Source organism: Marinoscillum sp. HNIBRBA16962 (assembly GCF_057801515.1).
This window is the reverse complement of record NZ_CM173603.1, coordinates 1,926,545-2,041,887: the sequence shown is the minus strand read 5'-3', so window position 1 is coordinate 2,041,887 and position 115,343 is coordinate 1,926,545. Positions and strand designations below refer to the sequence as shown.

97 protein-coding genes and 1 other RNA gene (1 of these 98 cut by a window edge) are annotated in these 115,343 nt (G+C 43.1%); 43 read left to right on the top strand and 55 right to left on the bottom strand.

From position 1 onward, the window contains the following. From AC3E9V_RS08695 to AC3E9V_RS08685, 3 genes are all read left to right on the top strand, one after another. Positions 1-140: the 3' end of a DUF4168 domain-containing protein gene (locus AC3E9V_RS08695; protein ID WP_488752801.1), read on the top strand. It extends 355 nt beyond the left edge of the window; the window shows 140 of its 495 coding nt (coding positions 356-495); its start codon lies off the left edge, out of view; it ends in the stop codon at positions 138-140. 272 nt (positions 141-412) lie between these two features. Beyond that, the gene (locus AC3E9V_RS08690; RefSeq protein WP_488752800.1) at positions 413-643 is read left to right on the top strand and encodes a DUF433 domain-containing protein; all 231 of its coding nucleotides are present in this window, start codon (positions 413-415) and stop codon (positions 641-643) included. Further along, positions 627-968 (top strand): DUF5615 family PIN-like protein, encoded by a 342-nt coding sequence (locus AC3E9V_RS08685; protein ID WP_488752799.1) that lies wholly within the window; start codon positions 627-629, stop codon positions 966-968. Before AC3E9V_RS08690 ends, AC3E9V_RS08685 begins: the two co-directional genes overlap by 17 nt. Before the next feature lie 148 nt (positions 969-1,116). Here AC3E9V_RS08685 and AC3E9V_RS08680 read toward each other — a convergent pair whose 3' ends face one another. The 6 genes from AC3E9V_RS08680 to AC3E9V_RS08655 form a co-directional block, all read right to left on the bottom strand. Beyond that, positions 1,117-1,752, bottom strand: a complete 636-nt coding sequence (locus AC3E9V_RS08680; RefSeq protein WP_488752798.1) for a peroxiredoxin — start codon at positions 1,750-1,752, stop codon at positions 1,117-1,119. Between the two features lie 162 nt (positions 1,753-1,914). Beyond that, positions 1,915-2,844, bottom strand: coding sequence for an SDR family oxidoreductase (locus tag AC3E9V_RS08675; RefSeq protein WP_488752797.1), 930 nt, complete (start codon positions 2,842-2,844; stop codon positions 1,915-1,917). Between the two features lie 54 nt (positions 2,845-2,898). Further along, on the bottom strand, positions 2,899-3,315 hold the full coding sequence (locus tag AC3E9V_RS08670; RefSeq protein ID WP_488752796.1) for a DUF6691 family protein: 417 nt from the start codon (positions 3,313-3,315) through the stop codon (positions 2,899-2,901). Continuing rightward, positions 3,312-3,869, bottom strand: a complete 558-nt coding sequence (locus AC3E9V_RS08665; RefSeq protein WP_488752795.1) for a YeeE/YedE family protein — start codon at positions 3,867-3,869, stop codon at positions 3,312-3,314. Before AC3E9V_RS08665 ends, AC3E9V_RS08670 begins: the two co-directional genes overlap by 4 nt. Positions 3,870-3,975: 106 nt before the next feature. After that, on the bottom strand, positions 3,976-5,058 hold the full coding sequence (locus tag AC3E9V_RS08660) for an SO2930 family diheme c-type cytochrome (protein WP_488752794.1): 1,083 nt from the start codon (positions 5,056-5,058) through the stop codon (positions 3,976-3,978). Further along, positions 5,055-6,374 carry a parallel beta-helix domain-containing protein gene (locus AC3E9V_RS08655; protein WP_488752793.1) on the bottom strand — a complete coding sequence of 440 codons (1,320 nt, stop codon included), beginning with the start codon at positions 6,372-6,374 and terminating at the stop codon, positions 5,055-5,057. Before AC3E9V_RS08655 ends, AC3E9V_RS08660 begins: the two co-directional genes overlap by 4 nt. 509 nt (positions 6,375-6,883) lie before the next feature. Here AC3E9V_RS08655 and AC3E9V_RS08650 point away from each other — a divergent pair. Beyond that, positions 6,884-7,546 carry a DUF6503 family protein gene (locus tag AC3E9V_RS08650; protein WP_488752792.1) on the top strand — a complete coding sequence of 221 codons (663 nt, stop codon included), beginning with the start codon at positions 6,884-6,886 and terminating at the stop codon, positions 7,544-7,546. Between the two features lie 233 nt (positions 7,547-7,779). Here the strand turns inward: AC3E9V_RS08650 and AC3E9V_RS08645 are convergent, their stop codons facing one another. The 10 genes from AC3E9V_RS08645 to AC3E9V_RS08600 form a co-directional block, all read right to left on the bottom strand. Next, positions 7,780-14,172, bottom strand: coding sequence for a cadherin domain-containing protein (locus AC3E9V_RS08645; RefSeq protein ID WP_488752791.1), 6,393 nt, complete (start codon positions 14,170-14,172; stop codon positions 7,780-7,782). Positions 14,173-14,379: 207 nt separating this feature from the next. Beyond that, a complete protein-coding gene (locus AC3E9V_RS08640; protein ID WP_488752790.1) occupies positions 14,380-19,251 on the bottom strand; it encodes an FG-GAP-like repeat-containing protein in 4,872 nt (1,623 codons plus the stop codon). A gap of 193 nt (positions 19,252-19,444) precedes the next feature. Next, entirely contained in the window at positions 19,445-19,942 is a 498-nt protein-coding gene (locus tag AC3E9V_RS08635; RefSeq protein ID WP_488752789.1) for a hypothetical protein, read from the bottom strand. Then, positions 19,935-21,131 (bottom strand): cytochrome P450, encoded by a 1,197-nt coding sequence (locus tag AC3E9V_RS08630; protein ID WP_488752788.1) that lies wholly within the window; start codon positions 21,129-21,131, stop codon positions 19,935-19,937. The genes AC3E9V_RS08635 and AC3E9V_RS08630 overlap by 8 nt, the downstream gene beginning before the upstream one ends. Beyond that, complete coding sequence (locus tag AC3E9V_RS08625; RefSeq protein ID WP_488752787.1) at positions 21,118-21,369, bottom strand: acyl carrier protein; 252 nt, start codon at positions 21,367-21,369, stop codon at positions 21,118-21,120. The genes AC3E9V_RS08630 and AC3E9V_RS08625 overlap by 14 nt, the downstream gene beginning before the upstream one ends. A 47-nt stretch (positions 21,370-21,416) precedes the next feature. Further along, a complete protein-coding gene (locus AC3E9V_RS08620) occupies positions 21,417-22,502 on the bottom strand; it encodes a TIGR03032 family protein (protein WP_488752786.1) in 1,086 nt (361 codons plus the stop codon). Positions 22,503-22,811: 309 nt separating this feature from the next. Continuing rightward, positions 22,812-24,686, bottom strand: a complete 1,875-nt coding sequence (locus tag AC3E9V_RS08615; RefSeq protein ID WP_488752785.1) for a T9SS type A sorting domain-containing protein — start codon at positions 24,684-24,686, stop codon at positions 22,812-22,814. A 20-nt stretch (positions 24,687-24,706) separates the two neighbouring features. Further along, complete coding sequence (locus AC3E9V_RS08610) at positions 24,707-27,211, bottom strand: tail fiber domain-containing protein (RefSeq protein ID WP_488752784.1); 2,505 nt, start codon at positions 27,209-27,211, stop codon at positions 24,707-24,709. Between the two features lie 165 nt (positions 27,212-27,376). Beyond that, positions 27,377-28,399 (bottom strand): DUF6588 family protein, encoded by a 1,023-nt coding sequence (locus tag AC3E9V_RS08605; protein ID WP_488752783.1) that lies wholly within the window; start codon positions 28,397-28,399, stop codon positions 27,377-27,379. Position 28,400: 1 nt separating this feature from the next. Beyond that, positions 28,401-28,913 carry a hypothetical protein gene (locus tag AC3E9V_RS08600; protein WP_488752782.1) on the bottom strand — a complete coding sequence of 171 codons (513 nt, stop codon included), beginning with the start codon at positions 28,911-28,913 and terminating at the stop codon, positions 28,401-28,403. Between the two features lie 125 nt (positions 28,914-29,038). On the opposite strand from AC3E9V_RS08600, the gene AC3E9V_RS08595 reads away from it, so the two are divergent. Next, entirely contained in the window at positions 29,039-29,536 is a 498-nt protein-coding gene (locus AC3E9V_RS08595) for a hypothetical protein (protein WP_488752781.1), read from the top strand. Positions 29,537-29,642: 106 nt separating this feature from the next. Here the strand turns inward: AC3E9V_RS08595 and AC3E9V_RS08590 are convergent, their stop codons facing one another. From AC3E9V_RS08590 to AC3E9V_RS08580, 3 genes are read right to left on the bottom strand one after another with little or no spacing between them, the layout of a single operon-like run. After that, positions 29,643-31,046 carry an NAD(P)(+) transhydrogenase (Re/Si-specific) subunit beta gene (locus AC3E9V_RS08590; protein ID WP_488752780.1) on the bottom strand — a complete coding sequence of 468 codons (1,404 nt, stop codon included), beginning with the start codon at positions 31,044-31,046 and terminating at the stop codon, positions 29,643-29,645. Positions 31,047-31,068: 22 nt separating this feature from the next. Further along, positions 31,069-31,374, bottom strand: a complete 306-nt coding sequence (locus tag AC3E9V_RS08585; RefSeq protein WP_488752779.1) for an NAD(P) transhydrogenase subunit alpha part 2 — start codon at positions 31,372-31,374, stop codon at positions 31,069-31,071. A gap of 10 nt (positions 31,375-31,384) precedes the next feature. Beyond that, entirely contained in the window at positions 31,385-32,485 is a 1,101-nt protein-coding gene (locus AC3E9V_RS08580; protein ID WP_488752778.1) for an NAD(P) transhydrogenase subunit alpha, read from the bottom strand. A 188-nt stretch (positions 32,486-32,673) separates the two neighbouring features. Here AC3E9V_RS08580 and AC3E9V_RS08575 point away from each other — a divergent pair, with 188 nt between their 5' ends. Continuing rightward, positions 32,674-32,913 carry a hypothetical protein gene (locus tag AC3E9V_RS08575; protein WP_488752777.1) on the top strand — a complete coding sequence of 80 codons (240 nt, stop codon included), beginning with the start codon at positions 32,674-32,676 and terminating at the stop codon, positions 32,911-32,913. A gap of 55 nt (positions 32,914-32,968) precedes the next feature. On the opposite strand, the gene AC3E9V_RS08570 is transcribed toward AC3E9V_RS08575, so the two are convergent. The 4 genes from AC3E9V_RS08570 to guaA all read right to left on the bottom strand — a co-directional run bounded on the left by AC3E9V_RS08570 (position 32,969) and on the right by guaA (position 39,058). Beyond that, positions 32,969-34,126, bottom strand: coding sequence for a CNNM domain-containing protein (locus AC3E9V_RS08570; protein ID WP_488752776.1), 1,158 nt, complete (start codon positions 34,124-34,126; stop codon positions 32,969-32,971). A gap of 193 nt (positions 34,127-34,319) precedes the next feature. Continuing rightward, the gene (hemL, locus tag AC3E9V_RS08565) at positions 34,320-35,615 is read right to left on the bottom strand and encodes a glutamate-1-semialdehyde 2,1-aminomutase (RefSeq protein ID WP_488752775.1); all 1,296 of its coding nucleotides are present in this window, start codon (positions 35,613-35,615) and stop codon (positions 34,320-34,322) included. Next, positions 35,605-37,497, bottom strand: a complete 1,893-nt coding sequence (locus AC3E9V_RS08560; RefSeq protein ID WP_488752774.1) for a hypothetical protein — start codon at positions 37,495-37,497, stop codon at positions 35,605-35,607. Before AC3E9V_RS08560 ends, hemL begins: the two co-directional genes overlap by 11 nt. 34 nt (positions 37,498-37,531) lie before the next feature. Beyond that, positions 37,532-39,058, bottom strand: coding sequence for a glutamine-hydrolyzing GMP synthase (gene guaA, locus AC3E9V_RS08555; RefSeq protein WP_488752773.1), 1,527 nt, complete (start codon positions 39,056-39,058; stop codon positions 37,532-37,534). 176 nt (positions 39,059-39,234) lie between these two features. Here guaA and AC3E9V_RS08550 point away from each other — a divergent pair, with 176 nt between their 5' ends. From AC3E9V_RS08550 to AC3E9V_RS08535, 4 genes are all read left to right on the top strand, one after another. Next, a complete protein-coding gene (locus AC3E9V_RS08550; protein WP_488752772.1) occupies positions 39,235-41,859 on the top strand; it encodes an MGH1-like glycoside hydrolase domain-containing protein in 2,625 nt (874 codons plus the stop codon). Positions 41,860-41,939: 80 nt separating this feature from the next. After that, the gene (pafA, locus tag AC3E9V_RS08545; protein ID WP_488752771.1) at positions 41,940-43,571 is read left to right on the top strand and encodes an alkaline phosphatase PafA; all 1,632 of its coding nucleotides are present in this window, start codon (positions 41,940-41,942) and stop codon (positions 43,569-43,571) included. Beyond that, entirely contained in the window at positions 43,568-44,227 is a 660-nt protein-coding gene (locus AC3E9V_RS08540; RefSeq protein WP_488752770.1) for an HAD family hydrolase, read from the top strand. Before pafA ends, AC3E9V_RS08540 begins: the two co-directional genes overlap by 4 nt. Then, positions 44,228-44,884, top strand: a complete 657-nt coding sequence (locus tag AC3E9V_RS08535) for a DUF4159 domain-containing protein (RefSeq protein ID WP_488752769.1) — start codon at positions 44,228-44,230, stop codon at positions 44,882-44,884. Between the two features lie 70 nt (positions 44,885-44,954). On the opposite strand, the gene AC3E9V_RS08530 is transcribed toward AC3E9V_RS08535, so the two are convergent. Beyond that, positions 44,955-45,794 carry a hypothetical protein gene (locus AC3E9V_RS08530; protein ID WP_488752768.1) on the bottom strand — a complete coding sequence of 280 codons (840 nt, stop codon included), beginning with the start codon at positions 45,792-45,794 and terminating at the stop codon, positions 44,955-44,957. A 73-nt stretch (positions 45,795-45,867) separates the two neighbouring features. Here AC3E9V_RS08530 and AC3E9V_RS08525 point away from each other — a divergent pair, with 73 nt between their 5' ends. The 6 genes from AC3E9V_RS08525 to bcp all read left to right on the top strand — a co-directional run bounded on the left by AC3E9V_RS08525 (position 45,868) and on the right by bcp (position 53,970). Next, complete coding sequence (locus tag AC3E9V_RS08525) at positions 45,868-46,956, top strand: hypothetical protein (protein ID WP_488752767.1); 1,089 nt, start codon at positions 45,868-45,870, stop codon at positions 46,954-46,956. Positions 46,957-46,958: 2 nt separating this feature from the next. Beyond that, entirely contained in the window at positions 46,959-49,391 is a 2,433-nt protein-coding gene (locus AC3E9V_RS08520) for a CHAT domain-containing protein (protein ID WP_488752766.1), read from the top strand. A gap of 27 nt (positions 49,392-49,418) precedes the next feature. Further along, a complete protein-coding gene (gene mtaB / locus AC3E9V_RS08515) occupies positions 49,419-50,735 on the top strand; it encodes a tRNA (N(6)-L-threonylcarbamoyladenosine(37)-C(2))-methylthiotransferase MtaB (protein ID WP_488752765.1) in 1,317 nt (438 codons plus the stop codon). A 248-nt stretch (positions 50,736-50,983) separates the two neighbouring features. Continuing rightward, positions 50,984-51,592 (top strand): fumarylacetoacetate hydrolase family protein, encoded by a 609-nt coding sequence (locus tag AC3E9V_RS08510; protein ID WP_488752764.1) that lies wholly within the window; start codon positions 50,984-50,986, stop codon positions 51,590-51,592. A gap of 69 nt (positions 51,593-51,661) precedes the next feature. Next, positions 51,662-53,521, top strand: a complete 1,860-nt coding sequence (locus AC3E9V_RS08505) for a M23 family metallopeptidase (protein ID WP_488752763.1) — start codon at positions 51,662-51,664, stop codon at positions 53,519-53,521. A 2-nt stretch (positions 53,522-53,523) separates the two neighbouring features. After that, positions 53,524-53,970, top strand: coding sequence for a thioredoxin-dependent thiol peroxidase (gene bcp / locus AC3E9V_RS08500; RefSeq protein WP_488752762.1), 447 nt, complete (start codon positions 53,524-53,526; stop codon positions 53,968-53,970). Positions 53,971-54,026: 56 nt separating this feature from the next. On the opposite strand, the gene AC3E9V_RS08495 is transcribed toward bcp, so the two are convergent. The 3 genes from AC3E9V_RS08495 to AC3E9V_RS08485 form a co-directional block, all read right to left on the bottom strand. Next, a complete protein-coding gene (locus AC3E9V_RS08495; RefSeq protein ID WP_488752761.1) occupies positions 54,027-55,445 on the bottom strand; it encodes a DUF5723 family protein in 1,419 nt (472 codons plus the stop codon). A gap of 2 nt (positions 55,446-55,447) precedes the next feature. Beyond that, a complete protein-coding gene (locus AC3E9V_RS08490) occupies positions 55,448-57,112 on the bottom strand; it encodes a hypothetical protein (protein WP_488752760.1) in 1,665 nt (554 codons plus the stop codon). Between the two features lie 120 nt (positions 57,113-57,232). Further along, the gene (locus AC3E9V_RS08485) at positions 57,233-58,591 is read right to left on the bottom strand and encodes a M28 family metallopeptidase (protein WP_488752759.1); all 1,359 of its coding nucleotides are present in this window, start codon (positions 58,589-58,591) and stop codon (positions 57,233-57,235) included. Positions 58,592-58,722: 131 nt separating this feature from the next. On the opposite strand from AC3E9V_RS08485, the gene AC3E9V_RS08480 reads away from it, so the two are divergent. Beyond that, positions 58,723-59,907: an aspartate aminotransferase family protein gene (locus AC3E9V_RS08480; RefSeq protein ID WP_488752758.1), complete on the top strand. Its 1,185-nt coding sequence runs from the start codon at positions 58,723-58,725 to the stop codon at positions 59,905-59,907. Positions 59,908-59,928: 21 nt separating this feature from the next. On the opposite strand, the gene AC3E9V_RS08475 is transcribed toward AC3E9V_RS08480, so the two are convergent. After that, the gene (locus AC3E9V_RS08475; protein WP_488752757.1) at positions 59,929-61,104 is read right to left on the bottom strand and encodes a retropepsin-like aspartic protease; all 1,176 of its coding nucleotides are present in this window, start codon (positions 61,102-61,104) and stop codon (positions 59,929-59,931) included. Positions 61,105-61,218: 114 nt separating this feature from the next. Here AC3E9V_RS08475 and AC3E9V_RS08470 point away from each other — a divergent pair, with 114 nt between their 5' ends. The 3 genes from AC3E9V_RS08470 (at position 61,219) to AC3E9V_RS08460 (ending at position 63,566) form a co-directional block, all read left to right on the top strand. Continuing rightward, positions 61,219-62,031, top strand: coding sequence for a purine-nucleoside phosphorylase (locus tag AC3E9V_RS08470; protein ID WP_488752756.1), 813 nt, complete (start codon positions 61,219-61,221; stop codon positions 62,029-62,031). A gap of 16 nt (positions 62,032-62,047) precedes the next feature. Beyond that, a complete protein-coding gene (locus tag AC3E9V_RS08465; protein ID WP_488752755.1) occupies positions 62,048-62,731 on the top strand; it encodes a nitroreductase family protein in 684 nt (227 codons plus the stop codon). A gap of 217 nt (positions 62,732-62,948) precedes the next feature. Then, positions 62,949-63,566, top strand: a complete 618-nt coding sequence (locus tag AC3E9V_RS08460) for a hypothetical protein (protein WP_488752754.1) — start codon at positions 62,949-62,951, stop codon at positions 63,564-63,566. Here the strand turns inward: AC3E9V_RS08460 and AC3E9V_RS08455 are convergent. The 6 genes from AC3E9V_RS08455 to phhA form a co-directional block, all read right to left on the bottom strand. Next, a complete protein-coding gene (locus tag AC3E9V_RS08455; protein ID WP_488752753.1) occupies positions 63,563-65,047 on the bottom strand; it encodes a dihydrolipoyl dehydrogenase family protein in 1,485 nt (494 codons plus the stop codon). The genes AC3E9V_RS08460 and AC3E9V_RS08455 overlap by 4 nt on opposite strands. A 45-nt stretch (positions 65,048-65,092) precedes the next feature. Then, positions 65,093-65,692 (bottom strand): bifunctional phosphoribosyl-AMP cyclohydrolase/phosphoribosyl-ATP diphosphatase HisIE, encoded by a 600-nt coding sequence (gene hisIE / locus AC3E9V_RS08450; RefSeq protein WP_488752752.1) that lies wholly within the window; start codon positions 65,690-65,692, stop codon positions 65,093-65,095. Then, the gene (gene hisF, locus AC3E9V_RS08445) at positions 65,692-66,447 is read right to left on the bottom strand and encodes an imidazole glycerol phosphate synthase subunit HisF (RefSeq protein ID WP_488752751.1); all 756 of its coding nucleotides are present in this window, start codon (positions 66,445-66,447) and stop codon (positions 65,692-65,694) included. The genes hisIE and hisF overlap by 1 nt, the downstream gene beginning before the upstream one ends. Further along, positions 66,447-67,160 carry a 1-(5-phosphoribosyl)-5-[(5-phosphoribosylamino)methylideneamino]imidazole-4-carboxamide isomerase gene (gene hisA / locus AC3E9V_RS08440; RefSeq protein WP_488752750.1) on the bottom strand — a complete coding sequence of 238 codons (714 nt, stop codon included), beginning with the start codon at positions 67,158-67,160 and terminating at the stop codon, positions 66,447-66,449. The genes hisF and hisA overlap by 1 nt, the downstream gene beginning before the upstream one ends. Before the next feature lie 2 nt (positions 67,161-67,162). Next, positions 67,163-67,747: an imidazole glycerol phosphate synthase subunit HisH gene (hisH, locus tag AC3E9V_RS08435; protein WP_488752749.1), complete on the bottom strand. Its 585-nt coding sequence runs from the start codon at positions 67,745-67,747 to the stop codon at positions 67,163-67,165. A 79-nt stretch (positions 67,748-67,826) separates the two neighbouring features. Next, entirely contained in the window at positions 67,827-68,564 is a 738-nt protein-coding gene (gene phhA / locus AC3E9V_RS08430; protein ID WP_488752748.1) for a phenylalanine 4-monooxygenase, read from the bottom strand. A gap of 138 nt (positions 68,565-68,702) precedes the next feature. Between phhA and AC3E9V_RS08425 the strand changes: the two genes are divergently transcribed. From AC3E9V_RS08425 to AC3E9V_RS08410, 4 genes are all read left to right on the top strand, one after another. Next, positions 68,703-69,497 (top strand): 3-keto-disaccharide hydrolase, encoded by a 795-nt coding sequence (locus AC3E9V_RS08425; protein ID WP_488752747.1) that lies wholly within the window; start codon positions 68,703-68,705, stop codon positions 69,495-69,497. 401 nt (positions 69,498-69,898) lie between these two features. Continuing rightward, entirely contained in the window at positions 69,899-70,291 is a 393-nt protein-coding gene (locus AC3E9V_RS08420) for a type II toxin-antitoxin system VapC family toxin (protein WP_488752746.1), read from the top strand. A gap of 229 nt (positions 70,292-70,520) precedes the next feature. Continuing rightward, positions 70,521-71,282, top strand: a complete 762-nt coding sequence (locus AC3E9V_RS08415) for a hypothetical protein (RefSeq protein ID WP_488752745.1) — start codon at positions 70,521-70,523, stop codon at positions 71,280-71,282. A 227-nt stretch (positions 71,283-71,509) separates the two neighbouring features. Continuing rightward, positions 71,510-74,392: a PAS domain-containing sensor histidine kinase gene (locus AC3E9V_RS08410; RefSeq protein WP_488752744.1), complete on the top strand. Its 2,883-nt coding sequence runs from the start codon at positions 71,510-71,512 to the stop codon at positions 74,390-74,392. Here the strand turns inward: AC3E9V_RS08410 and aroF are convergent. From aroF to AC3E9V_RS08370, 8 genes are all read right to left on the bottom strand, one after another. After that, positions 74,387-75,385 (bottom strand): 3-deoxy-7-phosphoheptulonate synthase, encoded by a 999-nt coding sequence (gene aroF / locus AC3E9V_RS08405; protein ID WP_488752743.1) that lies wholly within the window; start codon positions 75,383-75,385, stop codon positions 74,387-74,389. The two genes, AC3E9V_RS08410 and aroF, sit on opposite strands and share 6 nt — an antisense overlap. Beyond that, positions 75,369-76,160 carry a tryptophan synthase subunit alpha gene (gene trpA, locus AC3E9V_RS08400; RefSeq protein WP_488752742.1) on the bottom strand — a complete coding sequence of 264 codons (792 nt, stop codon included), beginning with the start codon at positions 76,158-76,160 and terminating at the stop codon, positions 75,369-75,371. The genes aroF and trpA overlap by 17 nt, the downstream gene beginning before the upstream one ends. Positions 76,161-76,231: 71 nt before the next feature. Beyond that, positions 76,232-77,428: a tryptophan synthase subunit beta gene (trpB, locus tag AC3E9V_RS08395; RefSeq protein WP_488752741.1), complete on the bottom strand. Its 1,197-nt coding sequence runs from the start codon at positions 77,426-77,428 to the stop codon at positions 76,232-76,234. Next, entirely contained in the window at positions 77,425-78,033 is a 609-nt protein-coding gene (locus tag AC3E9V_RS08390) for a phosphoribosylanthranilate isomerase (protein WP_488752740.1), read from the bottom strand. The genes trpB and AC3E9V_RS08390 overlap by 4 nt, the downstream gene beginning before the upstream one ends. Before the next feature lie 132 nt (positions 78,034-78,165). Next, positions 78,166-78,963 (bottom strand): indole-3-glycerol phosphate synthase TrpC, encoded by a 798-nt coding sequence (gene trpC, locus AC3E9V_RS08385; RefSeq protein WP_488752739.1) that lies wholly within the window; start codon positions 78,961-78,963, stop codon positions 78,166-78,168. A 1-nt stretch (position 78,964) separates the two neighbouring features. Then, a complete protein-coding gene (gene trpD, locus AC3E9V_RS08380) occupies positions 78,965-79,957 on the bottom strand; it encodes an anthranilate phosphoribosyltransferase (RefSeq protein WP_488752738.1) in 993 nt (330 codons plus the stop codon). A gap of 22 nt (positions 79,958-79,979) precedes the next feature. After that, positions 79,980-80,555, bottom strand: coding sequence for an anthranilate synthase component II (locus AC3E9V_RS08375; protein WP_488752737.1), 576 nt, complete (start codon positions 80,553-80,555; stop codon positions 79,980-79,982). Next, on the bottom strand, positions 80,552-81,973 hold the full coding sequence (locus tag AC3E9V_RS08370) for an anthranilate synthase component I family protein (protein ID WP_488752736.1): 1,422 nt from the start codon (positions 81,971-81,973) through the stop codon (positions 80,552-80,554). The genes AC3E9V_RS08375 and AC3E9V_RS08370 overlap by 4 nt, the downstream gene beginning before the upstream one ends. 256 nt (positions 81,974-82,229) lie before the next feature. Between AC3E9V_RS08370 and AC3E9V_RS08365 the strand changes: the two genes are divergently transcribed. Next, positions 82,230-82,640, top strand: a complete 411-nt coding sequence (locus tag AC3E9V_RS08365) for a tellurite resistance TerB family protein (protein WP_488752735.1) — start codon at positions 82,230-82,232, stop codon at positions 82,638-82,640. A gap of 34 nt (positions 82,641-82,674) precedes the next feature. Here AC3E9V_RS08365 and AC3E9V_RS08360 read toward each other — a convergent pair whose 3' ends face one another. The 3 genes from AC3E9V_RS08360 to AC3E9V_RS08350 all read right to left on the bottom strand — a co-directional run bounded on the left by AC3E9V_RS08360 (position 82,675) and on the right by AC3E9V_RS08350 (position 84,817). Beyond that, positions 82,675-82,926 carry a hypothetical protein gene (locus AC3E9V_RS08360; RefSeq protein WP_488752734.1) on the bottom strand — a complete coding sequence of 84 codons (252 nt, stop codon included), beginning with the start codon at positions 82,924-82,926 and terminating at the stop codon, positions 82,675-82,677. A 102-nt stretch (positions 82,927-83,028) separates the two neighbouring features. Further along, positions 83,029-84,081 carry an alkane 1-monooxygenase gene (locus tag AC3E9V_RS08355; protein ID WP_488752733.1) on the bottom strand — a complete coding sequence of 351 codons (1,053 nt, stop codon included), beginning with the start codon at positions 84,079-84,081 and terminating at the stop codon, positions 83,029-83,031. Between the two features lie 46 nt (positions 84,082-84,127). Beyond that, the gene (locus AC3E9V_RS08350; RefSeq protein WP_488752732.1) at positions 84,128-84,817 is read right to left on the bottom strand and encodes an outer membrane beta-barrel protein; all 690 of its coding nucleotides are present in this window, start codon (positions 84,815-84,817) and stop codon (positions 84,128-84,130) included. 158 nt (positions 84,818-84,975) lie between these two features. Between AC3E9V_RS08350 and AC3E9V_RS08345 the strand changes: the two genes are divergently transcribed. The 5 genes from AC3E9V_RS08345 to AC3E9V_RS08325 all read left to right on the top strand — a co-directional run bounded on the left by AC3E9V_RS08345 (position 84,976) and on the right by AC3E9V_RS08325 (position 86,988). After that, positions 84,976-85,137, top strand: a complete 162-nt coding sequence (locus tag AC3E9V_RS08345; protein ID WP_488752731.1) for a hypothetical protein — start codon at positions 84,976-84,978, stop codon at positions 85,135-85,137. A gap of 84 nt (positions 85,138-85,221) precedes the next feature. Next, positions 85,222-85,317: signal recognition particle sRNA small type (ffs, locus tag AC3E9V_RS08340), an RNA gene on the top strand. Positions 85,318-85,369: 52 nt separating this feature from the next. Next, positions 85,370-86,026, top strand: a complete 657-nt coding sequence (gene fsa, locus AC3E9V_RS08335; protein WP_488752730.1) for a fructose-6-phosphate aldolase — start codon at positions 85,370-85,372, stop codon at positions 86,024-86,026. A 41-nt stretch (positions 86,027-86,067) separates the two neighbouring features. Further along, the gene (locus AC3E9V_RS08330; protein ID WP_488753657.1) at positions 86,068-86,271 is read left to right on the top strand and encodes a fructose-6-phosphate aldolase; all 204 of its coding nucleotides are present in this window, start codon (positions 86,068-86,070) and stop codon (positions 86,269-86,271) included. Beyond that, the gene (locus AC3E9V_RS08325) at positions 86,272-86,988 is read left to right on the top strand and encodes a cell division ATP-binding protein FtsE (RefSeq protein WP_488752729.1); all 717 of its coding nucleotides are present in this window, start codon (positions 86,272-86,274) and stop codon (positions 86,986-86,988) included. Here the strand turns inward: AC3E9V_RS08325 and AC3E9V_RS08320 are convergent. The 4 genes from AC3E9V_RS08320 to AC3E9V_RS08305 all read right to left on the bottom strand — a co-directional run bounded on the left by AC3E9V_RS08320 (position 86,985) and on the right by AC3E9V_RS08305 (position 90,281). Next, the gene (locus AC3E9V_RS08320) at positions 86,985-87,929 is read right to left on the bottom strand and encodes a LysR substrate-binding domain-containing protein (RefSeq protein ID WP_488752728.1); all 945 of its coding nucleotides are present in this window, start codon (positions 87,927-87,929) and stop codon (positions 86,985-86,987) included. The two genes, AC3E9V_RS08325 and AC3E9V_RS08320, sit on opposite strands and share 4 nt — an antisense overlap. Positions 87,930-88,200: 271 nt before the next feature. Beyond that, positions 88,201-89,247: a hypothetical protein gene (locus AC3E9V_RS08315; RefSeq protein WP_488752727.1), complete on the bottom strand. Its 1,047-nt coding sequence runs from the start codon at positions 89,245-89,247 to the stop codon at positions 88,201-88,203. Then, on the bottom strand, positions 89,228-89,740 hold the full coding sequence (locus tag AC3E9V_RS08310; protein ID WP_488752726.1) for a hypothetical protein: 513 nt from the start codon (positions 89,738-89,740) through the stop codon (positions 89,228-89,230). The genes AC3E9V_RS08315 and AC3E9V_RS08310 overlap by 20 nt, the downstream gene beginning before the upstream one ends. Further along, positions 89,733-90,281 (bottom strand): RNA polymerase sigma factor, encoded by a 549-nt coding sequence (locus AC3E9V_RS08305; RefSeq protein WP_488752725.1) that lies wholly within the window; start codon positions 90,279-90,281, stop codon positions 89,733-89,735. The genes AC3E9V_RS08310 and AC3E9V_RS08305 overlap by 8 nt, the downstream gene beginning before the upstream one ends. A 133-nt stretch (positions 90,282-90,414) precedes the next feature. On the opposite strand from AC3E9V_RS08305, the gene AC3E9V_RS08300 reads away from it, so the two are divergent. The 6 genes from AC3E9V_RS08300 to AC3E9V_RS08275 all read left to right on the top strand — a co-directional run bounded on the left by AC3E9V_RS08300 (position 90,415) and on the right by AC3E9V_RS08275 (position 97,182). Continuing rightward, on the top strand, positions 90,415-91,032 hold the full coding sequence (locus AC3E9V_RS08300) for a hypothetical protein (RefSeq protein ID WP_488752724.1): 618 nt from the start codon (positions 90,415-90,417) through the stop codon (positions 91,030-91,032). Then, positions 91,029-92,129, top strand: a complete 1,101-nt coding sequence (locus AC3E9V_RS08295) for a serine hydrolase domain-containing protein (protein ID WP_488752723.1) — start codon at positions 91,029-91,031, stop codon at positions 92,127-92,129. Before AC3E9V_RS08300 ends, AC3E9V_RS08295 begins: the two co-directional genes overlap by 4 nt. Positions 92,130-92,131: 2 nt before the next feature. Further along, positions 92,132-92,692, top strand: coding sequence for an RNA polymerase sigma-70 factor (locus AC3E9V_RS08290; protein WP_488752722.1), 561 nt, complete (start codon positions 92,132-92,134; stop codon positions 92,690-92,692). Between the two features lie 61 nt (positions 92,693-92,753). Next, positions 92,754-93,656 carry a FecR family protein gene (locus AC3E9V_RS08285; protein WP_488752721.1) on the top strand — a complete coding sequence of 301 codons (903 nt, stop codon included), beginning with the start codon at positions 92,754-92,756 and terminating at the stop codon, positions 93,654-93,656. Between the two features lie 56 nt (positions 93,657-93,712). Further along, the gene (locus AC3E9V_RS08280; RefSeq protein WP_488752720.1) at positions 93,713-96,334 is read left to right on the top strand and encodes a TonB-dependent receptor; all 2,622 of its coding nucleotides are present in this window, start codon (positions 93,713-93,715) and stop codon (positions 96,332-96,334) included. Further along, positions 96,331-97,182, top strand: coding sequence for a DUF4249 domain-containing protein (locus AC3E9V_RS08275; protein ID WP_488752719.1), 852 nt, complete (start codon positions 96,331-96,333; stop codon positions 97,180-97,182). The genes AC3E9V_RS08280 and AC3E9V_RS08275 overlap by 4 nt, the downstream gene beginning before the upstream one ends. Positions 97,183-97,219: 37 nt before the next feature. Here AC3E9V_RS08275 and AC3E9V_RS08270 read toward each other — a convergent pair whose 3' ends face one another. Together AC3E9V_RS08270 and AC3E9V_RS08265 are read right to left on the bottom strand one after the other, a co-directional pair. Further along, positions 97,220-100,045, bottom strand: a complete 2,826-nt coding sequence (locus AC3E9V_RS08270; protein ID WP_488752718.1) for a tetratricopeptide repeat protein — start codon at positions 100,043-100,045, stop codon at positions 97,220-97,222. 80 nt (positions 100,046-100,125) lie between these two features. Next, positions 100,126-102,081, bottom strand: coding sequence for an acetoacetate--CoA ligase (locus AC3E9V_RS08265; RefSeq protein ID WP_488752717.1), 1,956 nt, complete (start codon positions 102,079-102,081; stop codon positions 100,126-100,128). A 219-nt stretch (positions 102,082-102,300) separates the two neighbouring features. On the opposite strand from AC3E9V_RS08265, the gene AC3E9V_RS08260 reads away from it, so the two are divergent. After that, on the top strand, positions 102,301-102,786 hold the full coding sequence (locus AC3E9V_RS08260; RefSeq protein WP_488752716.1) for a DUF4494 domain-containing protein: 486 nt from the start codon (positions 102,301-102,303) through the stop codon (positions 102,784-102,786). On the opposite strand, the gene AC3E9V_RS08255 is transcribed toward AC3E9V_RS08260, so the two are convergent. Continuing rightward, entirely contained in the window at positions 102,783-103,031 is a 249-nt protein-coding gene (locus tag AC3E9V_RS08255) for a hypothetical protein (protein ID WP_488752715.1), read from the bottom strand. The two genes, AC3E9V_RS08260 and AC3E9V_RS08255, sit on opposite strands and share 4 nt — an antisense overlap. Before the next feature lie 3 nt (positions 103,032-103,034). Continuing rightward, positions 103,035-103,856 carry a hypothetical protein gene (locus AC3E9V_RS08250; protein ID WP_488752714.1) on the bottom strand — a complete coding sequence of 274 codons (822 nt, stop codon included), beginning with the start codon at positions 103,854-103,856 and terminating at the stop codon, positions 103,035-103,037. Positions 103,857-104,706: 850 nt separating this feature from the next. On the opposite strand from AC3E9V_RS08250, the gene AC3E9V_RS08245 reads away from it, so the two are divergent. Both AC3E9V_RS08245 and AC3E9V_RS08240 read left to right on the top strand, forming a co-directional pair. Then, entirely contained in the window at positions 104,707-105,141 is a 435-nt protein-coding gene (locus AC3E9V_RS08245) for a hypothetical protein (protein WP_488752713.1), read from the top strand. A 28-nt stretch (positions 105,142-105,169) separates the two neighbouring features. After that, the gene (locus AC3E9V_RS08240) at positions 105,170-108,304 is read left to right on the top strand and encodes a cadherin domain-containing protein (protein WP_488752712.1); all 3,135 of its coding nucleotides are present in this window, start codon (positions 105,170-105,172) and stop codon (positions 108,302-108,304) included. A gap of 162 nt (positions 108,305-108,466) precedes the next feature. Here the strand turns inward: AC3E9V_RS08240 and AC3E9V_RS08235 are convergent, their stop codons facing one another. Then, positions 108,467-110,209: a family 43 glycosylhydrolase gene (locus AC3E9V_RS08235; RefSeq protein ID WP_488752711.1), complete on the bottom strand. Its 1,743-nt coding sequence runs from the start codon at positions 110,207-110,209 to the stop codon at positions 108,467-108,469. Between the two features lie 381 nt (positions 110,210-110,590). On the opposite strand from AC3E9V_RS08235, the gene AC3E9V_RS08230 reads away from it, so the two are divergent. The 4 genes from AC3E9V_RS08230 (at position 110,591) to AC3E9V_RS08215 (ending at position 113,615) form a co-directional block, all read left to right on the top strand. Continuing rightward, a complete protein-coding gene (locus AC3E9V_RS08230) occupies positions 110,591-111,298 on the top strand; it encodes a TetR/AcrR family transcriptional regulator (RefSeq protein WP_488752710.1) in 708 nt (235 codons plus the stop codon). Positions 111,299-111,427: 129 nt separating this feature from the next. Then, a complete protein-coding gene (locus AC3E9V_RS08225) occupies positions 111,428-112,279 on the top strand; it encodes an ABC transporter ATP-binding protein (protein ID WP_488752709.1) in 852 nt (283 codons plus the stop codon). Continuing rightward, positions 112,276-112,974 carry a hypothetical protein gene (locus tag AC3E9V_RS08220; RefSeq protein WP_488752708.1) on the top strand — a complete coding sequence of 233 codons (699 nt, stop codon included), beginning with the start codon at positions 112,276-112,278 and terminating at the stop codon, positions 112,972-112,974. Before AC3E9V_RS08225 ends, AC3E9V_RS08220 begins: the two co-directional genes overlap by 4 nt. Before the next feature lie 11 nt (positions 112,975-112,985). Beyond that, positions 112,986-113,615 carry an ABC transporter permease gene (locus AC3E9V_RS08215; RefSeq protein WP_488752707.1) on the top strand — a complete coding sequence of 210 codons (630 nt, stop codon included), beginning with the start codon at positions 112,986-112,988 and terminating at the stop codon, positions 113,613-113,615. Positions 113,616-113,808: 193 nt separating this feature from the next. Here the strand turns inward: AC3E9V_RS08215 and AC3E9V_RS08210 are convergent, their stop codons facing one another. Continuing rightward, a complete protein-coding gene (locus AC3E9V_RS08210; protein WP_488752706.1) occupies positions 113,809-115,269 on the bottom strand; it encodes a S41 family peptidase in 1,461 nt (486 codons plus the stop codon). Between the last annotated feature and the right edge of the window lie 74 nt (positions 115,270-115,343).

Sequence of the window (115,343 nt, the reverse complement as noted above, 5' to 3'; positions counted from 1 at the left end):
AGAAGAATGCAATGAAAACCATTGAAGATAATGAGATGGAAGTACAGCGCTTTCAGAGTATAGCAGCGGCGCTTCAGGCTGACCAGGATCTGCAACAACGCTATATGACCCTATTGCAGGCGAGTCAGGGCGGACAATAAGGCCAATAAACTCTTCGAAGATTATAAAAACTTATAAAAGCCACCCCAACATTCATCGCGGGGTGGCTTTTTTTACTTTTCAGACAGGTTTGTGTGCCGATTCGTCTAAGGAGTCCTTCAAACAATCTGTCTGACTGCTGAGCGAGTATTATTAGGCCAACACAGCAGCTATTTATACACCTATGGGAAGAAATTCTACCTGAATCCTTTTGGAATAAAGTATCCGAAATTGAACCCATAACTAGATGAAAAACGTTAACTTGTAAAGGACTATGAGCAGCCAATTAGTTACCATATCACCAGAGATATTAAGCGGAACCCCTGTTTTTTACAATACCAGAGTTCCTGTTAAAAATCTGTTTGACTACCTTAAAGGTGGTGACAGTCTGGAAGAATTTTTGATAGACTTCCCTTCGGTAACTAAAGACCAGGCATTAAAAGTTTTATCCCTGGCAGAAACAATAATCACTGTAAATCCCGATCCTGGTGAAGCTGCTGCTTGATGAAAATCTCCCAGTTCGATTAAAGCAAAAGTTCAGTTCTTCAATCTCGTTAAGTACAGTCAATGATGAAGGGTGGAATTCTATTAAAAATGGCGAATTACTGCATTTGATGAAAAGTAATGGGTTCACTATTTTAGTGACAGCCGACAGAAGTCTTCGTTACCAGCAGAATCTTGAAAAGCATGGAATTCTGGTTATCCTGCTAATCAGCCCCACTAATCGTTACAAGGATCTATTGAGTTATGTTCCAGCTATTGAAGCCATCTTGCCTCCTAAGATTACTCATGGAGTGATTGAAGTAGGTCCCGACCAAAAAGCTCAATAGATTTTCTCACTTCCGGAGGTGTAATTCTCACCATATCCCAAAAATTTATACCCGTTTTATGGCAAAAAAGCCACCCCGACATTCATCGCGGGGTGGCTTTTTTTATTTAACCTCTTGGTTTGTTTAGAACCGTCAGACGGTTAATGGTCTACAAATCCGGCTGAGGTGTCATTCGCAGATACGGCTTAATGACTTTGTGCCCCTTTGGAAATTTAGAAGGTATTTCTTCATCTTTCACCGCTGGTGTGATCACCACATCCTGGCCTTGCTGCCAGTCAGCAGGTGTTGCCACACTAAAATTGGCAGTAAGCTGCAATGAATCAATCACGCGTAAGATCTCCGCGAAATTCCTACCTGTAGAAGCCGGATAAGTGATAGATGCTTTGACCTTCTTATCCGGGCCAATAAAGAACACCGACCGTACCGTGGCGGTAGCAGAAGCATTTGGGTGGATCATGTCATATTTCGTAGCAACTTCCCGCTCCGGGTCTGCTATGATCGGAAAGTTCACTTCACAGTTTTGCGTCTCATTGATATCCTTGATCCATCCCTGATGTGATTCCAGATCATCCACACTGACCGCCAAAACTTTGGTTTTCCTTTTATCAAACTCATCTTTCAAAAGTGCTGTTTTACCTAATTCGGTAGTACACACTGGTGTATAGTCCGCCGGGTGCGAGTACAGCACTCCCCAGCTATCACCTAACCATTCGTGAAAGTTGATCGTACCCTGGGTTGTTTCCACCTGAAAATCAGGCGCATCATCTCCTATTCTTAATGCCATAATTACAATAGTTTATTTAAGTTCAATCGATTTGTGATCAACTCAACGAAATAAAATGATCAGGTGTTTAAATAAATCCAAAGAAAATACCAACCAATAAATGGATGGAACAGGTATGTTCAGCGGCTGACAAAGAAGCAACAAAAGGCCTGAAGGACGAAACTATTTCCTGAATTTCAGTTTGCGCATCCCCGTAAAGTAGGCCCACATCATTTTCAGCTTTGAGCCTCCTTTGCGAGACATTTCCATAGCGTCCCAAAGCTCCTCAGGCACCTGGTCCAATTGGTTAAACTCTCCGGCTCCTTTTAACCACTCCCCACCATCGATGGTGATCACTTCACCGTTTATATATGCTGAAAAGTCGGAAACAAGATAAGCGGCAAGATTAGCCAGCTCCTGATGCTCCCCTACCCGGCCTACCGGGACCTTGATCGCCGGATCAAATTTCTTTTTCAGGTCTCCGGGTAGTAACCGGTCCCATGCACCTTTTGTAGGGAAAGGCCCCGGTGCAATGGCATTGCAACGAATACCGTGCCTGGCCCACTCCACTGCCAGTGAACGTGTCATGGAAAGTACACCCGCTTTGGCGCATGCTGAGGGCACCACATACCCTGACCCGGTCCATGCATAAGTAGTAACAATGCTCAGGATGTTTCCGGGTTTCTTATCAGCTATCCAGTCCTTCCCCACAGCAAGCGAAAAATTGTAAGAGCCTTTCAAAACGATATCCACCACCGTATCAAAAGCGCGATGAGAAAGTCTTTCTGTTGGACTAATGAAATTTCCGGCAGCATTATTCAGCAACACATCGATCTGGCCGAATCGCTCTTTTGTTTTACGGATCACTTCTTCTACCTGCTCATACTCCCGCACATCACATGCCAGTGCAAGCACAGGTGAGCCGCTTTCCCCCTCTATTTCTCTGGCTGTTTCCTCCAGCACCTCCAGCTTTCTACTGGTAATAACGAGGTTGGCCCCTAGTTTTGAAAAATAAGTACCCATGGAGCGACCCAGACCGGTTCCTCCTCCTGTCACGATGATGGTTTTCCCTTTCAGGGCTCCATCTTTCAGCATACCATCAGTATAGTTCATGAGATCAATGATGTTTGATCTCAGAAAGATAATGAAAAAGCAGCCAGCCTCTGCCTACTTCTGCGGTAACTTATGGAAGACCGTACCGTAGACGAAAGTCCCAAGCACTGCCGCTAACCAGACAACAATGAATGTCAGAAAACCATTGCCGATAAGAATATAGACAGGCCCCGGACATGCGCCTGTAAAAGCCCATCCAAGGCCAAAGATACTGCCTCCAATCAAAGGCGGCCAGAAAGCTTTCCTTTTGGGCCTGATATTGATAGGATTGCCGGTAAAATCCCGGATCTCAAACTTTTTGATCATCCACACTGCAAGCATACCCAGCAAAACAGCTGAACCAATCACACCATACATATGGAAGGATTCAAACCGAAACATTTCATAGATACGAAACCAGGAAATGACTTCCGATTTAGTGAGTATTATTCCGAAAACAATTCCAGCCAGTAAAAATTTCAGATTTTTCATAACAAGAATGGGAGAATTAAATGTGTAACAATAAGTCCACCAATGAAAAAGCCAATCACGGCGATAAATGAGGGGAATTGGAGGTTACTAAGACCGCTAATGGCATGTCCTGAAGTACACCCCCCGGCATATCGAGTGCCAAAACCAATCATAAATCCTCCCAAAATCATGAAAACAAAGCCCTGGAAAGAAAGCAGGTTTTCCCAGCTGAAAATTGAAGTTGGTACATATTCAGCTCCCGGGTTTTCAATGCCAACGGCTTTTAAAGAGGCGATGGTTTTCGGATTTAAGTCAATGGCTATACCGGGTGAAAGAAATTCATTGGCAATGTATCCACCAATCAAAGCACCAAGCACAAAAAACAGGTTCCACGTTTTATTCTTCCAGCTGATCTTGAAAAAGGGACTTATTTTCCCTGCTCCGCCTATAGAGCATACGGTCTTTAAGGTAGAAGAGACGCCAAAGCTTTTACCAAAATATAGCATCATAATCATAACGAACGCGATCAATGGCCCCCCGACATACCAGGGCCATGGAGCCTTTATCCATTCCATATTTAACAGGTTTTAAAACTTCAAATTAACCCAAATTCCGCAATAGAGCAGAATTTACCCTATGGGATTAATGTATAAACATGAATTGCCGGGTAAAGTGTTCAATTCATTCTCTACCATCCATTTCACTGATCCACTCTTTCACCAGCTCAATGCCCTCTTCATGCTGCATTTTTCGACCTACCTCAGGCATCATTACGCCGGGATCCAGGGAGGTAATCCTGTGAACCAGTATTGACCGGTCGGGATTTCCTGGAACAATGCTGAATCTTAGTCCACCTGATCCTCTGCCGGCTGCAACCGGTGGTTTATTGATACCGAGACGGTACGGATCATCTTCATAATATGTGAGGTATAACCCGGTATTTTTAGCTGGTCCTTCTTTACGATGGCAGTGGGCACAATTGATTTCCAGCCAGGCCCTCGCCCGCTCATCCAGGGAACCTGTCTCAGGATCATCCCAAACCGGAATAACAGGCCATTCCTCTACCGGAGGCAACGCCTCAAGCATTCCTGTAGCTTCCCACTTTTTAAGTTGATTTGTGGTGCCATCAGCATATCGGTGAGGCCTGTTAAGCTGCCTTGCAGTGGGGCCTATAGGGACCAGCTTTCCGGACATCTCATGACAGCTCTTGCACTGGACCAAATTAGGTACTGAATAATTAACCGACCGTAACACACCGCTCTTGTCTTTCCAGCTTACCGGAACTGAGGCTCCGGCTATTTCCAAAAAAGCCTCTGTCTGCTCCTCATTCCAGATATAAGTCCAGGCATTCCATGAAGCCCCTTCGTTGACTAAAAGCCTCGTTTCTATAATTCTGCGCTGTCCTTCAGGCGCTCTAAAATCGTCCGGATAGTAAAAGTTTTTGATCAAAACCGTACCTTCAGGAAAATCCATAACTTCTTTATCAAGGTACCTGGCGCTTTTTCCTTCCGGGAGTTTTACAAACCGTGCCTTGTGCGCATAATCAGAAAATAAAGGTGTATTCAGATCATAAGGCAGAATGCCGGAAACGGGAATCATATCTTTCATCGGTTCCTCAAAAAGGTTCCATTCTGAAAGCTGCTCAGGTACATCCAGCTCAGCAGAACCTTTCAGCGATACCTCCTCCACCACGGGCTTTTTTTTAGCCTTTTGCTGGCAGGCAATTATCAGAATACCTAAAAGGATTAAACCATAATACCTCATGGATAAATCGGTTCTATGCTTTGACCTTCACAGTTGAAAACAGACCAATCCGCATTGAGGTTCGCAAAATCATTGGCTGCATCCAGATCTCCAAAGGCCAGTGACTCATCCTGGCGGATACAAAAAGAAAACTGCGACCGGTCAGGAGTTATGCCATCCCAGACAATATCCGGAGTAGCAAAGGGAAATTTCGTCAAAAACAACAAGCCAAAATCGCTTTCCATGGTAGGAAAGGTGTAACTGTTCTCGAAGATATTATTATGGATATAAACCTGATTGGGATATGGATCATATTCCTGGTCCTGCTGAGCGATCTCAATGTTTTCGTTTAGTTGCGTCTCTTCTTCTGTACCCAGCGCTTCCACCAGGTCATAACTTGCAATGGCCACACCTGCTGTCCTGTTGTCTATGATCTCATTTTCAAATAGCTCAATGTTTCTTGTGGCCAGTAACATGATCCCCGTACCGGGAGGTACTGTGGCTACAATGTTTCCCTTGGGGGCAAAATTTGTGTAATTATTCTCAAAAATCTGGTTATTAAACACACGTGTCGTGTGACCGTATTGCGTAAGTCCGGGCATGTCAAAAATCAAGATCCCTCCAGTATTGTTATGAGCATGGTTTTCATAAATCTCCACCCACTTCGAATTCTCACTTTCAATCCCGGCCACATTATAGTAGGCTTCATTATTTCTGATAATTACACTATCAGACTGGCCCACATAGATACCAGCGTCAGAGGAACCGATGGCTATGCAGTACTCCACCAAAACATGTTTTGATAAAACAGGATAAAAAGCATAAGCGCCATTTTCCGCTCTTGGCTCTCCGGTCCATTGAGACTTTATCTGCCTAAGCGTAATGCCCCTGGTATCTGTAATTTTGATATTGTCACCTTTGGCATTTTCTATCGTAAACCCTTCCAGAGTAATATTTACACCATTAGATACCTTGATTCCTTCTGCTCCTTCCTCCTGCATCTCAAAGGAAAGAATGGTTTGATCCATTCCTGCACCCCGAATGGTCAGGTGTTTTTTACCATCCACCAGGAGAGACCGGGTAAACATATAGCTACCCTCGGGGATACTAATAACCGAGCTGTCTCTGGCTGTGATCAGCTGTGACTGAAGGTCTTTTTCTATGGATTTCCAGTCCGTGCCCAGCTCCTCAATGTAAGGAGTACTGCAGGACATTAAAAGTAGGGTCAGTAAAAATGGGCTTGTTGTTTTCATCCCAAAAAGATAGTAAAATCTCAGATATTGCAAGGTGTGTCTGCTACGTCTTGCCAGGGCAAACGCATATAAAAAATAGATCATTGAAAGATTGACTATTTTAAACCTGCAAAAAAACAACTTTCTGTATTCAACATACCCCCGGTGGCCGGATGAGGCTGCCGGGCGTCAGAATGAACTCGCCGGTCGGCTGGATGAACTCAGGGGTTGACCGGATAGGCTCGCCGATCAGCCGGGTGAACTTCCTGGTTAGCCTGATAAGGTTGCCGGTTGCCAGAATGAATTCGCCAGTCGGCTGGATGAACTAGCCGGTCGTCCGAATGAGGTTGCCAGTCGTCAGGATGAACTCGCCGGTCGTCCGGATGAGGTTCAGGCGTGTCCGGATGAACTCGCCGATCGTCCAGGTGCGCCCGGATGAACTCCAGGTGAGGCGTCCTAAAATAACTTGACAGGTCTGGGACCCTCATTTAAAAATTTATTTCAGCCAATCAGGTTTTGTGGTACTCATATTAGCACTCAGCATATTCAAGAGCTGATAGAGTAGCGATGAGTGTAAAAATTCTTAGCTTTAATAAGCACAAACTACCCTGGCTATGAATAATCGTTCAGTTTCATTATCAATTGCAATCCTCCTGACCTCTTTCATTGCATTCTGCCAGACTACACCGAGTGCTTCCGCTATTTTGACTAAGGCTATTCAATATCACGATCCTGAAAATCAATGGTCAACATTTGCTGCTAAACTAACCTTTGAAGAAAAACGTCCTGGCAACACGCCACGAAATACAGTGATCCGGATCAATAATAGCAAAGGATTTTTCAAAGTGAACCGAGATGATGTTGAGATCCACGGGATGGTCATGGACTCATGCTTCATTGAAAAAGGAGATGTGGACTGCAAAAGAGCCGAAACACTCAGAAACTACTATTTATATCTATGGGGACTCCCAATGAAACTGAAAGACAAGGGAACCAACTTACTTGATGAAGTCAACGAGGTGACCTGGATTGATTATCCTGCCTGGGAAATTAAAGTGAAATACCCTACCGACCAGTGGTCATTCTACTTTGATAAAAAGCGTTTTAACCTGATAGGATACCAGTTTTACAAAAATGACGGAACAGGAGAAAAAATAGTCCTGGTAGGTGAAAAAGAGGTGAACGGCATCAAAATTCCTAAAGAGCGAAGCTGGTATACCCTGCCGGACGAAAAATACCTGGGGATGGATGTGCTGAAATCCGTATCCGATTTTTAGCTATATGAAAAAAGCCCCCCTAATTCAAGGGAGGCTATAACCAGCGGTGAACAGATACAGAAGTAATCTGTGAATTGTTTTACTAAGGTAAGGGGTCATTTTGCCAACCTCAATACCCTAAATAGGGTATTTTTCACTGTCCAAGTACCCTATTTCAGGTATAAAACGAGCAAAAAAAGAGCTCTGATCCTTTTTTATGACCAGAGCCCGGCAGATTTTATTGCTATGAAGGGTTACTTCTTACTTATTTTGACCACATACCTAAACGTCTCAGCTTCGTCAGTCAGCACCAGGAAGTAAACTCCTGATCCCAGATTGCCCAGATCTACTTCCGTCCTGTGGGTGCCCATTTGATGGTTAAGTGGTACCTCCTGAAGCATGAGCCCCTGCAAATCCAGAATTTGCATCTTCAGATCTGAAACGCGTCTGTAGACCGTATAGTCGGTGATCATCTTCCCTTTTGTGGGATTCGGATACAATACAAGATCCTTCACATAAGGCTTCTCAACACCCAGTATTTCATCAATATTCACCTTGATACCTTCCTCAGTAATGGTAGCATTGAGCTGGAAGGTCTGATTCTCAAAATCTTCACTGATCGTAAACTTGATCTGCGAGGTAGTATCCATCGGAACACCCGGATATTGAATATTGATCAGGTACTCTCCCGGAGGAATTTGGTTAAATGAAAACTCACCTTCGTCATTAGATTCCACATAAGCAAAAAGCTCATATTCGTCATTCTGACCGGTTCTTCCCCCACCGGAGCGGGTACGTCTCCTCAGTGAACATCCGGCTTTCTTCACTTTTCTTCGCGCCTCGATCCTTCCATCGCTTTCACCATCCTCAGCAAAATTCGTTTCCACCAAACCAACAAGTTCTCCCCCTGTTGGATCTTTTTCGGGAACAGGTTTTTCCTGCATGAAAATATCTATTCCCTGAGCTTGCTCCAGGAGGTATAATGTATCAGCCTCCACCCAATCATTGGTACTTACGTAGTAGGTTTGAAGTACATCAGGAAAGGCATCCACATCATTTTGAACCAGCAAAATGAAATCACCCAGAACTACCTCATCAATAATATATTCTCCAGTTGTAGCATCCACAGACGCACTATCTGTTAACTCAAATGGTCCGTCGAAGATCCTGTAAATATTCACCTGCCCTGCTGTGAGCGGGGTACCTTGATCATCGGCAAATACCTGCCCAAATACATCCGTTTCTGCATAAACTGAAAAAGGCTCTGTGGTTATGGTAAGACCGTCCAGTCCGGCTATCTGAGATACCGAAAGCGTGTAAGCCCCCATCTGAGAAAAATCCGCATTTGTGATCCCAAAGGTTTCGCCGGTACCGACATTCGCACCTTCCAACGCCCAGGTATAAGTAGCGCTATAACCATTCAGTTCGGGAAAACTAAGGGAATAACCTGAACCGGCAGGAATAGTGTCCTGATCTACCACCCCAAATGCTTTCTGTGGCGCATAGTCGTAGGTAAATGTGGTCCCCTGGGTGTTAGCCAAAAGATCCCCAATCCCCAATCGGTTATTTTCAAGGTTGAGGCTGGTCAGGTTAGGAAAGGAAGAAACATCGGGAAAACCGGTTATTTCATTGCTAGACAGATCAATAGTGGTCAATCCTGTCAGATCCGCAAAGGATTCGGGCACTGCACCATCCAGTCCATTACCAGGCAACTCCACTGCTGTGACACGGCCTCCGGTAACAGTCACTCCAGCCCACTGGGTGTCCGCCAGCGAATTGTTGGCTGACCAGTTGGTACTGGTAGACCAATTTTCGCCTCCTGTAGCATCGTATAAAGCCAGCAGCGTTTCCTGGTCACGAGCCAGGGTAGTTACCCGGATCTGTACGGAGGCATCGTCCGTAAATTCCACATCACTTACGCTAACATTCAGCGTATAGTCGGCTTGTGTTTCATAGTCAAGCTGTATGTTATCCAAAACGGTGATCTCGCCAGTGTTTTGCTGAATAGCAAAAGCGCCACTGGGATTCCCACTCTCGATAACAAATGTTAATAAATCGCCTTCCGGGTCAGTGGCCGGAACGATGCCCACCACTGTTCCGTTAGCTGCATCCTGGTCGACCCTGAAGGTTTTATCTGTAGCAACCGGAGCTTCGTTTACATCGGTAAGATTGACTGTGACTGTACCAGACCCGACATCCGAACCATTATCAGCCTCTATAGTAAGGGTAACCGTTTGAATGCTCTCAAAATCCAGCGCTGATGAGTCAGCTACAACCAATTCGTCAGACCCATTGATAGTAAAGGTACCGGGAGCACTGCTTGAAGCTATGCTCAGTGTAAGTGGTACATCAAAAGGATCTGTCGCTACGATGGGCCCTATTACCGTTCCATTCGGGGGATTCTCCGGAACGGAAAAGACCAGATTCTCGACAACCGGGACGGTAGACTCTACCACATCCTGGACATCTACCGTGACGGTAGCTATATCAGGCAGGGTACCATCCGTAGCCTCTATGCTCAGTACAAATTGCGGATTTATTTCAAAATCCACCTGAGCGCTATCTGCTATGGTTATCTCACCTGAGGTTCCATCCAGAGCAAATGCTCCCAGTTCGTTACCAGATAAAATGCTATAAGTAACAACCAGGCCATCCGGATCTACACCACTTACGGTACCTACTACAGATCCTGCTGCTGAGTTTTCAACAATGGAAAAGGTAAAGTCAGGAAATTCAACGGCTTCATCTATGTCGGTGATGTTTACCGTGATCGTTGCGGGATCAGGGTTGGTTCCGTCTGTGGCTTCCACTCCCAGTACAAACTGAGTATTCACTTCATAGTTAAATTGCGCACTATCAGCAATTAATATTTCTCCCGTACTGGTGTTGATACTAAAAGCATTTGTAGAATTTCCTGAAGTGATGCTATAGGTCACCCCAAGTCCTTCAGGATCTGTAGCAGCCAGGACTCCCACAACAGTAACTGCAGCGCTATTTTCATTGACACTAAATGTCCCATCTGCTAATAATGGCGCTTCGTCTATGTTATTGACATCAATAGTGATCTGAGCAGTGTCCGCTACAGTCCCTGCCAAGGCAGTTACTTCTAGAATAAATTGTGTGGTTGTCTCAAAATCAAACTGTGTACTGTCAGCCACTGTCAGTGCTCCTGTATTGGTATCCAGTGCAAATGCTCCAGACCCATTTCCTGATTCAATGCCATATGTTACAGTCAACCCTTCAGGATCTGTGGCAGCCAGGGTTGTGATCAATACACCTGAAAATGGATTTTCCGATATACTAAAAGTCCCATCTGATAAAGGAGGCGCTTCGTCTATGTCGGTGACGTTTACGGTGATCGTTGCGGGATGAGGATTAGTGCCATCAGTAGCTTCCACTCCCAACACAAATTGTGTAGTTGTTTCAAAATCAAACTGTGTGCTGTCAGCAACGGTTAGTTCTCCTGAAGTTGAATTCAGTGCAAAAGCTCCTGAACCATTTCCCGAAGTGATGCTGTAAGTCACACCAAGTCCTTCAGGATCTGTAGCAGACAGGGTTGTGATCAATACACCTGAAAATGGGTTTTCCGATATGCTAAAAGTCCCATCCGGTAAAGGAGGCGCTTCGTCTATGTTATTGACATCAATAGTGAGCTGAGCAGTGTCCGCTACAGTCCCGGCCAAGGCAGTTACTTCTAGAATAAATTGTGTGGTAGTCTCAAAATCAAACTGTGTACTGTCAGCCACTGTCAGTGCTCCTGTATTAGTATCCAGTGCAAAGGCACCTGATCCGTTTCCTGATTCAATGCCATATGTTACAGTCAATCCTTCAGGATCTGTAGCAGACAGGGTTGTGATCAATACACCTGAAAATGGATTTTCCGATATACTAAAAGTCCCATCCGGTAAGGGAGGCGCTTCATCTATGTTGGTGATATTCACTGTAACATTGGCCGAATCGGTTAACGACCCATCAGATGCCTGAACGACCAAAGCAAAACTGGTAGTAGATTCAAAATCAAACTGTGCACTATCATTGACAACCAGAATAGAATCATTACTTATGGCAAAAGCTCCTCCCGGATCACCACTTGAAATAGAGTAGGTCAAAAGGTCTCCATTCACGTCTACAGCTCGAAGGGTGTCTATCGCAGCTCCGTTTAGAGGATTTTCAGTAACCGAAAAAGTGATGTCTTCAAAGATCGGGGCTGCGTAAAAATCGTTAAACAGCACATATAAGCCCCGGTTTGGAGCGGTAGAAAACACATCCATATCCCCATCCCCGTCAAAGTCAGCCGCATTAAAGCTATAAGATGAAATGGCTGGTCCCCCTGTGTCCTCATTGAATACAAACCCGGTCGTTCCATCGTTTAGGAACAGTGAATTGCCATAAGTTTCATCAGCAAACAATACATCGATCTCTCCGTCCTTATCAAAGTCTTCGGCAATTACACCCTGAGTACGGTAGGTTCTGTTTATGTTTGTTTCGAGTGAAAAAAAGTAAGTGGAAGAATCATTCTTCATAATAGGGTTGTACCCTAAATAGGTCCCGTAATCAATATCATTAGCAACTGCTATATCCAGATCCCCATCGCCATCAAAATCTGCTAAATCAAAATCTACAAGGTCCATGCTACTACTAAGGCCTGCATTTTGATAGGAAAATGATCCGGACCCATTATTTAATAGCGTTATATTATTGTATTTACCAACGGCGAACAGGTCAATATCACCATCACCATCTATGTCTCCATAGGTTTCCATTCGTGCTACTCCGGATGCAGGATATACCGAATAATTTTGTACTCGATTAAAGCTGCCATACCCATCATTGTCCATGAAACTGATGGTCGGAGGACCATTGGAATTATCAATGAATGCCACCTCAAGGTCCGAATCCGCATCGAAATCGCCTATAGCGGCTGCATAGATTTTATCTCCCGTAGACAAAGTATCCGGAACCGGTACTGTGAAATTGCCAGCTCCGTCATTAAAAGCTACCTGGAATAATAAATACTGATTGGCATTATAATCATAATTCAGATCTCCACCTGTAAAGAGGACATCCAGGTCACCGTCCCCATCCAGATCACCAATATCCACATTTTCCGCAAGAAAGCCCATCTGGTCAGCAATGGTTTGGATCACACTAAAATTCCCATTCCCGTCATTGATAAATACCTGGTTAAGCTTATTCCCTATCATATCCGGGTCCCCATCTCCATCCAGGTCCGCAATATCTGTTTTTGTGGCAAATATCGGGTTGATCATGGCATCATTGGCTACCGAAAAGTTGCCAGTTCCATTGTTGTCAAATAAGGTGAGTTCGTAATAGGCTGCCCCGATCACTTCGAAATCTGCATCCGCATCAAAATCGCCAGGAAACAATGCATCAAAATCGCCAAATTTAGCTGGGAACTGCTCAGAAGAATTGGATAAGCTTCCAGCCGTATTAGTGAAAAGTACAAATTTATCAGATCCACCATAAGTTTCCATTAAGAAATCCAGGTCAGTATCTCCTTCAGCATCAATCAGTGAAATTTCATCCACAGACCCGGTATAACTCTGATAGGATCCCATACTAAAATATCCTGCCCCATCATTTTCGATGATACCAAGATATTGCCCTGAATAAAGACTAAAGCGCACCCCAAATTCAAGATCCCCATCACCATCAATATCCCCTTGCGCAATTGCATAAATACCATTGGCACCAGGCCGCGTCGATGGAGGCGAAAAAGTAGATATAGTTGTTGTAGAAAAATTCAGTGTGGAATCATTCCTGAAAAAGGTGAATTGCTCATATTGATAGGGTGAGCCAAAATAGGGTTCGGTAATTACCAGGTCATCGTCACCATCTGCATCAAAATCCCCAATAACCACATGGTTTGCAGTATTGATATCCACCAGCAGGGAATCAAAGGTAAAATTACCTGAACCGTCATTAGTAAGCAGATTCCAGTCATTAGTGCCGGACGCAAGACCCTCAAACTGAACCAGGAAATCAGGACTATTACCTACAGGGAAAAAATCAGCGACTTTGACATTGTTGATCTTAAGGGTATCGTTGTAAAATACCTGGCTGGAAGTGAAGGTACCTGCCCCATCATTTATCAACATCCGAATTTGATCTGTCGCACCGTATTCTTCAAAAACCATCACATCCAGATCCCCATCTCCATCAAAGTTACCAACAGCATACCCTCCAAGCTTATGAATAGCAGTTTCAATTAAAGTGCGGTTTTGGAGGTTTCCGCTTCCATCATTGAAAAATATGGTGTGATCGCCAGTCTGCACAAACGAAATTGCATCCTGATCTCCGTCTCCATCGAAATCCCCAAACGCAAAATCTTCGCTCACTATCCCTTCACTTATAATTTTTTCCGGCCTGAATGGAACAGTCTGTGCCTGGGCTCCTGCCACGGTGATAATCCCAAAAGCCAGTGCCATCGCCCAGTGCTTCAACCTCACCGTGGATCGGATACCCAACTGACGCTCGATCTGCTTCAGCTTGTTGACTAAATGGTATTTATCCCGATTGGTCTTTTCTGCAATCTTGCCAGTTTCAAGATTTTTAACAAAACGGGTTTTTAACTTCTGATAGGCTGCTTTTTTTCTGGATTTTAATATTTCTGCTAATGACTTCACGACGGTGTTTTTATACTAGAAAGTCCAATTTTTTTTGAAATTAATTCATAAAGATCGTGATTTTGACGCACAATCAAAAACATCCTACAGTAGTCAAGAAATGAGTTTGACGAGTATATTGAATGCCTTAACCTTACAAAACAAGCGTTATATCTCAGAACAAGCTTTAAGAATAAGCTGACCTTGATCTCCTATCTATTGACGGCTTTACTTTTTTCCCATCTTTATGACTAACCGGAAACTTTCTGCCTCATCTGTCAGGATAAGAAAGTACATTCCGGATTCCAATTGAGATAGATCAACTTCGGTTCGATGGAAACCCACTTGATGATCCAAAACCTGCTCCAGCATTTTTTGGCCTTGCAAGTCAATTACATCCATTTTTAGGTCATTGACTTTTCGGTAGACGGTATAATCAACAATCATCTTCCCTTTTGTGGGATTCGGATACAGTATCAGATCTTTCACATAAGGCTTCTCTACCCCCAGTACTTCATCAATATCCACCTTGATACCTTCTTCTGTAATGGTAGCATTCAGTTGGAATGTTTGGTTTTCAAAATCCTCGCTGATCGTAAACTTGATCTGCGAGGTAGTATCCATCGGAACACCGGGATACTGAATATTGATCAGGTACTCTCCCGGAGGAATTTCGGTAAATGAAAACTCACCTTCGTCATTCGATTCCACATAAGCAAAAAGCTCATATTCGTCATTCTGACCGGTTCTTCCCCCACCGGAGCGGGTACGCCTCCTCAGCGAACATCCGGCTTTCTTTACCTTTCTCCGAGCTTCGATCCTTCCATCACCTTCACCCTCTTCAGCAAAATTCGTTTCCACCAAACCAACAAGTTCTCCCCCTGTTGGATCTTTTTCGGGAACTGGTTTTTCCTGCATAAAGATGTCGATTCCCTGTGCTTCTTCAAGTAGAAATAAAGTATCAGCCTCTACCCAGTCATTGGTACTTACGTAATAGGTTTGAAGTACATCCGGAAAGGCATCCACATCATTTTGTACCAGCAAAATGAAATTGCCCAAGACTACTTCATCGATGATGTATTCTCCGGTAGTAGCATTAACGGTCGCACTATCCGTGAGCTCAAACGGACCATCGAAGATTCGGTAAATATTTACCTGGCCAGCGGTTAGCGGATCTCCGGTTTCCGAATCTGCTGTTACCTTACCATACACATCTGTAGCAGCATAGATGGTCCATGGTTCGGTGGTTATGCTCAACCCATCCAGTCCGGAAATTTGAGATATAGAGAGTGTATAAGCCCCCATCTGAAAGAAATCCGCATTGGTGATCTCAAAGGTTTCACCGGAACCTACATTCGCACCTTCCAACGCCCAGGTATAAGTAGCACTATAACCATTCAGTTCGGGAAAACTAAGGGAATAATCTGACCCGGCAGGAATAGTGTCCTGATCTACCATTCCAAAGGCCTTCTGCGGCTCATAATCATAAATATATGTCCCCTGGCTATTAGCTAATAAGTCTTCTATCCCCAACTTGTTGTTTTCCAGATTTAGGCTGTCCAAATTGGGAAAAAAAGAAACATCCGGAAAGCTGCTTATTTCGTTATCGGATAGGTCGATGTTCGTTAGTCCCGTCAGGTCCGAAAACAATTCAGGCACAGCGCCTGTCAAGCCATTGCCAGGCAAAGCCAGCTCCGTAACACGGCCTCCGGAAACAGTCACTCCATCCCATTGAGTATCTGCCAAAGAATTGGTTGCTGACCAGTTGGTACTGGAGGACCAATTTTCGCCTCCGGTCGCATCATACAGAGCCAGCAGTGTTTCCTGATCACGTGCCAGGGTAGTTACACGAACCTGTACGGAGGCATTATTGGTAAATTCCACATCGCTTACACTTACATTTAGCGTATAGTCTGCCTGGGTTTCATAGTCAAGCTGCGTATTATCTAAAACAGTGACCTCACCGGTATTTTCCTGAATGGTAAATGCGCCACTCGGATCTCCACTCTCAATGATGAATGTCAACAAGTCACCCTCAGGATCCGTTGCAGGGATTGTGCCCACTACCGTTCCATTAGCCGCATCCTGATCAACTCTAAAGGTCTTATCCTGAAGGACCGGAGCCTCATTTACATCGGTGACGTTTATCGTGATCGTTGCGGGATCAGGATTCGTACCATCAGTAGCTTCCACTTCTAAAATGTATTGCGTAGTAGCTTCGTGATCAAAAAGTGTACTATCAGCAACTGTCAGATCTCCCGAAGTTGAATTCAGTGCAAAAGCTCTTGATCCATTTCCCGAAGTGATGCTGTAAGTCACACCAAGTCCTTCAGGATCAGTAGCAGCAAAAGTGGTGATCAAAGCTCCATTACCAGGGTTTTCGGGAAAGTCAAATGTACCGTCTGCTAATAGTGGCGCTTCGTCTACATCGGTGATATTCACTGTAACATTGGCCGAATCGGTTAACGACCCATCAGAAGCCTGAACAACCAAAGCAAAACTGGTAGTTGATTCAAAATCAAACTGTGCGCTATCATTGACAACCAGAATAGAATCATTGCTTATGGCAAAAGCTCCTCCCGGATCACCACTTGAAATAGAGTAGGTTAAAAGGTCACCGTTAATATCCGTGGCTCGGAGTGTATCTATTGGGGAACCGTTTGCCGGGTTCTCAGCTACTGAAAAAGTAACATCATCAAAAATAGGTGCTGCGAGAAAATCATTGAAAAGAATGTAACTGGACCGATCTCCTTTTACACTGAAAATATCCATGTCCCCATCTCCATCAAAATCTCCTTTATTAACAGAGTAGGAAGTGCTTGTGGTACTATTTAAATCTTTTGCAAACGTGAACCCATTGGAGCCATCATTTAGAAAAAGCTCATCTTCATTGGGATAACTGGCAAAGAAAACATCACCCAACCCATCCGAATCAAAATCAGCAACAGCCACGTCTTTTGTGGGATTTGTAGATAAAAATGAGGTCTCCTGTGTTAAAATACTGGTCGTAGAGTCATTCCTCAAAACAAAATTATTGAGATAATACCCACTGGAATTATCAATATCATTACTTAAAACGGCATCAAGATCTCCGTCTCCATCTATATCTCCATAATCCAACCCTTTAGTATCTACACTTCCACTTATGCTCAACAGGTATCCATAATAACTGATTGATCCGGCTTGAGTTTTAAAAACGGTCGCATTGTCACCTCCTGTAAGGATATCCATATCTCCATCATCATCGAAATCTGCCACCACACCACCTCCAAAATTATTGATAGCATAAAAGCCAGATCCGCTACCAGCAATAACAACACTTCCTGATGGATCAATATCAAAATAACGAATGGACCTTGGACCTGAACTATAATCCAATACGAAAAGCTCTAATGTTAAGTCTCCATCAACATCTGCAAGTGCAGAGTAAAAAATCCCACCGGCACCCGCATCTGAAACGGTATCCAAAGGCTGAACCACCATGTTACCAGCCTGATCATTAAGCCCAACCTGGATCAGAGCCCCATCCGGCTGATTTAGCTCCTCTCCGGTAAAAACCACATCGAGGTAGCCATCCCCATTGATATCTCCTAAAGAAACGTCGCCTGAAAGCAGTCCGTTGCTGTGGGATATCGTCTGGGCCAGGCTGAAATTACCTAAGCCATCATTGTGAAGCACCTGACTTAAGCGGTTGGTAACGATATCTAAGTCACCATCATTATCTACATCTCCAATAGCTGATTTCTCACCAAATATGGGGTTGATGAAGTCATCACGATATAAGGAAAAAGTACCCGTCGAGTTTTTAAACAAGGCAAGTTCGTAATAACCAGCCCCCAGGATATCATCATCTCCATCACCATCCAAATCTCCGGGGATCAGTGCATCAAAAACACCTAACTTTCCTGAGAATGTCTGAGGATTTAGAGAGAATGTAGAGTCGGAATTATGAGTAAGTATTCGATCTTCACCATTGTAATTGGCTACCAGGTCGATATTGGTATCCCCATCTGCATCTATTGTTCTCAAATCCCCTACATAGGAACTAAAAAAACTACTTTTTTCGTCTATAAAATAACCGCTTCCATCATTCCTGAAAGTACTCAAATATCTTGAAGAATAATCAAACGAAGTGATGATATCTATATCTCCATCATCGTCTATATCTCCTACTGCAGTTGTAATATTACTTGGGGAAGGGTTGGAACTTGGTGTAGAATAGGTTGTTTGCGAAAACATCAAGGTGGAATCATTCCTATAAAAGGTGACTCCCAATGATCCATTGATACTCACAATATCGTCATCTCCATCCGAATCAAAGTCTCCTGTATAAATCTCGGATGTAAGAGCTAAACTAAATGCAGGTGTATTTAAGGAAAAGTTTCCAGCTCCATCATTCAAAAGATTTTGAAATTCGGGTGCGCCACCTGTATTTTCAAATTTGACCAGAAGATCCAAATCATTATCAGCATCCAGGTCTGCCGGATAAACATTCAAAATGGAGTAGTTATTCCTATAGTATGCCTGACTTGAAGTAAAGGAAGTGCCATCACCATCGTTGCTGAGTAGCCTAAGGTGATCATAATTCCCGTACTCTTCTAAGAACATAATGTCCTGATCCCCATCCCCATCAAAGTCACCAATGAATGCATCATCGAGCTTTTGATTAGCCGGCTCTACCACCGTGCGATTCCCTAAGTTGCCATTGCCATCGTTGAAAAAAATGGTATGATCACCATTGTAGACCAAAGACAGAACATCGGTATCTCCGTCATTATCAAAATCAGCATAGAGCATCTTTTCATCAACAATGCTCTCGGAAGGGAGCTTGGACGCTCGAAAAGGAACTGTAGGATCCTGAGCTGATGCAGTCATTGTAATCAAACCAAAAGCCAAAGCCATCGCCCAGTGCCTCAACCTCACTGTGGAACGGATACCGAGCTGACGTTCGATTTGCTTTAGTTTGTTGACTAAACGGTATTTATCCCGGTTGGTCTTTTCTGCAATCTTGCCAGTTTCAAGATTTTTAACAAAACGGGTTTTTAACTTCTGATAGGCTGCTTTTTTTCTGGATTTTAAAACTTCTGCTAATGACTTCACGACGGTGGGTTTATATTAGAAAAATCCAATTTAATGATGTTTAATTTATAAATATCGCATATTTATTTTACAATAAAAATACCAGGCAAGGGAAATATAGTTATTCCATGTGCAGTCAGGTAATAATAAAATTCAGTTAATAAATCATTTATAACCCTTTTATACACTTCCTGAGTTTGGTTGGTAAGATCCCTCAGTATCTAGCCCCCTTAAAGTAATAAACTTTCAAAGGATTTCCTCTGGGAGAGAACCCAATAAGGGTAAAACCAGTTACAGTAACCACATCCCTGATCTTTTGTAGCTGGGGACTTTCAACCTCTGCAAAGACCCCAATGGGGCTGGGGTTCATTTCTCGATGAATTGACTCAAGAAATTTAAGTGTAGCAGTGGTGAGCCTGATAAACAGGCCGGGAACCCGGTAGGATGGATCAACCAAGCCCCTGTAAACAAAAAAATAATTTTTTAACGGTTCATATCTGGTTACAACTGCTGTAGTGATTCCAACTATTTTCTCCTCATTATTCCTCGCTACAAATACCACCTGGCTAGCACGTTTACGAGGATTTACTCCAGGCGGTAATGCTTTTAAAGCCTTCCACCTGCTTATGATCTCCGATATCAGATCTTCGGATTTTTCACCCCATACCTTCTGGAGCCGAATGCCATATAACTGATCACCCTGACTATCCATCGATGCCCATTTTCATTGAAACAATGCTTCGAACAGTTAATTTCTGGCTAAAAACCGGCTCACCTGCAAGTACCATTTTTTCGAGCTTCGGGAGCATAGCTTTGATAATTTCGGTTGCCTCCACAAAAGCCATCTGACTTCCCAGACAGCGATGAATTCCATACCCAAAAGACAGATGGTCATATTTCGGCCGGTTAAGGTCCAAATCATCTGGCAACTCAAAATGAGACGGGTCACGATTCGCCGATCCCAAACAAATGGTAATTGTGCTGCCCGCAGGAATCACAAGACCGGACATTACAAGGCTTTGAGTTGTAGTGCGCCCTGTTAACTGAACAGGAGAATAAAGCCTTAAAACCTCTTGAACAAAATTTTCGATAACTCCCTCCTGCCTTAATGATAGGATTAATTTTTTTCTATTAATAAGCTGTAGCAAACACATACTGATCAGGGCGGAGGTTGTTTCAAAACCAGCAATAAATAAAAATACCAACAATGCTACCCCATCAATATCCTTATTTTCCTTTTCCTGACAAAATCGCTTAATAGCTCCAGAAATTGTTTCACCTTCGGGATCCAGTGATTGATAAACATCCAGCAAAAATGAATAAAGCCTTTCCCCGGCTCCTTCTGCCTCTTCCAAATCCCGAATATTCAAATAAGGATCAAGCAACCGGACCAGCCGAAAGCTATCAAGCATAAAAGACTGGCCTTCCTCTCTGTTTACGCCCAAAACATCACAGATCATCCACACAGGTAATTTTTTGGACACTTCTTCCACCACATCAAATGTTGGAGGTAATTGATCTGCAATCTCCCTGCTGATTTGAACGGCTTTCTCCCTGATTACATCTGCTGACGGCCAATAGCTGGAAAGCAACGAGTGGATCCTGGTGTGTTCAGGTGGATTTAGCTGGATCAACATCCCGGATATGGCTCTTTCTGAAGCTGGAAAAGCTATATTTCTGCTTTCTGCATAACTTGACATTTTTCTAACCCATGCTGCCCTCACTCCTGTTTTGCAACTTTTGTCCAGAAGTACTTGACGCGCACCCTCATAATCCATCACTACAAAATCACCAGTGTTTGCTTTGAAAACCGGAGCCTGTTCCCTGATCCGGTGATAATACGGAAATGGATTGGAAATGAATTCAGGATTCGAAGGCTTCCAAAGGTTAGCGGGGTCCATTTAACAAAGAATCAAGGTAAGTTGCAAATGATAATATAGTCGGGTTATCGTACAAACTCAGAGGATCAATATCGACATTAAAATGCTCTTCCAGATCCCTTAGCAGGAATATGGAGTTAACAGAATCAAGACCCATATCATAAAAAGTTGCTTCATCACTTATAGCACCGATATCTCTGTTTAATTCTTTCGAGATCAGTTGCCTGATCACAAGGGAAATTTCTGATCGGTCTGACATATGAATAATAAGACAAATTGTTTATTCTTTCATTTAAAAAGTAACAATTATTGGGATTGCTCGGGGATTTCGGGTTCATACCAAAAAACCTGATCAGCCGTGGATATGGTCCTTTGATGCAGTCCCTTACCCAAATTCATAATATTTGGTCGTTGTACCCCGTGTAAAACCTTCACTTCAAATAATTCCTCCACGGAATTGTTATATATGATAAATCCAACTTGCTTGCCGGTAGGTATGTACACAATACTGATCCCGCAAAAGACTGAGTCCTTAGCAACCGGAGCTTCCTTGAAAAGAGAGCTGCTCTGCCTCAGCTTGGACATAGCGATAAACAGGTAATCTCCGATCCGATCCATGCCTCTGAGAAAACCATTGAGTTTGGTCATCACTTCGTATTTTCCCTGCTCAGGAAATACATGAACGAGCTCCCCCGTACCGGAAAGCAGCATAAACATGCCATCATCATACAGTCGCGGGCTGTGTGGAACGGACAGGTCCCGTAAAATCACTTCATTGCTATCCACATCCATCAAAATCCCGGAAGTAAGCATCTTTTCCTTCCACCCGCGAGGGGTGTCTGTCTCTCCCAGAGCAGTGACATATTTCGGCTTACCTTCCTGCAGGGCCATACCATTTAGGTGGCACCGGTCTTCAGCCATCAGCTGAGTGACAAAATGTGGCCTCCAAATAGGTTTAAAGCTAAACTCCTCGCTGCTTTCCATCAGGCAGGAAAAAAGAGTATTGACTGCTATCAGCCTATTGCCAGACCAGGAAAGATCGTGGATATCAAGCGGACCTGTGTAGTAGGATGTACGGGGAACAAACATCGCATCATAAGTTTCCGGGTTTGGTTGGTAATTTTTGGCGAGTCCCGGAGCATTGGAGGTAACGATGATTTCACTTTGTAATGCTATAGCCCATTTGTTACCGCTTACAGCCATTCCCATGGGTCTGAGAAAATTCCTGGGAAGCTGGATAAGCTTGTCCTGGTCCTGTGGAGAGAAAATGACCACTTTACCCGTTTGATACGTGCTGATCGCCAGTGAAATATTCAGGCCCTGGAGCAATTCAGGCACATTCGGGCTAAATCGAAAACTAAACGGAGGGGGTACTTTAGGCGCTTCTTCCATATCTTGATGTTGGCTTAGCCTCTAAGATAAAAAAAGCGCAGGAATTACTGCGATGAGACTTCTAAATCTAGTAGACTCTCTCCGGATGACATCAAACACAGGGAGATTTAAGAGCTGATCACTATTACACTAACAGTCATGCCCGAAGGGCATCTATCCTTAATCAAAAAGTCTTCTATTCTGTATAGACTCCCTCCGGGAGTGACATTATGGGATCAGGAGCAATTTCTTTGTAGGGTAAAAAGCAAGCCCCGGCTAAACAGCCAGGGCTTCATTTTAATCATATAGATCGGCGTTGATAGCTTTGATTTACTTTCTGATCACTTTTATGTGATGTTTAAACGTTTCGGCATCATCCGTAAATACCAAAAAGTAAACACCTGATTGATATCCTGACATATCTATTTCTGCACGATAAGCTCCCATCTTGCTTTCTAAAGCTCTTTGAGCTATGGTAGCTCCCTGCAGAGTAGTTAGCTGAAGGTTCAGACTTTCGATCTTTCGGTTTATGGTATAATCAGCGGTCAGTTGACCGGCTGTTGGGTTCGGATAAAGGCTGACATCCTTGATGTACGGCTTTAGAACGGAAAGCACCTCATCTGATTCCACTACAATGCCTTCATCGGTAATAGTAGCCTTAACCTGGAAAACCTGCTCCTGCTTATCGCCTCCTATTGTGAACTCTACATCCGAAGTTTCATCCATTGGCACCCCCGGATATTGTATGTTCAAACGATAAACCCCTTCAGGGATTTCCGGAAAGACAAATTCTCCTTCATCGTTAGATTCCACATAGGCAAAGAGCGAAAACTCATCTTCATCCTGGTTTCCACGACCACCACCAGACCGTGTCCTTCGCCTAAGAGAACAACCTGCCTTCTTAACCTTTCTTCGGGCTTCAATCCTTCCGGCAGATTCTTCATCTACGGGATCAGCCAGGTTTGTCTCTACTGTTCCGTTTATAGTGGCCCCGAGCGGGTCCGTTTCAGGCTCCGGACGGAAAACCATCTGCAGATCAATGTTATCTACGACTGACCTCACCACTAACGTATCGGCATTTAACCAGTCCTCCGTGCTGACATAGTAGGTTTGGATAACATCAGGCCAGACAGTAAGGTCCGGATCACTTTTTACAATGAAATCACCAAGTACCAGGTCCTCTACCAAATAGGTACCATCGTTAGCAATCTCCGCACTGTCAGTAAGTATGAAAGGCCCGTCATTTACCCGGTAGATGGTTACTTGTCCAGCATCCAAAGGAGTACCTTCCCCATCCGCAAAAACAGTTCCTGTCAATGAGGTGGTAGCCCACAAATTTCTGTTACGGGTCTGGATTTTCAGGTCAGGAAGTTTTTCGTTAGAGGCAACCAAACGATAAGCTCCCATTTTATCATAAACTACCGAGTCCACCATCAGGCTGGTAGAGGTTGCTCCGGCCACAGCCACAGAATCCTGAGCACTGCCAAAATCATCAAAGATCCACTGGTAGGTATTTCCCGTTCCGGAAATACTACTTGTCAGCACCTTATCTTCTCCGGCCTGCACCGTATCATTCTTTGTTATCCCATATCGCTTTTGAGGAGCATAATTGTATGTTGCCAGCCCTGAATCCAGATTAGCGATCAGCTCTTTAAATCCGAGCCTGTTTTTTGACAGGTCAAGTGAATTCAAACTGGCCAATCCGGATAATGCCGGCACCATTCGCAACTCATTGTTGGCCAGATTAAGCGTCTCCAGTTTACTCAGGTTATTGATAACATCCGGTATGGAACCCTGAAGGAAATTACTGGAAAGGTCCAGGCCTACAACCCGTTGGTTTTCTACAGTCACGCCATACCAGGCTCCAACGTCTTCATTTGTTAACCATTCGGAATTATTTTCCCACTCCTCTCCCGTAGTAGCTGTATAGATGATTGCCAAAACGGTAGAGTCTTTGGAAAGCCCGAAAGAAAGAATGATGAAATTCCCTGGAATGAATCCGGGATAAATGGTTTCTGTAACTCCATTTGATATGGATGTGGTAGCTGATGGATCTCCAGCTACGGCAATGCTGCTGTAATCGCCACCTGTAGCTACACCTCCGCCCATGGAGGTGGTATATCCGCCATGCGCAAACTGTCCAAGGCCTGCCAATGGCATCAAACCCAGCATGGAGTACATTACAATGTATCTTAACTTTTTCATAATTGATACGATTAAGATCATTACTTACCTGCTCCTTGTGCTGATGTACCGATCAGAGCTTTTATGGCATCTATTTGTTTCTGAAGAGCTGCTACTTCATCGTTATGTTTTGCCTCCAGTGAAGCCTTTAAGTCTGCGTTTTCTGCCCTCAGGTCCGTGACTTTCTGATTCAATTCCTTGATCGCCTCAATCAGAACACCAACCATCTGAGCGTAGTTGACAGCTTTCATCCCTTTATCATCAGTGAGTACAAATTCAGGAAATACTTCTTCTACTTCTTGTGCGATCACACCTATTTGCCGTTTTTGAGATTTGTTTTTATCGATCCAGTTGTAAGAAACACCTCTCAGCTTGTTGGTATTGTCCAAGGCATTGTCAAGGGTTTGGATGTTTTCTTTTAAGCGACGGTCAGACGTCTGTACGGTGCCATCAGAAGATTGAAGAATGTTTCCCGCTACTGTACCTGTAGCAGTAATATTTCCTGAATTTCCTTGAATATTGATTGTATTAGCACCACCTGAGTACATTTCCATCAGTGGGCCATTGGTCGTGTCCATATTGATGACATAGCCATCCGTGTAGGCATCAAAGCCAGCAGAGATACTGTAGGCATTTAATCCCAGGTGTCCGGCGGTACCAATCAGGTCGAGCTTTCCTGTCCCAAAATCATCAAACAAAACAACCCGATCATTTGCAACCGAATCTCTTAAAATAAGTTGTCCGCCTTTGTTCATACCATTGCTTTGCAGGACAACTGTTTCATAACCAGCACCCTCAGTGGTCTTGTGTAGGGCTAAAACTCCGGCATCATAAGTACCATCAGAATAGACGTCCAGATTAACATTAGCCCGATACCAACCACCTCCATCGGTTTTAGAACCAAACATCTGGAAGGTAGGGTGGTCATTTTCTTCCCAGGGTTTACCTCCAATCTGGAAGTTGAGGGTTTCGGTTCCCCATAAAAACATTTCGGCACTCGTACCAGTGGGATCAATTCCCCCCGGATCATTAGCTGCCTGCACAGAAAAGAGACTATTTACATCTCCACTTACGTTACCCAAAGGTCCAAGAAGTTCCAGTCGTCCTGCAGTACCAATGGTGCCTACTGAGTCCACTCTAAACTGGCCTCTTACATCCCAATTGAGATCATTACCTCCTTTCAGCTCAATAAAAGGCTGCTCCTGAGGACTGATACTCATAGTGATACCGTTCGAGACTCCCTGTCTGACACGTTCGCTGGAGTTGATATTTATTTCTCCTTTGTGACTTCCTAATCCATCATCATAGGTGTTCAGGTGAACCAAAGGTGAAAATGGTCCGTCACCATTGTTATTACTTTCCAAAATCAATGAAGGCAACCCGCCGGGATGATACCCCAACATAGCACCAGTATTGACTCCTGCGGTATCATAACCTACGATTTGCATGATGCCACCACCTCCGTTATGGCCCAGCCATGCACCATTGAGGTTGTTTGAATCAAACAGAAGCAAATTGCCGTTTCCATTGCCATTTACCCGCAGGTTGGCTTTCATATTTCCACTCTGGTCCTCCAGAACGATATCTTTGGTTTTAATACTATCTGTTGAGAAATTGGAGCCACCGAAAGGCTCTCCGTTGACCATCAATGTACCATTGACATTCACATCACCATCAAACCAACCCGCATAATTTTCATTGATTCCATTATATGCTATACCATAAACTCCTACGTTCCTGCTGGCATTTTCTCCATAAGCAATTCCCTTTACTCCATAATGCTCACCGGTTCCTGATCCGTAAGCTTCAACAAATGCTCCTACATGGGCAGAGTCTGATGGGGTGCCACCGGAATTTGCCCGGCCCCATACTGCCCAGTTGGTACCACCTCCTCCGGCATAGCCCGAAAGTCCGACACCATGCCCGGGGCCAGTAGCTGTATATTGAGCCTGTAGAGCTCTGCCACCAACTTCTGAGTTACCATAAAGAGATGAAAGCTGACCTGTAGTATACGCCTGCGGATCAGTAAGCTCCGTCTGGTTATTAATACTCCGTCCATTTTCAGCGTACGCGAAAAGACCTGTGTTCAGTCCTTCTCCTTTAGCCTCTACATAAGCTCCTGTTCTGGATCCTGTTCCAAAAGAAGTACCGGTAGAATTATTTATAACTTGCAGAGCTGTAGTAGTAGTATCGGTAGACTCTTTAATTACAAACCTGCCTGCTTTGGCTCCATAAGGAGCATACAAGGTGACCGGAGAAAGATCCGTACCATCTACATTGATCCCCATAGATACCTCATCGGAATTATCAAATAAAGAATCCGGCAATGGAGTGATACTACCCAGTACTACACTGTAGAAGCCATCCAGGACACCAACATCGGGATGGGTTTCGGTCCACCCGGCACTGGCTATGGAAAACTCCAGTGTGACAGACCCGGAAAAGGGCTCGTCATTTTGGGTTAGTTTTCCCTGAAAAGGGATTTTCTGCGCTTGCGCAAATAATACAACGCATAATAAAAAGGGGGTAATTAAGATTTTTTGCATATTGAAAGTATTCGGTTTTGACATGACTAACTGGGTATTCGTTCCCGCAATGATCTCAAAAGATAGGATGTTTGTAGCTTCTTTTCGATGAATGAATGCTGCTAGCCGATTATTCTTTGTGGGTGCCGGAAATTCATTTGCGAATGAATTTCCGAAAAAGAAAACTTACCGAATACTCACCCCTAAACCCACAGAGGTTACATGATATTTCTGAATGGTATGTGAAACGCTAGCCGTTATAGCCAATAACTTAATGGTAATACCCATGGAAAGATTCATACTGCTATTCCCGTATTTGAAATCTATGGGGTCATCCGGCAGGTCTGTGTATTCATCACCTATTGGATAAGTGCCCAAAATCTGAGTTCTGGAACCGGCTCTACTATAGCCTACACCTCCAAAAATGGTGATCAGGTCAATGTACTCTTTAGAGGCAATAGCCTGTAGGTTCAAGCCATTTATTCTAAAAACTCCTTCATTGTTTTCAGTTTCAGGCTCATCATAATTCAACCCGGTTGTAACCTTCAACCGGTTAAAAGCACCCAGGAAGGATATGCTTATGTCCCTCACAGCCAATCGATCAAACCACTGAGCCAAATCATGCTGCACGCCTAATCCAAACATCGAAACTGTGGTCTCACCAAAAGTTAGTTTGGGAATCAACCTTAATTTCAAATCTGTCTTTTTAATGATGCCTACACCCACTTGAAACATGGGGACAGGAACAGCATTAACGCCAATCCTGTTTTTAAAGTCTATGGCTCCCGGTGGAGATGATACACGAACAAGTTCCTCCCCGTTTTCATTCCGGACCATCAGCTCCGGACGGTCGACCTTACTTTGCGGACCAAATAAGGTAGGGAGATTACCCTGTGTTCCATCCGCCAGCTGAATCTTATCAAACTGATCATTGCGAAACAGAAAAGTCTGAGCTTCCCTGGGTATAAATGCTACATTTCCCGATATGGAAATATCAAAACCAAACCTCTCGTGTGTTTCGGCTGTATTGTACCATCCACTGGTAAACCCATAGCCAATACCGTTAAAAAGAGGCTCCAAATAGCGTTGAAGGTATTTTCTGGCATCCTCATCTCCTATCTGAAGGTAGATATCTTCTTCATCTTCCTGTGCCCGACAAAAATTCACGAAACAAACAGCCGAAAAAAGTAACAGCAGAGCCTTCTTCATATCAAAAATCCAGTTGAGCGGCAACAGTAGTATCAAAATACAGAGAAAAAATCAGCGACCCGGGTTGCTGATCGCCTGTGAAGGTTAGCCTGAGTGTGATTTGTCCACTTTCATTAACGTCATTGGTTAACTGCTGTATCAGACTACTGCTTACATTTAATGTTACCAGATTAGTGGCATTAATTTCATAATCCTCCAGAACAAAAAATTCTGTCTCAGCACCATCACTCAAAACAGTTCCCCTGAATGTACCCCTAAGAGCTGTATTATCTGTCAGAGGTTCAATACTGAATGATACACCATTGACCCGGTAGCTTTCAGCATACTTTTTGTAATCATTAATAGCTGAATGGTCTTTAAAATCAAGGATTGCAGTAGTATCATACGCAGTGATATCGCTTTGATTTACCGGAAAAACAAAATCAATGTTTTTCGAAAAATCAAAAGCCCGGGCTTCTTCTTCACAGCTGCTCACCACGAACCAAAAGAGGAATAAGACGGTAATCTTCTTCACAAAGTAAGTTTTAGGGGTACTGATAAAGGTAAGAAATATGATTTAAAACCCGATATACTTGCATGAAATTCATTACTTTTCTATTTTGTCTATTTGTGTATCATTAAAAATATGTGACCGCTACCATGAAAAAACAACTACTATCACTTGCAATTGTAACCGTTCTATTTCAGGGAATTTGTTTTGCCCAGGGAATAACCTGGGAAGAGTATAAGTACATAACCAAAGGTTACCCTCAGAAGGATAAGCTTGGACTGGACATGAAGGACGGCTATTATGTGGAGAAAGATGTAAAAGGACACCTTACATCAGATTATATCTTTGAATTCGAAAATTTCTACAGAACGGCTGACAAGTCTTTTGTTGGGACTTATATGAAAATCTCCAGTACCTATAAAGAGGAGGTGCACCACATGTGCCTCCCTGCAATCAACCTGACCATAAAAGACCAGTCACATGATATTCTAAGGGATTTTCTAGTGCAGGTAGAGGACATGAAAGGCAAACTGGAAGATGAGATCTATCGTTACATCTTGCGTTACTTTGTTATTTATCAGACCGCCATTCAAAACAAAGCCGGTTTGGAAGGACTGGAAGCAATGGAGAAACTGGTGGAGAAATAACGGATCAGGGGTGATTTTTTGTTCGGAAGAAATAATGAAGAAGGTGTTTGAGACACCTTCTTTTTTTAATCATATTCCTGCATTAATCCCCCGAATCCGCACTGACCTAAATCAGAGATTTCACCTCGTCGATCAGCGACTGAATGGAACTTTTAGCATCCCCAAAGAGCATCCTGGTCTTTTCTTTGAAAAAGAGTGGGTTTTGTATACCTGAGTAACCTGTATTCATACTTCTTTTGAGGACGATCACATTCTTACTCTTCAAGATTTCCAGGATCGGCATTCCATAAATTGGTGATGAAGGATCATCAAGGGCAGCCGGATTTACCACATCATTGGCCCCTACTACCAGCGTTACGTCTGTTTCAGTCAGGGATTCATTCGCATCATCCAGATCGAGCAGCTTTGGATAGGGTACATCCGCTTCAGCCAGCAGTACATTCATGTGACCGGGCATCCTGCCAGCTACAGGATGAATGGCATAGTGAACGTTTACACCATTTTCTGAAAGTAAATTATCCAATTCCTTTATGGTCTTTTGAGCCTGTGCCACAGCCATACCATAGCCCGGAACTACCATCACATTATCTGAGTAGCGGAGCATGATTGCCACGTCATTGGCTGTAGCCTCCTTCACTACCTGCTCGCCTTCGCCTGCTCCGGCTGCTGCTGAGCTACCAAATCCGCCAATGATCACATTAAGCAATGACCGGTTCATAGCCTGACACATGACCACAGTAAGAATCGTTCCGGAGGAACCAACCAAAATGCCCCCAATAAGCATCATTTGATTATTATACACGATCCCTGCCAGAGCTGCCGCTACTCCCGTAAAGGCATTCAACAACGAGATAACGACGGGCATATCTGCCCCGCCAATTGGCTGAACAAAGGTTACCCCATACAAAAGGGAAAGGAGAAGAACAAGTGATGGAATGATAAGTAATGGATTTTGCGTCCATATTAAAAAACCAACAATGCCGAGAATTATAATCAATAAAGCAATATTTAGAATGCCGGCAGATGGGATTTTCCAATCCTTAATTTTACCTGAAAGCTTGCCGTAAGCAATGAGACTTCCCGTAAAAGCAACAGCGCCGATAAACATGGCCAAAAGGGTCGTAAGATGTTTGACAGGGTGTACTTCACCTCCCAGCTCCCCATTAAATATAAAGTGATAATTGTATAATTCTACTACGGAAATAGCTACAGCACAGGCTCCTCCAAGTCCATTAAACAAAGAAACGAGCTCCGGCATGGCAGTCATCTCCACCTTCTTTGCCATAACCAAGCCAATAACTGCACCAATAACGAGCGCTATAATGATCAGTAAATAATTATCGCCCCCTTTATCAAGGGGAGCAATCATAGAAGCCACTATAGCCAATCCCATACCAATTGCAGCCACGATATTTCCATTCCGTGCTGTAGATGGGTGACTCAGCCTCCTGAGGCCGGCTATTAAAAAAATGACAGAAATTAAATAGGATAGGTTGATGATTGCCTGCATAGTTACTCCAAGAAAGGCTTGCTTATTTCTTTTTAAACATTTCTAACATTCGGTTGGTCACAGCATGACCACCAACTACATTGATCATTCCCAGGATTATCCCTAAAAAGCCAAAACCAAGGGATATATAGTCATCCGATGCAGATTGCCTCACAAGGAGGATTGCTCCGATAATGACTACACCACTGATAGCATTTGCACCCGACATAAGTGGTGTATGAAGTACGGTAGGAACTTTAGATATTAGCTCAAAGCCGAGGTAAAAGGCCATGACCAACATGTAAAGGGTCATCGGATTTTCTTCGATGAATTGAATGATTTCAGACATAGTAAAAGCTTTAGATGGTTATTTCCGGCACTCCTGCTCCGGCAATGAGCGTTTTTGATACGATCTCATGATCATAAGGGATGCTTTCCACCCCATCTTTCAGGATAAATTTGAGGAAGTTGAACAGGTTATTTGCATATAAGCGGCTGGCCTCTTTAGGAAGCGAGTGAAACAATCGGGAGTTACCAAGAATTGTAACTCCGTTTACTTCAATCTGCTTCTGATCCTGGGAAAGTTCACAATTGCCCCCTGAACCGCTGGCCATGTCTATGATTACACTGCCCGGACGCATTTCTTTCACGGTAGCTTTCTCTATCAACAGAGGAGCTTTTCTGCCTGGAATATTAGCTGTGGTAATAATAATATCTGACTTGCTCGCTTTTTCATGAACAAGTTCCTTCTGCTTGCGGATGTAGTCTTCAGATTGCTCCACCGCATATCCACCTGCTCCCCGGTCCTCCGTTGCTCCTTCAACCTCAATGAATTTTGCTCCAAGGCTTTCCACTTCTTCTTTTACTGCACTTCTGACATCAAAAGCCTCAACCGACGCCCCCAACCGCTTAGCCGTGGCAATAGCCTGAAGACCAGCTACTCCGGCTCCCAAAACCAACACTCGTGCAGGTGGCACCGTACCCGCTGCTGTGGTCATCATTGGAAAGTAGCCGGGGAAAAGATCTGCCGCCAGAACCGTAGCTTTATACCCTGCTAATGAAGCAAGTGAGGAGAGTACATCCATTGATTGCGCAATAGAAGACCTGGGAACCATATCCAGGCTAAAAATCAAACGGTCGGCTTGCTTCAGATCAGCGATCAGTTCAGGATTGGAAAGCACATTGAACTTTCCGATCAGAATAGTATCTTCTCCGGTTTTTTGAAGCTCGGCTGATGAAATAAACTCGTCTAGTAAGATAACATCACTACCAGAAAGTACCTCATCACGCTCTACAATCGAAACTCCTTCCTCCTGATACAACTCATCCGAATAAAATGATGACTCACCAGCACCTCTTTCTACCTTTACTTCATATCCTTCTTTTATATACTTGGATGCCAACCCCGGCACCAATGGAACCAATGGGCTCGATTGGGATTTAAGAACACCTATTTGCATCAGCGAAATATTCTTTTAATTTTCCAGCAAAAATATAGATATTATTCGTCTTTAATAATTTATAGGACAAATCATTTATCCCTTTCTTAAAGAACAATTTTAAGGAGAATAACCTTGCCATATTATCATAAAAAAGACGGATCATCACTTTAATTTTCTTTCTTGGATGGTTTTTGCAACTTTACCGCATGGCACAAGAAACGTATATAAAAGCACTGGAAGAAGACAAAAACGGAAACTGGGAGCAGGCTCACAACCTTATTCAGGATTTAAACACACCGGAGGCTGCCTGGATACATGCTTACCTGCACCGAAAAGAAGGTGACAAGTTTAATGCAGGGTATTGGTACAACAGAGCCAATAAACCGGTGTTTGAGGGTTCTTTAGCGGATGAATGGGAGCAGCTATGGGAGCACTTCAGCTCCTGAGATCTTCTCGAAACTAAAGTCCGGATCATGAAGATTTCGGGTCAATATGGTTGGTTTATTCTTTTGCACTGTCCCCAGGATTTTCTCCTCCGGGTTGCTGGCCTCCGGTAATCCCATATTGAATGGCATCTTTTGTTGCTTTACTTTGTGATCCTGTGGTTTCATCAGGATCCAAGATACCCAGCGCAACTGCCCGTTTTTTCCATCGGTTCCTGGCCAGCAACTGCATGTCTTCCACGCTATCAAACTCGTCCATAATCTCGATTCCCAGTACTGTTTCCATCACATCCTCCATAGTCACCAAGCCGGAGACAGTACCATACCGGTCTGTAGCCAGGGCAATGTTTTCTTTGCTCTTGATAAACCTGTCAAGAACCTCCAATACACGCATCTCTTTGTCTACAAGGAGGATAGACCGTCTTATTTCACTGAGTCTCAGGTCATGTTTGTCTTTAGCAAGCATAGTCAGTACCTCGTGTTTATGGACATAGCCGGTAATATCATCCCGGTTTTTCCCATACACAGGAATCCGGGTCACCTTATCAAAGTCTGGCAACTTAAACAGGTCGGTGATTTTCAGGTTTTCCTGTACCATGACCATCACTGTACGAGGAGTCATGATGCCCTCCACACTCACCTGCCGAAACCTCACCATACTTTTTAGCATCCTGGATTCGGTGGAATGAAAAATACCCTCACGCTCACCGATATCTGCCATCGCGGATACTTCTTCGCGGCTAAACGAGCTTTGTTTCCCGTTTTTAGACAGGATACGTGTAATACCCTGGGATAATACAACCAAAGGGTACATTAGCCACATCAGTATTTTCAGGGTTTTTACGGTAAACCCACACAAAGACCTCCAATAGCTGGCACCTATGGTTTTAGGTATGATCTCTGAAAACACTAGAATGAGTAAGGTAAGTACAGCGGATGTCAGGCCCAGGTAAGCATCCCCGAAAATTTTGGCGGCCTGGGCCCCCACTCCTGCAGCACCCACGGTATGAGCTATAGTATTGAAAGACAAAATAGCCGCCAGAGGCTTATCTATGTCCTGTTTTAGGGTATTCAGACTTCTTTGCAATGCCGTCTTTCCTTCTTCTTTTAGCGCTTCTATATAGGACGGGGTGACAGAAAGTAACACCGCTTCCAGGATAGAACACAGAAAGGAAACAAAAATCGCAAGAACTAAATAAGTAATGAGCAACCCCATATTTGCAATTTACGGTTAAACCTTCAAAGGCGGCATTATCTTTAACTTGGAGTCTGGAGAATTGTCTTTTAAAAACCTAAAATAAGCACGGATTGCAGCAATTTGAACCAACACAAAACTGCGACTGATGCAGAATATATATACAAGTCCCTGGTAAACGCTTTCTACCGAAAGCCCGTTGACCTTATCTCCGCTACAGGTCTAATACGGACCTTAAGCTCTCATCGTTGGAGCGGACTATCTTATCTATATCCTTATCAGAAATCGCCGCACATACAAACAGTGTTTCAAACTGGGATGGTGCAAGATAAACTCCCCGCTCCAGCATTTCTTTGAAGTACCTTCCAAACAGCTCTGTATTACAGGATCTTGCTGTCTCAAAGTCTGTCACCTTCTGGTCAGTAAAGAACATGCTGTACATACTTCCAACCTGATTGATCGTATAGTTCAGCCCAAGGATCTCCAGTGTTTCTTTATAGCCTGCAACAATTCGCCTGGTTATGGACTCCAGCTTTCCATATACCTCTGGATGATCATTCAGATACTTCAGAATGGTATATCCGGCAGCCATGGCAACAGGGTTTCCTGAAAGGGTACCAGCCTGGTATACCGGACCTACAGGAGAGACATAATCCATGATTTCAGTTTTTCCTCCGTAGGCCCCTACCGGCAAGCCGCCACCAATAATTTTACCCAATGTCGTCATATCAGGTGTTACGCCATATCGTTCCTGAGCACCACCTTTAGCCAACCGAAAACCAGTCATCACCTCATCAAAGATCAACACAATACCCTCTCTGTCACAAATCGCTCGCAACTCCTCCAGATATCCATTTCGTGGTGCCACACAACCCATGTTTCCAGGCACAGGCTCCAGCATGATAGCAGCTATTTCACCCTTATGCTCTTTTACGAGTTTTTCAATTGCCTCCACATCATTGTATGGAGCTAATAAGGTATCCTTTGCGGTACCTTTCGTCACGCCCGGACTGTTTGGAGTACCCATGGTCATGGCTCCACTCCCCGCAGCTATGAGAAATGCATCACCATGCCCGTGATAGCAGCCTTCTAACTTGATAAACTTGTCTTTGCCGGTATAGCCCCTGGCCACTCGAATTGCAGACATGGTAGCTTCCGTTCCGGAATTTACCATCCGTACCTTTTCAATAGATGGCACCATCTGACAGATCAGCTCCGCTATTAAAACTTCTTTCTCAGCCGGTGCTCCAAACGAAGGTGAGCCCTGAACCGCCTCAATAATGGCCTCCTCTACATCAGGGTTAGCATGCCCCAGGATCATCGGTCCCCATGAGTTGATGAGGTCAATGTAACTATTACCATCCTCATCATGCATATAAGCACCTTCGGCGGACTTAAAAAATATCGGGTCCCCCCCTACTGCCTTGAATGCCCTAACCGGCGAATTGACACCGCCTGGAATAAAATTGTTTGCTCTGCTAAAAAGTGATTTACTTTTCTCAATCTTCATAATTTGATTTATTCACTACCTCAAGTACTGCATCCCTGAACCGGACAATGGGAACTACCTGGTTGTCATTCCCGGATTCGTACCTGAACCCTTCAAAAATCCTGCCTTCTTTAAATCCTCCCCCCTTTGTTCCTTTTTGGAAATACTTTCCGTGCTCATGCATGGCATTACCAACATACCATAGGAGTTCATATCCTCTAAAATGGTTTATGGAAGGATTTGTTTTAAACCTTCGGTGAAAACGAACTTTAAGCTCGTCAACTGTGTACTTATCATAATCAATAAAGTCCGGATGAGCAAGCGCTACCCCCAACCTGCCAAGCTGGTCATATGACAGCATGGTAAAGTCCAGCCAGTCTCCATATCCGTAAAGCCGGATACTGTCTGCTCGGGTTTCTACGGCACTGATCATGTTATTTGCATAAAGGTTACTTCTGGTGGCTCCCATGATATGCCCTATGCTATCCGGACGGATCGTATATTTCTTCTCATAATAAACGATTTCATTCTTTCCTTCATCATAGCTGACAGGCAATGTAAACTTTTGATCAGGTGGGATCAGATCATTATTCTGTTCTCTTTCCATCCTCCTGAACTCATCAGCCCTAATCCTTCTGTTTCGTACAAACCTGCCGGGCAATAATTGGATGGAATCAGCTTCTTCTTCAGTCAGGTATACATCGTACTGGGAACCAAGGGCATCCAGGACCTCCTTGGAATTTTCCCTATTCAATGATTGATACCAAACAACCTCAAAGCCCTCTTCTTCTATCCTTTGCTTATAGGTAGCAGCGAATGCAGAATCTCTCGAATTATCTTCATAGAAGATCATCGCACACCTATTGCTGCTATCTCCCTCCTGTATGGCAAGCTCTGCTACCTTCAGTGCCATGGTCTCATAGCTGGGTCTTGCTAAGTATGACAAAGGATTGCCTCCCACCACCTCGCCATTAGAGGAAATGGGGTTAATTGTATTTATCAGATGTTTCAATGAGAAGGAGTTGACCGCATCATTAGGGCCCGGATACAGTGGCCCTACGATCAGATCCAGGCTCTTTACTTCTTCTCTTTGCAAAATGCGCTCTGTAACTTCCTTACTTTTTTTCGTATCATAAGGCCATAGGTTTATGGGCCTTCCTCTGCCCTTAAGGTCCTCTGCTGCTAAAAGCATCCCCTGGTACATATCCATGACCAAAGCATTTTGCTCCACTACACTGGTATTATCCAGAGACTCAAACAGAAATGGAAGAAGCACACCTACGTCATATTCTTTTTTCCTGATGGTGGGTAACTCTACGGATTCTATCTCCACGACCTCAAAGTCCCACTTATCTATCAACCGGTCAATGGTTTGCGCATCTCGCTCCTCAAAAGGCATTGCATTCATCTTTCTTACCAGGATGCTGGCCAGTTCCCGGTTTTCCTGATTGCGCTCATAGATCTTTTGAACTCTCTCCACTGGCAGTGGCCAGATAAACTTAGAGATCATGGCATTTTCAGCCTCCGCATTGACGGTTTCCTCAGTAAGCTGTGAGGCAAAGGAAAGTCCCTGATGGTAATTGCCTTGTTGAAAATTGACATAGGACAACCAAAACAGTAGCTCCGGCCTTTGATCCCATTGTGGAAAATTGAGGAGAAGCTGCCTCCACATATCCAGCGCTACAGTAGTATCTCCTGAGTGATAAGCGCTCAGGCCAAAATAGTAACCAGCGTATTTTCCAAAAACATCGCTATCTGCCAAAGATCTAAAAGCTGCTTTGGCACTGGTATACTGTTGGGAATTAAAAAGTCGCTTAGCTTCCAGGTATTCCGCCTGGTCATTTTGCGCCAAAGCGGTCATCGAAATGACTAAAAGAGGAATGATTAGGGCTGTTCGTATCAAAATCAGTAGTTTGGTTGAAGGTTTTTTTAACGATTTACTCCCATTCGATCGTAGCGGGTGGTTTACTGCTAATATCATAAACTACCCGGTTAACTCCTTTTACTTTATTGATAATTTTATTTGAAACATTAGCCAGGAACTCATATGGAAGGTGAACCCAATCAGCGGTCATACCATCATGACTGGCTACTGCGCGCAGCGCAACAACCTGCTCGTAAGTTCGCTCATCCCCCATTACCCCCACGGACTGGACAGGCAGTAAAACAGCTCCGGCCTGCCATACTTCGTCATAAAGGCCTTCCTGCTTAAGTCCACCGATAAATATGTCATCTACTTCCTGAAGTATCCTCACTTTTTCCGGTGTAATATCTCCAAGGATCCGGATACCAAGACCCGGACCGGGAAACGGATGCCGCCCCAGAATAAACTGTGGGATCTCCAATGTCTTACCCACATTTCTCACTTCATCCTTAAACAATGTGTTTAATGGTTCCACCACTTTTAAATTCATTTTTTCCGGCAGTCCACCTACATTATGGTGAGACTTAATAGTCACAGAGGGGCCATTTACCGAAACCGATTCAATAACGTCGGGATAGATCGTTCCTTGCCCAAGCCACTTAACATCTTTTATTTTATGAGCCTCCCGGTCAAATACTTCAATAAATACTTTCCCGATCGCTTTTCTTTTGTCCTCCGGATCTGTAAGGCCTTTTAATGCTTTATAAAACTCATTTCGCGAATCCACACCTTTTACATTCAGCCCAAGCCCCTCGTAAGACTTCAACACATCCTGAAATTCGTTCTTCCTTAAAAGACCATTATCCACAAAAATACAATAAAGATTCTTTCCAATAGCCTGATGGATCAAAGTAGCTGCCACAGAAGAGTCAACACCCCCTGAAAGCCCCATGACTACTTTATCGTCACCGAGCTTTTCCTGTAGTTCTCTGACAGTATTTTCTACAAAAATATCGGGTGTCCAGTCTTGTGCAGCTCCGCATATATGTACAACGAAATTACGCAGGAGGGTCTTCCCATCCAGGGTATGAGTTACCTCCGGATGAAACTGAATCCCATAAATGGGCTTATTTTCGATCTTATATGCAGCGACAGGGATACTCTCCGTATTGGCTATAACCTGGAAGTCTTCAGGGAGCTCTGTGATCGTATCACCATGTGACATCCACACCTGGCTACCGATCTCTATCTCTTTCAACAGGTCAAAATGCGCATTGATATGAGCCAGCCTGGCACGACCGTACTCTCTGTGATCAGATGGCGTAACTTTTCCTTCATGCTTATAAGCAAGCAGTTGAGCTCCATAGCATACTCCAAGGATCGGATAATCCTCCAGACTCTTGATGTCAAGATCAGGAGCCCCTTCATCCAGCACCGAGCACGGAGATCCGGACAGGATAATTCCCTTTGTATATTTATCAGGTTTAGGAAAATGATTGAAAGGATGGATTTCACAATAGACATCCAGTTCCCTCACACGGCGCGCGATAAGCTGTGTGTACTGTGAACCAAAATCCAGAATAAGTATTTTATCTGTCATCCCGCAAAATTAGCAGAATCGATCAAACGCTAAATTGATTTTTTAGATCGATTTGAATTATCCTTAATTTTCTCTTGATTAGCCGATTAAAACAAACTAAAAGTCTCCCCATTGGTGGCAAATCGAGGCTTTTTTACATTTTTTTAAGCAAAGCAAGTTTTAATGAAATTTTTATAATGACCCGGGAAGAAAAACGGTTAGCGGAATCAAGAGAAGGCATGACCTGGAAGGAATGGGGACCGTACCTTTCGGAAAGGCAATGGGCAACAGTACGTGAGGACTACACTGAATCCGGCAATGTCTGGGAAAGCATTGTACACGATCAGGCACGCAGTAAATCCTACCGGTGGGGTGAGGACGGTATAGGAGGATTCTCCAACGCTGATCAGCGTATCTGCTTTGCATGGGCTTTTTGGAACGGAAACGATAGTATCCTGAAAGAACGCCTTTTCGGCCTTACAAGCCATGAGGGTAATCACGGGGAAGATGTAAAAGAACTGTATTACTACCTCGACAGCACTCCTACTCACTCCTACATGAAGATGCTATATAAGTATCCCATTCATGAGTTTCCCTATTCCGAGCTGGTGGAGAAAAATAAAAAGCGCTCTAAAAAAGAAAAAGAATTTGAACTTCTTGATACAGGCCTCTTTGACAAGGATGAATACTTTGACATTTTCCTTGAGTATGCTAAAGCAAGCCCTGATGATTTTCTTTTTAAAGCAGAGGTATGCAACCGTAGCGATAAAGACGCGGAAATAACCATTTTACCTACGATATGGTTTAGAAATACCTGGTCTTCCGGGAGGGACAAGGTTAAGCCCCAGCTTTCAGAAAAAGACAATCAAAAGATGTTGGTCGAGCATCACCTGCTTGGCAACTATCACATTTATTTTGATAACCAGATCATTGAGCAGGCATATTGTGACAATACTACCAACAGGGTAAGATTATATGGCTTAGCAAACAAAGAATCCAGTTACCCGAAGGATGCCATCAATGACTACATCACAAGAGGGGAAAAAACTACCAACCCTCAGAAAAAAGGAACAAAGGGAGCTGGTATATTTAAGCTTACCATCCCAGCGGGGGGATGTAAAACAGTAAAAGTCCGCTTTTCTTCCCATGAACAGGAAGAACCATTCAGCAACTTTGATGAAACCTTCGCTGAAAGAAAAGCAGAAGCCGACTCATTTTACAGAGCCAAGCAGGCAAAGATTGCCGATGGGGATTTAAGAAACATTCAGCGTCAGGCATGGGCAGGCATGATGTGGAGTAAACAGTTTTATTACTACAACATCAAAAACTGGCTTCACGGAGATCCCGGAAGGCTCAAGCCGTCAGAAAATAGAAAAGAAGGGAGAAATTCGGACTGGCAACATTTATTTAACCATGATGTTCTTTCCATGCCTGATAAATGGGAATACCCCTGGTACGCAGCATGGGACCTTGCCTTCCACTGTATCCCGATCGCCCGAATTGACCCTGATTTTGCCAAGGAGCAGCTTCTGACTCTCCTTAAAGAACGGTACATTCACCCTAATGGACAGATACCCGCTTATGAGTGGAATTTTAGTGATGTGAACCCACCTGTACATGCCTGGGCAGTATTAAGAGTGTATCAGATAGACCGGCAAATGCAAGGCAAACCTGATTACGATTTCCTGCAGAAAGCTTTTCATAAGCTCACTATCAATTTTACCTGGTGGGTTAACCGAAAAGACCAGGAGGGCAAAAACATTTTTCAGGGTGGATTCCTGGGATTGGACAACATTGGAGTTTTTGACCGAAACCACCCCATCGTGGAAGATGCTCACCTGGAACAGGCGGATAGCACGAGCTGGATGGCCATGTTTTCGCTCAATATGCTTCGAATATCACTGGATTTATCTGAGGAGTACCCCGTGTACCAGGATATGGCCATCAAGTTTTTTGAGCACTTCCTCTACATCTCAGGAGCTATGAACAACATAGGAGACACCAACGTGGATCTATGGGATGATGAGGATAACTTTTACTACGATGTGATGCACACCCCGGACCAGCCAAACCAACGAATGAAGGTTCGGTCTATGGTGGGGTTAATCCCTCTATTTGCCATTGAAATACTAAAAGCAGAAACCTATAATAAGCTTCCGGAATTCAGGGAAAAACTGGAGTTTTTTCTCAAAGAGCGTCCAAGACTGGCCTCCCTCGTGTCCAGGTGGGAAGAACCAGGCCAGGGAGAGCGAAGACTATTGAGTATTTTGAGAGGCTTTAGATTAAAAAAGATCCTGGAAAGAATGCTTGATAAAAATGAGTTTCTTTCTGAATTTGGCATCCGCGCACTATCCAAATACCACTTGAAAAACCCATATAAAATGGAGGTGGAAGATCACAAACTGGAAGTGTCTTACCTGCCGGGTGAATCAGATTCATCCTTCTTCGGAGGTAACTCAAACTGGCGCGGACCTATTTGGTTTCCGGTGAACTATTTGATCCTGGAATCGCTTTTAAAATACTCCTATTATTATGGCGATGATTATAAGGTAGAATTTCCGGTTGGAAGCGGACAGCAACATACGTTGAGGGAAATAACCCGTGAGATCTGTATGCGATTGATCAAAATCTTTAAAAAGGATAAAGATGGCAACAGACCCGTATACGGTGATCTCAAAAAGTTTCAAACCGACCCCCATTTTAAGGACTATATTCTATTTTATGAGTACTTTCACGGCGATAACGGATCCGGGCTTGGAGCTTCTCATCAGACAGGCTGGACCGGGCTTATTGCTGAAATGATCCACCGTTATTTCAACTGAAACAGTGAAAAATAACCTGATAATAATGCCTGAATAAAACCACTCGTTTACATTAGGCCTCTGGAAACAAAGCAGCATTCATGAAAAGCTCATTAGTACTTACACTTTTTTTAACTGGCGTATTTCATTTACCCGCTCAGCCTTCCAAACCCAAACTGGTAGTCGGTATCGTTGTGGATCAAATGCGTAACGATTATTTACAGCGGTTTGAAAGCAGATTCTCCACAGGCGGTTTTAAGCGCATGATGTCTGAAGGGTTTGAGGCTAAAAATACTCACTACAATTACATTCCAACTTACACCGCTCCGGGCCATGCTTCCATTTACACAGGAACCACCCCAAAATACCACGGCATCATCAGCAACAACTGGTATAACAGGGAGCTGGACCGATCGGTCTACTGTGTGGGAGACACTTTAGCAAGTAATGTGGGGGGAAGCGAAATGGCAGGAAAAATATCTCCAAAGAATCTGCAGGTCAACACCATAACGGATGAACTGAAGTTGACCACAAACTTCCGGTCTAAAGTAATAGGAGTATCAATAAAAGACAGAGGCGCTGTTTTACCTGCAGGCCATACTCCGGATGGAGCCTACTGGTATGATTCGCGTACGGGTGAGTTTATAACTTCCAGTTTTTATGCTGATGAGTTGCCAGGTTGGGTAGACAAGTTCAACAAGAAAAAGCTGGTTGATAAGTACAGCAATCAGGTTTGGGAAACGCTTTATCCTATTGATACCTACACACAAAGCACTGCAGATAACTCTCCATATGAAAGAGGCTTTGATGGCAAGGAAACCCCTACCTTTCCCTATGACCTGGAAAAATTAAGACTAAAAAACGATCCTTACGGGCTTATAAGGACTACTCCTTTTGGCAACAGCCTGGTGCTGGACCTGGCCAGAGCTGCGATCGAAGGAGAAGCGCTGGGCCAAAGTGAAAGTATGGACTTCTTAGCTGTCAGCCTTTCTTCCCCTGACTACATAGGCCACAATTTCGCTCCAAACTCCATCGAGCTGGAAGATACCTACCTGCGACTGGATCGGGATATAGAATCATTTCTGAACTACCTGGATGAAAAGATCGGAGAAGGAAATTACCTGGTTTTCCTGACTGCCGATCACGGGGCGGTGGCAAACCCGCAGTTTCTCGCGGATCATAACCTCCCCGGAGGATTCATTGATTACTCGGATGTTGGTCAGAAAATTCAGGAAGGAGTAAATAAACTCTATGGTAAAGGCAACTGGATACTGGATGTTTCCAATGATCAGGTATTTTTAAACAGACCATTGATCAAAGAAACAGGAAAAGACATCAGTGAAGTACAACGAGAAGTGGCTAACCTTATTCTGGAGTTTGATCCTGTCTCCGACGTACTGCTTAGCAGCGACTTAAACAGGTTTGATTATTCGGACCCGCTAAAAAAATTATTGCTAAATGGATATAACCGAAAACTATCCGGGGACATACTTATGCTAATGAAACCAGGATATCTTGGGGGTGATTATGGAAGTAAAGGCACCTCACACGGGTCCGGCTATACTTACGATACGCATGTTCCACTTTTGTTTTATGGTGTGGGTGTAAAAAAAGGACAAACCGTGCGTAAGACCACCATTTGTGATATTGCTCCCACACTCTCAATGCTCCTGAACATATCAGTACCTAATGCTGCCGTAACCGGCGAACCAATAAAAGAACTATTTGAATGAAAGATATCGGATTGATTTTTGACATGGATGGTGTTATTGTGGACAACCACGAATACCATTACATGGCCTGGCAAAAAATTGCTGCGAAACATGGTGTAACCATCGATGAGGAATTTTACAGGGAGAAGATGAACGGAAGGACCTTAAATAAACTCATGAAGGTGGTTTTCAACAGAGATGTACCCCCGAAAGAAGCTCACCAGATCGGATCAGAAAAAGAATCGGTGTATCGCGAACTATACGCCAAACATCGCACTCCCACTCCCGGCCTGATCCAGCTCCTCGAAACAGCTAAAGCAAAGAATGTTCCTATGGTAGTAGGCACCTCTGCTCCAAAAGTCAATGTAGAATTTACCCTGGATGATCTGAATCTGAGAAAATACTTCAAGGGTGTAGTGGATGACAGCATGGTGGTACATGGCAAGCCTGATCCTGAAGTGTACCTCAAGTGTGCTGAAATGATAAACAGAAAACCGGAAAACTGCATTGTCTTTGAAGATGCCGTTTCGGGGATCAAAGCAGGAACAAGTGCAGGTGCCAAAGTAGTGGCACTCGCTACCTCACATACACGGGAAGAGCTCCCGGCAAAATGGATTATTGATAACTTTACCCAGCTGGATTGGGAACAAATAGAGACCATTATCAGTACTAACTAAATGATGCGGCTACTTTTATCATTTCTACTACTTGCACTAAGTCTCACCTCCTCCGGTCAGCAGCTCCGCCTGGCCAAGCTCCAATATGAAGGAGGCGGGGACTGGTATGCTAATAAAACAGCTCTCCCAAATCTGATTGAGTTCTGCAACAAAAACCTGGGCACCAACCTGGCATCCGAAGAGGACATTGTAGCGGTAGGGAGCCCTGACCTGTTTTTGTATCCGTATGTGTACCTCACAGGTCATGGCAATGTGGTTTTCAGTGATCGTCAGGCGGAAAACTTAAGAAATTACCTGACCTCCGGAGGGTTTCTGCATATCGATGATAACTATGGGCTGAATCAGTTCATAAGGCTGGAGATGAAAAAAGTATTCCCGAACCTGGAGTTTGTGGAGCTACCCTTCGACCATCCCATCTACCATCAGAAATATGATTTTTCGGGTGGACTTCCAAAAATCCATGAGCACGACGGAAAACCCGCCCAGGGCTTTGGTCTCTTTTACGAAGGTCGTTTGGTGTGTTTCTACAGTTATGAATCAGACCTTGGCAACGGCTGGGAGGACCAGATCATCTACAATGACCCTGAAGCAGTGAGACAAAAGGCTTTAAAGATGGGCGCAAATATTATCAGCTACGTATTTACGGCCGAAAACTAAAGCTGAAAAAAGGAAAAAGGCCGCACCTTTCGGCGCGACCAACCTACCTGAAAGCCTTCAGGCATTCCATTTATAACCTTCTGCGTCCGTGCGGATAGATCTCTATTCGCTTACTTTCACCATCGATCGTTACTACTGCGATGTTATCACATTCGCCATCGCCAAAATCAATAGTTGCGATTTTATCTCCTACGGTTTTCTGGATCACACCTGCTACAGGAACAATAATCCTGTCAACCCGACATCTTCTGGTGAAAACCAGCTCCTCCAGAATCTGGATTCGATAGGTTTCCCCATCCCTGTTTTCACCATCAGCCTCACCCGTAAGTGTAGCATAGTCATCTAAACGGTCGCTGGTTCGGAACCAGTTTCTGGTATGCTCAGCCTCTCTGGTATAAGCGGTCCCGTCCGGAAATGTAAGTTTTCCGCCCGTAAGCGTCACATCAAATTTCAGAGTGCTTGTGGAGTCAGTGGTATTTTCCAGCTTACGAACTCCTTCTATTTGGACACTATCCACAGAGAAATTCTCAAAAGTGACAATGCGATAAGCTCCGGGCTCATACCTTCTCTGGTTGTATTCGATAATGATCTTACCACTTCGAACTACCCCATTCGGTCCTTCACACCCATCCCCAAAATCAATTGTAACGACTTTGTTGACGGTGTCTTTTTCCACAACTGCACAATTCAGGATCTCATCCCTCCGGTGCCTTCCTTCCGAGGACTCGCTGAGGGTTTCCATACCTGCTTCTGCTATGAGGTCTACATCTTCAAGGCTGGACTCAGCAGCCACCTCTGTATTTACATCGAGTTCTTCCAGTGCAGCATCGCTAAAGGTGTCTTCATCTTGCTGACAAGCGGTGAAAGAAAGTACTACCAGGGCAATTGATAAAAAAGCAAATCTCTTCATGATCTTATTCGTTTTAATTTCTTATTGATTTGCTCCTTGGACAGGATCATCACAAAAAGGTTTAATTCAATTGGTGAAAAAATTAAAAATTCTTACTTTCATTGGTACTTTTTTAAGAAAGATCAGGCAATTTGCCTCCGGCTATGGATTTCAAGATCACTTTTTAACCAAATATTTGACCATGCGGCTATTTTTAGTGCTCACAATTATTCTTAGCGCCCACACCTTGTTAAATGGGCAGGGCTGCAGTGATGCAGGTTTCTGTACCATGGGGGCTATGAAACCCGACCAGGATTACAGCAAAAAAATTGACTTCAAACTACGCTCCGTCGAGCTCAACTACTATCACGGGCAAAGCAACCTAAGCCCTGTTATCACTGTTTATACACTCGATGTGGCTGTGGGAATCAACGACTACAACTCCGTACAGGTGAAAGTACCCTACCAGACGGTAACAGGAAACCTGGGAGAAACACAGGGGTTAGGTGATATCTCCATCAGTGCCTCCCGTACGATCCCCTTAGAAAACAATGCCTCGCTGGGAATTACACTCGGAGCTAAAATTCCTTCCGGCAGGTCAGATCTTGAAAATACAAATACTGAACATGGGCCAGGTGGAGACTTACCTATGTACTATCAGGTGAGCCTCGGAACCTACGATGCTGTGGCAGGAGCTTCATACATTACAGAAAAGTGGCTGTTCGCTACCGGCATTCAAATTCCTCTGATCCATCAAAATGAAAATGACTTCCGGTGGGGTCAGTGGCTGGATTATCCTGATGAAAATTACCTGGAGAATAACAACCTGGCCAATCACCTGAAAAGAGGTACGGATGTGATGCTCAGGGTAGAACGAAATTTCCGTTTTCTAAACTACAATTTCAGCATCGGTCTGCTCCCGATCTACCGTATTACCAAAGACAGAAGATGGAATTTCAATACGGACAATGATGGGATATATGATGAAGCAACGGACGAATTGTTTAAAATAGATAATACAACTGGTTTGGCGCTTTCCGCACTGACAAGTGCAGGCTACCACTTCAACGTCAACAACAGTGTAAAAGCAATTTTTGGATTGAAGTTGGCCGATAGGGAAGTGAATCCCGATGGCCTTACCCGTAAACATGTATTAAGTTTTAGTTACGTTTACCGGTTTTAGTGATGAAGAGAATTATTCTACTGGGATTTTTATTAAAAGCATTCACAGTTTTCGGACAGGAGTCACTTCTGGAAAAAGGTCAGCAGTACCTGGAAATAGGGCGAAACGATCTGGCCCTGGAAGCCCTGACTGAGGCTGAGCAAAACCTCGCAGACCCCAATAGTCTTACAGCCGCTCAATGCTACAATAGCCTTGGTGTCATTTATTTTAACAACGGCAATCTCGAAACAGCTCTTGATTACCTGGAAAAAGGATTGGCTATTCGTGAAAATTTACTGGAATCCGATGCGCCGTCCCTGGCAGATTCGTACATCAACCTGGGCTTATTCTATACCGAAACTGACTTCCTTCAGGCTATTATTTATTTTGATAAAACACTGGATATCTACAAGAAAGTCTATGGTGAGAATCACGAAAAAATAGCTTTTTGCTACACCAACATGGCTTTTGCACATCGGTTTCAGAAAAATTATCAGGATGCGCTAGCCTACATGGACCTGACACTGGATGTCTGGAAAGAACTCTCAGAGGGAGATCATCCTAATAAAGCCCTGACCCTGTCTAACAAAGGAAAGATCTATGAAGAACAGGGCAATTACGATGAAGCTCTCGAGTTACAAAAGCAGGCGCTGGATCAATATAAAAGACTGTATGGAGAGAAGCACCCGGAAATTGCCAATACCTACACCCTGATAGGCTCAGTATATTTCAAAAAAGAAAACTATGAGCTGGCTGTAAAAAATTTCCAGAAATCTATTTACACAAACCTGTATGATCAGGATTATTCAACCATTTATGATCTTCCTGAAATCAAAGGCTTCTATAACGCTTCGTATCTCCTGGCATCCTTAATGGCCAAGGCGCAGGCGCAGGAAGCATACCACTTTGAGCACTCACTGAAACCAAGGGATATAGAAGGCGCTCTGGCTACTTACAAAAAGTGTGATGAGCTCATCACCCAAATGCGCCAATCGCGTCTCAGTGATAAGGACAAGATCCGGATCGGTAATTTAGCTGCGAAGGTATATGATAACGGGATCAGGATCGCACTATACCTGAGTGATAAAACTTTCAGAAAAAACACCTATAAAAAAGCAGCATTTACTTTTTGTGAGCGAAGCAAGGCAGCTACCCTCCTGGAGGCTATTAATGAAACCAAGGCTAAATCTTTTGCCGGTATACCGGACAACCTGATCCAACTTGAGGATAGCCTAAAGGGCGAGATCAGCTGGCTGGAGCAGGAAATTGCCCAGAAAGGAGAAGAAGCACCCAAACTAAAGGAAAAGTTATTTCAATATCAGCAGACATACCGTAGTTTCATTGACCAGTTAGAGGAAGAATTTCCGGATTACTTCAATCTCAAATACCAGCAGAAAGACATTACCATAGAGGAGATCCAAAGTGTGACCCCGGAAAAGACCGCTCTACTCTCCTACTTTACCGGTGATCAAACGATCTATGTGTTTTACATTACCAAAGAAGATTTTAGGGTTTTTGACTTCCCGAAAAATGATCAACTGATCCAGCTGGCAAGCGGACTGAGAAACAGTATCAAATACCAGATTTCAAGTGCTTTTGAGGAGTCAGCAAAAAAATTATACAAGCAATTGATTCCCAGGATTGATGATGAAATCAATCACCTGGTGATCCTGCCGGATGGAGTTTTGGGAACGATCCCTTTTGAAACACTGCTTACAGGGGAGTCTGAAACAGGCTATCATTACCTGATCGAGGATTATAGCATCTCGTATGACTTTGCAGCGTCCCTTTTTGTAGACAAGCAAAAGACTCAAAACGATAGTAGAAATGTCTCAGGTATTTTTCTCTCCGCGCCGGTCACTTTTGAAAACAATGAACTAAAAATGCCGGAACTTCCCGGTTCGGAAGAAGAAGTGCAGCAGATACGGTACTTGTTTCTCTCTGAAAAAGACAAGCCTACTGTCTGCCTGAAAAGTGAAGCATCTGAAGCCTCTCTTAAAACCGAAAAACTCTCAGACTACAAATACCTGCACTTTGCTACACATGGTATTGTCAACGAATCACGCCCTGAGCTTTCGAGGATCTTTCTTTCACCTGATGAGCAGGAAGACGGCAGCCTGTATTCGGGTGAAATTTATAACCTGAATATTAATGCGGACCTGGTAACGCTGTCTGCCTGTGAAACTGGCCTGGGAAAGATCGAAAAAGGAGAAGGTATCATTGGGTTAAGCAGATCGCTGACTTATGCCGGAGCTAAAAACCTGATCGTTTCTTTGTGGCAGGTAGCTGATGCATCTACCGCGCAGCTGATGATCGATTTTTACACTCAGCACCTGCACCACTCAGATAACCTGGCTTTCGCAGATGACTTACGTAAAGCTAAGCTCAAATTCATCAACGGGGAGAAGTTTAATGAGCCCTATTATTGGGCACCTTTTATTTTGATTGGGAGATAGGTCCACTTTCCCTAACTTTGCGGTCCTATGAAGCGTGTGGCCTTTTATACACTTGGATGTAAGCTAAACTTCTCAGAGACATCTACCATATCCAGGATGTTTGAAGACCGTGGCTATGTGAAGGTGGATTTCACAGACAGCCCGGACATTTTTATCATTAACACCTGCTCAGTAACTGAGAATGCAGATAAGAAATGTAAGAAGATAGTAAAGGAAGCTAAAAAGATCTCCCCCGGTAGTTTTGTGACCATCATTGGCTGCTACGCACAGCTAAAGCCCAAAGAGATCAGCGAGATCAGAGGTGTAGATGCTGTGTTAGGCGCTGCTGAGAAATTTCAGTTATTTGACTACCTGGATGACTTTACCTCCAAAAACAAACCACAGGTGTATGCTTCTGAAATCCAGGAAGCTAAATCGTACAACGCCTCCTACTCATATGGAGACCGGACGCGCACATTCCTGAAAGTGCAGGATGGATGCAATTATGGTTGTGCTTTTTGTACCATTCCCCTGGCACGGGGAAAAAGCCGTAGCGCTACCATCGAATCTATCCTGGAGCAGGCCAGGGAGATCGCCGCTTCAGAAGTAAAAGAAGTGGTACTCACAGGCGTAAACATAGGAGATTTCGGGATCCGGGACGGACGAAGAAAGGAAAAATTCATAGACCTGATCAAAGCGCTGGATGAAGTGGAGGGAATCGACCGGTTCAGAATTTCTTCTATAGAACCTAACCTGCTCTCAAATGAGATCATTGAGTTTGTCGCTCAGTCCAAACGCTTCGTTCCGCACTTTCACATCCCACTCCAGTCAGGAAGTGATAAGGTGCTAAAGGCCATGAACCGCCGCTACCTGAGTGACCTTTATGCGGACCGTATAGCTACCATCAAATCCCTCATGCCGGACTGCTGTATAGGAGTGGATGTAATCACCGGCTTTCCCGGAGAAAGTCACGAGGACTTCCTGGAAACCTACAACTTCCTGAATGAGCTGGATGTCTCCTATCTCCACGTGTTCACTTACTCCGAGCGTGCAAACACGCAGGCACTGGAGATGGACGAAGTGGTACCCATGAAGGAACGTCAGAAACGCTCCAAAATGCTCCGCTCCCTTTCAGAGAAAAAGAAACGCTATTTCTACAATCAGCAGGTGGGCAAATCACAGCAAGTGCTTTTCGAAGAAGATATCGAAAATGGCTACATGCATGGCTTTACCGAAAACTACGTTCGCGTAAAAGCCAAATATGATCCGATGCTCATCAATGAGCTGAAGGACGTCATGATGGTACAGGTAGATGAAACCTGCCATATGGAGGTGGAAGAAAAAGAGGAAATACTGGTCCACTAGCGCTTAATGACCCAATATTCATCAAACACAACAAGCAGTCATATAACTGTTTATAAAACATTTTTAGTATACTGCATTTTTGCAATTTATCACTAGCATGAAATGAGCATGATGCCGGGACGCGTAGTCCGGGACACGTAGTCTCAACCTACGCGGTCCGACCCAATTATTGAGCAACACAGGGACGCGCAGTCCAACTGATATAATTAAGGCATGTACCAAATGTCAAATTTTGAGACTTTAAACATATGAAAATCATCTGTATCGGGCGAAACTACGCCGAACATATATCTGAGCTGGGCAATGAACGCCCTGAAAATCCGGTCATCTTCATGAAGCCGGACACTGCAATCCTCAAAAACAACGATCCGTTTTATTACCCTGATTTTTCAAAAGACATCCACCATGAGGTAGAAGTCCTGGTAAAGATCAGGAAAGAAGGAAAATCGATCGAGGCTCAGTTTGCGCATAAGTATTATGATGAGATTGGCCTGGGGATTGACTTTACCGCCAGGGACATTCAGGCCAGGGCAAAGGAAAAAGGACTCCCCTGGGAGACCGCCAAGGCCTTTAACGGATCTGCTCCCCTATCGGATTTCATATCCAAAGATCCATTTGACCTTAAAAACCTGAACTTCAAGCTTGAAAAGAACGGGAAAGTTATCCAAAGTGGAAACACCGCATTGATGCTTTGGCCGATAGACGAGCTCATAGCTTATATCTCAAAATTCTTTACCCTTAAAACAGGAGATATCATTTTCACAGGCACACCGAAAGGCGTTGGGCCGGTAAAAATCGGAGATCAGCTTACCGGATATATTGAAGATCAAAAACTCTTTGATTTTCAGGTCAAATAACCCGAATAAAAGATAACAGGAACATAACTTTGGCGTTTCTGGTTAGCACTTTGATCCTTCTTTGATTTTATGCGATCCATTACATTGATTCTATTTTCATTTGTCGCAATTACCGCAGCAGGTCAGCCATTTACCTATGAGAACTATTATCTCTTTCCTATAAATCCGGGAGAGCAAAACTACCTGGCAGGCTCCATGGGAGAGATGCGTTCTTCTCATTTTCATGCCGGTCTGGACATTAAAACCGGTGGTCAGACGGGGCTACCCGTATATGCTACTGCTGACGGATATATCAGTAGAATTAAAATATCAACCGGTGGATATGGTTACGCATTGTATCTAAAACACCCTAACGGCACCACTTCTGTTTATGCGCATCTGGATAAATTCAGGGAGGAAATAGAAGAATATGTCCTCAAGAATCAGTACAAGGAAGAATCTTTTGAGATTCAGCTTTTCCCGGATGAGGGTCAGTTCACCTTCAGACAGGGAGAAGTGATTGCCTATTCGGGAAATACGGGTTCGTCCAGCGGGCCACATTTACACTTTGAGATACGCGACCTCAACCAGCGTATCCTGGATCCTTTGAAGTTCAACTTCAAAGAGATCAAAGACGATATCAGCCCCATCATGAAAAACATTGCTTTCGTCACCCTGGATGGGGGCGCCAGAGTAAACAGCACCTTTGGCCGGTTTGAATTTGATGTACTCAAAAACAAAAACGTCTACAACACAAGAGTGCCTCTAAAGCTAAGTGGGAATATTGGGATAGAGATCTATGCTTACGATTTACTCAATGGAGTCTGGAACAGAAATGGTATCCCAAAAATCACCCTGCTGATAGATGAGGATACGGTATTCCGGCAGGTAACATCAAACCTGTCCTTTGCCAACCAAAGAAATATTCTGGTTCACATGAACTATGAAGCATATGCAAATACGGGGAGGAAATACAACAAACTATTTGTAGATGATGGGAACACCAACGACTTTTATGAAGTGCCCTCAAAAGGTATTTATTTCTCAGATTCTGTGCATACGATCAAGATTTACCTGGAAGATAGCTACGGAAATATTTCTATCTTTGAAACAACTGTAAACGACCGGAAAGTTCTGAATCCGCCAGACCCAAAAATTGACAAGTTTGAAGTTTACCGAAATCACCTTCATTTTCGTGCTGAATACAAAGTAGTTCCCACTCACCTGAAACTTTACCTTGGAGGTGGTGTAGCAGATCTGTCTCCATACCGTGCAGATAGTAAGGCAGCCTATTACCTTTGGGACCTTAGGAGGGGATTACCCGATTCAGTAGATTTTTGTGGTGAGATCATAAAAACCGGAATTTACTCCATGATACCCTCACAAACGGAATTGAGTTTTTACAACCATGAGGTGGATATTTTCTTTAAAAAATACAGTCTTTTTGACACGCTCTACCTCCGCTTTGAGAAGGGATATGATTCACTTAAAAACCTGGAGTTATTTAAATTTCCTCATGGTGATTTTCCGCTTCAAGGTAGTGTTGAGATCAGGTTAAAACCTGCAAAAACCTATAATGAAAAACACCAGGTCTATTCCTACTATGCGGGTGACCTTAATTACATAGGTGGAGAGTGGAACGATAGCACCATTTCATTTTACACCAGGGATCTGGTGACTTACACGATTGCTCAGGATACTGTACCTCCTACCATTGAACCTCAGATCATTAATGACCGGGAAGCTTACTTTAAGATCGCAGACGACATGTCAGGCATACAATCATATCGCGCTACTCTGAACGGCGAGTTCCTGCTGATGAAATATGAGTACAAGCGCGACCTGATCTGGTCGGTCAAAAAAGATCCAAACATCCCGATCAAAGGAGAGTTTATACTAGAAGTAAAAGATAACGCTGGAAACATAAATTTTTATAACCGAACCTTATAACTATGCTAAAAGCAGGAGAAAAAGCACCTGATTTCGAAAGCGTCGATCAGGATGGAAACCCCATAAAACTTTCAGATTTCAAGGGAAAAAAAGTAGTTCTGTATTTTTATCCAAAAGACAATACTCCCGGATGTACAGCCGAATCCTGTAATCTCAGGGATAATTATGATGCCTTGCAAAATCAGGGTTATGTTGTCCTGGGAGTGAGTGGAGACTCTCCTAAATCACATAAAAAATTTATTGAAAAGTATGACCTTCCTTTTCCATTAATAGCCGATGAAGACAAATCTGTGCACAATGCATTCGGGACGTGGGGTGAAAAAAAGATGTATGGTAAGTCCTACATGGGAACTCTCCGGACCACTTTTGTGATTAATGAAGAAGGAGTCATTGAAGAGGTGATCGAAAAAGTAAAGACAAAGGATCACACTTCTCAGATACTAGCGTAATTTCCACCGAATAGTATAAAGAAGAAAGGCGCTCATTTGAGCGCCTTCTTCTTTTATCATTGGTCCTGATCTTCTTCCTCAGGACTATATTCCTCTTCATTCTCCGGAAGATCGTAATAATCTTCCAGGTCTATAGTTTCCTTTTCTTTTCGCTTTTTCGCATCGGGTCGTTTGCCAAACAAAAAGTTTATGCCAAATTTCACATTGACACCCGAAGCTTTGGGAATGTTGATGGTGTTAAAGATATTATCCACTGACACGTAAGTCTGGAAAAAACCACCACGCAGCATCAAACCCGCACCTACATCCACTCCACGCTGTGAAGCAGCTGAAGCCGATACGGAGGCCGCAAACCATCTGCCCAGGTTTTGAAGATACCCCACCCCGAAAGCAGATTTCACCCGCCCCTGGGTTACATAGTTAGAAACAGACGCTTGCGCATAACCATTTTTTGTCACCTGGTAGCTCCCCGTAAGGAAAGTTCTGGAGTTTAGTGAGGTTGTGAATTTAGTAGCTGTAGTATCTACCTCCAGTGATTCAATGGAATCCTGCAAAGCATCTGCAAACTGATCGAGGTTATCCAGGTCCATCCCCTCATAAGAAAAACTCACCCCATTGAATTTCGTCACTTCAGTCTGCTCTTTCCAGGTGATAAAACCCAGATCATTTACTGCCAGACCTACGGTCAGTTTACTGGTAATATCCATTTGAGCACCCAGATCCAAACCAAATCCTCCGTTTTGATTGAAAATGAAGTATCCGATGTCTGAAGCATCCGAGATCATATCCATTCCTGCTGACCTTACCAGCCCGTCATCCAGTGTTACTTCCAGAGAATAATCCTCCTCCCGGGTAAGAATAGACATGGACAGGTTGTTTTTTATACTACTGTGAAATACGCCGGTCAGGTACTTTAACCTCACACCAGCATTGGTATTGAAGCCAAGTATATTGAAAGACCGACCATAGCCAATTCCCCATTCTCTGTAATGGGTGAAATCATAAGAGATATCATCAATAGCATAGTTTTGACCTATATACGCACCGTTTCCTTCCCATAAAAAGTTCATAAGCTTAACCGGATAAAAAACCGTACCATCAATTCGCTCATTCACAAAGAGGGTAAAAAAGCTCTTATCATCCAGCCGGTATCCAAACATAAAATCCGTGAGACCTACCGATGCATTCAGATAAGCCTGTTCTTTCTGATTGGTTAGAAACCGATCAATATCAATCAGCGTAGAATCCCCGGTAGTTGTAAACACATCTGTCAATCCAAAGCTGTTATTTACAGAAAGATCGATACCGGAAATTGCCGGCAGACTTACAAAAACACGAGATTCAGGAAAGGCCGCAGCATTGTAATTGTTGTTCTGCGGAGTAGCATTTTTCAGATGGAAAAACCCAATATTAGCCTGACTAAAAACCTGGTAATTAACCAAAATGAATATAGAAATGATCAGTAGTTTTCTCATGATTAATTACCATTTAAGTTTACGGACAATTTACCTGCCAGAGACAGTGAAGTGATCAATTCATAATCAGAAAAGACCTGGACAAAAGTGCCCTGATCATGTCCGTAAGAATTGAGCCGGGTTACAAGCGTCAGGCTTGCAGCGCTTGTTAAGGATTCAATTTTTTCAGCATCAAGTATTATTTCTGTGGAATTTTCCGATGGTGCAGTAGCTTTTCCATTTGCATCGTAGCTTTCCGGAGCTCGGAATAGCACATTGTTCTTTAGCGAATCAAACCGATTACCGTTTTCATCCACAAAATACAGGTCGATTGACCCGTCAAACGGAAGCTCATTAGTAGTTCGGAAAAGCAAACTCAGCTCCTCCGTACCTTTCAGATCATCCAAACCATCCATCTCCACTTCTGACTCATACTCGAAAGCATCCAGCCTTACACTCAAAGGCAATGAGATAACTGCTCGTATATCAATCCGGGAATCTTCACTAACAAAGTTTTGATCTGTATTGTCCAGATTGGAGTATCCAACCAACGGAAGTACTAACCGATCCGGAGAGGTAGACAAAAGCTCTCTGAGATTAGAATTAGAGGAGTTGATACTTAATATTGACTCAACACTGGTTCCGTAATTTTCAACTGATGGTGCTGAAATCTCCTGAAAATTTTCAGCTATATCTCCTGAAATAAGCATATCATCCTGATCGGCATATTGGGCAAAAGCCTGGGAAAAGTCCATACTCAGAGGTATTCCAAATGAATTGTTAACCGAAAATGCAATTTCCGGAGATTTAAATTCAATACCTGTTCCGGAAAAATCATTAAACAGTCCAAGTGATATTCGCTTGGTAGGAATATCAATAGTATCCTGTCCCATAAAACCAAATACGGTTTCCGTTTCGGGATCTTGTACCTCAAGAGTAAAGTTCAGGTATTCATTACCAGAGAGGCTGGTCCCCGCAGGAATAAATACTTCTGCGTCAATTTTCACATCAAAATCATTGGTCCCACTATTTGCTTCGAGCAAAGTCTTGTAACCACTTAGTAGAACAGAACTATTATCATAAAATGGAGGTCCCTCTCCCTGCGATTCCAAAACGGACGTTACAGAGATCGACTGGTCTGTGACTCTGTCTTTGAATGCCTCCGTTGAAAAGGTGTAATTAACAGTCACTCCGGCAGGAAAACCGGAATTTAATTCAAGAGCAAATGTTCCGGACTGATAATACAAAGAATCAACATCTTCACCCTTAGCAGCAGGCAGGTTGAAGGTAGCTGCCTCATCAAAAGTAATTGTATTATCACTCGATGTAACAAAGGAGGATGATCCCAGCGGTGGATCCAATGGACTATCTAAATATTTTGAGTTGGAAAAATTATTGATTTGAACAAAATCATCACCCAATGTGAAGTCCGTCTCCGTTTCATATTGAAAAATGATCTCTTGATTTTCACCTTCCTGAATAGCGCTGCTATCGGTAATTGCCTCTTCCAGGAATTTACTGATAACAAGCGTATCTTTCACCAACAAAATGGCTACATTCCCTTTATATTCGGGTAAGTAAGTATTATCAAGATCCGGGATGTCCCCAAGGTTACACCCGGTTAAATAAAACGATAGACCCAGGATAAAAATCCGGGTTTTCTTAGTAAGATTAGTAAATAATTTCACGGTAGAGAGTTATAGTTAAAAACTTAACGGTTCCGGTAGCCAATACCCTACCCCAAAAGGAATCTATTTACTTTAAAAATGTACCAGTTATTGGACGAATCGACAATATTTCCCGACCAATTAATTGCGTAAGATACCCTGAGGATAAGAAACAATACTTTCATGACCGTTAATCCCGACAGTGGCCACTCCAAACAGGTAATTATCTATAACAATACCCTCCAGCGTAAACTCATTAATATCGCCTACAAATCGAGAATACTGCCATACAGGAGAAGTGGTATCACGCCAGTAGATTTTATAGCCGGCTACCTCATCACCACCTGCTTTTTCCCACGACAGTCGGGTACTTGGCTCTACTATTCCACCGATCTTCACATTTCCGGGCCTCGGAGGTGCACTGGCAAGACACGCTAATGCCACAGCATTGACAGCTGTCATCTTAGCACAATAGTCAAAATTCACACCGGCTACAACATCTCCATACTTGATTCCGTTTTCGGTACGCAAATCCTGATGTTGGCGGTTATAATTCTCATGAGCTTCCATAACCCTTACTCCGGGAAAACCAGCTTCATTAAAAGGTCTGTGGTGTCCACCCCTGCCAAACCGATCCAGTCTGTAAATCAAAATCGGGTTCATCTCCGGCAAGTAAGTCCGGGTGGTTTCATAAACATACCGGGCCAGCTGCCTGGATTCTCCGTCATTTTCACCTCCGTAAAATCGCTTCAGCTGAAACTCGCGCTCCGTTGTATTTTGATAATAGGGTTCCGAGAAAATCCTGAAACTCCGGTTGTCAATCACACCATCTACCCCCTCGATATTTCCGATCATATCATTATTCAGGATCCCCACAATTTCCCAGCCTTCATTTTTAGCTTTTTCCGCAAGGAATTTCCCGCCATACAGCCCCTGTTCCTCACCTGACAGACCTGCCAGCAGTACGCTGGATTCAAAATCATAATCAGAAAGCACCCTGGCCAGCTCGATAGCTGCGGCCATTCCTGTAGCATTATCATTTGCTCCTGGAGAATCATCCGTGTAATTCAGCGCGTCTGAGACCCGGGAATCTATGTCTCCACTCATCAGCACATATCGATTCGGATATTTTGTTCCTCTTTTGATAGCATAAACATTCACCACATAGGTATCTTTAGTGATACGAGTCTCCAGATCACCTTTCACCAGGGTCTTTTGTTCGTACACTTCGAGGCATCCGCCACACGCTTTTGATATTTTCTCAAACTCACGCTTAATCCATCTCCTTGCCGCACCGATCCCGCGAGTGTCAGATATCGTATCAGACATGGTATGCCTGGTACCAAAACCGGCAAGCTTCCGCACATCACTTTCCAGTCTTTCAGCACTTACTTTTCCGATGATCTCATACATGGCCGGATCAATCTTCAGGTCTTGTGCTTCCACTGAAAAGCTCAGAGATAATAAAAGAACGGGGATAAGTAGCGTATTGATTTTCATGGGTCTGATCGTTTCAATTCTTCAGTGTTAATAATACCATCTAGGATCGGATTGTTTTATTCCAGCAGTAAATTTTACATGAGTGGTAACAAGATGTTGTCCATTAAGCATTTTATACCTTTGCACTCGCTATGGTATCAAACAGACAATTATTCCTCAGCCACCTGGCCCAAACCACCGATTTCCCCCTCATGATCGAAATTGAGCGGGCGGAAGGGGTTTATATGTACGATCCTGAAGGCAAAGAATACATCGATCTGATTTCAGGCATAGGTGTCAGCAATATCGGCCACCGGCATCCTAAAGTAGTGGAGGCTGTAAAAAAACAGGTAGACCAGTACATGCACCTGATGGTCTACGGAGAGTTTGTCCAAAATCCTCAAACACAGCTGGCAAGAGCGCTGGCGGATACATTACCGGACCCGCTTTCGTCAGTCTACCTGGTGAATTCAGGAAGTGAAGCTATAGAAGGAGCCATGAAACTGGCCAAACGATTTACAGGAAAACCCAATACCATCTCCTGCATCGATGCATATCATGGCTCCTCACATGGGGCTCTTTCAGCAGGAGGCAATGAGATTTTCAAGCAAAACTACCGTCCGCTTCTCCCGGGGCACTACCATATACCTTTTGGAAAAAAGGACGCACTGAGTCAGATAGACCACAATACTGCAGCGGTCCTGATCGAAACAGTTCAGGGTGAAGCAGGAGTCCGCATTGCGGATGAGACTTATTTCAAAGAGGTCAAGAAAAGATGCGACGAAGTAGGCTCCCTATTGATACTGGATGAAATTCAGACCGGTTTTGGCCGAACCGGTACATTTTGGGCTTTCCAGCAGTACGAGGTTACACCAGATATCCTTGTCACGGCTAAGGGCATGGGAGGCGGAATGCCAATTGGCGCGTTTATCAGCTCAAAAGAAATCATGGATGCACTCAAGGAAAATCCCATCCTGGGACATATCACAACATTTGGTGGTCATCCGGTCAGTGCAGCAGCCTCTTTAGCTACGCTTAAAGTTCTTTTAAAGGACAGCATTATTGACAGTGTGGCAGAAAAGGCTGATCGTTTTCATGCGCTTCTAAAACACCCCAAAATAAAAGAGGTTAGGAATAAGGGCCTCATGATGGCTATGGAGTTTGAATCGTTTGAAGTATTAAAACCCATCATCGATCGGGCCATCGAGCTTGGTGTGGTCACAGACTGGTTTTTATTCTGTGACAATTCGATGCGAATAGCGCCGCCTCTTACTATCACTATGGGTGAAATAGAAAAAGCCTGCAACATCATATTGCAGGCTATTGAAGAAGTTTAGTATCTGGTAAGTTGAGAGGTCTTAGATTAACTCCGAAAGGTCGAGTGTTACTTCCTTCTCAGCCCCATTCTGAAGTACCTTCAGCGTTACTTTTTGGTTTACCTCCCTTAAGATCTTTCTTAATTCGGGTAGCTCGTATCCTGATGCTGGCTTTCCGTTTACCGACAAAATTTCTGCATCTGCCTCTAAACCTGCATTACCGGCAGGTGTATCTTCAAACACCCGGTGAATGAGTACTTTCTCCTTGCTTTTGTCAAGCTGAAGATTGAGGCCACTGGCATTAACCAGGAAGGGTTCTTCAAAGTTTTTGTTTGCTTCAAAGTATATCATATGATTTTTGTAATCATACGTGATGTTAAAACGCTTCAAAACTTTGTTGCCAATGATACCGGCCACTTTTTTATTATGCTGTATCCCATGCTCTGCCTGGCTGATACCTATCGGCATATTTTCAAAATCCACCGTTCCAAAACCAAAACCCGATACTCTGCCTTCATAATGTAACGTCTCCTTATCACCCAGTCCTGCAACCGGATATGAGTAATGTTCCCCGGTCTTTTTGATCACATCATGTTTCTTAGCAAATACGGTGTTAAAATCCATGGATGTACCCGCGCCGGTATTGATAAAAAACTCATCTGTATAAGTCTCTCCATTATTCAATTTCACAGAACAGGTGATGTGAGGTATATAAGAGTCGAGTTTAAACTTTAGTCCCTGGCCAATACCTGTGTAGGTAAAGGAGGAAGGGTCATAAAGCTTAAACATCATATCCTGGTAATCCACCTTTAAAACATAGTTTTTCAATAGATCATAGCCGATGATCCCGTCTATATTTCGTCCGATAGACCTTTCAAGATGATCCAGATCTGTGGAATAAAGCTCAATATCCTCCAGTTTCACATCATTAAGCTCAATCTTGTTGTGCTCGATCAAAACTCCCGTAACACTCCCCTGAGCACTGGTCTTGCTTGTCTTATGGTCCATGTTCAAACCCAGCTCTTTTGCCAGATCGGTATCAATGACCGCTAATCCGTCTCCTGTATCAAAAATAAAATCAACCGGATCGGAATCGTCCACACTTAGGGAAATAAAAATGTGATCACCATAAAGCTCAAATGGTGTAGAAGTGATCGGTTGTTGAGCGGAAGCTCCGAGTGAGAAAAATACTACTAAAAGTCCAAAAATGTTTTTCATGGTTAAGGGTATTTGTCGGCCAATTTAAAAACAGATTTTCTTCTTTGCTACTAAAACTCTTTAATTTTCCGGGGGCATTCGATATGGCTCACCATAGAAAATAAAAATCACACAATGCTGGAAAAAGTAAAGGAAACGGTCTCTTTTCTTCAAAAAGAAGGATTTGAGGAACCGGAAATAGGTATCATACTGGGAACAGGTCTCGGGGCGCTGACGGACAAGATAGAGATCATAATTGAGATCTCATACGATCAAATACCCCACTTCCCAATAGCCACAGTAGAGTTTCATAAGGGGAAACTCATCTATGGACGGCTGGAGGGTAGTACGGTAATAGCCATGTCGGGGCGTTTTCATTACTATGAGGGATATTCACTGCAGGAAGTCGTCTTTCCGGTCAGAGTGATGAAATACCTTGGCATAAAAAAACTTCTAATCTCCAATGCAGGGGGAAATATGAACTTGAACTGGAAAAAAGGTCAGCTGATGCTCATAGAAGACCACATCAACCTGCTGCCGGGAAGCCCTCTGAGGGGCAAAGAGTCCCCTGCATTTGGGCCGATATTTACTGACCTGAGTAGCCCTTATGATCGGGAGATGAATGATACCATGCGAGAAGTAGCCCGGAAAGAGTCCATTCCTCTAAATGAAGGTGTCTATGTAGCCGTTTCCGGACCTAACCTGGAAACCCGGGCGGAATACCGGTTTTTACGCAATGCCGGAGCAGATGTAGTGGGTATGTCTACCGTACCGGAAGTCATTGCGGCTAATCAAATGGGGTTACCAGTGAGTGCGGTCTCTGTACTTACTGATGACTGTGATCCGGATAATCTCCAGCCAGTGGATATTAATGACATACTCAATACTGCTGCTGAGGCTGAAAAATACCTTGTCAAGTTGTTTAAAGAAGTAATCAGAAAACTTTGATGCCCAAACCCCGGAAATGATGGATAAAAAAGAGATCAATGGTTATCCCCATATAAGATATCACGGTTCCCAGGTACCGGAAAGTGATGCCCCGAAAAGGGCCCGGGATTTTTATTCATTTATGGATAAACGCAGAACTGTTCGGGATATCAGCGACACTCCTGTACCTGAAGAAGTCATTCAAAACCTGATACTCACAGCCTCTTCAGCTCCATCGGGAGCCCACAAGCAGCCATGGACTTTCTGCGTCATCTCCAATCCCGATCTCAAATCAAAGATCAGGGAGGCTGCAGAAAAGGAAGAATATGATAGCTACCATGGCAGAATGAGTGACCGCTGGCTCAGGGACCTGCAACCCATTGGGACAGACTGGAACAAACCATTTCTCGAAAAAGCGCCTTGGCTCATCGTGGTATTTAAAAAAGTATATGAAATAGCTGGCAATGAAAAAGCTAATAATTACTATGTCAATGAGTCTGTAGGTATTGCCTGTGGCTTCCTGATCACAGCTATTCACAATGCAGGACTGGTCACACTAACTCACACCCCATCACCAATGAATTTTCTGAGTGAGATTTTGGATCGGCCATCCTATGAACGACCATTTCTGGTGTTGCCGGTTGGGTATCCGGAAAAAGAGGCTTACGTGCCTGAATTGAAGAGAAAACCTCTCGAAGAAGTGTCGGTATTTTACAAGTAATAGGGTTAAAATGAACATTTGATCTGATTTGGCAGTCAGGTTAAGTGATTTGGCAGGATTTGTAAAGTAAAACCAGCCAACTTAGCAATATCATAAGTTTTAAAAACAACTCCTGATTTATCAGGATTCTTGTCTATAGCTGGTTGGAACCCTGGGAAGTAAATTTCCAGGGTTTTCTTTTTTTTCTTAACTTCAGGGTTAAACCCACATTAACCCTATGAAAACATTTTTATCCCTTTTCTGCCTGATCCTCTTTGCTTTAGTAGAAGCGCAGGATTCCGGAAACTCAGCATCTCTAAGCAAAGAAAAGCCTGCAAAGTATCCATTTACCTCCGGAGTAATCAGCTATAAAATAACCGGAGACGCTACTGGCAGTTCTTCCTTTCATTTCGACAGAAACGGATGGAGGTCCGCCTTTTATAAAGAAATCAGCTTTACCCGGTACGGGGTAGAAAGTACGGAAACCACAAAAGACCTCATAGACGGGGATTACAAGTTCAGAATCAATATGGACTCAGAAAAGGGGACAAAAGAGCTGGATAAAAACTGGAGCTCGCTGATTTCCTACAAGAAGGCCCCGGAGATCGTTGCAGCAATTATGGAAACACAAGGTGCGAAACTGCAGGGAACAGATACGCTGATTAATTTACCCTGCAGGATCTGGAAATTTGATAATGGCACCACTTCTGCTATTTGGGAACACTCGGGGATACCGCTCAGGATAGAAAAAAGCCTTCCCGGGTTTTCTTATACCCTTGAAGCAACACAACTTGAAGAAAACGAGTCTTTCGAGCCTGATATCTTTTCTCTACCTGAAAATATTCAGTGGGACTAGGACACTACTAGATCTGAATACTGTCCGTTTTTGTAGGTTTTGCAAACCATCGCATTTTTTAGCACGGAAGGCTTCAGCATGGATTTCCCAAGTAACATTCGTCCACATTCCTGGATTCCCTCGATGATTGATGGATGTGGATGGATTAACTCTGCCAGCTCTTTGATCCCTTTGCCCATGGAGATTAGTAAAGCAACCGCCTGAATAGCGCTGGATGCATGTTCTCCTACTACCCGCATTCCCAAAATAAGCTGCTTATCATCATTGGTGACGAGTATCTTAATGAACCCCTGAGTATTACGCATAGCAATAGCCCGGGGAATACAAGAATAATCTATACTGACAACTTTGTACTCCAGACCTTTATCCCGGGCCTGAATTTCATTCATCCCTACTCCTGCTACCTCCGGAGAAAGAAACATGATCGTGGAGATGTTTTCATAGATCAAATCCCTTTCCGGCTTGCCGTAGATCCGTTCTATTGCAAACCGTCCCTCAAGCTCTCCTACGTTGACCAGCGAAATGTCTGCCGTGATATCACCAACTGCATAGATGTTTGGAACGGACGTCTGAGTATGATTATCGATAATACCCCGGTTATCAATTTTCACATTCACCCCATTGTCAAAAAGATTTTCATAGTTGGGCTCCCTACCTACGGAGACCAGGGCCTTTTCCACTCTGAATACCTCCTTGGTACCATCAGTATACTCAAGTGTATACTTCACCATCTCATTCTCTATTTCCATCTCAATGAGCCTGGAGTTGCGATGGATCAATACATCCTTGGCTTCAAGATTTCTCTCAATAACCTTCACCACATCTTCATCCTCAAATGGCAGGATACGATCCCCTTTATCAATCAAATGCACTTTGGTATGCCCAAAATTGGAAAAGATAGTAGCAAACTCACAGCCAATAACCCCGGCCCCTACAATCACGATGCTTTTAGGAAATTCTTCCAGTTTATCCAATCCGTCACTGGTAAATACATGCTCCTCGTCGATGGGGATTTCAGGCAGTTTTCTCGGAGTGCTGCCAGTAGCCAAAATGATGTAATCAGCTTCAACCTGTCTGGTATCCTCGAAATGATTAACTTCCACAGTGTTTTTATTAATCACCCGGGCACTTCCCTGTATGTACTCAAAAAGACCATCCCCTATAGATACGTTAATATTATGCATGTGATGTTCCAGCTGTTCCATCCGTTCCTGAACAGCTTTTCTCACCTCAGACTGAAGGCGTTTGTAATTAAACAGAATGTCTGTAGCATTAAGCGCAGAAGAGTGTTTACGCAGGGAATAAGCTTCGCGACTTAGTTCCCACCAGGTTTTGCTCCACAATGCACCATGGTGTATTCCAGCACCACCAAGTTGTTTTTTCTCTATCAGTGCTACCTTCTTCTTAAAGTCAACGGCGCGCATAGCGGCAGCATAACCTGCTGGGCCAGCACCTATGACGATAACATCGTACTTTTTCATTTTCAGGACGGCTTAAGACCCATCAATGTAAGAAAAAAAATACAATTAAGAAGGTTGGTGACGTTTTTTAAGTATTTTCACAACGTCTTCTAAGTATAAATCCTTAGAAGAAAGGAGGATCATGAGGTGGTAAAGCAGATCTGCTGACTCATTTAAAAGAAGCTCTTTATTGTCATCCATAGCCTCAATGACTACTTCCACGGCTTCCTCTCCTACTTTTTGAGACATCTTATTGGTGCCTTTTGCAAACAGGCTGCTGGTGTAGGACTCTGAGCTCGGATTGTTCTTGCGATCCTCGATGATTCCTGAAAGCTTTTTCAGAAATGCCAGTTCATCCGTATTTTGTTCATCAAAGCAGGTGTCACTTCCTGTGTGGCAGGTAGGCCCCTGGGGGTCTGCCTTGATCAGCAGGGTATCCCCATCACAATCCTCAATGATCTCTTTTACTATGAGATAATTACCGGAAGTCTCTCCCTTGGTCCACAATCGCTGTTTGGATCGGCTGAAAAATGTAACCTTACCCGTTTTTTTGGTTTGCGCCAAAGACTCTTCATTCATATACCCCAACATAAGCACCTTATTGGTTACCGGGTCCTGTATGATCGCAGGTAAGAGTCCATTCCCTTTGTCAAAGTCCAATGCCATCAGATTCGTATTGGTAAGCGTTTTTTCTTTAGTTCCTCTTTTAAATGATTGATCTCCACTTCTTTATAGTGGAAAATACTGGCTGCCAGGGCTGCATCTGCTGCACCTGATACGAAGATATCAACAAAATGGCTTTCATGACCTCCGCCACCGGAGGCAATCACGGGTATGGAAACTGCCCGGCTGACTTTTCTGGTAAGCTCCACGGCAAATCCGGATTTTGTTCCGTCATGATCCATACTCGTCAGCAGGATCTCTCCTGCTCCGCGAATGGTCACTTCCTTGGCCCACCAGATGGTGCCGATATTCGTTGGCTGGCGGCCTCCATGAGTGTGTACCAGGTCTTTTCCGTTAATGTTTCTGCTATCAATCGCTACCACCACACACTGCGCACCGAATTCAGATGAAAGCTGATTGATCAGGTCCGGATTAGTGACAGCTGCTGAGTTTATGGATACCTTGTCCGCACCGGCATCCAGCAGGTCCTTAACATCCTCCACTGAGCTTATTCCACCACCTACTGTAAACGGAATGTGGATAGCCGCAGCTACCTTACGAACCAGATCAAGAAGTGTCTTCCTTCGCTCTACGGTGGCCGAGATGTCCAGAAAAACCAACTCATCTGCGCCTTCATGCGTATACCGCTCAGCAAGTTCTACCGGGTCACCTGCATCTTTCAGGTCCACGAAGTTTACACCTTTTACCGTGCGTCCGTCTTTTATATCCAGACAGGGTATAATTCGTTTTGTCAGCATCAGATAGTTGTCAGTTCTTCCAAAGTTAGTTTTCCTTCATAAAAAGCTTTTCCTACAATTGCCCCGTAAAGCCCCAGGGCTTTTAACTGGTCCAGGTCATTTTTCCCTGAAACACCCCCACTTGCGATCAGGTTCAGTCCGGGAAATCTTTTAAGCAGCTTTTCATACAGCTCAAAAGACGGACCCTGCAATACCCCGTCTTTGGAGATATCGGTACAGATCACGTAGCTTATCCCCAGGCCCAGGTAAAAGTCGATAAATTCATACAAATCTTCACCACTGGATTTTTGCCAGCCGGAAACCATGATCTTTTCGTCCAGCACATCTGCCCCCAGTATGATCTTCTCCGGGCCAAACTCTTCAATCCAGTTTTTCACCTCATCCCTGTTGCTCACGGCAATACTGCCTGCCGTGACCTGCATTGCTCCAGCTTCAAAGACCTTCTCCAGATCTTCACGGGTCTTCACGCCTCCGCCAAAATCTACCCGGAGGTTTGTGGTGGATGTAATACTTTTCAGAGAATCCAGGTTTACAACATGCTTTGCCTTAGCGCCATCCAGATCCACGACATGAAGTCGGTTTATGCCTGCCAGTTCAAATTTTCGGGCCACCTCTGCCGGATTTTCCGCATATTCCTTTACCTGGTTGTAATCTCCTTTGGTGAGTCGCACACATTTGCCACCTATAATGTCAATAGCCGGAATGATCTCCATACTTACAGCTTTAAAAAGTTTTCCAAAAGCTTCATGCCTGCATCACCACTCTTTTCCGGGTGTGGCTGGATAGCGTAGTAATTGTCCTTTTGCAATGCAGCGCTGAAAGGCTCAGGGTAATGGCAGGTAGCCACTGTGTACTCACACATAGGAATGTAATAGCTGTGAACAAAATACAAATAGCTGTTATCCGGAACGTCTGCCATGAGTCGGGATTCCAGATCCGTGATATTATTCCAGCCCATATGAGGTACTTTCAGCCCTGCCCCATAAAACCGAAGACATTTTTCAGGAATGATACCAAGGGCCTCGGTGTTGTTCTCATCCGTAAAGGCACACATCAACTGCATCCCCAGGCAAACTCCCAGAAACGGTTGATGCAGGTTTTTAAGGATCTCCACCAAACCGCGCTCCCGAAGACTGCGCATTGCTGAGCTGGCTTCTCCCTGCCCGGGAAAAATGATTTTATCTGCTGTGCGCAACTCTTCAGGCACATCGGTGACAATAGGCTCTATTCCCAGCCTGTTTAAGGCGAAGGTAAGCGATTGCACATTTCCTGCGTTGTATTTTACTATGGCTAGTTTCACGTACTTTAAGCTAAAAAAGAAAAGCTGTTTCTCATATGGAAACAGCTTTAAAAATTTTCCAAAACTGTCCGGCAAAATGTCAGGCAGGCACCTCCTGCTTTTTCTCTATCATTTCTGCCAACACATCTTTTATTTCGGGGATGCTGTTGTAAAGCTGTTCGTAAGATTGGATCACAAAATAGCGATCCTGAAAGACATCTTTGCGATAGGGGGTGTTCGCAATGGTCCGCACGTCAAAGTTATACTTTGGCGGCTCATCTGACAAACTAAATTTTGTTTCTCCGGCAGAAGAAAGGATACCCGCTCCGTAGATACGCAACCCGGCTTCTTCCTGAATCAGCCCAAACTCCACTGTAAACCAGTAGATTCGGGACAGGAGCTCAATGGCATAATCATTTCCTACATAGTCCAACCCTATTTTGCTCAACGCCTCTAAAAAATTAACGAAAGACTGATTACTCAGCAAAGGAACGTGTGCAAACACATCATGAAACATGTCGGGCTCCTCCAGATAATCCAGCTCCTCCATCTTCCTGAGCCAGGTGGTAGCTGGAAAGCGTTTGTTGGACATCAGTTCGAAAAACGTGTAGTCCGGTACAATTCCGGGCACCACAGCCAATCTCCACCCGGTTAGCTCCTGCAGGATTTTGTTAGTGTCTTCAAAGTGTGGAATCTCATCGGCAACAAAGTTTACCTTCTCAAGCCCTTCCAGATGGGCCTTGCATGCTGCTTTTGGTAAATTCTTGATCTGGCGTTCGTAAAGGAGCTTCCATACTTCAAAGTCCTCCTTGTTGTAATTACCATAGATCTGTTTCATATCGCTTTAACTTGGGGTAATGGGTTAATGTTTGTACAAAGATAGCAAATCCATGGGAGGTAAAGTTCCATTTTAACTTTACCACAAACGTATTAAATACATTTACTACTTTTAAAGTCAGCAACTAACACCACAACCATGAATCACCTAAAAGCGCTTTTTACATACACTACTGTATTGATTGTTTTTTCATGCACTACCAATAACTCAAAACAGCTGGAAGCTAATGCTGAGGAATGGATCAGCCTGTTTAACGGAAAAGACCTGACAGGCTGGACACCAAAGTTTCACCATCATGAGGTGGGCGATAACTACGCCAATACATTCCGGGTGGCGGACAGCAGCATCCTGGTGAGCTATGACGATTATGAGACTTTTGATAATCGCTTTGGGCACCTTTTTTACAAAGACCCTTTCTCCTCTTTTCACCTGAAGTTTAGCTATCGGTTTACCGATCAGTATATGAAGGATGCTCCGGACTACATTTATCGCAACAGCGGGATTATGTTTCACTCCCAGGCACCGGAGACCATTTTGAAAGAGCAGGACTGGCCAATCTCCGTAGAGTATCAGATACTGGCTGATGCAGGAAAAGGCCCCCGCCCTACCGGAAATATGTGTTCGCCGGGAACAGATGTAGTTTATGAAGGGGAAATAGACCCCAGACACTGCATCAGCTCCTCCTCCAAAACCTATCCGTGGAATCAGTGGGTAAGTGGCGAGCTGATCGTGTATGGCGACTCCCTGGTACTGCACCTTGTGGAAGGTGATACGGTCCTTCAGTACAGCAAGCCACAGATTGGCGGAGAAGTAGCCAACCGCTATGACTCAGCGATGAAAGTAGACGGCACTCCACTGACGGAAGGGTACATTGGCTTACAGGCCGAGGGCCAGGGCATTGAGTTTAAGGATCTTTTTTTGAGGGAGTTGTAGGGTTTACTTCATATTGGCAAAAAACCCTCCTCTAAATATCGAGAATCTCCCAAACCTCCACAACCGTAGAGTTCCTAAAAAAATCCCCCTCCACAATTATGGAAATTATGGGAATCTGTGATTTTTTTGCTCTGCCATAAATTATGCATCTCCCCAGGATAAATTTCGTAAATTTGTAATATGGAAATAAAAGTCAATATAGGGTACAATCAGATCATAAAGTTGATAAAGCAAATGCCCGCCAGTCAACTTGCCAGATTGAAAATTGAACTAGATGACATATCTCTTGCTAATAAGTCAAAAACGAAAACCTCTGATTTACAACATTTCCTGCTTGATGCGCCTGTAATGACCGATGATCAGTATGAATCGTTTCTAGAAAACAGAAAAAGACTTAGCCAATGGAGACAGAGATAATCTGTCTGGACACCTCTGTCCTGATTGACTTCTACCGTAAGAAAAATAAAACAAAGGCATTTTTCTATCAGCTAACCAGTAAATACCAATTATTTGCTATTTCGACGATAACCGCTTATGAAATATACGCTGGTAGTTCCTTAGAGCAAGACAAGTATTGGGATAAATTCTTTCAATTAATTTCCGTACTACCATTTTATAATGAGGTGAATAAGACTGCAATCGCGATTAACCGTCAGCTCAAAAAAGATCGAAAACTAATTGATATACCAGATCTGTTTATAGGCGCAACGGCTGTCAGCCATGGACTCAGGTTAGCAACTTTAAACGCCAGGCATTTTGAACGGATAGATGGCCTTGAAATTATTAAAAGATAAAAAGTACCACCAATTTATTAGGGATGACCCATGATTTAACTGTTCCCAATTACTCGCCGACACATCCGTAGAAATCAAAAAATAATTTGCTCTGGCACAATTGTGAATCAGCCTCACTCAGTTCTATCCGTAGTTCATTTTTTAACCCCTTAGCGTAAAAACCAACAAAATTTCGATGGTTAGCCGGACTATCTTATCTTTAAACGCTTGACCTAACCTGTCTTTTATCATGCTTAAATCACTACCAGCTATTCTGATCTTCTGCACTATTGTTCATATCTCGAAGGCCCAAATGGAAAAAGGTCAGAAGTTTATCGGTGCATCAATGGACATAATTATCAAAAAGGATGAAGGTAACGATGAATTTGTAACCGGTACCAATGGTTTAGAATCAGAACGTTTTCGGATCGGCTTCTATCCTTACATTGGTGTCTTTGTGAAGGATGGCCTGGCTATCGGAGCAAAGTTGGACCTGTACCTGGAAAATCTCTCCTCCAGCAGCGAACAAACTACTACGGACCGGATGGAAGAAAGTAGATTTTCAGGAGAAGAAAGACAAATAGGGGTTTCTGCATTTATCAGAAAAATGCAACCTATAAAAGGCCGATTTGGCTTTTATATTCAGCCAGAACTCGGCTATCGCTTTGCTACTGACAGTAATTTCAATGAAAGGCTGGACGTGCTGGATACCACCAATTCACGGAGAATCACCTCGTGGAGCGAAGGAACAAATCATACATTTAACCTCAGGGTTTCAGGTGGGCTTTATTTCTTTCTGTCTGATCATTTTAGTATCGAAACAAATCTACTTAGCATTGACTTGAGAAATGTCAACTATACCAGTAACCAACGACAGCAAGTGATCTATAGTGATAACAGTAATAACTCGGCCAGCTACCGGGATCGTAATAGTCAATCCTGGGCTCTCATAACCAACCTTACCAACAACTTCTCGATCAGCAGGGTCTTAACCATAAACTATTATTTTTGATAGATAATAGACAATTCTCCCGAAACCGGGAAAAATTTTTCTGATGGTGGTTTGTTAGCAGCTATTTTCGAAAATCGGATTCGTAGCCTTGTAAATCCAGCCAACAATCCCATACTGCCCAGTAAAACACTCATTTTCAGACTCCGTAAAAATACTTATAACTGCTTGCGTCAAAAGCATAAATTTCTTAATGGTATAATTTCTTGTTAAATTAGGATACCGCCAAGATGAGCACCAGAAGGAAAATAGTAGACCTTAGCAGCGAATTGCTGCTTAATAATCCTGCCATCGCGGTTTTATTGCTGGACAACTCTGGTAAAATTTCAGGCGTCTCACCCAAGTGTACCGACTTACTGGGGGTTTCAGAAAAGGAAATTATCGGTAAGCCGATTGATGAATTGATCGATGGTGAGTTTCACTTTTCTGAAGATTGTGAACGTAGAAAAGAAGGTTTTTTTAAACTTCAGATTTCCGACAAAAAGCCCCACATTTTTTCATTCTCCTTTACCTACCAGCAAACAATAAACCACAGGAACTACCTGGGCTGCATGATCATAGATCTTTATGAAGAAACGGTCGATAAAAGTAATTCCTATGCCAATTTTCGGAAACTCTTTGAATCCAATGTACTCGGACTGGCAATTTTAGATGATACTCAAAAAATCGTATTGGTAAATGAGACGGTCACCCGACTACTCGGCTTTAGTAAAAGTGAATTAATGGGGAAAACCACACTGGAGGCTGGCCTTCTCAACTTTGAATACACGGAAGAAAGGGAAAAAATCTGGGGTGAGTTACGCAAAAAAGGCTATATCCGAAACCTTCAAAGGGAGCTACAAACCAAATCCGGTGAAAAAGTAACAGTACTCCTCTCGATAGAAAACACCATAATGGACGGGAAAAAGCTCTGGCTGGTGTCCATGAGCGACATCACCCAAAAGAGAAAAGTAGAGCAAGAGCTTGAAAGGGCTTATCAGCAACTATCTCATCACCTTCATAACTCACCGCTGGGAGTGGTAGAATATGATTGCAACCTCACTGTTACCGAATGGACCCATCAGTGTGAGCTGATTTTCGGGTGGAAAAGAAAAGAGGTTTTGAAGAAAAACATTACCGCCTTCGACCTGATATACAAAGAAGATCAGAAGGCTGCAGCCAAAGTAGCTGAGGAATTGCTTTCAGGTCAGGTAGATGGTAATATCTCTCACAACAGGAATTATACCAAGAGCGGTAAGATAGTAGACTGTATCTGGTATAACTCAACGGTAAAAGATAAATCAGGTAAGGTAATATCGGTTATGTCTCTTGTACAGGATGTCACCAAGAGTAAAATTCTTGAAAAGAGCATCCTTTACGAAAAAGCTTTATCAGAAAACATCATCAACAGCTTGCCGGGAGTATTTTATCTGTACAACAAAGAAGGCCGATTCATAAAGTGGAATGAGAACTTCGAAAAAGTTACAGGCTTTACGGGAAATGAAATAAGCAATATGCACCCGCTGGATTTCTTCCACGGTGAAGAAAAAGAGCTCTTAAAAAAGAAAATAGCGAATGTTTTTGAGTCAGGTGAGGATAATGTAGAAGCTGACTTTGTCACTAAGTGCGGAGAAAAAATTCCTTATTACTTTACCGGCACGGCTATCAACTATAAGGGAGAAACCTGTCTGATGGGTGTAGGGATCGATATCAGTGAGCGAGTAAGCGCTCGTAAGCTTTTAGAAAAAACCAACAAACAATTAAATACTGCTCAGCAAATAGCTAAAGTTGGTTACTGGGAGTGGGACTGGACACACGGACAAACCTACTGGTCAGAAGAAATGTACAGGATCTTTGACTCGGATCATATCATACAAGAGTCTGAATTCGCAAGAAGAGTTCACCCCGAAGATCTCGAGACAGTATATCATGTAAGGAAAAAGATCACTAAAGATTTCAAACCAACGGATGTTGATTTCAGGTTTACTTACCCAAATGGCATGATTAGAAACCTATTCGCTAAGGTGAACCCGGTTTTTGATAAAGATGGAAATTTCGCCCGGATAGAAGGCACACTGCAGGATGTCACACAGCAGCGGCTGGCGGAAAAGGAGCTTCAGGAGTTATCCAACAGGCTATTGCTGGCTACCACTTCTGCCAGACTGGGGATTTTTGACTGGGACCTTCAGACCGACAAGATTGTTTGGAACGAATACATGTATGAGGTATTCAGACTCAATCCGATGAAATTCAAAAAGACCTATGAAAACTGGCTCAAGTACCTTCATCCACACGACCTGGAGGTGTTTGATCAAAAAATCAAAAGGGCCATCAAACTTAAAAGTGATTTCAATCATCGGTTCAGAATTCTAACTGAAGAAAACGACATCTATCACGTTGAGGCTCAAGCCATAATTACAAGTGACGAAAGTGGCAAGCCGTTGACCCTGGTAGGCGTATGCAGAGATATCACGGATAGCATCAATGCAGAACAGCAAATTGCTAAAACCATTATATCTACACAGGAGCAGGAGCGCTTTGAAATAGGACGCGAACTTCATGATCATGTGATTCAATTGCTCATTGCCTCATTAATGAATCTGAATCATACCAAAGCTCAAATAAAAGAACAGATAGATGCGCTGGAAAGAGTCGGTCAGTACATAAATACAGCCATTGATGATATTCGGAAGCTCAGCCACCAGCTTGCGCCATCCAACCTTGATGAAACACCTTTTGCAGAAGCAGTCCAGGAGCTTCTAAATGGCATTAACTTAGAAAATCAGTTTCAAATATCATTTAGTCACGCCATCAGCCCAAATGCCCGACTCAGCTCAGAGGTAAAACTCAATCTCTTCCGGATACTCCAGGAGCAGTTAAACAATATCATTAAGCACTCAGAAGCATCCAGAATTTTCCTTGACCTCTGGGCAAATGAACGCAAAATTCTTTTTAGTATTTCAGATAATGGTATTGGTTTTGATGGCAAGACAGCCAAACGAGGTATCGGTCTGAACAACATCCGGAGGAGAATCGAAATATTTGACGGGAATCTTCAGATCCACACCGCCCCTAACAAAGGCTGTGAAATGATCCTTGAAATTCCCCTTGGTCCAGCCAATAAGCAATTATAGCTCTGCTAACGCTTTCATTTTTTTGATCAGCCTGGCGGACTCCTCAAAATCGAGTGTCTGCTGGCCGTCAGAAAAAGCTTCTTCGGGTTTTTCATGAATCTCAAAGATCACACCATCTGCACCCGCTACGGTAGCAGCTAAGGCTATAGAATCCACATGGTCCCGTATGCCTATACCATGAGACGGATCTGCAATGATGGGCAGGTGGGTCTTTTCTTTTAAAATAGGAATTGCATTGATATCGAATGTATTTCTGGAGGCCTTTTCATAGGTTCTTATCCCTCGCTCACAAAGCAACAGCCGTTCATTACCGCCCGCGAAAACATACTCGGCGCTGTACAGCAACTCATCTATAGTGCCGGAAATGCCCCGCTTGATCATGACAGGCTTGTCTACCCGGCCAAGCTCATCCAGTAGGTTAAAGTTTTGAGTATTACGAGCTCCTACCTGGTACATATCGATATAGTCATACATGGGTTCTATCTGCGAAACCTGCATAACCTCAGTCACGATCTTGATGCCATGTTCCTTAGCAGCCTGGTACCAGGTCTTCAAACCATCCAGACCCAGTCCGCGAAATGAATACGGAGAGCTCCTGGGCTTGTAAACACCACCGCGCATGATCCTCACACCATTGGCACTGAGATGTTCTATGGTTTTGTAAATGTTCTCTTCACCCTCTATGCTACATGGACCAGCCATGATAGCAAAATGGCCGTCCCCGATCAACACCCCATCTCCCAGATCGATGACGGTGCGATTTACCTTCCATTTCCTGGAAACCAGTTTAAAATCATCAGACACGATGTGAATGTCTTTGATCCCATCCAAATGCCCGATCTTTCGAACATCAAACTTCTCTTTACCAATGCCTACTATATATTCCCCTTTCTGAGTCCTGACTTCATTGGTTTTATATTTCAGAGTCGCTACCTGCGCCTTTACCTGTTCTTTCTGTTCTGCTGTAGCATTTTCATTAAACTGTATGATCATGATTTTGAGGTTTCACTGATTGAATAAAGTTTTTAATTGCCTCATCTGAAGCATCTTTTTCGAGTTGTTTGATAAAAGCGCTACCCACTATAGCGCCGTCTGCATATTCGCAGGCTTTTTCAAACGTTTCCTGGTTTGATATACCAAAGCCGATCAATCGTTTATTGGAAAGTTTTAGTGAGTTGATCCGATTAAAATAAGCAACCTGCTCCGCTGTAATTCCGGATTTAGCTCCGGTGATGCTGGCCGATGACACCATGTAAATAAATCCACTGGACAGCTCATCTATCTTTCGAATACGGCTCTCAGAAGTCTGTGGAGTTATCAAAAACACATTGTATAGCCCGTACTTTCGTAAGGTATCCTGGTACAGCTCTTCATACTCATACATCGGTAAGTCTGGTAAGATGAGACCGTCTACCCCTACCTCCTGGCATTTTTCACAAAATCGCTCAAAACCAAACTGCAAAACCGGATTGATATATCCCATAAGCAGTACAGGCACTGTCACCTGGTTCCGGAGGTCTTTCAATTGCTCAAAAAGCAGTTTGATCGTCATGCCATTTTCCAGTGACCTGGTAGAGCTGGCCTGGATAGTAGGCCCATCCGCAACGGGATCAGAAAAGGGCAAACCCAACTCAATGAGGTCCGCACCTCCGGCTTCCAGGGCTCTGGCTATCCGAAGAGTGTCATCTATCTGCGGATACCCCGCTGTGAAATATACATTCAGGAGATGATCCTTCTTATCTAAAAATGCTTTATCTATTCGATTCATCCGTTATTCCGTAAAGTGAACCAATTTCTTAATTCTTAATTCTTAATTCTTAATTCTTAATTCTTAATTAATCAATATTTCCCCCACTTGATATAAGTCTCCAGGTCTTTATCTCCTCTTCCAGATAGATTGACCACTACGATCTCATCTTCCTGAAAATCTACCTTATCAAGAGCAGCTATAGCATGTGCGCTTTCCACCGCAGGAATGATTCCCTCTGATCGACTCAAAAGTACCCCTGCATTCATGGCCTCTTCGTCTGTAATACCCACAAACCGCGCTCTTCCCGAATCAAAAAGGTGTGCATGAAAGGGGCCGATTCCAGGGTAATCCAATCCTGCAGAAATGGAATAGGGCTCAATTACCTGACCATCCTCTGTCTGCATAAGCAAGGTCCTGCTGCCATGCAGAACACCTTCCCTGCCCAACGCAGTGGTCGCAGCTGATTTACCTGAAGCATTTCCCAGACCGGATGCTTCCACCGCCACTAGTTTCACATCTTCATTATCCAGGTAATGATAATAAGCCCCGGCTGCATTGCTACCACCACCTACACAGGCAAATACATAATCCGGTTCTTCTCTACCCTCCTTTTCATCCAGTTGCCACCTAATTTCTTCACTGATCACTGACTGAAATCGAGCTACCATATCCGGGTATGGGTGGGGTCCTACCACTGAGCCTATGATATAATGAGTGTCAGTGGGATTGTTGATCCAGTGGCGCATTGCCTCGTTGGTGGCATCTTTCAGCGTCTTACTACCCGAGGTAGCGGGTCTGACTTCCGCTCCCAGGATCTTCATCCGCTCCACGTTTGGTTTCTGACGAGCCATATCCACCTCGCCCATATATACGACACAGTCAATGCCCATCAAGGCGCATACGGTAGCCGTAGCTACTCCATGCTGACCTGCTCCTGTCTCTGCAATGATCCGCTTCTTACCCAGCGCCTGAGCCAGGAGTATTTGCCCTACGGTATTATTTACTTTATGCGCTCCGGTGTGGCAGAGATCTTCTCGCTTCAGATATATTTTTGCCTTATACCTTTCAGATAGCCTGCTGGCAAAATACAGTGGCGTTGGGCGGCCAACATAGTCTTTCAGCAGCTGCTGAAACCTGCTCTGAAAAGAAGGATCCTCTGTTATTTGAAGATAATTTTCCCTCAGCTCTTCTACATTCGGATAAAGCATCTCAGGGATGTATGCTCCACCAAATTTCCCGAAGTATCCACGCTCATCAACATGGTATTTTGATCTTACAACACTCATAACAATGCTTTTAATTCTTTCAGTTTACTTATGTCTTTTAACCCCGGCTCCAGCTCAAACCGACTATTTACATCAATAGCTTCCAGCTTATCCAGGCCTAGCATTTGTATATCTTCAATGTCTTCCAGACTTATTCCGCCACTGAGAAAAAATGGTTTCTCCAGTGAGTATCCTGCCAATATGCTCCAGTCAAATTTCTGACCGCTTCCACCATAAGCAGGAGTTTTAGTGTCAAACAAAAAATACTCAATGTAGTCCTCATAAGGTTTCATTTTATCCAAAGGCAATTCATCTGTCACACTAAACACTTTCATCACTTTTACTCCCTTCTTATATAAAGCCTTCACAAAACTCGCCGACTCTCCCCCATGAAGCTGAATCAGATCAAGCTGATAATTTTTTATTTTGTCTTCAACCTCCCCTACCGCTGGGTTTACAAACACTCCAACCTTCCTGGTTTCAGCGGGCCATTTCTTCATGTCAGGTACTGTATTTACAAAGCGGGGGCTTTTAGGATAAAAAATCATCCCCATGAAATCCGGTTTGAGCTTGAGAAGCTCCCGGATATTTTCCTGATCCCGCATGCCACAGACCTTGAATTTCATTTCTTATTTTCCTTTAGCCACTGAGTAAAACAGAGCTCTTTATTTCCATCTTCCTTCTTCAACATAACAGGGTAACCTACTCTGAGGTCCTCTGTTTTCTCCGCGGTTATATCCCTTTTAACCACAGTTAATTTATTTCTTCAACTCTTTAATCTGTTTTATAAAATCACTACAGGCTTTCTCCGGGCTTCCCTTCCGCATAAAACTCTCACCTATCAAAAAGCCTTCGTAACCATAATCCATGAGCTCTACCACTGCCTCCGGGTCACTTATTCCACTTTCCGAGACCTTAACAAACTCATTCGGGATCTTTTCAGCCAGCGCCCTGGATGTCTCCACGGTAGTTTCAAAAGTCTGAAGGTTTCGATTATTTACTCCAAGTAGATCCACATGCTCGTTGATGGAGCGTGTCAGCTCTTCCTCATTGTGAACTTCCAGCAAAACCTCAAGACCCAGGGAATGAGCAAACCCGCCTAGCTTTCTCACTTCCTCCGGAGACAAGGCAGCTGCAATTAGTAATATCACATCAGCTCCGATGGATTTAGCCTCGATGATCTGGTATTCGTCTACAATAAAATCCTTCCTCAATATGGGACAGAAATTAAAATTACGAGCTGTGGTAAGATCTTCATTTTTACCTCCAAAGTATTTTGTGTCAGTCAGTACAGACAGGCCTGAGGCGCCCGCCTGCATATATCCGATGGATGTCCGCTCCACGGATGCTTTGGCGTTGATCATTCCCCTGGAAGGTGACTTTCTTTTAAATTCTGCAATGACGCCTACTTTATCTTCCCTCCTGATGTATTTCTTCAATGAAACAGGCTTTCCGTCGTAATACGTGCTCCTTTCGAGCAGCTTTACAGGATACAGGCTTTTTCGTTGCTCTACTTCTTCTTTCTTATCAGCTATGATCTGGTCTAGTATATTCATCTTATTGATTGACTGCTAAAAATTTCTTAAAAGATTCCTGTGCTTTCCCTGATTGAATGGATTCTTTTGCCTGAGCAATACCTTCCGTTATCGGAATTTGTTTGCCCACGGCAATGGCCAGACCGGCATTGGCGTAGATTGCTTCCATCTGAGCCTCTGTGCCTTCATTGTTCAGTATTTTTTTGAAGATATTTGCAGCATCTGCCACATCATCTCCTCCGGCCAGCTGTTCGGGTCTTAGTCGATGTAGCCCCAGGTCTTCCGGTTGATACACCTCCTCCTGCTCATTCATGATCACCTTAAAGCCACCAGTAAGCGACACTTCATCATACCCGTCCAGGGAATGTACGATCACAAAGTGCTTATCCGTATTTTGGTAGATGTAGCCATACAGCCTGGCAAGCTCCAGGTTAAACACCCCGACCAACTGGTTTTTAGGGAATGCCGGATTAACCATCGGACCAAGCATATTGAAAAACGTTTTGACCCCCAACTCCTTTCTCACAGGCCCCACATTTTTCATAGCAGGATGAAAAAGTGGCGCATGCAAAAAACAAATGCCTGATTCATCCAGACTCTTTTTAATGGTACCTATATCATTGGTAAACTTAGCCCCCAGACTCTCCAGGACGTTGGAAGAGCCACTGACAGACGAAACCCCATAGTTGCCGTGCTTCACCACATTCTGACCTGCACCTGCTACTACAAATGATGAAATGGTAGAAATATTGAAGGTGTTTTTACCATCCCCACCTGTGCCGCAAAGGTCAATGGCACTATACTCATCTACGGGCACTCTGACACAAAGCTCCAACATGGCATCCCGAAAACCTTCCAGCTCCTCTACAGTGATACTCCGCATCAGGTATACGGTCAGAAAGGCCGCCATCTGACTCTGGTTGTATTGGCCGGTTGCCAGGTTGGAAAGTATATTAAATGCCTCCTCTCTGGAAAGTGATTGATATTTAAAAAGTTTGTTTAATACCTCTTTCATTTGATTAGGTTGTCCTTAGTTTTTATTCTTCAATCCAGTTTCGGATGATTTTTTTTCCATGCTCGGTCATAATCGACTCGGGGTGAAACTGAACCCCCCGGACCTTAAGATCCTTATGCTTTATGGCCATGATGTTACCCTCCTCGTCAATTGCTGTTACCTGTAAGTCCGAAGGCAGAGAGTCAGCAACTACAGCCCAGGAGTGATACCGGCACACTTGAAATTCACCGGGAACTCCTTCAAAAAGGTTATCCTTTTGATCAGTAAGTAAAGCTTTTGTGGCTACCCCATGGAAAACAGTAGAAAGGTTAAACAGTTCAGCGCCGAAACACTCCGCAATACCCTGATGGCCCAGACAAACCCCCAGAATACTCTTGTCAGCGCTGAATTGCTTAATCACCTCAGGCATCACTCCGGCATCTTTCGGCAATCCCGGTCCGGGAGAAAGCAATATCTTTTCAAAACCAGCTGCATAATCCACCGGAATTTTATCATTTCTGTGCACTTCCATATGCTCATCCAGGCCAAGCTCCCTGAGGATATGCACCAGGTTGTAGGTAAAAGAATCGTAGTTGTCTATAACCAGTACTTTTTTCATTTGCCGTTCAAATTTTCTGCCTTATCCATAGCTGACTGTAAAGCCGCCAGCTTATTATAAACTTCCTGTACTTCACTTTTAGGGTCAGATTTAGAAACAATACCGGCCCCCGCCTGGAAGAAAAGCTGGTTAGCCCTGCTCAAAAAGGTTCTGATCATAATGGCATGGTTAAAATTTCCCTGGAAATCCATAAACCCGATCGCCCCTCCGTAAAAGCCACGGGCAATATTTTCATGCTCATCAATCAGCTCCATTGCCCGGTATTTCGGAGCGCCTGACAAGGTGCCAGCCGGAAAAGTACTGGCCACAATCTCCAAAGGATCAGCTTCAGGCCTTAGCTTACCTGTGACTTTCGAGACCAAATGAATGACATGAGAGTAGTACTGGATTTCCTTGTAGGTTTCCACGGTCACATCATCTGAGCTTTTACTGAGATCATTACGCGCAAGGTCTACCAGCATAATGTGCTCAGCATTTTCCTTCGGGTCTTCCAGAAGCTTCTTTGCAAGCTGGGCATCCGCCTCATCGTCCCCTGTGCGTCTGAATGTTCCGGCTATCGGATAAATAATAGCCTCACGGTCTTTCACCACGATCTGAGCTTCCGGGGAGGACCCGAAAATCTTATACCCGCCATAATCAAAATAAAAAAGATACGGAGAAGGGTTAATAGACCTCAGCGCCCTGTATACCTGAAACTCGTCCCCTTTGAACCTGGTACGAAACTGCCGCGAAAAAACAACCTGGAATACATCTCCAATGTCACAATGTTTTATACCTGATTTTACTATTTCCAAAAAAGTAGCATCATCAAAGTTGGAACTGACATCTCCCTCCTTCCGAAAAGAAAAAGAAGGGATATTTTGCTGAGATATAATAGTGAGTAGCTCATTAAATTTAGAATCATCCGGCTCTTCCTGGAATGTCTCAATCAGAAAACACTCGTTCTTAAAATGATCCAGAGCGATGATATACCTGAAAAGGTGGTACTGGATCTCCGGTATTTCTGCTGAAGGTGTTTTTTCATTGCCAAACTCAATGTCCTCAAAGCACTGCACCGCATCATAAGCCATGTAACCAAAGAGTCCGGACCTGATGAACTTGTCTGCGGTATCAGGAAGCTCAAACTGACCAATAAATGACCTCAACTCCTGTAAAAGTTCTTTTTTCTCATTTAACGCTTTAGATGAGCTGCTTCCGTCAGGCAGACCTACCTTTATGTTGCCGCCTTCCAGTTTAAACTCAGCCATGGGATCACAGCAGATGTAGCTGAAACTATTCTCAGCGCCGTGATAATCTGAACTCTCCAGAAGAAAGGATTTAGCATACTTATCTCGAATTTTTAAATACAGCCCTACCGGGGTTACAGTATCCGCCAGAAGCTTTTTTTGACGTATTTGAAGTTTAAATGGTTTTTCCATGAGTTATTATTCATAAAAAAACCCGCTGCGAAGAGCGGGTTCAAACAATTTCTTTTGACATACCTTGGCTATTCACAGCAATTAGCTATATGCTCTGTACCACCACCAGTATGTGTTTTTCATAATCATGACTGCTAAGCTAATTCGATATGATTAATATTTCCAAACGATTGTTAAAAAAAACCTAAATCCTTAGAAAATTGTAAGCGTATATGGCAATAAAAACAATTCAAAATTTTGACTTAACTTTCCACCCATGTTACCAATAGAAGAACAACTGAGTATACTTGTTCACCTTTCTATGGCCGATAAATTCATGGCAAAGGAAGAAAGTGGCCTGATCCATAAAATAGGTGAACGTAGTGGTTTATCTCAGGACCAGATAGAGATCATAATAGACAACCCCAAACCCATCCCGAGACTCAAAAATCTCCCTTCGGATGAAAAGTTTGAGTACCTGTTTAACGTAATCCAGCTGATGAAAGTAGATGGCAAGATTCACCAAAGTGAAATCTCATTCTGTGAAAAACTGGCTGTGGCTCTTGGGTATAAACCCGGAGTGGTGGCTGAGCTTTCTGCTTATATTTATTCAGACCCTAGTATAAACACCAAACAGAGTTATCTCAGGGCTATTGCAGATCAGCACCTGATTCCTAAAAAAGATTAGAAACAAAAAATCCGCCTCCTTCGGCGGATTTTTTTTACTTGTTTTTTAATGAACTCGTCAAATCATCCAACATTTTTTTGGATATCTTCCTTGGGTTGGATTTCTTAAATTTCTCCAGAGCTTTTTGAACCTTAGCTCCTTTTTCATATAACCCTGCCGGGTTACCATCATGGGCATAGCTACCCAAACACCACTCAATCTCAGAAACGAGTTCTTCCTCGATCCCGAGTGAGGTCATTTTGTCCTTAGCTTCGGTAAGAACCTTTTCAATTTTTAATGCTCCCATTTTGATCTTACTTAAATTCGGTGATTTATTATTTTTACGCAAAAATACTTCTAATAATATTAATAAATTAACAAACTAGATTAATTATTATTAAAATAACAACTAATAAGCTAATTTATTGAATTTGATAATTCTACTATTCATAATACGAAACCATATCGGTGGTATAGTAGCCAAAAGCATCATCCCAGGGTACCCGGTAGGCATCTGGGGGCTCTCCTCCATGTGTCTCAGCACCTGATATTTTCTACTGGCAATATAATGATGATCAGAATGCCTGGATAGTTCAAAAAGCATAACTCTTCCAACCAAATGGTCAGAATTCCACGAATGTGCAGGCATTACACGTTCATACCTTTCTCCTTCCCTGGTCCTCCTGAGTCCGTAATGTTCTATGTAATTTACAGTTTCCAGTAAAAGAAAGCCTATCACAGCAGAAGCTACGTAGAATGACAGGATTACCCAGCCAAAGAGGAACCAAATGACTCCCAGATAACCTACCTGTATTAGTTGAAGCTGAAGCATTTCATTTTCCGGAGACAGTGCAGGTTTATTTTTCTTTCTCAGACGTGCCGCCTCCAGCTTCCAGGCAGATAAATAGCTAAACACTACGGATCGTATCCAAAAAACATACAGAGATTCGCCAAGCCGGGCTGACGAGGGGTCCTCGTCTGTAGATACATTCTTGTGATGCCCGCGGTTATGCTCGATAAAGAAATGCATATAAAGTGACGTAAGCAATAAAACCTTAGCCATCCATTGTTCATATTTCTTTTTTCTGTGACCTAGCTCATGCGCCACATTGATGCCCATGACACCACACAAAAGTCCCATAGTAGTCACCCGCCCGGCAATAGTCAATGCACTTAAACCGGGCTCCTTAAGGCTTTGTAGAAATAACCATACAAAGATCAACTGTACAGGCAGGATGAGATACACCAGCAGGTCATAAAATCCATCATCCTTTCTCATTGCTTCTTCTTCCTCTGATATATTTCGTGGATCAGGCTTAAAAAAAAGCTCCAGCAAAGGAATAAGGCCAAATGCCTCAATCAAAGGAAGAAAAGTCAACCATCCTTCGGAATTAAAGGAAACGTATGCCAATGCAGGCAGGGTGAGCACACTGAGATATTTCAATGTAGCTATCCGTTTCATAATTATTTTACGTGCTACGGTTAATGTGTTGGGATGAGTAATTTACTCAAAATTCCATTTTCCCAAAAGGGATCAGGTAAGACACTGAAAAGCCTCCTGCATAGTGATTGGATAGATCCGGAATCCTGGTGTCAAAGGACCCGTAGTTAATCATACTACTGATGCTATATGTAAAAAACCCTTCTACCTGAAAGGTTCCTACAGGGGATTCATACCAGAGTCCGCCCGAACCGCGGGCGCCATACCCCAGCTTCTTATCACGAGTCTTATCATACGTATAAAACTCAAAGTTTCCGATATTATCGGTATCAGGCAAAGGACTTTGCTTCAGGTCCACCAGGTACTCCATGTACATTCCGAGGGTGAAGAAGACTTTCACCTTTCCCTTACCCCAATAAATAACAGCCTCAGCAGGAACTTCAAGGTAATTCATCTCACTGGTGTAAGGATCTTCTGTGGTTTCAGGAAACGTTTGCCTCCATCCCTTTTGCATATACAGTGCACTGATCTGAAGTCCGGCATTTGCTCCCTCATCCCGTTGATTGGTGAAAACCTTCCCTGTTACTCCTATATGGTAGCCCGGGATAGGCACAATGCTCATAAAAAGATCATAAATGGTGTGCTCTATGTATGCAGAAGAAAGCTGGCCCCCTCCTTTTACTCCCACAAAACCCTTAATCTGCGCCTGCAAACCAAAAGTCATACAAATCAACAAAACAGGGAATAATCTCTTCATTCTATGGGAGTAGTTGAAAACTTATGCTGGGCAAAAATACATTTCTATCCTAATCCTAAACAATATTTAGGAACATGATATTATATTTAAAACGGATAATTTCAGTTTCTGACTTTTTTAACGGTTTCAATTTTTCTTTAACCAAACTTTTAAAGCTTATGGAAAAACTGGAAAGAGATTTTGAGGAAAATGATTTTGAAGAGCTTGATGATGTCCTGGACAGGTCCTTTTTCTCACAGGATGCAATGGAAGATCCGGAAGAAGATGAGTCTGTCTATGAGGTCACACAGCAAGACCAACGACCACTCTCTGAATTGTGATCATTTTTTTGTGACAGACTTAAAAGATCAGGAAAATTCAGGCTTTACTTTCCTGTTAACCATTAATCTACTTAACTTTGCATTCGGCAAACGGATGCGACCAGCTCCTGCTGAATCCCCCAGGACCGGAAGGTAGCAAGGGTAGGTGGTCGTAGCGGTGCGACATCCTGTTTGCCTTTTTTATATCCCGTCTTTCCGGTAATTTTGTGACTCATAAAACCGGACAAAAAAAATGAAATTTTTCATAGATACTGCAAATCTCAACGAGATTAAAGAAGCGCATGAAATGGGCGTACTGGATGGTGTAACGACCAACCCCTCCCTCATGGCTAAAGAAGGCATTACAGGCCAGAAAAATATCCTCAGCCACTACAAAACGATTTGTGACATTGTAGACGATAATGTAAGTGCTGAGGTCATTGCCACAGAATACGATGCTATTGTCAAAGAGGGGAAAGAGCTCGCCAGGATAGATGATAAGATCGTGGTAAAAGTACCCATGATCAAAGATGGCGTCAAGGCAATCAAGACCCTGAGTGAAGAAGGTATCAGGATCAACTGTACATTGATCTTCAATGCCGGACAGGCCATTCTTGCTGCTAAAGCCGGCGCCAGCTACGTCTCACCTTTCATCGGTAGGCTGGATGATATCGGCAGTGACGGATTGACTCTTATCGAGCAGATCGTTCAGATCTTTGACAACTACGAGTTTGAGACAGAGGTACTTGCAGCCTCTATTCGTCATACCATGCACCTGATACAGTGCGCGGAAATTGGCGCAGATGTGGCCACTTGTCCCCTGAATGTAATCACCGGACTTTTGAAGCACCCTTTGACTGATAGTGGATTAGAAAAATTCCTTGCAGACTATAAAAAAGGAAACCAGTAAGCTGAACAGGTAGTTGGATGGAAAAACTGGTAAATACGGAAATGTATATTATTAAGGTAAGGGGTAAAGCCAAAATACCTGACTACATCCAGCTTCGTGATGACAAGTTCGTACTTATAGCTTATTTTAGAGCTGACAGACCACTCCAAAAACTGGAAAAGTTTGGACTGGAAGGTAAGGAGGAAAAGCTTAAAGCAATTATTAAGGCCCTTCCTTTTGGTAAACTCCAAAAACTTGAATTGTAAATGAAGGACTCTTTTTCGAATGACCCGCTGGTTAAAGTTTCTAATGCCAATATTTTTCAGGACCATGCCACGGTCTTGAGCGGTATTGACTTTGAAATTGAAAAAGGTGAGTTTGTTTACCTGGTAGGAAGAACCGGAAGCGGAAAGTCATCACTCCTGAAGACCTTTTACGCAGACCTCCCGCTAAGACTTGGTGACATTGTGGTGGCTGGCTTTAACATACGGGGTATCAAACCAAATGAAGTGCCTTTCCTGCGCAGGAAGGTTGGGATCATTTTCCAGGACTTTGAACTGTTTTATGACCGGAGTGTCGCTGAAAACCTCTTTTTTGTCATGAAAGCCACTGGCTGGAAAGACAAAGCAAAAATGAAGAGCCGCCTGGCTGAGATCCTGATGCGCGTGGGACTGGGTGCCGTTTCCTCTAAAATGCCCCATCAGCTATCAGGTGGTGAGCAACAGCGAGTGGTTATTGCCCGGGCCTTAATTAACGAACCGCAAATTCTCTTTGCAGACGAGCCAACAGGCAACCTGGATCCCGAGGTATCTGACGGGATCATGCAACTTTTCCTTGAAATCAACAAAAGCGGTACCGCTGTGGTCATGGCTACTCACAACCATCACTTCATTGAAAAGTATCCAGCACGAATCCTTAAATGCGAGAATGGCAAGATCAAAGACTCTAATATTGAGAAATTTGAGCTTACCGGTATTTACTAATCCATTTTGATATTTGGATCTACAATCTCATAATCATGCTTCTCCAGCATATGGTGAGGAATATTGTTCTTAATGTATTCTCCCAGTAAGTTAATGTACCGGCCTTTATCGTAGTTTGGAGTAACGATCATACTGATTTCCCTGGCTTTGGGCCTTCCGTATATAGTTTTCATGTTTTCTTCCTGATCAGCATTTAAGCTCAGAGTGGTCAGCTCCGGCAGGATTGTCATACCCCCATGAGTATCCACAATTCGTATAAGGGCATCGATCGAGTTGCTCTGATACACAAACTGCTTCCGCTCCCGGATCGTTTTCAGGTCGCAAAAATTATTGATCTGATCCCGAAAACAATTACCCTCATCCAGCAACCAAAGCTCGTTATAATTAATCTCCTCCAGTTTAACATCGCTGGTGCTGGGGGCCTGATGCGGAGATGTATAGACATAAAAGCGTTCGTAAAATAATGGTAAAGACTGGATACCATAAACATCTATCGGGGTAGAGATGACTCCCACATCCAGCTCTCCATTTCGTACATTATTTACAATTACTTCAGTAGTTTGTTCCTTTATGACCAGTTTCAGGTTTGGATATTGCTCAAAAAGGGCACGACTGAACAGTGGAACCAGGAATGGCGCCAGGGTAGCTATAATACCGATCTCCAAAGTACCGGTAAAGTCTTCTTTCAGTTCGTCAGCAAAGGTCATAAGCTGCCTGGCATTGGTTACCACCTCCTGAGCTTTGATCAGAAACAACTCCCCATCTCTCGTCACATCAAGCGGACTCGTTGCCCGGTTAAAAAGTTTTATACCTACCTCCTCCTCCAGCTTCTGAACCTGCACACTCAAAGCCGGCTGACTGATATGCAGATGTTCGGCTGCTTTTTTAAAGCTCCTGAATTTTTTCAGTGATAAAGCGTACTTCAGTTGAGCTAAAGTCATAATCAAAAATTATTGAGCTGTATATTTTTCTGAATATTAACCAATATGATCCTTACAGCAGTATTCTCAATGCTGTTTCGCGGAAAATATCTGGTAAAAGCTTTATTAACCTCTATTTAGTCAGCGAATATAGCTCAAGAACGAATTGATGGACTTAATCCGCTCGCCTAAAATTGAAGAAGATAGGAAATGATTAAAAATCACCTGATCTGATCTAACAAAATGGATGAAAGATGATTCAATTATTTACATCATAAACCGGATTCTCAAACTACCTGATTCTCAGGTCGCCATAGCTTGACTTTACAATGATCCTTTTACCAGGGTCACCTCCACTTATCCTTCCTTTATATTCACTACGATTGCCGTCCTTCACCTGGTAATAAAGGTCCACGTTGGTATTTGAAGTACTCATCTTAGCAAAGCTAAACTCAGCCTCAAGATCAGCTTTCAAACCATCCTCCAGATTGATTTCATAAGAGCTGAATTTTCCGTAGATCTCTACCTTGCTGAAAGATTTATAAAGTCTGCCTATCTCAAAATCAGATATATAGCTCGCCTCCATGTACAGTGATCCCGTAAGCTCTTCGATAGAAAAGCCTGAGAACTGAGCATCAGTATCTATATCTCCAGCCTTTCCTATTTGCACATTCCCGTATTTACTCTCCAGCTCCAGGCGCTTTATGTTTGCCAGCTCAACCTCTGAAAATTTCTGTTCCATTTCCATCTCCTCACCTGAGGCAATATAAAGCTCACCATATTTGACTTCTATTTGGGAACGTCCGGTTTTTCCAATCGACCCGCCCCCAAATGAAAGATTAAGTTCAAGAAATCCTCCGAAATCCTCCGCCTTCAGATTGCCGTACGCTACATGGACCTCCGCATCACCTTCACGGTCACCTAAAAAGGTATCACCAAACTTATTAGCCACATAAACAGGATTTTTCGCAGGGGCGCTGATAGTATAGTTTACCTCAAAGGACTCATCATTTTTATTGTTCATATTGGAGCCAAAAACGGTCTCAAAAGCAATTCGTGAGCTACTTTCATCAATCTTTACCGAAATCCTGTCCATAATACGCTGAGCTCGCTCTTCATTCTTACCCTTAGTGATAATTTCCACTTTCACTTGGATCTCCGGTTTCTCCCAGGTATCTATGTGAACTTTACCAAAAGAGTTAGTCACTCTGAAAAGTGTACCTGCATCTACTTTAAAGGACTTCTCTATAACCTTCTTTTTTTCCTCCAGAGTCCCTGCTATCCCAATGGCACAGGCCAGAAAAAGAGCGAAAGCCAGATTATATCGTAATGTTTTCATCTTCAGATTCGTTTAGTTTTTTTAAAATCATCAATTGCTGGTTTAGTATTTCGATCCGTAGCTTCAGGTTATTGACCATTGCATCCATTACCATATCGGTTGAATTCTGCTTTTTGTAGGTGGCTTTGAGCTCATCATACATCTGATCCAGACGCTCAATTTCCACAAGAAAAGAGCGTTTAAGATTGTCTTTATCATAATTTGTCAGCTCTGATTTTTTTTCAGCAATCAACTGTGTGTAGTATTTTTCTACTTGCTCAAACTCTGATGGCTCCTCAGCCAGCTCCACTCTTCCGTATGATCCAAAGCTCCGCTCCAGCGCCAGGTAAACGGTACTCATTAAAAGCAATACCGCTGCCACCTTCCATAGCTGTTCGCTTATTCCTCTTCGGTGTACCCTCCTGTGAATAGAGCTCCATACTTCCTCATCGGGCAGTTCTGAATCAAACTCCGTCCGATGACTCATTACAAATTTCTCCAGTTCGTCACCCATATTTCACCTCCCTGGTTAATAGTGTTCTCAATTTTTCTTTTGCTCTTTTGTATTGTGTCTTTGAGGTAGACTCAGAGATACCAAGTATCTGGCTTATTTCCTGATGATCATAGCCCTCAAACAAATACAAGGTCAGCACACTTCGAAACCCATCGGGCAGTTTAGTCAGAGCTCCCTTGATCTGGTCAACTGAAAGTGGGTAATCTACCATTTCACTATCCTCCGCCAGCTCTTCAGACTCTTCCACTATCTCCAGATCTCTTTTGGCTTTTTTTAGCTGCGTAATTGACTTATTGATAACAATACGCTTGAGCCAGGCTCCGAAAGACGCATCTGCTCTGAAGCTTTTAAGGTTTTTGAAAGCGCTCACAAAAGCCTCCTGTAAAACATCTTCGGCATCTTCCTGGTTGCCCACTATACGTAATGCAGTATTGAACATCGCTCTCATGTACAGCTTATACAGCTCATACTGAGCGATATGATCACCTGCTACACAACGATTAATCAGGTCAGCGTGTATGTTTATTGTAGAGCTCTCCAAGTCTTCAAAAACAGAATCATCTCAATGACCTGAGTAAATTAATAAGGTTGCATGATGGCAAAAAAAGTTTTCATATCACTAAGTTTACAGTATGGGTAATTTGTCCTCTAATTGTTTTTTACAAATGAGATCGATGCTTATCATCGTCGGTATGCTTAGCTGTATCGCAGCAAATGCCCAGGAGAGTTTACCCCAGGACTCCACCCACCAGGAATCAGCAGATACACTACAGCAACCGGAAAAACCGTATAAGGAAATTCATGGAGGCTTTTATATAGAAGCTATTGCAGAAAGTGTGCCGGGGCTGAGTAAGCGAAACTTCAGTCAGCAGTTTGGTCTGGGGTTGAAGTATGAGTTTTTAAGTATTGGCATTTACCAAAACCTTGCACTTGGCCGCATAGCCCGTACGCTGATATTTCCCAATGATTTTGAGTTAACCTATGGCTATGGAGGAGCATACCTTGATTTTGAAATGGTAAAGGTAAGGTGGTTATCCGGAGGAGTAAGGTTAAACTATGGACACGGCGACCTGGTTTGGGAACGAATAGACACCAGGGAGGACTTGCTTCGGGATACTTTCCATTTAATAAAACCCGAGGTGTATGTGAGCGTTTCACCTATTAAATACTTTAGAGGATTCGTTATGGCAGGTTACAGACGGTTTGTAGATGTGGAAATTGCCAATATAAACAACAGCGATCTATCTGGCTTTACTTTCGCTGTGGGGATAAAATTAGGTTATTTCAAATGAGAGCAGGAATCATTTTGTTGTTACCCTTCACATTATTGTGCTCCTGTTATGTAGGTGAGGAAGTGCCGCCTGATCAGGAAGTGTGGGAATATGCACTGCCCGGCTCCCTCAACATGGACCCAACCACACTATACGATTTGGATGAGGGCCTCAAGGGCGAAAGCTTTGGCTCCATCAAGGGGCTGATCATCATCAAAGAAGATAAGCTGGTATTTGAAAACTACTATGAAAACAGTAGCAGAGCAGAGCTAAGAAACATTGGAAGCATTACCTTTTCTGCGATAATCCTTGCCCTGGACCTGTTTATCGAACAAGGTCTGATCACTGATCTGGACGCTCCGATTTACGAATACCTCCCGGATTATCAGCAAATTTTTAACGCAGATACGGTTAAAAAACAAATCACCTTCAGACACATCGTTTCTCATAAAATGGGTCTCTCCTGGGATGAAGATGCCAGAGTGGTGGATGACTATAATCAAATGAGAAATACCGATGACTGGGTGCAATATATACTATCCAAACCCAGGGACACTCCCAATCCGGGTCAGCGTTTCGCTTTAAATTCCTCCGGCGGGATCGTACTGGCCAGGATCATGCAGAATCTCCTGAATGATGAATCATTGGAAAATTTCCTCAATAAAAACTTTTTCGAAAAGATCGGTATCAAAAATTACGCCTGGGAGACCAGCCCGCAGGGGACGCTCAATGCAGCAAATGGATTAAGCCTCACCACGCTGGACCTCACCCGTCTGGGCTACATGATGCTCCTGGAGGGCAGGTGGCTTGAAAAACGCCGTATTATTAACAGAGACTGGGTTTTTGATGTTTCCAATGCTCAAACTGCATTTAACAGCCGATTTAGCTACGGATATGGATGGAAAGTGCTTACTGATGAGTACAAAGAACAAATAAGGTTAGGTGAAACTACTACCTATTATGTGGATGGAGGAGCAGGCCAGGGATTATATATTATACCAGAATACGAAATGATTGTTAGTATTGCCGCAGAAAACGATTATCTCAATACAGAGAACATCTCTTTCACCCTGTTTTTTTATTCATTACAATCCTTACAACCCGCGGCTGTTAATTAAAAATGACCGAGCTTGAAGAAAATCTTTTATTCGAAAAAATAAAGAAAGGTGACCTCCATGCATTTGAGATGCTTTTCAAGCGATATTACTCCCCTCTCTACAGGTATGCACTTAGTATTGTCCGAAATACCACTGTAGCAGAGGAAATCGCCCAGGAAGTATTTATGTATATCTGGGAAAAGCGGGTTCAAATTGAACTAAAAACAGCACTTAAGTCTTACCTCTTTACCTCGGCTAAATATAAAGCTATCAATTACATCAAGCTGGAACTCCCCAAGCTGCAATCCACAACAGATCTGGAGGGCATACGGGGCTTTTCTCAGCCTGAAATGACCGCAAATGATACTGAGAGGCTCAAGGCAAAGATCCAGCATGCCATTGATCAGCTTCCTGAAAAGTGTAAAAATATATTTGTTTTGAGCAGATATGGAGGGATGACGTATGGTGAAATAGCTGAAGAACTGGAGTTATCAGTCAAAACCGTGGAGAACCAAATGACGATAGCTCTGCGAAAGCTTAAGGAGATGCTGAGTGAAGAGCTTAAAGAATTTAGAATAAAATGACTTTAAGAATTTACTACCCTTCTTTAGGGGTACACCTGTAATTCATTGACTTACCTATACCATGTCAGAGAGATGGATTGAAAAATATAACCAACTAAAATACGGTTCTTACCGCCAGGGTGAAAAAAAGGACGATTTTGATCTTTTTTACACGCTAAGTGAGGTTGATCATGTACGTGTAGATACTGATAGCGCATGGAAATCCGTATCATCCAGGCTGTCCGGTAAAAAGATGTCAGTTTTTCACGGAGTATGGAGGGTTGCTGCTGCAATTGTCATTGTATTTGGAGCCGCTTTTACAATTTACCAGCTTCAGTATGCTCCGGAGCATAATATTAGGTACGTATCCGAAGCAGCAATCCATGAGCAAAAAGCTATAAGTCTCCCGGATGGAAGTATCGTCACACTGGCAAAAAGCAGTTCGCTAGATTTTCCGGAAGAGGACTTTTTAAAGAACCGGAAAGTAAAGTTCCAGGGTGAGGGTTTCTTTGAAATCGCTAAAGGAAAACATCCCTTTTCTATAGAAACCTCAGAAGCTGTTATTAAAGTTTTGGGGACCTCTTTTGGAATCGACACACGTGAAAATACCCGTGTAATAGTTGAAGAGGGTACAGTTTCTATAAAAACCCCGAAAGAATCAATTAAAGTCACAAAAGGCAAATCAGCTCTGGCAAACAAGTCTGATGGAAAGATCAGTCTGATACCCACAGACCCCAATGCTTTATCCTGGAAAACAGGAAACTTTACCTTCTCCGACACCCAGCTTTCAGAAGCATTTACTTACTTAAGCAAGTACTACAATGTTACCTTCAAGGCAGGAAAATCACTCGAAGAATGCAGAATCACCGTCAAATTCAGCAAAGAATCACTGGATGATGTGGTGGATGTACTTGCCACAATTCTGAATGCTGAGGGAAACATTTCAGATAAAGAAGTCCAATTTTCAGGAAAAGGTTGTAATTAACCATTATTTTTGCGGCATTCACCACCGTCTGGGTACGTTTTCGTTAGAAGAGGTAAATGCCATTTTCTTCATTAGTTAAGACACTTTTCTTCTCCCTCGCCGTAGCTTTCCTCAATACAGGACTAGCCCAGGATACATATCAAAAATCCATCAGTATAGAACCAGGCTCCTATTCGTTAATTGAAGCTTTGAGGATTGCTGAAAATCAAGGCATTACGTTTGCCTACAGTGCAGACCTACTCCCCGAAACCACCTGTACTTTCCGAAACTCAAGGCTCAGCCTTACTGAGTTTATGAGCATCTTATCCAGAGATTCTGGAATAAAACACCGCCTTGTCGGCGGTCAAATTATAATAAGTTACAACCCACCGAAGCAGACTTTCACACAAAGGAGCCTGAGAGGGATCGTCAGAGACCGGGAAAGTGGAGAAGTATTGATCGGGGCCACCGTCCAAAAGCTAAATAGTTCTGATGGAGTTATCACCAATCGATATGGTTATTATTCTCTTACCCTCCCCCGCGGCACCCATGTGATCAAGACTTCCTTCATAGGCTATAAAGACCTGGTGGATACGATTTCTCTGATAGATAGAAACAGGACAGCTAATTTCATGCTTTCCCTGAAAACACAGGAATTGGAGGAAGTCACGATTTCAGCTATTGAGCCTGATTTTAACATTACAAGCCTGATCCCAAGTGTGAACACCCTCGACCTGAACACCAGGGGACAAATACCTTATTTTCTGGGAGAGGTGGATGTCTTACAGGGAGCGTCGCTGCTCCCCGGGATAAATACATTAGGCGAAGATGCAAATGGGTTAAATATCAGGGGTGGTAGTGTGGATCAAAACCTTATCCTTCTGGACGAAGCTACCGTTTATAATCCCAACCACCTGTTCGGTCTCATCTCCATTTTCAACCCCGAGGCAGTAAATCATGCTGAAATCATGAAAGGATTTATCCCACCTTCTTATGGTGGGAGAGCTTCATCCGTTATTACGGTACACCAGAAAGAAGGAAACGATCAGGAATACAAATTTACAGGGGGACTGGGCCTTGTTTCTGCCAGATTTATTGCAGAAGGCCCCTTACAAAAGGGAAGCAGCTCGTTTATCGTTTCAGGAAGGCAATCACTCCTGAATCTATCCCTGGACGATAATAACACACGATCTAACTTTCAGGACCTGAATGCTAAAGTCAACTGGAAAGCTGACAGAAACAATACGTTCTATCTTTCAGGATATTTTGGTAATGACCAAAACAGGAATGCCTTTGACCGGGTAAGAAACTGGGGCAATCGCAATTTTTCTGCCAGATGGAATCACCTTTTTGGACCCAGGATATTTGGCAACTTTTCAGCTATCATCAGCGAGTATAACTATAAAGTATCCCAGCCTCAGGAAGCGGCAAGTTTCATTGGAGAGTCACGAATTGTGGATTACACCCTCAAGTCAGATTTTGGGTATACCCTCTCTCCCCGGCACGAAATCAATTTTGGTGGAAGTACAATTTTTCATCGACTAAAACCCGGAGATCGAATCCCTTTTGAGGAAAACACCTCCTCCTCACAACCTTTGCTTTTGGACTCTGAACATGGAGTGGAGGCTGCTCTCTACATGAGCCATCAAGCGAAAATAGGCAATCGCTTCTCGACGCTATATGGTCTGAGGGTCTCTTCTTTGCACAACCTTGGCCCTGAAAATGTATACGTTTACGACCAAAGCAGGCCTAAGAGCGACAACACTATCCTGGATACTCTTGAGTTTAACCCCGGTGAGATCATCAAGTCCTATTATGGCCTGGAACCACGTATTTCCACAGTTTTGGAGCTTGGGAAAAATAACTCTGTAAAAGCGAGCTATAGCAGGACCTTTCAGTATCTGCATTTAATCAGCAACACCATAACTCCCTCCCCCACTGATATCTGGAAGCTGAGTGATACCTACATCAAACCCACAGCCTCAGACCATTACTCCCTGGGATATTATCATAATTTTAAAAAGAATGAATATGAGGCTTTTGTAGAAGGGTACTATAAAAAGATCAATAATACAGTCGAATACAAAGACGGAGCTGACCTGCTGTTTAATGAAAATCCGGAAACGGAACTTTTAGAGGGAGAAGGGCGGTCCTACGGGCTGGAGTTTTTTCTCAAAAAGAATACGGGTACACTTACAGGATGGTTTAGCTATACTTTATCCAGAAGTGAAGTAGTGGTATCCGGAGAATTTCCGGAAGAAGAGGTGAACAATGGTCAACACTTTCCTGCCAATCATGACCGCAAACATGATCTGTCCCTGGTGGGGATCTATGAATTTACCCCCAGGCTAAGCGGCTCACTTAGCTTTAATTACAATTCAGGACGACCATTTACACTTCCTGTGGGTAAGTATGAATACGAGGGAAATACGATTCCTGACTTTGGAGATCGTAATCAAAGCAGACTGCCGGACTATCATCGCCTGGACCTTTCATTGAAGCTAAGTGGAAAAAAATTTAAGAAAAATGGTGAGCTCAGAAAGATAGATGACTACTGGACCCTGGTAATTTACAATGCTTATGGTAGAGATAATGTATATTCTTACTTCTACGAAGAGGTAGACGGTAGGACTCAGATTGTACCTAATGCGATTTTTGACAGTGTAATACCTGCAATAACCTATCACTTCAAGTTTTGAAAAGATTTGTAATCATATTGATCATCATAATGGTCGGCTGTAAGGATGCTGATGTAATACCTTTCGGGATAAATGCTCCGCGCATTGTGATCGAGGGCTGGCTTACCAACCGGGTAGAGCAGCAGTATATACGGATCTCAGGGACGGTCCCTTTTACTTCAGAGCAGAGGAATGAAGTGATTTCAAATGCTACGGTAGAGATAATAGAAAGTAACACTAACACAGAAAATGAACGGTTTTCCTTTACTCACGCAGAAGATGGCTATTACTATTCTGATAGCCTTTTTGGTGGAGTCACCGGTCGAAACTATACTTTGATCATAAACTTACCTGACGGAAGAACCCTTCGGTCTTTACCCGAGACCATGAGAGAAGTTATGCCAATTGATACACTGGGTTACGATTTCTTCACCCGGGAGTCCGAAACTGATCCTAATACCGAACTTATTATCTACTATCCTGTAGCGCGGACTTCTGATCCCCCCGAAACCCAGGACTTCTACCGGTGGAAACTCTACAAAAACGACACCCTTTTTTCCGCTCCCGAAGAAGTATTTCTGTTTAATGACAGATTTTTGGACAGAGATATATCGAACTATCCCCAGCAATTTACTAATTATGAATATCGGTTAAATGACACCATTCGTGCAGAGCGCATTTCAATATCACGAGAGGCCTATGAGTTTTTGGATGAACTGAAAGCCCAAACCACATCCCTTGGTACTAACACCGCCGTATCACCAGCCAGTGTCACGGGAAATATGTTTTTCGATGATTCGGGAGACGCCTCATTAGGCTTTTTTGGTACTACTGCTATTACTTCAAAAGAAATCGTAATTACCGATTAAACATCAGAATAAAAACGAGCGGTTTGTGTTTTACTGATCAGGATTGTGCTTTCAGGATTTCTGATGGTTTCGCTCCAAACTTCTTCTCGAACTGCCGGCTAAAGGTCGTTACATTTTTCAGGCCAATACTCCTTGCTGCCTCTGAAGCATTTTTCACTTTCCCCTTTCTGATGAGGTATTCCACATATTTCATTCTAACTTCAGAAACGTACTCAAACGGGGTAAGTCCGGTAATCCTTTTAACCAGTCGGTAAACCTGTCTTTCACTGGCAGCCATCGCATCAGCCAAATCAAATACGGAGAGATTTTCGTCATCGATACGATCCATAACCAGTTGTTCCAGCTTGGCAAGGATATCCTTTTCCACTACCCCTTGTTGCTTTTTATCAAAAATATTGGCAAATGTGTTCCCCTGATTATTCTCCCATTTTTCTTTTTGCTGAAGTAGGTTATTAACCCTGAGAATGAGTTCTTTTTTATGGAAAGGCTTTTGTAAATAGTCATTAATCCCCTGAAAAAGAACCTTCTCCTGGTCTTTGTCTGAAATCCTGGCAGATACCACTAAAATCGGTATTTTACTAAACTCTTCATTTGCGTTAATAGCCTCTATCAGCTCAAAACCATCCATCCAGGGCATCATCAGATCAGAGATAATCAGATCTACTTTTTGCTTTTCAAGGATCTCCAGGGCTTCTATTCCATGTGCAGCTTCTACGACGTGAAAGTCATCTTCTAGGATCTGACGGATGTGATAACGTATTTCCGGATGGTCATCTACTAAAAGGACGGACTTTTTGTCTTCCTGATTGGGTAAACTGATTCCGGCTTTATCTTCCCGGTCCATTTCATCATAAAGATGTTTTCGCTCGGTGACATAGTCAGTAGTGGCTGGCTCAAAGGCCTCCATACCAGGCATATTAGCCCGGGGAAAAGTCATCTTAAAAGCAGTACCCAATCCCAGCGTGCTTTCTACCTCTATACTACCCCCATGAAGCTCCACCAGCTCTTTGACTAAAGCTAATCCAATACCAAGTCCTTCTCTTGACCGGTATTCGTTGTCTTTAGACTGATAAAACCGATCAAATACATAAGGCATACTCTCAGTTGGGATTCCATCTCCGGTATCGCTAATGTTCAACCGGACCTCCTCCTCGGTAGCATAGGCTTCAATCACTATCTTCTCCCCTTTAGCCGTATGCCTTATGGCATTGGAAATCAGGTTGTAAAAGATTTTTTCAAATTGTCTTGGGTCTATAGAAATCGTGTCATCTTTGGCCAGGTTATTAAAATACTCCAGAGAAACTCCTTTAAACTCAGCCGTACCTATAAACATTTCGGCTAGCATTTTGACATAGGATCCTAACCTGACCGGCTCCCGGTTGAGGCTGATCTTCCCTTCTTCGAGTTTGGTCAGATCACTGATCTCATCAGTCAGATAAAGAAGCCGTTTGCAATTCTTCAGACCTGTATCAAGGTTCTTTTTTGCACTGCTGGTGAGATATACATCATTATCTTCCTGAAGCAACTCCAGATTACCCATGATCAGGCTAAGAGGGGTGCGCAGATCATGAGATACATTTGCGAAAAATCTTGATTTCGCAGCATCCAGTTCACGCAGCTTGGTTGACTGATGTTCTATAAGCTCTTTATCGTGCTCAATTTTTTCTTTCTGGATTTTTATCTCTTTAAATAGCCTCTTTTCTACCAGGAAGGCCCGGATTGAAACGGCCGCTACAATCAGAAAAAGGATTACACCAACTACTGATAATGTGATGATGATCCTTTGACGAGCAATGATCTCCTGATTAAGCTCCGATTGTTTTCGTAAGAATTCGTTTTCTGCTTCCTGTTGCTCAATCTTGTACTGATTTTTAAGTTGCTCTATTCTCCTGATATTTTCTTCACTAAACAGCTGCTGATTTAATTCAGCATACATCACATGATATTTGAAGGCTTCCTGGTAATCTTTACTGTTCTCATAGATGTGACTGAGGTTTTCCAGGACATTCTTCTCATCATACCTGGAGTTTACTTCCCTGGTTATTTCTATGGCTTTAAATGCATTCTTTTCGGCCAGATCTATTTGCCCTTGAGACAGATAGATCTTTGCCAGGTTATTGTACGATACCGCGAGTAATCTGGGGGTATTGGTTTCTTGAATCCTTTTGATCAGATCCTGGTAATAGATTAGTGAGCGATCATACTCATTCATCAGCATGTAGACTTCAGCCAGGTCAATCTCTGCGGCCAGCTGACCATAGAGGTCACCCAGCTCTCTGCGGATATCAATGGCCTGCTTAAAGTATAACTCTGCCTGACCATACTCAGCAATACCTTTATATGATCGTCCCAGGTTCAAAAAACAGTATGCGACCATTCTCTGATTAGCCAGCGCCTGTGCCTGATCCAAAGCCTGGATGAAGTAGTTTATTGCTCCCTGAAAATTAGTTTGATACAGGTAAAGGTTACCCAGGTTAATGAGGGAGTAGCCTCGCTGCTCACCATCTCCACGCTCCTCAGCCAGACGAAGAGCCTCCAGGTACTTTTCAAAAGCTTTAGAAAAGTTACTCAGATTGCGATATGCAACACCCACATAGTTAATGGATTGTATTTCCAGGTGTTCAAAATTATTCTCGCGAGCAATGTGGAGTGCGGTATTTGCGTGATAAAGTGCCGAATCAGGACGGGAATCCCTATACGCCCAGGCCAGATCATTGTGAACTTCTACCCTCTTCCTGGCATCCTTTATATCAATATTTTCTAATACGGAATACAGGCTGTCTGTTTTGGATTCAAGCTGGCCATACACGACCACCCCAACCATAAAAAGGGAGAAAGCTGTTACAGCTCCTTTCAAGCTCATGTGTCTAAATTGCTGTTGGAAAGCTAAATCTAATCAAACGTATCCATATGATAAATAGGCAGTTAACTCTTTTACTCCTGCTATGTAATGGTATGTGCATACTCCTCAAAAAACTGAAGAGACTCCGGATTTTTCATAGCCCCGGGGTTAGCTGCTTTATCGATGGGTTTGCCCTGTAGAATTTTCTTTACCGGGGCTTCCATTTTTTTTCCACTTATGGTATAAGGTATCTCCTCCACTACCACAAAAGCGTCCGGTACGTGCCTGGGTGTAAAATCAAGTTTAAGCTGATCCCGAACCCGCCTTTTTAATTCACTTGTAAGATTACAACCATCATTCATCACTACAAACAGGGGCATGAAGTGACGCCCCCCGTCCAATTCGATATTTACCACCAGGCTATCTTTTATTTCTTTTATTTTACTCACAGACTGGTAGATCTCTGCAGTACCTATTCTGATTCCATGCCGGTTTAGTGTAGCATCAGACCTCCCTTTGATCACCAGGGTATTTCTGGAAGTGATCATAAGCCAGTCTCCGTGTCTCCATACCTCAGGGTACATTTCAAAATAGCTTTCCCTGTACCGACTTTTGTCTGGATCATTCCAAAAGAATACTGGCATTGAAGGCATGGGTTTCGTCACTACCATTTCGCCTACCTCATCCGTTACAGGATTTCCTGCTTCATCAAATGCATACATAGCACACCCTAAGGCTCTTCGCTGAATTTCGCCTTCATAAACAGGCTCAGTAGGGCAACCACCCACAAATGCCGAGCATACATCAGTACCTCCGCTCATGGAAACAAGCCAGACATCTTTTTTAACACTTTGATAGACCCAGTCAAAACCCTCAGGAGGAAGAGGTGAGCCTGTACTGCTGATCGATCTCAAAGCACTTAGATCTAAGGTGACTCCGGGTGATATGCCCGCCTTCATACTGGCAACAATAAAAGGTGCACTGGTGCCGAAATGTGTGATCTTTTGCTGCTCCGCAAATGACCAGAGGGTATTTAAATTTGGATAAGCAGGGCTACCGTCATAAAGCACAATGGTAGCTCCCGCAAGCATCGTTGCCTGCACGAAATTCCACATCATCCACCCGGTAGTGGTAAACCAGAAATACCTTTCGCCTGGTTTCACATCATTGTGAAAACTGACGTATTTCAAGTGCTCAAGCAGCACGCCTCCCTGAGAGTGAGTAATAGCTTTGGGCTGACCCGTGGTTCCTGAAGAATAAAGGACCCAAATAGGATGGTCGAAGGAAACAGGCTCAAAGTGTAGTTCATGTCCCGTGTTTAAGGCCGCCTCTTCCCAAAGCACACCATGCTCCAGAAAACGTTTCTCATCTAAATAAGGGATCTGTATGACTTGCTCTAAAGTAGGTAACTGAGAAATAATATCCGAGACAACCTCTACTTTAGAAAACGATTTTCCTCCGTAGCTATATCCATCCACAGTGATTAGCACTTTTGGCTCGATCTGTTTAAAGCGATCAACCACACTACTGGCTCCAAAATCAGGCGAGCAGCTGGACCAGATAGCTCCGATGGCACATGCCGCCAGAAAACCAATGGTAGCCTCCGGAATATTAGGAATGAAGGCAACTATGCAATCACCTGCTTCCACACCCATAGACCTGAAATAATGAGCGAGGCTGGCCACTCTCTTCTCCAGCTCTTCCCAACTGATCTCAATAGCAGGCTTCTTTTCACTACCGAAAATAATAGCTGGAATTTTGTCGCTTTTCTTCCTGAAAATATGCTCAGCGTAATTGAGTTTGGCTCCTTCAAACCACCTGGTGTCTGGCATGGGGTCATCCGAATGGATAAACTGATGGTCGCTGTAGGTTTTTACCTCAAAGTAATCGAAAACAGACTTCCAGAAAGCCTTGGTATCGTCTACAGACCAGGCCCACAGCTCATCATACGAATCAAACTGAAGACCATACCGGTCCTTCAGCCAATTGGAATAATGGGTAAGATTAGCATCAGATTTAAGTTGCTCCGTAGGGGTCCAGAGTACGTTTGGGTTCATGGTGTCGGGGTTTTGCACAAAACTATATAATCGGACTTAAGTGTACTTAATCTTTGTAGATTTCCGTGACAATTGCCAAAAAACACAAATTAATAACAGGCTGTAGCTTACAATTTTCATTGGCGGTATACAGATTAATGAAACTCATCTCGAATCATTTCCAAAAGCCATTTGGAAATATATCTTTGCAGCCCCATAAACCTTAAATCAAAATTTAAAATGAAAGTTTGGTACTCCTGTAAAGTAAAGCATAATAAAGAACTTGAAGACGGCATGCTCAAACAAGTAACAGAAGCATTTTTGCTGGATGCAGTCTCTTACACCGATGCAGAATCTCGTATGTATGAGATTTGCGAGCGAGATATTTCAGGAGAGTTTGCCATTACTCAAATCACTAAAACCAATATTGCCGAGGTGATCACCGAGGAAGATTCGGATCAATGGTACAAAAGCAAGGTAGTTTATGCCACCGTGGACGGAGATAGTGAGAAAGAGGTGAAAATAAACACCTACCTCCTGGTAAATGCCCCAAACGTGAGGGATGCATACGATAAGATAGAGGCTCACCTAAACTCCATGCTGGTACCTTATGAAATCCCATCGATAGCATTGACCAATTTTCTGGAAGTATATCCATATTCTGCTGAAGAAGATAAGATTCCTGCTAATCTGAAACCCATTTCAGAGGTAGAAAAAGAAGATTAACGGAGCTTTTTGATCCAGAACTCAGCCTCTCGCTGAGTTGCTATTTGTTTCTGAACCTCTTCTGATTTAAGAATATCGCTGGGTTCGCCTTTGGAGGTGAAGTGCCACTCACCACAGTCATCACACTGATAGACTGATATGGGCCCACTACCCTCCCGAAAGTGAAACCTTCCTCTTACTTCAATGAGAGCTCCTTCAGCCAGAGCCTTGGAAGCGTATCCGACCTTTCCTGATATGCACTTCATAAATTAGTTATCCTCTTCGTCAAGAAAATGGTGTCTTGTAAATACATTACGAGGTGTGATCTTATAGGTTTCCTGCTGGTCCCCACTCAGATACTGGATGATTTCCATATCGTCATGCCCGAATATGTAGATATTCATTTCTACATTAAGGTTGAGGTTATGAGTAAGCGCACGTTTTAGAAACCCCCAGGATTCTGTCATCCTCTTTCGTTCCTTCTTGGTAAGGTTGGTAGTATGGAGTGAAACGGAATTCGTAGAAATGTAACTTTCATGAAGTCTTACTTCTATTTCAGCTGCGGTTTGCCTGTTTTCACGCAACACCTGATTATACATATGCTTGGTGAGTAGTTCATGATTCTCAATAGCAAGAAGGCTTGACTTCACAGAATCGACGGTGATATCATAGCTATAATACTTCTCTTTCAGCCACTGATCGCTCACCTCCAGCACTGAAAAAAGTAGTGTATCATAAATCACCAGGGGATATATATCTACAGGTATCATCAGCATGGTAAAATTCTGATGCTCCGTGAAATGTTTTACATATATATCTATATCGTCACCGACTCTGACATCTTTCCTTTTGAGTTCCAGGCTTTCCACATTGATATGATGCCCCTGTTCGAGGAGGTACTTTAAAAAGATCCTGGATGTGGTAAATTTGTGAACGATGTCCTCAATATCTTCCAGGTGATTTTCCTGGATATATGCTTTCATGGATTCGCCAACTTCCACTACATCTTCTGACAGGCCAAATTTTTGTGCTGAAATAGAGAAGCAAGAACATAGGAATATTGCTACAAAGATTATACTCCGTACAATCATTAAATCTCGGTTGGGTGGTTACTAAGGTCTTAATGCTGTCAGTCAGCTGACCAACAACTTCAAAGATACAGAAACTTCCGAAAGTCTAGTGTCGAGTCAAGTGTGCTGTTTGGGGTAAGTTGCAGTTATTTTTTGTTCAGACAAGGCGGGGAATATGCGCATAGCTGTAGCTATGTAAGTATTTCTCAACGTAGTATGAACGAAAAAGAACAAAGCTTGGTCCTGATAAAGCATGCTTGACTTGACACTAGTTTATTCTTGAAATGTTAAAACTAGTGTGGTGACTCTTAAATAAGGATACTAATTCATGCCATCACTAAGTTGATGAAATCCTTGTTTTATAAGTAAAAAAGCAGAGTGTTGGCATGAATATTAGTTTACTTTATTAGTAATCGTGACACTAGTAGTCCTCTGCCAGACTTGATCCCAAATAATTAACTGAGAAGATTTACTTTCGTACTTCTATGCTATGTTTTCCAGCACATGTGGATCCTGATCATAAAAAGCAATAATAATATTGGTATCTAATAAACTACTACCACTCATCTTTATCTATCTGTTCACAGCTTTCTTTTATTGCTTCATCCATTGCTCGTAAATCTTCCGAAGAGATGCTGCACAAGAGTAACTTCCATGCTAGTGGGATTTTGCACTTGTACCTTCCCTACTTCAGGCCCCTGGATAGGATTCTCTAAGGCAAAAACACAAAATAGATCTTACCAAGACATTCGGATCGTATACCAAGAAATCCGGTCAGTTCACCCATTAAAATTGCTCATATCCAGCTTAAACTCAAAATTTGAGCGTACACAGATAGTTCGTTTTGCTAATCCGCTTAAACCGAAATACTATGATAAAGCTCAAATTGGTTTTTCTTTTTTTGATGGCCAGCTCCATCTTTTTTCTGCTTTCATGCGCCGAGTACGGCTGTACCGACCCTGAAGCCCATAATTATGATGAAGACGCTGAGAAAGGAGACGGTTCATGTACTTATCTCCGAAAATTCTATGCTTCATACGAATACAACGGATGGATTGACGTGTGGGTAGAAAAATACTCTCTCGAAGATGAACCTGAAGAAGGTAATACGCTGGAATATGAGGGAAGAATAGAATCCTTCATCTCCGACCTCCAGGAATGTGAAATGGTAGCAAGCGACAGTGTCCTGTTTATCGACCGGGCTCCGGGAGAATACTACTATGAGTATGAAACTCAGGAGGGGTCTTCCTATGGATATTATGTCGAATTCAGAGAGGAAGCCTGCCGAATGTTCAAGATCTATTAATCAAAGACTTTAAACGAATATGATACTTATGAAAAAAATTTACATCATTTTCCTTTTAGCATCAACCGTACAAATTGGTTCGGTTGTGGCGCAAACATGTGATGGCATCACCCGCCTGACTACAAACACCGGGACCATTGAAGATGGAAGTGGTTCCGGTGTTAATTATTCGAATAGTTTGAGTTGCAGGTGGGTAATCAAACCTGCAGGTGGTGGCCCGATAAGGATCAGCTTTGAAAGCTTTGAAACAGAATCAGGATATGATTACCTGAGGATCTATGAGGATACCATCAGCAGTGAAAATCTGATTGCCGAATTATCCGGTGACGAAATACCAGGTAACATACTATCGTCTGCAGATTCGGTCTATCTTCACTTTACTTCTGATAACATTTATACTGATGAAGGTTGGGAATTAAGCTATGAAAGTGGCTTTACCAACAATGCTCCATCCATTGATGATCAGTCATTCAGTATCAAAGAGCAAAGCCTTTCCGGCACTGTAGTAGATACCATAACAGTAAATGACTCTGATGGGGACCTGATACGCTTTGAAATTATTTCCGGAAATGAGGATGGCTTTTTCTCCCTGGGTGAAGAATCGGGAATCATTACGTTAGATGAAGAAAGCTCAGAGCTGGATTTTGAAACACAACCGACTTACACCCTTACTGTGCAGGTATCAGATGGTCTGTCTACAGCAGAGGGAACTATAACCATCAATGTGCTGGACATAGATGAGTCGCAGGCCCCTCAGATTGAAGACCAGCAATTCACCATTTCTGAAAACACTCCGTTTGGAACTCAAATCGGACAAATAATAGCCACTGACCCTAATGACGAATCCCTGACCTTCACTCTCCTGAACGGATCCGAATTCGTTAGTTTATCTTCTAATGGTATTTTATCTACCAGTAGTTCGAACCTTGATTATGAAAGCAATCCTCAAGTCACATACAAGGTAGGAGTAGCAAGCGAAGAGCTTTCAGCCAGGGCCGAAATCACTATTAATCTTACGGATGTAGGCTGCTCGGATAATACATTAACGGAAGCTTCAGGAACTTTTGAGGATGGTAGTGGAGATGCATTGTATGAGAATAACAGTGACTGTAGCTGGCTTATTGAACCCGAAAGTGGAGGCCCTATCAGATTAACATTTAATTCCTTCGCTTTGGAGAATAATTATGACTACCTGACCATTTACGAAGGTACGGACAACACCGGAACGGTGATAGCGGAGCTTACAGGAAGTACAATTCCGGGATCCATGCCAAGTAATGCGGATGCATTATTCATTGAGTTTACCTCAGATGGAAGTATCAATAGACAGGGCTGGGAAATTAGCTATGAGACCGACTTCACCAATGCTGACCCTGTGCTGGAAAACCAAACCTTTGGGGTACTGGAGACCAGCGACGAAGCTGAAACGTTTGCTACCGTGGATGTCTCAGATAGTGATGAGGATTACTTGCAGTTTTCTATTGTAAGTGGAAACACGAACGATGATTTTCTATTGGATGCTGAAACAGGAGAACTCCAAATCAATCCGGATAATGGCAACCTACTGGATGCTTCAACACTCTCAGAATATAATCTTGTGGTAGAAGTTACTGATAATATGGCTACCGTATCAGCTACTATAACGATCAATGTGATTGATGACGCAAGTGCAGGCACCCCTACTATAGAAGAGCAAACCTTTGAGGTTAGTGAGAACTCTATTTATGGAACCTCCATAGGATTTCTAACTGCCACTGATCCGGACAACCTGGAACTAACATACACCATATCGAGTGGGAACTCAGGAGGAGAATTCGAATTAACTGAGACGGGTGAACTATCCGTCAATACCAGCTCACTGGATTTCGAATCTACGAATATGTACTCATTTGAAGTAACCGCCAACAATGGGGTGAATACCAGTACTCCTGCTACCATCACTATCAACATCACGGATGTTGGATGTACAGGAGCCACCTTAACAGCTAACTCCGGTACATTCAGTGATGGAAGTGGCGCTGCACTATATGACAACAATTCCGATTGTGAATGGCTGATCCAGCCCGAAGACGGTGGACCTATAGAATTCACAATCAACTCCTTTGAGACAGAACAAAATTATGACCTTGTGAAGATTTATGCAGGGACTGATGACTCAGGTGATCCGGTAGCAGAACTTTCCGGAGATCTTGCCTCAGTTGATCCGATTGTAGTGGAAGCTAACAGTGCATTTGTAACATTTACATCTGACGGATCCTCTATCGATCCGGGATGGGAAATCAGCTACTCCTCGATAAACTTCGCACCGGAGGTCTCTGATCAGAGTTTCTCAATAGATGAAAACTCTGAAGTTGGTACGGAAGTCGGAACGGTAGTAGCCAGTGACCTGGATGACCTTACCTTCTCGATAACGGATGGCAATCAAAGTGGTGCATTCGCGATTGGGGGAACTTCCGGAGTTATTTCAGTAGCAGATCAGGAAGAGCTAAACTTTGAGGTTACAACTACATACACTTTAACTGTGGAAGTTTCAGATGGTGAAACTACAGTCAGCGCAGAAATTACGATTTCTGTACAGGATGTAAACGATGCTCCTGTTATTGAAGATTTCACCTTTTCAGTGGATGAAAACTCACCTCAAAATACACTTGTAGGTACTGTAAGCGCTACGGATGAAGATGAGGATGACCTGAGTTATTCGATAACCAATGGTAACGATAATGATGCTTTCTCCATAGAATCCGGTTCGGGGGACATCTTAGTTAATGACGGCTCTTTTCTCGACTTTGAAGCCACTACTTCCTTCACATTAACAGTTGACGCTTCGGATGGAGACTTAAGTACTTCAGCCCAGGTAACCATCAACCTCAATGATGTAGATGATCCGGTGCTAAGTGCAGCTTCTCCGGAAGAGACTGTAAAATACTTCCCCAATCCGGTAAAAGATAAACTAACGATCCATTTAAAAGCAGGGGGTGGAGAATATATCCATGTAAGAATTACTGATCTGAGTGGGAAGACCTTGAGCAACCTATATGAAGGTAAGTCAAAGGGTGACTCATTTGACCAAAGCTTTGATATCAGTGAACTCCCATCCGGATTATATCTGCTGATGATCAACGCTTCGGATGGAAGAATGACCTATAAGATCTCTAAGAAATAAAACCTATTTACGATTACTAATTAGCAAGCAGTGCAGTGGGGGGCCAGGCCCCTCGCTGCTTTTTTATTTTGCTATGATCATGTCTTAACCTCCGGATCCTAACAATTTCACCTCCATATTAAGAGATATGAAAGAAAATTCTCCCTGAACCCCCAAAATAGATTACTGATCATCTACCACTACACTTTTCTCACCTACCCCATTCTCATTGAAAGCTTCTATTGCGTAGAAGTATTTTTGATTTTTACTGAGTGACCTTATTATTACTGTAGTGTCTCCATATACCTGGTAGGTTTGATATAGTTTGTCGGGAGTAATACCATACCGGATGTTGTAACCGATTGCATCCAAAGCTTTTGACCAGCTTAATTTCACGATTCTGGAGTCTGCACTGTCTCTTTGCACTTTTAGGCCAGTTACTTTTTCCGGTTTTTCTCCATTTCCCTTACCGAACACCCTAAGTCCACTGATCGCAAAATACCCATCCGGGACTTCAATATTGGTTATTTTAACATACCGGCCCTCGGTTGGTTCGTCAAGCGGCAGGTACTGATGTGAGTTATCGGTAGTACTTTGTGATTGATCTACAAGTTTGTTCCAGTTCTTCTTGTCAGCAGAGTACTCCACAATATATCTATGGGACCTATCATCAGACCTTCCAAATAGTTTGGTGTTGTGTTCTGCAAAGTTGATTTGAAGCGCATACATCGTATAACTACCTCCAAGATCAATTAGCGCATATTCGTTTATGTTTCCACTTTCAGCAGCCCAATAGGACCGAATATCTTCATTTACCATGTTACCAGGTGGAAGAGAGTCAATTACTGAAGAGACTTCTACGTCTTTTTGATAAGAGATCAGCATCCAACCTGGAAAGATCTCATCGCCGCTGTTTATCTTTTTCTCAGGCAGGATTTGCGGGTAATCCCCAAATCGTGTATCGGTGTAGAGTAGTCCATCTTCATCGAAAAACGCAGGCCATATTCCCAGCCTTCTTTCAAACATATGTTTTTGAGAAATAGTCATTGTGCCGATGTGCCAATAGTTGCCATATCTGTCCTGGAAGGTGTTGCCATGACCAGCACCTGCAGCAAACCCTTCCGGTTTGTACGCAAATGGATTATGAGCCTGGGGTTCAAAAGGGCCCAGCGGATCTTCCGAAACATATACGCCATCGCTATAGCTTTTAAATTCAGTGCCTGGACCGGAATATTGCAAATAATACTTGCCATCGTGTTTATTCATCCAGGCTCCTTCAATCCACGGAGCCTGTCCCGGGATGGTGTTATAATCTCCCGGAACTTCCCAACCAAATTCGTCAGGATTTTGATGCTTGAGAACAGTGGGTTCACCAACAAAAGCAAAGTCTTTCTTATAATCCAACTCCACACCATAAAGAGGGTTGACATTGGAACAGCCCCAGTAGAGGTAGAGCTTTTTATCATCGTCCATAAATAAAGCCGGGTCCCAAACAGGTGTTTTCAGTTCTTCTTTGGCTACTTCCCATTTTCCAGACAGTGGGTCTTTCGATCGATAGATTGTGCTTTTTTCGTTGGATGAGGCGAGGAAGTACAAGGTATCACCGATAGGAATCGCTGTTGGAGCATACTCCTCTGTCGGGATCTCATCGGTTTCTATAAAACTCCACTCATTTAGGTCTGCTGAGTGCCAATAGCCTCCTGATTTGGAAGCAAACAAATAGTAGCGATCCCTGAACCAAACTACCGTAGGATCAGCTGCCTCACGTCTTGAGGGCTCTTCCAATTGAAACCGGTAATTGATATCAAGTGGGTTGATAAAGGTTGTTTCCTGTATTGGCTGAGGTTTCTCCGATTTCTCTGTTTGAGTGCAACTGAATAAAATGATACAGAAGAATAGGTAAAAAAATGGCTTGACAGAGATCATAAGTTTGTTCATTGAAAATGGGAAATCAGGATAAAGATATTGCATAATCCAAACTTAATGCCGTTTAGTTAAGCTCCTTTTATCCCTCTCTTGGAGAGGGCGAAGGGAGAGGACGTAGGAGAACCTGCTTAACTAAACGGCAGTGAATCCAAACTCATCGCTCATAATTTGTGTAATTCAAAATAGATTGATATCCGGAGGCCAGATAATTGAGTCAGGTATACTTTTATCACAGTCTTTGACCTTCAGTCTACCTAACTCTAATCTGACCACACAAAAACGCTCTCCAGGCTCTCTCCAGACACAAGTAAAATATACTTTCAAATAAAATGACTACATAGTCACATTTGTTCATTACATTTGTGACCAGCTAGTCACAACATGCCAAAACCGACATTCTTAAACCTGAAAAATCCAAAAAGGAAACAGATCACTGACGCTTTTCTACGCGAATTTGCGATCAAATCTTTTGATGAAGCTTCTTTAACGGTGGTAGTGAAACAGTTAGGAATTGCCAAGGGAAGCGTTTACCAGTACTTTGAGGATAAACTGGACCTGTTTATGTATTTGATCCGGGAATGCTCGGCAGTTAAGATGAAATATGTAGGCACGGTCAAGCGAAATGATTATCCGGACTTTTGGGCTTATTTCAAGACGTTATATGAACGTGGGTTTCAGTTTGACAATGAAAATCCACTGGAAAGTCATTTCCTGCATAACCTTGCTAACAACCTCAATTCGCCCTCAATCAAAAACCTTTATCAGGATATGCTGAATCAATCGGTTCTGGCTTTTGAGCAAATGGCTAAGGACGAAATTGAACTGGGTCTTTTTCGCAACGATATTTCTCTTAAAACCATGGGGTTTATGCTTTACAAGGTAGGGCTAAGTATAATGGAGCACCTGGAGTTTTCAGGCATTATCAACCCCGGAGAAAGTATTCAAAACAATACTCCTGTCTATCAGGGAAAAAAGCAAGAGTTGATACAGGTAGTGGATGATTATATCCGATTGGTAAAACCTGCATTTGATAACCCAAATTATGCATTAGAGCATAATTTGCCCAAAGGGCAGACGATCCCGACATAAAAGTCGGGATGTCTGGGTTATCCTGACAAAAATTTCTAAATAGGAAATTTTTCGTCATTACTCAATAGAATATTTTGTTTTGAAAATGAAAATATTCTATTGAATAATTCGGGATAAATCGTAAAAAAAATGATACAAGTAGAAAACCTGGTGTTTCAATACCCAAAGAACGACAGCCCTACCCTGAAGGGGTTGAATTTTGAAATTGACAAGGGGGAGATTTTTGGTTTCTTAGGGCCATCTGGTGCGGGAAAAAGTACCGCTCAAAAAGTACTTTATAAAATCTACAATGACTACCAGGGGTCTGTAAAAGTGGACGGTAAAAACCTCGGAGAATGGGATAAGAAATATTTCGAAAAGATCGGAGTAGGCTTTGAGTTACCCAATCACTACCTGAAACTAACTGGCAGGGAAAACCTGGAGTTGTTCGCTTCCTTTTACCAAAATGGAAAACAGAAAGACTTTGAATCGTTGTTTGAAATGGTGGATCTGGCAGACGCTATGAATAAGCCAGTGGAAGCATATTCAAAGGGCATGAAAATGCGGCTGAATTTCATACGTGCCATTCAGCATAACCCGGATATTTTGTTTTTTGATGAGCCTACCACAGGCCTTGACCCGGTAAATGCGCATAAGATCAAGCAGCACATTCTAGACTTAAAAGCCAGGGGAAAAACCATTTTTGTTACGACACACAGTATGGAGACAGCTGATCATATTTGCGACAGAGTTGCTTTCATTGTGGACGGGAAACTGGAAGCAACCGACACTCCCGAAAACCTGAAAAGTCAATATGGAAAAGAAGCCCTAAAAGTAGAGCTGATAAATGGACAGTCCGGTGAATTTGCCTTGCATAACCTGGGCAAAAATGCTGGCTTCCACGATTTTATCAGGCAAGATGAAGTAAGGCGGATACATACTCTGGAAGCGACCCTGGAAGAAGTATTTATTCAGGTAACCGGTAAATCATTGAAATCATGATCACATTTTTCACACATCTGAAATGGGAGTTTGTCCTTTTACAAAAGAACAACATCATCACTATCAGCTTTGCGGTCACTTTCATATACGGGATTATCCTGTTTTTTCTGAGGGATACGGGCAACCTGGATAAGTTTCTGGTAGCACTCGTTTTAATGGATCCTGCAGTTATCGGTTATTTCTTTATCGCGCTGGCTATCTATATCGAAATAAAACATGGTATCCTGGAGGCTATTTTCGTGAGTTCTTTGAATGTACATGTGCTACTCACCACACGGATCCTGTCTCTGTCTATCATTGGTACTGTTTGTTCTTTGTTAATGGCTTTTTCTGTCAAAGGGCTGGACTTCCATATACTGGAGTATAGCATCGGTTCTTTTGGTGTTTGTTTGCTTTCTGCCCTTCTTGGCCTTATCATGCTTCCATTGGCTTCAGAATTCCTGAAATTTGCATTGATCTCCATCCCGGCTTTTTTGTTATTCGTAAACATACCACTGGCAGCCTACCTGAATATCCTGGATCTGGGACCGCTACGGTATATTTTTCCGGTGCAAGGTAGCATAGACCTGATTGATTTTGCGGTAAGTGGAGCTGTGATCCACCACGGATATGCGTATGTTTCGATCATCTTTTTTACGCCGGTTCTTTACTATGTCGCCTACCGGTTATTTCAACGAAAAATTGTTCAGCAATAAACTCCAATACCATGCAGAAGATCATCAAACTGGCTTTCACCGATTTCAAACTTATTTTCAGAGATCCTTCTCTTTATACATTCCTGGTTTTGCCCACGTTGCTTTTTGGTTTGATTGTGTGGGTGGTGCCCTACCTGGTCGAGCGATTTGATTTCCTGGAGCCTTACATCCCACTCATGCTGGTGGTATGTGTTATCGAAAATACACAGATGTTTTGCTTTATCAGTGGCATGGTGCTTATTGACGAGAAGGAAAACAATGTAGCGGAAGTGTATGGGGTCGTTCCACTTTCAAACCTGCAGTATATGGTAAGCCGGTTTTTATTCCCGTATCTTTTTACGGTATTGCTGAATATCATCCTTTTTGTTGTCCAGCCTTTTTATCATTTCAGCTGGATCAGCAACATCACGATATCCCTGCTGGCTGCACTTGTAGTGCCTTTGTACGCTTTGACACTCAATATTCTTGCTAAGAACCGAATGGAGGGGCTTGTATATATTAAGGCGCTGAATATAGTGGTATTGATTCCCCTGATTGCCTTTTTTGTTCCGGAGGATTGGGCATACTTTTTTGGCGTGATACCTACTTACTGGGTTTTTGAAAGTGTGGAAAATGCAACAAAAGGGCTTTCAGCCGGATGAATGACAGGAGTAGGATATTTGTTATTTATCCTCCTGACCTGGCTTATATCCAAAGTGTTTATCAAAAGGCACTTTGTGTGAACATGGAGCTTTCAATTTTATGACACTTAACAAGCTTTTGGGGACGGTAGCACTCAAGAATACTCGATATTTAGCAACTATTGAGAGGTTGTGCATACATTATTACCACACGTTATTTCTTACTTATTTCCTGCACTACATAATCCAATTGACTGTCTTTTCCATCTATTAAGTCGTTTATTTTTAGAGCGATTTCAATATCAGGTAATATTCCACTCCCTTTTGGGATAGAATTATCAAGAACATATTTATCAATTTTTACAAATGGCATCCGTACCATTATTTCCGAATTTGGAAGTTCGTATAAGGCAGAATATTGAGCCGTATGGAAATAATAGCCTCCTCCAGTCTCTTCACCTACAAGAGTTATATTTTTGTCGTTCTTAGTACTCAAAGCAAAAGCACTAGCTGCAGAAAATGTATTGCCTCCAATTAGAACATATACCTTTCCCTTAAATGTTTTTTTATATGGAATCATTTCAGCCTGAGCATGGTCTTCTGTTAATATCCATCGCCCATCCTTTTTTTTAGCCGAAGCAAAATACATTTCAAAGAATTGAGTATAATCAGACATTGTATGGATAATATATTCTTCGTGAGGAAGCATATTTGTAATAACACTTTCTGATATTCTTTGCTTAAAGGGTTCATCCGTTAAAAAAGCGTACAGGTTAATGGCGTTGATTCTGTATCCTCCAATGTTTTGCCTTATGTCTATAATAAGATTAGATGCTTTTTTCTTCTTAATTTCTTTAAATAGATCAATCAGCTTTGATTTAAATTCTTGAGGGTCTAAACCAAATGAGTTCACCGTTAGTACTGCCGTATTTATAGAGTCTATGTAATAAACATATGGCCACTTTTCAGCTATTCTGGTTTTAAAGTACTCCATGCCATTTGCATCCTGGTGGTATGCTGCAAAATGAGAGTTCCTGTTCGGGTATCTGTTACCTATGCTTTCAAAGGATTTTGGAGCAATTTCAATTGTTTCAACTTCACCGTCTGTGGTCTTGTATTTTACAGAATAGCTTTCTTTACTTCCATATTCGTAATAGTGAAGTATGCCAAACTCCTTTTCTATTTGGAGGTATTTTTTCGTTAGGTTGAAACCATCTGATGGTGCATACTTCAATAAGTCTATTAGAATAGTTTGAGTAGACTTGCTATCAATAGACATTATTTCAGAGCCCAAAGGAATACCAAAATCATCTGTGTCGGTATAGAGTTTTCCACCTATGAATTTTACCAGTACTGGAAACATATTAGGTAAAGTGTCCATTTTTGGATGAAGAATGCTTAGGTGGCCATCTTTTACATGATCAGCCACGGCTGAAATAGATTTAAATAAGTCATTCGATGTTTTTACATCTTTTATTTCCTTTTGCTCAAACGTGCTAAAAATACTATCCCATGTAGTCCGTGAAGTATATTCATACAAGCTTGGATGTCCATTTATTAAGATTTCTTTGAAAATTGTATAATCCTCTAAAACCTGTTCACTTGACAATCCTTTCTGCCCAAAAATTGAAAGTGGGAGAAGTAGAATGATTGGTATGATACTGTATTTTTTCATAATGTGTGGTAACGTCTAACTATCACCGTAAGCTGGACCGGGTCCGTAGACTTTTCATCCCGATAGTTATCGGG

Bases quoted from the DNA above. Each gene is read 5' to 3' on its own strand.
- AC3E9V_RS08210 (WP_488752706.1), bottom strand. From the start codon at position 115,269: ATGAAAAAATACAGTATCATACCAATCATTCTACTTCTCCCACTTTCA.
- AC3E9V_RS08530 (WP_488752768.1), bottom strand. From the start codon at position 45,794: ATGAAGAGATTTGCTTTTTTATCAATTGCCCTGGTAGTACTTTCTTTC.
- AC3E9V_RS08300 (WP_488752724.1), top strand. From the start codon at position 90,415: ATGCTTATCATCGTCGGTATGCTTAGCTGTATCGCAGCAAATGCCCAG.
- AC3E9V_RS08370 (WP_488752736.1), bottom strand. From the start codon at position 81,973: ATGGAAAAACCATTTAAACTTCAAATACGTCAAAAAAAGCTTCTGGCG.
- AC3E9V_RS08265 (WP_488752717.1), bottom strand. From the start codon at position 102,081: ATGAACCCAAACGTACTCTGGACCCCTACGGAGCAACTTAAATCTGAT.
- hemL (WP_488752775.1), bottom strand. From the start codon at position 35,615: ATGAAGATTGAGAAAAGTAAATCACTTTTTAGCAGAGCAAACAATTTT.
- AC3E9V_RS08630 (WP_488752788.1), bottom strand. From the start codon at position 21,131: ATGGACCCCGCTAACCTTTGGAAGCCTTCGAATCCTGAATTCATTTCC.
- AC3E9V_RS08325 (WP_488752729.1), top strand. From the start codon at position 86,272: ATGAAGGACTCTTTTTCGAATGACCCGCTGGTTAAAGTTTCTAATGCC.
- AC3E9V_RS08315 (WP_488752727.1), bottom strand. From the start codon at position 89,247: ATGAAAACATTACGATATAATCTGGCTTTCGCTCTTTTTCTGGCCTGT.
- AC3E9V_RS08585 (WP_488752779.1), bottom strand. From the start codon at position 31,374: ATGTCTGAAATCATTCAATTCATCGAAGAAAATCCGATGACCCTTTAC.
- AC3E9V_RS08605 (WP_488752783.1), bottom strand. From the start codon at position 28,399: ATGAAGAAGGCTCTGCTGTTACTTTTTTCGGCTGTTTGTTTCGTGAAT.
- mtaB (WP_488752765.1), top strand. From the start codon at position 49,419: ATGAAGCGTGTGGCCTTTTATACACTTGGATGTAAGCTAAACTTCTCA.
- AC3E9V_RS08665 (WP_488752795.1), bottom strand. From the start codon at position 3,869: ATGGAATGGATAAAGGCTCCATGGCCCTGGTATGTCGGGGGGCCATTG.
- AC3E9V_RS08675 (WP_488752797.1), bottom strand. From the start codon at position 2,844: ATGAACTATACTGATGGTATGCTGAAAGATGGAGCCCTGAAAGGGAAA.
- trpB (WP_488752741.1), bottom strand. From the start codon at position 77,428: ATGAGTGTTGTAAGATCAAAATACCATGTTGATGAGCGTGGATACTTC.
- AC3E9V_RS08375 (WP_488752737.1), bottom strand. From the start codon at position 80,555: ATGAAAAAAGTACTGGTTATAGACAACTACGATTCTTTTACCTACAAC.
- trpD (WP_488752738.1), bottom strand. From the start codon at position 79,957: ATGAAAGAGGTATTAAACAAACTTTTTAAATATCAATCACTTTCCAGA.
- AC3E9V_RS08310 (WP_488752726.1), bottom strand. From the start codon at position 89,740: ATGGGTGACGAACTGGAGAAATTTGTAATGAGTCATCGGACGGAGTTT.
- AC3E9V_RS08285 (WP_488752721.1), top strand. From the start codon at position 92,754: ATGTCAGAGAGATGGATTGAAAAATATAACCAACTAAAATACGGTTCT.
- AC3E9V_RS08365 (WP_488752735.1), top strand. From the start codon at position 82,230: ATGTTACCAATAGAAGAACAACTGAGTATACTTGTTCACCTTTCTATG.
- AC3E9V_RS08615 (WP_488752785.1), bottom strand. From the start codon at position 24,686: ATGAAAAAGTTAAGATACATTGTAATGTACTCCATGCTGGGTTTGATG.
- trpC (WP_488752739.1), bottom strand. From the start codon at position 78,963: ATGAATATACTAGACCAGATCATAGCTGATAAGAAAGAAGAAGTAGAG.
- hisA (WP_488752750.1), bottom strand. From the start codon at position 67,160: ATGGAGATCATTCCGGCTATTGACATTATAGGTGGCAAATGTGTGCGA.
- trpA (WP_488752742.1), bottom strand. From the start codon at position 76,160: ATGAATCGAATAGATAAAGCATTTTTAGATAAGAAGGATCATCTCCTG.
- AC3E9V_RS08550 (WP_488752772.1), top strand. From the start codon at position 39,235: ATGACCCGGGAAGAAAAACGGTTAGCGGAATCAAGAGAAGGCATGACC.
- AC3E9V_RS08290 (WP_488752722.1), top strand. From the start codon at position 92,132: ATGACCGAGCTTGAAGAAAATCTTTTATTCGAAAAAATAAAGAAAGGT.
- phhA (WP_488752748.1), bottom strand. From the start codon at position 68,564: ATGAAACAGATCTATGGTAATTACAACAAGGAGGACTTTGAAGTATGG.
- AC3E9V_RS08510 (WP_488752764.1), top strand. From the start codon at position 50,984: ATGAAAATCATCTGTATCGGGCGAAACTACGCCGAACATATATCTGAG.
- AC3E9V_RS08570 (WP_488752776.1), bottom strand. From the start codon at position 34,126: ATGGGGTTGCTCATTACTTATTTAGTTCTTGCGATTTTTGTTTCCTTT.
- AC3E9V_RS08480 (WP_488752758.1), top strand. From the start codon at position 58,723: ATGGTATCAAACAGACAATTATTCCTCAGCCACCTGGCCCAAACCACC.
- AC3E9V_RS08425 (WP_488752747.1), top strand. From the start codon at position 68,703: ATGAATCACCTAAAAGCGCTTTTTACATACACTACTGTATTGATTGTT.
- AC3E9V_RS08635 (WP_488752789.1), bottom strand. From the start codon at position 19,942: ATGGATAGTCAGGGTGATCAGTTATATGGCATTCGGCTCCAGAAGGTA.
- fsa (WP_488752730.1), top strand. From the start codon at position 85,370: ATGAAATTTTTCATAGATACTGCAAATCTCAACGAGATTAAAGAAGCG.
- pafA (WP_488752771.1), top strand. From the start codon at position 41,940: ATGAAAAGCTCATTAGTACTTACACTTTTTTTAACTGGCGTATTTCAT.
- AC3E9V_RS08470 (WP_488752756.1), top strand. From the start codon at position 61,219: ATGCTGGAAAAAGTAAAGGAAACGGTCTCTTTTCTTCAAAAAGAAGGA.
- AC3E9V_RS08650 (WP_488752792.1), top strand. From the start codon at position 6,884: ATGAATAATCGTTCAGTTTCATTATCAATTGCAATCCTCCTGACCTCT.
- AC3E9V_RS08230 (WP_488752710.1), top strand. From the start codon at position 110,591: ATGCCAAAACCGACATTCTTAAACCTGAAAAATCCAAAAAGGAAACAG.
- AC3E9V_RS08660 (WP_488752794.1), bottom strand. From the start codon at position 5,058: ATGAGGTATTATGGTTTAATCCTTTTAGGTATTCTGATAATTGCCTGC.
- AC3E9V_RS08595 (WP_488752781.1), top strand. From the start codon at position 29,039: ATGAAAAAACAACTACTATCACTTGCAATTGTAACCGTTCTATTTCAG.
- AC3E9V_RS08320 (WP_488752728.1), bottom strand. From the start codon at position 87,929: ATGACTTTAGCTCAACTGAAGTACGCTTTATCACTGAAAAAATTCAGG.
- AC3E9V_RS08390 (WP_488752740.1), bottom strand. From the start codon at position 78,033: ATGAAATTCAAGGTCTGTGGCATGCGGGATCAGGAAAATATCCGGGAG.
- guaA (WP_488752773.1), bottom strand. From the start codon at position 39,058: ATGACAGATAAAATACTTATTCTGGATTTTGGTTCACAGTACACACAG.
- aroF (WP_488752743.1), bottom strand. From the start codon at position 75,385: ATGATCATACAGTTTAATGAAAATGCTACAGCAGAACAGAAAGAACAG.
- AC3E9V_RS08540 (WP_488752770.1), top strand. From the start codon at position 43,568: ATGAAAGATATCGGATTGATTTTTGACATGGATGGTGTTATTGTGGAC.
- AC3E9V_RS08415 (WP_488752745.1), top strand. From the start codon at position 70,521: ATGCTTAAATCACTACCAGCTATTCTGATCTTCTGCACTATTGTTCAT.
- AC3E9V_RS08580 (WP_488752778.1), bottom strand. From the start codon at position 32,485: ATGCAAATAGGTGTTCTTAAATCCCAATCGAGCCCATTGGTTCCATTG.
- AC3E9V_RS08420 (WP_488752746.1), top strand. From the start codon at position 69,899: ATGGAGACAGAGATAATCTGTCTGGACACCTCTGTCCTGATTGACTTC.
- AC3E9V_RS08575 (WP_488752777.1), top strand. From the start codon at position 32,674: ATGGCACAAGAAACGTATATAAAAGCACTGGAAGAAGACAAAAACGGA.
- hisF (WP_488752751.1), bottom strand. From the start codon at position 66,447: ATGCTGACAAAACGAATTATACCCTGTCTGGATATAAAAGACGGACGC.
- AC3E9V_RS08215 (WP_488752707.1), top strand. From the start codon at position 112,986: ATGCAGAAGATCATCAAACTGGCTTTCACCGATTTCAAACTTATTTTC.
- AC3E9V_RS08610 (WP_488752784.1), bottom strand. From the start codon at position 27,211: ATGCAAAAAATCTTAATTACCCCCTTTTTATTATGCGTTGTATTATTT.
- AC3E9V_RS08250 (WP_488752714.1), bottom strand. From the start codon at position 103,856: ATGATTGTACGGAGTATAATCTTTGTAGCAATATTCCTATGTTCTTGC.
- AC3E9V_RS08225 (WP_488752709.1), top strand. From the start codon at position 111,428: ATGATACAAGTAGAAAACCTGGTGTTTCAATACCCAAAGAACGACAGC.
- hisIE (WP_488752752.1), bottom strand. From the start codon at position 65,692: ATGGCATTGGACTTTGACAAAGGGAATGGACTCTTACCTGCGATCATA.
- AC3E9V_RS08505 (WP_488752763.1), top strand. From the start codon at position 51,662: ATGCGATCCATTACATTGATTCTATTTTCATTTGTCGCAATTACCGCA.
- AC3E9V_RS08455 (WP_488752753.1), bottom strand. From the start codon at position 65,047: ATGAAAAAGTACGATGTTATCGTCATAGGTGCTGGCCCAGCAGGTTAT.
- AC3E9V_RS08535 (WP_488752769.1), top strand. From the start codon at position 44,228: ATGATGCGGCTACTTTTATCATTTCTACTACTTGCACTAAGTCTCACC.
- AC3E9V_RS08270 (WP_488752718.1), bottom strand. From the start codon at position 100,045: ATGAGCTTGAAAGGAGCTGTAACAGCTTTCTCCCTTTTTATGGTTGGG.
- AC3E9V_RS08475 (WP_488752757.1), bottom strand. From the start codon at position 61,104: ATGAAAAACATTTTTGGACTTTTAGTAGTATTTTTCTCACTCGGAGCT.
- AC3E9V_RS08625 (WP_488752787.1), bottom strand. From the start codon at position 21,369: ATGTCAGACCGATCAGAAATTTCCCTTGTGATCAGGCAACTGATCTCG.
- AC3E9V_RS08620 (WP_488752786.1), bottom strand. From the start codon at position 22,502: ATGGAAGAAGCGCCTAAAGTACCCCCTCCGTTTAGTTTTCGATTTAGC.
- AC3E9V_RS08485 (WP_488752759.1), bottom strand. From the start codon at position 58,591: ATGAAAATCAATACGCTACTTATCCCCGTTCTTTTATTATCTCTGAGC.
- AC3E9V_RS08235 (WP_488752711.1), bottom strand. From the start codon at position 110,209: ATGATCTCTGTCAAGCCATTTTTTTACCTATTCTTCTGTATCATTTTA.
- AC3E9V_RS08690 (WP_488752800.1), top strand. From the start codon at position 413: ATGAGCAGCCAATTAGTTACCATATCACCAGAGATATTAAGCGGAACC.
- AC3E9V_RS08355 (WP_488752733.1), bottom strand. From the start codon at position 84,081: ATGAAACGGATAGCTACATTGAAATATCTCAGTGTGCTCACCCTGCCT.
- AC3E9V_RS08360 (WP_488752734.1), bottom strand. From the start codon at position 82,926: ATGGGAGCATTAAAAATTGAAAAGGTTCTTACCGAAGCTAAGGACAAA.
- AC3E9V_RS08410 (WP_488752744.1), top strand. From the start codon at position 71,510: ATGAGCACCAGAAGGAAAATAGTAGACCTTAGCAGCGAATTGCTGCTT.
- AC3E9V_RS08680 (WP_488752798.1), bottom strand. From the start codon at position 1,752: ATGGCATTAAGAATAGGAGATGATGCGCCTGATTTTCAGGTGGAAACA.
- AC3E9V_RS08295 (WP_488752723.1), top strand. From the start codon at position 91,029: ATGAGAGCAGGAATCATTTTGTTGTTACCCTTCACATTATTGTGCTCC.
- AC3E9V_RS08590 (WP_488752780.1), bottom strand. From the start codon at position 31,046: ATGCAGGCAATCATCAACCTATCCTATTTAATTTCTGTCATTTTTTTA.
- AC3E9V_RS08240 (WP_488752712.1), top strand. From the start codon at position 105,170: ATGAAAAAAATTTACATCATTTTCCTTTTAGCATCAACCGTACAAATT.
- AC3E9V_RS08280 (WP_488752720.1), top strand. From the start codon at position 93,713: ATGCCATTTTCTTCATTAGTTAAGACACTTTTCTTCTCCCTCGCCGTA.
- AC3E9V_RS08495 (WP_488752761.1), bottom strand. From the start codon at position 55,445: ATGAGAAAACTACTGATCATTTCTATATTCATTTTGGTTAATTACCAG.
- AC3E9V_RS08465 (WP_488752755.1), top strand. From the start codon at position 62,048: ATGATGGATAAAAAAGAGATCAATGGTTATCCCCATATAAGATATCAC.
- AC3E9V_RS08345 (WP_488752731.1), top strand. From the start codon at position 84,976: ATGGAAAAACTGGAAAGAGATTTTGAGGAAAATGATTTTGAAGAGCTT.
- AC3E9V_RS08520 (WP_488752766.1), top strand. From the start codon at position 46,959: ATGAAGAGAATTATTCTACTGGGATTTTTATTAAAAGCATTCACAGTT.
- AC3E9V_RS08255 (WP_488752715.1), bottom strand. From the start codon at position 103,031: ATGAAGTGCATATCAGGAAAGGTCGGATACGCTTCCAAGGCTCTGGCT.
- bcp (WP_488752762.1), top strand. From the start codon at position 53,524: ATGCTAAAAGCAGGAGAAAAAGCACCTGATTTCGAAAGCGTCGATCAG.
- AC3E9V_RS08670 (WP_488752796.1), bottom strand. From the start codon at position 3,315: ATGAAAAATCTGAAATTTTTACTGGCTGGAATTGTTTTCGGAATAATA.
- AC3E9V_RS08460 (WP_488752754.1), top strand. From the start codon at position 62,949: ATGAAAACATTTTTATCCCTTTTCTGCCTGATCCTCTTTGCTTTAGTA.
- AC3E9V_RS08220 (WP_488752708.1), top strand. From the start codon at position 112,276: ATGATCACATTTTTCACACATCTGAAATGGGAGTTTGTCCTTTTACAA.
- AC3E9V_RS08245 (WP_488752713.1), top strand. From the start codon at position 104,707: ATGATAAAGCTCAAATTGGTTTTTCTTTTTTTGATGGCCAGCTCCATC.
- AC3E9V_RS08350 (WP_488752732.1), bottom strand. From the start codon at position 84,817: ATGAAGAGATTATTCCCTGTTTTGTTGATTTGTATGACTTTTGGTTTG.
- AC3E9V_RS08260 (WP_488752716.1), top strand. From the start codon at position 102,301: ATGAAAGTTTGGTACTCCTGTAAAGTAAAGCATAATAAAGAACTTGAA.
- AC3E9V_RS08330 (WP_488753657.1), top strand. From the start codon at position 86,068: ATGTATATTATTAAGGTAAGGGGTAAAGCCAAAATACCTGACTACATC.
- AC3E9V_RS08655 (WP_488752793.1), bottom strand. From the start codon at position 6,374: ATGATCTATTTTTTATATGCGTTTGCCCTGGCAAGACGTAGCAGACAC.